Annotated in this window: 77 protein-coding genes and 1 tRNA gene (1 of these 78 only partly in view); 36 read left to right on the plus strand and 42 right to left on the minus strand. The window is 62.3% G+C overall.

All coding sequences use genetic code 11. The features are described from left to right. Nucleotides 1-172, plus strand: the 3' end of a protein-coding gene (locus tag M2396_RS18380; RefSeq protein ID WP_101322430.1) for a glycine cleavage system protein R. The gene continues 347 nt to the left of window position 1, outside the view; 172 of the gene's 519 nt are visible here — the last part of the coding sequence; the start codon falls outside the window, past its left edge; it ends in the stop codon at nucleotides 170-172. 232 nt (nucleotides 173-404) lie between these two features. On the opposite strand, the gene rarD is transcribed toward M2396_RS18380, so the two are convergent. From rarD to M2396_RS18400, 4 genes are all read right to left on the minus strand, one after another. Further along, nucleotides 405-1,292: an EamA family transporter RarD gene (rarD, locus tag M2396_RS18385; protein ID WP_101322429.1), complete on the minus strand. Its 888-nt coding sequence runs from the start codon at nucleotides 1,290-1,292 to the stop codon at nucleotides 405-407. A gap of 62 nt (nucleotides 1,293-1,354) precedes the next feature. Then, complete coding sequence (locus M2396_RS18390; protein WP_259076887.1) at nucleotides 1,355-2,329, minus strand: serine/threonine protein kinase; 975 nt, start codon at nucleotides 2,327-2,329, stop codon at nucleotides 1,355-1,357. Between the two features lie 64 nt (nucleotides 2,330-2,393). Beyond that, entirely contained in the window at nucleotides 2,394-3,158 is a 765-nt protein-coding gene (locus M2396_RS18395; protein ID WP_259076890.1) for a TOBE domain-containing protein, read from the minus strand. Between the two features lie 72 nt (nucleotides 3,159-3,230). Continuing rightward, complete coding sequence (locus tag M2396_RS18400; RefSeq protein ID WP_259076892.1) at nucleotides 3,231-3,968, minus strand: ComF family protein; 738 nt, start codon at nucleotides 3,966-3,968, stop codon at nucleotides 3,231-3,233. A gap of 89 nt (nucleotides 3,969-4,057) precedes the next feature. On the opposite strand from M2396_RS18400, the gene bioB reads away from it, so the two are divergent. The 9 genes from bioB (at nucleotide 4,058) to M2396_RS18445 (ending at nucleotide 14,415) form a co-directional block, all read left to right on the plus strand. Then, nucleotides 4,058-5,116 (plus strand): biotin synthase BioB, encoded by a 1,059-nt coding sequence (gene bioB, locus M2396_RS18405; protein ID WP_150571154.1) that lies wholly within the window; start codon nucleotides 4,058-4,060, stop codon nucleotides 5,114-5,116. A 1-nt stretch (nucleotide 5,117) separates the two neighbouring features. Further along, the gene (gene bioF / locus M2396_RS18410) at nucleotides 5,118-6,290 is read left to right on the plus strand and encodes an 8-amino-7-oxononanoate synthase (RefSeq protein WP_259076896.1); all 1,173 of its coding nucleotides are present in this window, start codon (nucleotides 5,118-5,120) and stop codon (nucleotides 6,288-6,290) included. After that, complete coding sequence (locus M2396_RS18415) at nucleotides 6,283-7,014, plus strand: alpha/beta fold hydrolase (RefSeq protein WP_259076899.1); 732 nt, start codon at nucleotides 6,283-6,285, stop codon at nucleotides 7,012-7,014. Before bioF ends, M2396_RS18415 begins: the two co-directional genes overlap by 8 nt. Further along, nucleotides 7,007-7,831, plus strand: a complete 825-nt coding sequence (bioC, locus tag M2396_RS18420; RefSeq protein ID WP_259076901.1) for a malonyl-ACP O-methyltransferase BioC — start codon at nucleotides 7,007-7,009, stop codon at nucleotides 7,829-7,831. Before M2396_RS18415 ends, bioC begins: the two co-directional genes overlap by 8 nt. A gap of 1 nt (nucleotide 7,832) precedes the next feature. Beyond that, nucleotides 7,833-8,513 (plus strand): dethiobiotin synthase, encoded by a 681-nt coding sequence (gene bioD, locus M2396_RS18425; RefSeq protein WP_103435217.1) that lies wholly within the window; start codon nucleotides 7,833-7,835, stop codon nucleotides 8,511-8,513. A gap of 124 nt (nucleotides 8,514-8,637) precedes the next feature. Continuing rightward, the gene (locus tag M2396_RS18430) at nucleotides 8,638-8,934 is read left to right on the plus strand and encodes a pyrroloquinoline quinone biosynthesis protein PqqE (RefSeq protein WP_181089436.1); all 297 of its coding nucleotides are present in this window, start codon (nucleotides 8,638-8,640) and stop codon (nucleotides 8,932-8,934) included. 266 nt (nucleotides 8,935-9,200) lie between these two features. Further along, the gene (locus M2396_RS18435) at nucleotides 9,201-11,006 is read left to right on the plus strand and encodes a phenylacyl-CoA dehydrogenase (protein ID WP_101322419.1); all 1,806 of its coding nucleotides are present in this window, start codon (nucleotides 9,201-9,203) and stop codon (nucleotides 11,004-11,006) included. Between the two features lie 210 nt (nucleotides 11,007-11,216). Beyond that, a complete protein-coding gene (locus M2396_RS18440; RefSeq protein WP_259076907.1) occupies nucleotides 11,217-12,500 on the plus strand; it encodes a diguanylate cyclase in 1,284 nt (427 codons plus the stop codon). Between the two features lie 136 nt (nucleotides 12,501-12,636). After that, nucleotides 12,637-14,415, plus strand: coding sequence for an acyl-CoA dehydrogenase C-terminal domain-containing protein (locus M2396_RS18445; protein ID WP_259076909.1), 1,779 nt, complete (start codon nucleotides 12,637-12,639; stop codon nucleotides 14,413-14,415). Nucleotides 14,416-14,670: 255 nt separating this feature from the next. Here M2396_RS18445 and M2396_RS18450 read toward each other — a convergent pair whose 3' ends face one another. Beyond that, a complete protein-coding gene (locus tag M2396_RS18450; RefSeq protein ID WP_150571158.1) occupies nucleotides 14,671-15,594 on the minus strand; it encodes a LysR family transcriptional regulator in 924 nt (307 codons plus the stop codon). Nucleotides 15,595-15,761: 167 nt separating this feature from the next. On the opposite strand from M2396_RS18450, the gene M2396_RS18455 reads away from it, so the two are divergent. Together M2396_RS18455 and M2396_RS18460 are read left to right on the plus strand one after the other, a co-directional pair. Then, nucleotides 15,762-16,985, plus strand: coding sequence for an aspartate aminotransferase family protein (locus M2396_RS18455; RefSeq protein ID WP_259076912.1), 1,224 nt, complete (start codon nucleotides 15,762-15,764; stop codon nucleotides 16,983-16,985). A 173-nt stretch (nucleotides 16,986-17,158) separates the two neighbouring features. Continuing rightward, a complete protein-coding gene (locus tag M2396_RS18460) occupies nucleotides 17,159-17,317 on the plus strand; it encodes a YqaE/Pmp3 family membrane protein (RefSeq protein ID WP_101322414.1) in 159 nt (52 codons plus the stop codon). 51 nt (nucleotides 17,318-17,368) lie between these two features. Here the strand turns inward: M2396_RS18460 and M2396_RS18465 are convergent, their stop codons facing one another. The 10 genes from M2396_RS18465 to M2396_RS18510 form a co-directional block, all read right to left on the minus strand. Then, nucleotides 17,369-19,201: a S9 family peptidase gene (locus tag M2396_RS18465; protein WP_259076914.1), complete on the minus strand. Its 1,833-nt coding sequence runs from the start codon at nucleotides 19,199-19,201 to the stop codon at nucleotides 17,369-17,371. Continuing rightward, entirely contained in the window at nucleotides 19,167-20,327 is a 1,161-nt protein-coding gene (gene pqqE / locus M2396_RS18470; RefSeq protein WP_150572901.1) for a pyrroloquinoline quinone biosynthesis protein PqqE, read from the minus strand. Before pqqE ends, M2396_RS18465 begins: the two co-directional genes overlap by 35 nt. After that, entirely contained in the window at nucleotides 20,299-20,574 is a 276-nt protein-coding gene (gene pqqD, locus M2396_RS18475; RefSeq protein WP_101322411.1) for a pyrroloquinoline quinone biosynthesis peptide chaperone PqqD, read from the minus strand. The genes pqqE and pqqD overlap by 29 nt, the downstream gene beginning before the upstream one ends. Next, the gene (pqqC, locus tag M2396_RS18480; RefSeq protein ID WP_101322410.1) at nucleotides 20,571-21,326 is read right to left on the minus strand and encodes a pyrroloquinoline-quinone synthase PqqC; all 756 of its coding nucleotides are present in this window, start codon (nucleotides 21,324-21,326) and stop codon (nucleotides 20,571-20,573) included. Before pqqC ends, pqqD begins: the two co-directional genes overlap by 4 nt. A 9-nt stretch (nucleotides 21,327-21,335) precedes the next feature. Next, on the minus strand, nucleotides 21,336-22,247 hold the full coding sequence (gene pqqB / locus M2396_RS18485; protein ID WP_259076916.1) for a pyrroloquinoline quinone biosynthesis protein PqqB: 912 nt from the start codon (nucleotides 22,245-22,247) through the stop codon (nucleotides 21,336-21,338). Between the two features lie 79 nt (nucleotides 22,248-22,326). After that, nucleotides 22,327-22,398 (minus strand): pyrroloquinoline quinone precursor peptide PqqA, encoded by a 72-nt coding sequence (gene pqqA / locus M2396_RS18490; RefSeq protein WP_003243383.1) that lies wholly within the window; start codon nucleotides 22,396-22,398, stop codon nucleotides 22,327-22,329. Nucleotides 22,399-22,563: 165 nt separating this feature from the next. After that, a complete protein-coding gene (gene pqqF, locus M2396_RS18495; protein WP_259076919.1) occupies nucleotides 22,564-24,888 on the minus strand; it encodes a pyrroloquinoline quinone biosynthesis protein PqqF in 2,325 nt (774 codons plus the stop codon). A gap of 41 nt (nucleotides 24,889-24,929) precedes the next feature. Continuing rightward, complete coding sequence (locus M2396_RS18500) at nucleotides 24,930-25,718, minus strand: carbon-nitrogen hydrolase family protein (RefSeq protein ID WP_220632662.1); 789 nt, start codon at nucleotides 25,716-25,718, stop codon at nucleotides 24,930-24,932. A 12-nt stretch (nucleotides 25,719-25,730) separates the two neighbouring features. Then, nucleotides 25,731-27,410, minus strand: a complete 1,680-nt coding sequence (locus tag M2396_RS18505) for an NAD(P)/FAD-dependent oxidoreductase (protein WP_259076924.1) — start codon at nucleotides 27,408-27,410, stop codon at nucleotides 25,731-25,733. A gap of 173 nt (nucleotides 27,411-27,583) precedes the next feature. Further along, nucleotides 27,584-28,045: an Lrp/AsnC family transcriptional regulator gene (locus tag M2396_RS18510; RefSeq protein WP_101322405.1), complete on the minus strand. Its 462-nt coding sequence runs from the start codon at nucleotides 28,043-28,045 to the stop codon at nucleotides 27,584-27,586. A 204-nt stretch (nucleotides 28,046-28,249) separates the two neighbouring features. On the opposite strand from M2396_RS18510, the gene M2396_RS18515 reads away from it, so the two are divergent. Beyond that, entirely contained in the window at nucleotides 28,250-28,933 is a 684-nt protein-coding gene (locus M2396_RS18515) for a hypothetical protein (RefSeq protein ID WP_259076927.1), read from the plus strand. A 194-nt stretch (nucleotides 28,934-29,127) separates the two neighbouring features. On the opposite strand, the gene M2396_RS18520 is transcribed toward M2396_RS18515, so the two are convergent. The 5 genes from M2396_RS18520 to rpsU all read right to left on the minus strand — a co-directional run bounded on the left by M2396_RS18520 (nucleotide 29,128) and on the right by rpsU (nucleotide 37,558). After that, a tRNA-Ile gene (locus tag M2396_RS18520) sits at nucleotides 29,128-29,204 on the minus strand. Nucleotides 29,205-29,225: 21 nt separating this feature from the next. Continuing rightward, nucleotides 29,226-32,963 (minus strand): bifunctional diguanylate cyclase/phosphodiesterase, encoded by a 3,738-nt coding sequence (locus M2396_RS18525; protein ID WP_259076929.1) that lies wholly within the window; start codon nucleotides 32,961-32,963, stop codon nucleotides 29,226-29,228. A gap of 183 nt (nucleotides 32,964-33,146) precedes the next feature. Next, nucleotides 33,147-34,997 (minus strand): RNA polymerase sigma factor RpoD, encoded by a 1,851-nt coding sequence (gene rpoD / locus M2396_RS18530; protein ID WP_101322402.1) that lies wholly within the window; start codon nucleotides 34,995-34,997, stop codon nucleotides 33,147-33,149. Between the two features lie 68 nt (nucleotides 34,998-35,065). Next, nucleotides 35,066-37,045: a DNA primase gene (dnaG, locus tag M2396_RS18535; RefSeq protein ID WP_150571166.1), complete on the minus strand. Its 1,980-nt coding sequence runs from the start codon at nucleotides 37,043-37,045 to the stop codon at nucleotides 35,066-35,068. A gap of 297 nt (nucleotides 37,046-37,342) precedes the next feature. Then, nucleotides 37,343-37,558, minus strand: coding sequence for a 30S ribosomal protein S21 (rpsU, locus tag M2396_RS18540; RefSeq protein WP_002551877.1), 216 nt, complete (start codon nucleotides 37,556-37,558; stop codon nucleotides 37,343-37,345). A 205-nt stretch (nucleotides 37,559-37,763) separates the two neighbouring features. On the opposite strand from rpsU, the gene tsaD reads away from it, so the two are divergent. Continuing rightward, complete coding sequence (gene tsaD / locus M2396_RS18545; protein ID WP_259077188.1) at nucleotides 37,764-38,789, plus strand: tRNA (adenosine(37)-N6)-threonylcarbamoyltransferase complex transferase subunit TsaD; 1,026 nt, start codon at nucleotides 37,764-37,766, stop codon at nucleotides 38,787-38,789. 27 nt (nucleotides 38,790-38,816) lie between these two features. On the opposite strand, the gene plsY is transcribed toward tsaD, so the two are convergent. Then, entirely contained in the window at nucleotides 38,817-39,386 is a 570-nt protein-coding gene (plsY, locus tag M2396_RS18550; protein ID WP_101322399.1) for a glycerol-3-phosphate 1-O-acyltransferase PlsY, read from the minus strand. A gap of 74 nt (nucleotides 39,387-39,460) precedes the next feature. Here plsY and folB point away from each other — a divergent pair, with 74 nt between their 5' ends. Both folB and folK read left to right on the plus strand, forming a co-directional pair. Further along, a complete protein-coding gene (folB, locus tag M2396_RS18555) occupies nucleotides 39,461-39,817 on the plus strand; it encodes a dihydroneopterin aldolase (RefSeq protein WP_101322398.1) in 357 nt (118 codons plus the stop codon). Further along, entirely contained in the window at nucleotides 39,808-40,317 is a 510-nt protein-coding gene (folK, locus tag M2396_RS18560; RefSeq protein ID WP_150571167.1) for a 2-amino-4-hydroxy-6-hydroxymethyldihydropteridine diphosphokinase, read from the plus strand. Before folB ends, folK begins: the two co-directional genes overlap by 10 nt. A gap of 19 nt (nucleotides 40,318-40,336) precedes the next feature. On the opposite strand, the gene M2396_RS18565 is transcribed toward folK, so the two are convergent. The 11 genes from M2396_RS18565 to M2396_RS18615 form a co-directional block, all read right to left on the minus strand. After that, nucleotides 40,337-41,464: a multifunctional CCA addition/repair protein gene (locus M2396_RS18565; RefSeq protein WP_220632660.1), complete on the minus strand. Its 1,128-nt coding sequence runs from the start codon at nucleotides 41,462-41,464 to the stop codon at nucleotides 40,337-40,339. Nucleotides 41,465-41,522: 58 nt separating this feature from the next. Beyond that, on the minus strand, nucleotides 41,523-43,091 hold the full coding sequence (locus tag M2396_RS18570) for a SpoVR family protein (RefSeq protein ID WP_259077193.1): 1,569 nt from the start codon (nucleotides 43,089-43,091) through the stop codon (nucleotides 41,523-41,525). Next, on the minus strand, nucleotides 43,088-44,362 hold the full coding sequence (locus tag M2396_RS18575; RefSeq protein ID WP_101322394.1) for a YeaH/YhbH family protein: 1,275 nt from the start codon (nucleotides 44,360-44,362) through the stop codon (nucleotides 43,088-43,090). The genes M2396_RS18570 and M2396_RS18575 overlap by 4 nt, the downstream gene beginning before the upstream one ends. Before the next feature lie 129 nt (nucleotides 44,363-44,491). Continuing rightward, on the minus strand, nucleotides 44,492-46,414 hold the full coding sequence (locus tag M2396_RS18580) for a PrkA family serine protein kinase (protein ID WP_101322393.1): 1,923 nt from the start codon (nucleotides 46,412-46,414) through the stop codon (nucleotides 44,492-44,494). Between the two features lie 280 nt (nucleotides 46,415-46,694). Beyond that, nucleotides 46,695-47,024, minus strand: a complete 330-nt coding sequence (glpE, locus tag M2396_RS18585; RefSeq protein ID WP_101322392.1) for a thiosulfate sulfurtransferase GlpE — start codon at nucleotides 47,022-47,024, stop codon at nucleotides 46,695-46,697. Next, nucleotides 47,021-47,902 carry a symmetrical bis(5'-nucleosyl)-tetraphosphatase gene (locus tag M2396_RS18590; protein WP_150571169.1) on the minus strand — a complete coding sequence of 294 codons (882 nt, stop codon included), beginning with the start codon at nucleotides 47,900-47,902 and terminating at the stop codon, nucleotides 47,021-47,023. Before M2396_RS18590 ends, glpE begins: the two co-directional genes overlap by 4 nt. Continuing rightward, the gene (gene apaG, locus M2396_RS18595) at nucleotides 47,902-48,282 is read right to left on the minus strand and encodes a Co2+/Mg2+ efflux protein ApaG (protein ID WP_101322390.1); all 381 of its coding nucleotides are present in this window, start codon (nucleotides 48,280-48,282) and stop codon (nucleotides 47,902-47,904) included. Before apaG ends, M2396_RS18590 begins: the two co-directional genes overlap by 1 nt. Nucleotides 48,283-48,435: 153 nt before the next feature. Continuing rightward, complete coding sequence (rsmA, locus tag M2396_RS18600) at nucleotides 48,436-49,239, minus strand: 16S rRNA (adenine(1518)-N(6)/adenine(1519)-N(6))-dimethyltransferase RsmA (protein ID WP_101322389.1); 804 nt, start codon at nucleotides 49,237-49,239, stop codon at nucleotides 48,436-48,438. Next, complete coding sequence (pdxA, locus tag M2396_RS18605; RefSeq protein ID WP_101322388.1) at nucleotides 49,236-50,225, minus strand: 4-hydroxythreonine-4-phosphate dehydrogenase PdxA; 990 nt, start codon at nucleotides 50,223-50,225, stop codon at nucleotides 49,236-49,238. Before pdxA ends, rsmA begins: the two co-directional genes overlap by 4 nt. Then, nucleotides 50,222-51,541, minus strand: coding sequence for a peptidylprolyl isomerase SurA (gene surA, locus M2396_RS18610; RefSeq protein ID WP_101322387.1), 1,320 nt, complete (start codon nucleotides 51,539-51,541; stop codon nucleotides 50,222-50,224). Before surA ends, pdxA begins: the two co-directional genes overlap by 4 nt. Beyond that, entirely contained in the window at nucleotides 51,522-54,341 is a 2,820-nt protein-coding gene (locus M2396_RS18615; protein ID WP_259077197.1) for an LPS-assembly protein LptD, read from the minus strand. Before M2396_RS18615 ends, surA begins: the two co-directional genes overlap by 20 nt. 130 nt (nucleotides 54,342-54,471) lie before the next feature. Between M2396_RS18615 and M2396_RS18620 the strand changes: the two genes are divergently transcribed. Genes M2396_RS18620 through M2396_RS18630 form a run of 3 tightly spaced genes read left to right on the plus strand, consistent with a single transcriptional unit; the run spans nucleotide 54,472 to nucleotide 56,919 of the window. Continuing rightward, the gene (locus M2396_RS18620) at nucleotides 54,472-55,485 is read left to right on the plus strand and encodes an aminoglycoside phosphotransferase family protein (RefSeq protein ID WP_259077199.1); all 1,014 of its coding nucleotides are present in this window, start codon (nucleotides 54,472-54,474) and stop codon (nucleotides 55,483-55,485) included. Continuing rightward, nucleotides 55,482-56,153 (plus strand): N-acetylmuramate alpha-1-phosphate uridylyltransferase MurU, encoded by a 672-nt coding sequence (gene murU / locus M2396_RS18625; RefSeq protein WP_103435190.1) that lies wholly within the window; start codon nucleotides 55,482-55,484, stop codon nucleotides 56,151-56,153. Before M2396_RS18620 ends, murU begins: the two co-directional genes overlap by 4 nt. Nucleotide 56,154: 1 nt before the next feature. Continuing rightward, nucleotides 56,155-56,919 (plus strand): TerB family tellurite resistance protein, encoded by a 765-nt coding sequence (locus M2396_RS18630; RefSeq protein ID WP_101322383.1) that lies wholly within the window; start codon nucleotides 56,155-56,157, stop codon nucleotides 56,917-56,919. Between the two features lie 13 nt (nucleotides 56,920-56,932). Here the strand turns inward: M2396_RS18630 and M2396_RS18635 are convergent, their stop codons facing one another. Next, a complete protein-coding gene (locus tag M2396_RS18635; protein ID WP_150571173.1) occupies nucleotides 56,933-57,928 on the minus strand; it encodes an alpha/beta hydrolase family protein in 996 nt (331 codons plus the stop codon). 95 nt (nucleotides 57,929-58,023) lie between these two features. Between M2396_RS18635 and M2396_RS18640 the strand changes: the two genes are divergently transcribed. The 13 genes from M2396_RS18640 to M2396_RS18700 all read left to right on the plus strand — a co-directional run bounded on the left by M2396_RS18640 (nucleotide 58,024) and on the right by M2396_RS18700 (nucleotide 72,253). Then, complete coding sequence (locus M2396_RS18640) at nucleotides 58,024-60,411, plus strand: PAS domain S-box protein (protein WP_259077202.1); 2,388 nt, start codon at nucleotides 58,024-58,026, stop codon at nucleotides 60,409-60,411. 9 nt (nucleotides 60,412-60,420) lie between these two features. Then, nucleotides 60,421-61,050 carry a response regulator transcription factor gene (locus M2396_RS18645; protein ID WP_103435186.1) on the plus strand — a complete coding sequence of 210 codons (630 nt, stop codon included), beginning with the start codon at nucleotides 60,421-60,423 and terminating at the stop codon, nucleotides 61,048-61,050. Between the two features lie 282 nt (nucleotides 61,051-61,332). Further along, nucleotides 61,333-62,457, plus strand: coding sequence for an ABC transporter ATP-binding protein (locus tag M2396_RS18650; protein WP_101322379.1), 1,125 nt, complete (start codon nucleotides 61,333-61,335; stop codon nucleotides 62,455-62,457). Between the two features lie 40 nt (nucleotides 62,458-62,497). Then, nucleotides 62,498-63,535, plus strand: a complete 1,038-nt coding sequence (locus M2396_RS18655; protein WP_101322378.1) for an ABC transporter substrate-binding protein — start codon at nucleotides 62,498-62,500, stop codon at nucleotides 63,533-63,535. 64 nt (nucleotides 63,536-63,599) lie between these two features. After that, entirely contained in the window at nucleotides 63,600-64,847 is a 1,248-nt protein-coding gene (locus M2396_RS18660) for an ABC transporter permease (RefSeq protein WP_101322377.1), read from the plus strand. 11 nt (nucleotides 64,848-64,858) lie between these two features. Continuing rightward, nucleotides 64,859-65,686, plus strand: coding sequence for an ABC transporter permease (locus tag M2396_RS18665; protein ID WP_259077205.1), 828 nt, complete (start codon nucleotides 64,859-64,861; stop codon nucleotides 65,684-65,686). Nucleotides 65,687-65,809: 123 nt separating this feature from the next. Next, the gene (rpe, locus tag M2396_RS18670; RefSeq protein ID WP_150571176.1) at nucleotides 65,810-66,484 is read left to right on the plus strand and encodes a ribulose-phosphate 3-epimerase; all 675 of its coding nucleotides are present in this window, start codon (nucleotides 65,810-65,812) and stop codon (nucleotides 66,482-66,484) included. After that, a complete protein-coding gene (locus M2396_RS18675) occupies nucleotides 66,481-67,299 on the plus strand; it encodes a phosphoglycolate phosphatase (protein WP_150571177.1) in 819 nt (272 codons plus the stop codon). Before rpe ends, M2396_RS18675 begins: the two co-directional genes overlap by 4 nt. Nucleotides 67,300-67,368: 69 nt before the next feature. Beyond that, on the plus strand, nucleotides 67,369-68,850 hold the full coding sequence (trpE, locus tag M2396_RS18680; RefSeq protein WP_101322373.1) for an anthranilate synthase component I: 1,482 nt from the start codon (nucleotides 67,369-67,371) through the stop codon (nucleotides 68,848-68,850). 145 nt (nucleotides 68,851-68,995) lie between these two features. Beyond that, nucleotides 68,996-69,589, plus strand: a complete 594-nt coding sequence (locus M2396_RS18685) for an aminodeoxychorismate/anthranilate synthase component II (RefSeq protein ID WP_103435182.1) — start codon at nucleotides 68,996-68,998, stop codon at nucleotides 69,587-69,589. 10 nt (nucleotides 69,590-69,599) lie between these two features. Next, nucleotides 69,600-70,649, plus strand: a complete 1,050-nt coding sequence (gene trpD / locus M2396_RS18690; protein WP_150571178.1) for an anthranilate phosphoribosyltransferase — start codon at nucleotides 69,600-69,602, stop codon at nucleotides 70,647-70,649. Beyond that, complete coding sequence (trpC, locus tag M2396_RS18695; RefSeq protein WP_181089415.1) at nucleotides 70,646-71,482, plus strand: indole-3-glycerol phosphate synthase TrpC; 837 nt, start codon at nucleotides 70,646-70,648, stop codon at nucleotides 71,480-71,482. Before trpD ends, trpC begins: the two co-directional genes overlap by 4 nt. A 66-nt stretch (nucleotides 71,483-71,548) precedes the next feature. Continuing rightward, entirely contained in the window at nucleotides 71,549-72,253 is a 705-nt protein-coding gene (locus tag M2396_RS18700) for a lipoyl protein ligase domain-containing protein (RefSeq protein ID WP_101323126.1), read from the plus strand. On the opposite strand, the gene crp is transcribed toward M2396_RS18700, so the two are convergent. Further along, the gene (gene crp, locus M2396_RS18705; RefSeq protein ID WP_101322369.1) at nucleotides 72,250-72,894 is read right to left on the minus strand and encodes a cAMP-activated global transcriptional regulator CRP; all 645 of its coding nucleotides are present in this window, start codon (nucleotides 72,892-72,894) and stop codon (nucleotides 72,250-72,252) included. The two genes, M2396_RS18700 and crp, sit on opposite strands and share 4 nt — an antisense overlap. A gap of 186 nt (nucleotides 72,895-73,080) precedes the next feature. Between crp and M2396_RS18710 the strand changes: the two genes are divergently transcribed. Continuing rightward, the gene (locus tag M2396_RS18710; protein WP_259077212.1) at nucleotides 73,081-73,503 is read left to right on the plus strand and encodes an OsmC family protein; all 423 of its coding nucleotides are present in this window, start codon (nucleotides 73,081-73,083) and stop codon (nucleotides 73,501-73,503) included. Here the strand turns inward: M2396_RS18710 and M2396_RS18715 are convergent. The 6 genes from M2396_RS18715 to hemJ form a co-directional block, all read right to left on the minus strand. Beyond that, complete coding sequence (locus M2396_RS18715) at nucleotides 73,469-73,861, minus strand: hypothetical protein (RefSeq protein ID WP_259077214.1); 393 nt, start codon at nucleotides 73,859-73,861, stop codon at nucleotides 73,469-73,471. The genes M2396_RS18710 and M2396_RS18715 overlap by 35 nt on opposite strands. A gap of 47 nt (nucleotides 73,862-73,908) precedes the next feature. Further along, a complete protein-coding gene (locus M2396_RS18720) occupies nucleotides 73,909-74,949 on the minus strand; it encodes a DUF2157 domain-containing protein (protein ID WP_259077216.1) in 1,041 nt (346 codons plus the stop codon). A gap of 10 nt (nucleotides 74,950-74,959) precedes the next feature. Then, on the minus strand, nucleotides 74,960-75,607 hold the full coding sequence (gene coq7, locus M2396_RS18725; protein WP_101322365.1) for a 2-polyprenyl-3-methyl-6-methoxy-1,4-benzoquinone monooxygenase: 648 nt from the start codon (nucleotides 75,605-75,607) through the stop codon (nucleotides 74,960-74,962). Nucleotides 75,608-75,673: 66 nt separating this feature from the next. Continuing rightward, the gene (locus M2396_RS18730) at nucleotides 75,674-76,012 is read right to left on the minus strand and encodes a histidine triad nucleotide-binding protein (RefSeq protein ID WP_101322364.1); all 339 of its coding nucleotides are present in this window, start codon (nucleotides 76,010-76,012) and stop codon (nucleotides 75,674-75,676) included. 63 nt (nucleotides 76,013-76,075) lie between these two features. Next, nucleotides 76,076-76,858, minus strand: coding sequence for an SDR family oxidoreductase (locus M2396_RS18735; RefSeq protein ID WP_101322363.1), 783 nt, complete (start codon nucleotides 76,856-76,858; stop codon nucleotides 76,076-76,078). Between the two features lie 86 nt (nucleotides 76,859-76,944). Then, the gene (gene hemJ / locus M2396_RS18740; RefSeq protein WP_101322362.1) at nucleotides 76,945-77,370 is read right to left on the minus strand and encodes a protoporphyrinogen oxidase HemJ; all 426 of its coding nucleotides are present in this window, start codon (nucleotides 77,368-77,370) and stop codon (nucleotides 76,945-76,947) included. A 142-nt stretch (nucleotides 77,371-77,512) separates the two neighbouring features. On the opposite strand from hemJ, the gene argC reads away from it, so the two are divergent. After that, nucleotides 77,513-78,547 carry an N-acetyl-gamma-glutamyl-phosphate reductase gene (gene argC / locus M2396_RS18745; RefSeq protein ID WP_101322361.1) on the plus strand — a complete coding sequence of 345 codons (1,035 nt, stop codon included), beginning with the start codon at nucleotides 77,513-77,515 and terminating at the stop codon, nucleotides 78,545-78,547. A 133-nt stretch (nucleotides 78,548-78,680) separates the two neighbouring features. Then, nucleotides 78,681-79,031, plus strand: a complete 351-nt coding sequence (gene erpA, locus M2396_RS18750) for an iron-sulfur cluster insertion protein ErpA (RefSeq protein WP_101322360.1) — start codon at nucleotides 78,681-78,683, stop codon at nucleotides 79,029-79,031. Nucleotides 79,032-79,093: 62 nt separating this feature from the next. Here the strand turns inward: erpA and M2396_RS18755 are convergent, their stop codons facing one another. Further along, nucleotides 79,094-80,185, minus strand: a complete 1,092-nt coding sequence (locus M2396_RS18755) for an anhydro-N-acetylmuramic acid kinase (protein WP_259077220.1) — start codon at nucleotides 80,183-80,185, stop codon at nucleotides 79,094-79,096. A gap of 3 nt (nucleotides 80,186-80,188) precedes the next feature. Further along, a complete protein-coding gene (locus M2396_RS18760; protein ID WP_259077222.1) occupies nucleotides 80,189-81,598 on the minus strand; it encodes a peptidoglycan DD-metalloendopeptidase family protein in 1,410 nt (469 codons plus the stop codon). Nucleotides 81,599-81,821: 223 nt separating this feature from the next. Between M2396_RS18760 and tyrS the strand changes: the two genes are divergently transcribed. After that, entirely contained in the window at nucleotides 81,822-83,021 is a 1,200-nt protein-coding gene (gene tyrS, locus M2396_RS18765; protein WP_101322357.1) for a tyrosine--tRNA ligase, read from the plus strand. The last annotated feature ends 196 nt before the right edge of the window (nucleotides 83,022-83,217 follow it).

Below are 83,217 nucleotides of genomic sequence, written 5' to 3' on the forward strand. Positions count from 1 at the left end.
GGAGCGCTTCACCACTGAAGTACGGCCGGCGCCGATGAGCAGCGAGCCACTGTTCCACGCCAACGCGCTGCTGGCGTTGCCGATGGCGCTTTCGTTGGAGGATCTGCAGCAGAGCCTGGAAGCGCTGGCCGATGATTTGATGGTCGAACTTGAGCTGCGCGCCGAAGAATAGTCCACAGCCAGGGCGGTGCGGTTATCCCTGATTTACGGGGACGTCCCTGTGGATAACCTGGGGGCGTACCGCTTCAGCCCAATGCCCATGCCGCTTGCCGAGGATTGAGCAAAAAACGCTCAGTAATCAGGCGCTTGTGCACAAAGCGCGGGGATCAGCATGTGGATAACCTCTGGAGAGGTTGCTGCAGGCCACGCCAGCTGTGGCCTGCAGGCTTTTGGTCATTTATTGATCAGGTGCGCTTGCTCACTCTAAGCCAGGCATCCACGCTGTACAGCGCCAAACCGGCCCAGATGAACATGAATGCGACCAGCGTGCTCGACGACAAGTGCTCGTCGAACAGCAGCACCGCCTGCAACAGCACCAGGCTCGGTGCCAGGTACTGCAGGAAACCCAAGGTGGTGTAGGGCAGGTGTCGCGCGGCTGCGTTAAAGCACACCAACGGGACCAGCGTGACCGGCCCGGCGGCAATCAGCCAGAGCGCTTCAGTGCTGCTGAAGAAATCCCCCTGCGTGCTGCTGGCAGCCGGGTGCAGCAACAGCCAGCCCGCAGCCAGCGGCACCAGCATCCAGGTCTCCACTACCAGCCCGGGCAGTGCCGCGACGGGTGCCTGCTTGCGGATCAGCCCATAGAAGCCAAAGGTCAGCGCCAGCACCAGCGACACCCACGGCAGGCTGCCGACCTGCCACACCTGCTGTGCGACCCCGACCGCTGCCAGGCCGACCGCCAGCCACTGCAGTCGCCGCAAACGCTCGCCGAGCAGGAGCATGCCCAGCAGCACATTGATCAATGGGTTGATGTAATAGCCGAGGCTGGCTTCGAGCATGCGCCCGTTGTTTACCGCCCAGACATAGGTCAGCCAGTTGCCGGCGATCAATGTGCCGCTCAAGGCGAGGATTGCCAGGCGCTTGGGGTTGTCGCGCAACTCGCGCCACCAGCCGGGGTGCTTCCACACCAACAGTAACAGCGAACCGAACAACGCCGACCAGAGCACCCGGTGGACGATGATCTCGACCGCCGGCACGCTCTGAATGGCTTTGAAGTACAGCGGGAACAGGCCCCAGATGATGTAGGCCGTCAGGCCGAGAATATACCCGCGACGCGGGTTTGCAGCGTGCATGCCGAATCCTTGCTTAGGTAGCTAAATAACAGCACCTATTGTAGACAGACCTGCACCTGCCCCTAGAACAATTTCAGCGGCGCTTCGTCCAGCGCCGAGATCTGCTCGCGCAGGGCAAGGATCTGATCGCCCCAGTAACGCGGCTGACCAAACCAGGGGAAGCTGCGCGGGAACGCCGGGTCGTCCCAGCGCCGCGCCAGCCAGGCGCTGTAATGCAACTGGCGCAAGGCCCGCAGCGGCTCGATCAGCGGCAGCTCGCGCGGGTCGAAGTCGTGGAACTCGTTGTAGCCGTCGATCAGCTCGGCCAACTGGCCCAGGCGTTCTTCGCGGCTGCCGGCGAGCATCATCCACAGGTCCTGCACTGCCGGGCCCGTCCGGCAGTCGTCCAGATCGACCAGGTGGTAGGCGTCTTCGCGGTGCATGATATTGCCTGGGTGGCAGTCGCCGTGCAGGCGGATGGTCTGGTGCGGGGTGCGCGCATAGATCGCTTCAACCCGTTTGAGCAGATCGCGAGCGACCGATTCATAAGCTGGCAGCAGTTCCTTGGGCACGTAGTTGCCGTCGAGCAAGGTCTGCAGCGAGGCATGCCCGAAGTTATCCACAGCGAGCGACTCACGGTGCACGAACGGCCGCGTGGCGCTGACTTTGTGCAGGCGCCCGAGCAACTGGCCTAGGGTATACAGCTGGTCGAGATTGCCCGGCTCTGGCGCCCGGCCGCCGCGGCGTGGGAACAAGGCAAAGCGAAAGCCCTGATGTTCGAACAGGCTCTGGCCTTCACGGCTGATTGGCGCCACGACCGGCACTTCGCAGTCGGCAAGCTCGGCGGTAAAGGCGTGTTCTTCGTGGATCTGTGCGTCGGTCCAACGCCCCGGCCGGTAGAACTTGGCGATCAGCGGCTGCTGGTCTTCGATGCCCACCTGATAGACCCGATTCTCGTAACTGTTGAGCGCCAGCACGCGGGCATCGCTGAGAAAGCCCAGGCTTTCTACCGCATCAAGGACCAGGTCGGGGGTGAGGGTATCGAAAGGGTGGGACATTGGAGCTCCGCAGGGCGACATCGTGAGCACCATGGTACTCCATTACCCTGCGCACCGGAGGTCGCTAGGCCGGCACGCCCAGCAGTACATAAGCCGGATGGAACTGCGCACGCAGTTCGCTGCCGGTGGTCACCCCATGAGCTGTCAGCCACTGGCTCTCGGCAAAAGCGCAGAGGGTCTGGCCATTACTCAGTTGCAGGCGCACTTCGCAGCTGGCCTCTTCTTCAGCGAGCACTTCGGCGACCGTGGCGCCGAGCGTGTTGCTGCCTGGTTCTGCGGTGTCCTCCGGGCCGAGCAGGTGCACCCAGCCGGCCTTGAGCAAGGCCACTACCTGGCTGCCTGGCGCCAGTTCCAGCCGCTCGGTGCTGTCGCGGGTGATCAGCGCTTGAATCTGCAGCCCGCCACTCAGCGCCAGGGTAACCCGGTCATGCCGACCTTCGCTGCTCACTGCGCTGACCTTACCCTGCAACTGATTACGCGCGCTGGTGCGCAGCATCAGCCGGCCGAGCAGGTCGAGGTCGCTACTGTGTTCGGCGGCCTCGAGCACTTGCGCCTGCAGCGCTTGCAGGCGCAAGTAAAGGCGCAGCACGCGCTGGCCCTCTGACGATAACTGCGCGCCGCCACCACCACGGCCGCCGGTGCTGCGTTCGACCAAAGGCTGCGCGGCAAGGTTGTTGAGCTCGTCGATGGCGTCCCAGGCGGACTTGTAACTGATCCCGGCAGCCTTCGCTGCGCGGGTGATCGAGCCCTGTTCGGCGATGTGCTGCAGCAGGGCGATGCGCTGCGGGCGGCGGGCGATGTGTTGGGTGAGCTGGGTGGGCAGAGACATGCGCTTGAGCCAGGCGGTGTGAGACTGGCGAAGTTGCCTCCCGTAGCGTCATCAGTCAACCCCGGCGCCCGCTCAGGCCTGGCCAGGTTTGGCCGTGCGCGCCAGGCAATAGACATCGACCCGCTGGGCGCCGGCCTTGCGCAGCAGCTTGGCAATGGCCTGGGCAGTGGCGCCGGTGGTCAGCACGTCGTCGACCACTGCCAGGTGCCGCCCTTCGACATCAACGCCTGGCGCCAGGGTAAACGCCTCACGCAGATTGCGCCGGCGCGCCTTGGCGCCGAGTTTTTGCTGGGCCGGGGTGTCGCGAGTGCGCAGCAGCCAGCGCTCGTTGCAGGCGATGCCCAGTTGGCCTGACAGCCAGCGCGCAAGCATATCGGCCTGATTGAAGCCGCGCTGGCGCAGCCGACGCGCTGCCAAAGGCACTGGCAACAAGTAGTCCGGCCTGGGCAAGCCCTCGGTGTAGCGATGCGCCAACGCATCCCCGAGCAAGCCCGCCAGCAAACGACCGAGGGGCCACTGCCCGCGATGCTTGAAGCGACTGATCAGGCTGTCCAGCGGGAAGCCGAAATGCCACGGCACAATCACCTGGCTGAAGGCCGGTGGCCTGCGGTGGCAGGGGCCGCAATGCAGGCCGGCGATGGCCAGCGGTAACGCGCAGCGCAGGCATTGTTCCTCCAGCCAGGGCAATTCCTGCTCGCAGGCGCTGCACAGCGGGTAGGGCTGATAAGCGTGTTCATCACAGAGTAAACACATTTGATTAATATTTGTACACTTGTAAACCAGCCATTTGAGTATTGGTTGACAGTCCATGGCCCTTCCGTAAATATTGCGCCTATCCGTGATGCGCTGGCGGCTTTCTTGGCCTGCGCGCCAGTCAGAGCCTAGATAAGGAAACGCCGATGAGCGCCAGCACAATTGCTACAACACGTCACGACTGGGGCCTGGCCGAGGTCAAGGCGCTGTTCCAGCAGCCCTTTAATGATTTGTTGTTCCAGGCGCAAAGCGTGCACCGCGCGCATTTCGATCCCAACCGTGTGCAGGTCTCGACCCTGCTGTCGATCAAGACCGGCGCCTGCCCGGAAGACTGCAAATACTGTCCGCAGTCCGGCCACTACAACACCGGGCTGGAAAAGCAAAAACTGATGGAAGTGCAAAAGGTGCTGGAAGAGGCCGCCCGCGCCAAAGCCATCGGCTCGACGCGCTTCTGCATGGGCGCGGCCTGGAAGCATCCGTCGGCCAAAGACATGCCTTACGTGCTGGAGATGGTCAAAGGGGTCAAGGCATTGGGCCTGGAAACCTGCATGACCCTCGGCAAGCTGGACCAGGACCAGACTGTCGCGCTGGCTCAGGCTGGCCTGGACTACTACAACCACAACCTCGACACCTCGCCTGAGTTCTATACCAGCATCATCACCACCCGCACCTACAGCGAGCGCCTGCAGACCCTGGCCTATGTGCGCGACGCCGGCATGAAGATCTGCTCCGGCGGCATCCTCGGCATGGGTGAGTCGCTGGACGACCGCGCCGGGCTGCTGATTCAGCTGGCCAACCTGCCCGAGCATCCTGAGTCGGTACCGATCAACATGCTGGTCAAGGTTGCCGGCACGCCGCTGGCTGAAGAAGCCGACGTCGACCCATTCGATTTCATCCGTATGCTTGCGGTCGCGCGGATTCTCATGCCCAAGTCGCACGTACGGCTGTCGGCCGGGCGTGAGCAGATGAATGAGCAGATGCAGGCGCTGGCCTTCATGGCCGGGGCCAACTCGATCTTCTACGGCGAAAAACTGCTGACCACGGCCAACCCACAAGCCGACAAGGACATGCAGCTGTTCGCCCGCCTCGGTATCAAGCCGGAAGCGCGCGAAGAGCACGCTGACGAAGTGCATCAGGCAGCCATCGAGCAGGCCCTGGTCGAGCAGCGCAGCAGCGAGATGTTCTACGACGCAGCGTCGGCCTGAAATGGCCTTTGACCTCACCGCGCGCCTGGCCGAACGGCGTGCGGCCGATCTGTATCGGCAACGGCCGCTGCTGCAGACCGCGCAGGGGCCGCAGGTGGTGGTCGATGGCCAGCCGCTGCTGGCCTTCTGCAACAATGATTACCTCGGCCTGGCCAATCACCCTGAGGTGATCGCTGCCTGGCGCGCCGGCGCCGAGCGCTGGGGGGTCGGTGGCGGTGCTTCGCATCTGGTCATCGGCCACAGCACCCCGCATCACCAGCTTGAAGAAGCCCTGGCCGAGCTGACCGGGCGGCCGCGTGCGCTGCTGTTTTCCACCGGCTACATGGCCAACCTCGGTGCCATCACCGCGTTGGTCGGGCAGGGCGATACGGTGCTGCACGACCGCCTCAACCACGCTTCTCTGCTCGATGGCGGCCTGCTCAGCGGTGCGCGCTTCAATCGTTATCTGCACAACGATGCGCAGAGCCTGGCTAGCCGCCTGCAGCGGGCGACCGGCAATACCCTGGTGGTTACCGATGGCGTGTTCAGCATGGATGGCGATCTCGCCGACTTGCCCGCACTGGCCGCGACCGCCCGCGCAGCGAATGCCTGGCTGATGGTCGATGATGCCCACGGCCTCGGCACCCTGGGCGCCAACGGCGGCGGAATCGTCGAGCACTTCGGCCTTGGTCTGGATCAGGTGCCAGTGTTGATCGGCACTCTCGGCAAAGCCTGCGGTACCGCAGGTGCGTTTGTTGCCGGCAGTGATGATTTGATCGAGGCACTGGTGCAGTTCGCTCGGCCCTACATCTACACCACCAGCCAACCGCCGGCGCTGGCCTGCGCCACGCTCAAGAGCCTGCAGCTGCTGCGTGACGAAAGCTGGCGGCGCGAGCAGTTGGCGGCGTTGATCCGCCAGTTCCGCGAGGGGGCAGAGCAGATCGGCCTGCAACTGATGGACAGCCAGACGCCGATTCAGCCAATCCTGATCGGCGACAGCGGCCGTGCTGTGCGCCTGTCGCAGATGCTGCGCGAACGCGGCTTGCTGGTGACCGCCATTCGCCCGCCGACAGTGCCGGCCGGTAGTGCGCGGCTGCGGGTGACCTTGAGCGCGGCGCACACCGAGGCGCAGGTGCAGCTATTGTTGAATGCATTGGCAGACTGTTATCCACAACTGGAGCGCGCCGATGCGTAATCGCCTGATTCTCTTGCCCGGCTGGGGGCTGGGTACTGCTGCACTGCATCCATTGGCGGCAAGCCTGCGCGCGCAGGATCCGCGCTTGCAGGTCGACCTGCTGGCGCTGCCGGAATTGCCCGACGGCGATGTCCAGGCCTGGATCGACCATCTTGATCGCACCCTGCCCCAGGACACCTGGCTGGGTGGCTGGTCACTGGGCGGGATGCTCGCCAGCGAGCTGGCACGCAAACGCGGTGATCGCTGCTGCGGCCTGCTGACCCTGGCCAGTAATCCTAGTTTCGTCAGTCGCGCCGACTGGCCGCACGGCATGCCGGCAGACACCTTCGGCACCTTTGCCGACGGCTGTCGCAGCCATCTGCAGGTCACCCTGAAGCGCTTTCGCTCGCTGTGCACCCAGGGTGCGCCGGATCAGTTGGCCGTGCTCAAGCAACTCAATGTCGGCTTGCCGAGCACTGATCCGCTGTACCTGATGAGCGGCCTGGAGGTGTTGGGCAAGCTGGATACCCGCGATGCCTTGGTGGAGTACACCGGGCCGCAGTTGCACCTGTTTGCCGGCAGCGATGTGCTGGTCCCGGCAGAGGCAGCCAAGGCGCTGTGCGAGCTGGTCCCGGACGTCGAGGTCGGTCTTGTTGAAAACACCTCGCATGCCTTCCTGCTGGAATATCCGCAGGACCTGGCGGCGGGCATCAAGATTTTTTTGCACGAGAGCGGCGATGACTGATCTGTCCCATCCGACCCTGCCGGGCGGCTTGCCTGACAAACGCCAGGTGGCGGCGTCGTTTTCGCGGGCTGCTGCCAGTTATGACAGCGTTGCCGCGTTGCAGCGCGCCGTCGGTGTGGCTTTGCTCGAGCAGTTGCCGGCTGATCTGACCCCAAGCCGCTGGCTCGACCTGGGCAGCGGTACCGGTCACTTCAGCCGCGTGCTGGCCGAGCGCTTTGCCGGCGCTGTCGGCGTGGCCGTCGACATTGCCGAAGGCATGCTAGGTCACGCTCGGCAGCAAGGTGGCGCGCAGTTCCACGTGGTCGGCGATGCCGAACGCCTGCCGCTGCAGGGCGCCAGTGTCGATTTGATTTTCAGTAGCCTGGCCGTGCAGTGGTGCAGCCAGTTCGCCAGCGTGCTCAGCGAAGCACAGCGGGTGTTGCGCCCTGGTGGAGTGCTGGCGTTCAGCAGCCTGTGCGTAGGCACTCTGGAAGAGTTGCGCGCCAGTTGGCAGGCAGTAGACGGCATGGTCCACGTCAACCGCTTCCGCCGGTTCGAAGATTACCAGCGGCTGTGTGCCGGCAGCGGCCTGCAATTGCTCGCTCTGCAACAGCGGGCGCAGGTGCTGCACTACCCCGATGTACGCAGCCTGACCCATGAACTGAAGGCGCTGGGTGCGCATAACCTCAACCCTGGCCGGCCGGCTGGCCTAACGGGGCGGGCGCGCATGCAGGGTTTGCTGCAGGCCTACGAACACTGGCGCCAGCCGTCCGGCCTGCCGGCCACCTATCAGGTGGTGTATGCCGTGCTGCGCAAGCCTCAGCAGGCTGGGGAATGACATGAGCCAAGCGTATTTCATTGCCGGTACCGACACAGACGTGGGCAAGACCACCATCGCTGCCGGCTTGCTCCATGCGGCCCGCCTGCAAGGCTTAAGTACCCTCGCGGCCAAGCCAGTCGCGTCGGGATGCGCGGTGACCAGCAAGGGCCTGCGCAATGCCGATGCGTTAGCGCTGATTGATCAAAGTACCGTCCAGTTGCCTTATGAACGGGTCAATCCGTTCGCCTTCGAGCCGGCAATCGCCCCGCACCTGGCTGCGCGCGAAGCAGGCGTGGCGCTGGCGGTGCCTGCTTTGCTCAAGGCGATGCAGGGGATTCTGGCAGAGGGCGCCGACTTCACCTTGATCGAAGGTGCCGGCGGTTGGCGGGTGCCGTTGTCGGACCATGCCAACCTGTCCGATCTGGCGATCGCGCTGAAGCTACCGGTGATCCTGGTGGTCGGCGTGCGCCTGGGCTGCATCAATCACGCGCTGTTAAGTGCCGAAGCGATTGCCCGCGATGGCCTGCAGCTGGCCGGCTGGGTGGCCAATGTGATTGAGCCGCGCACCTCGCGGCTGGAAGAAAATCTGGCCAGCCTCGCTGAACGCCTGCCCGCGCCGTGCCTGGGGCGGGTGCCCAAACTCAAGCAAGCCAGCGCCGATGCCGTGGCCGAACATCTGCAGCTTGACCTGCTTGATTAAGCTCCGCGCGCATACCCTCGGTCTATCGAATGGCACTAGGCTATTAGCGATTTAAACGGGCCTTTTCGGCGTTGGCCTGCTTTAATGAAGTTTGTCCGTTATCCAGCGTCATCGGAGTTTTGACATGGAAATCACCGGTAGCTCTGCCTACTACGCAGGTCTTGGCGCCATTCAGGCGGGCCAGAACCGCGTTGATCAGGCCGCCAGCCAGATCGCCAACGGCACCGTCGAACGTGCCGCCACCAGCCAGTCCAGCGACTATCAGGCCGAGCGCTTGCGCGCCGTCGACCGCAGCCAGCAAATGGACATGGCCACCAGCACGGTGCAGTTGGCGCTGGGCAAGACTGAAGTCGAGCTTGGTGTGAAAGTCGCCAAGGCTTCCGACGAAATGCTCGGCCGCTTCATCGACACCTACGCCTGATTGCTCATCTCGCTGAAATCTCTGCGGGCCTGACTGCGATGGCGCTGACCAGACAACACCGTTGTCTGCTCGGTTGTCCTCTGCAGTCAGGCCCGCAGTTGCATTTACGGGCACATGGCAGATACGCCATGTTTCGCGACGTAAATGGCACCATAGTCCCTTCTTGACTTTGTTTGCACCTAAACGTAAGTTTCAAACAACTGTTTGACCGAGTGCCGGTTGCTGTCGGCGCTCACTCCACCGGACTCCTCAAGAGGTTCATCGCAATGCCTGAATACAAAGCCCCTCTGCGTGATATTCGCTTCGTTCGCGACGAACTGCTCGGCTATGAAGCGCACTACCAGAGCTTGCCGGGTTGCGAGGAAGCCACGCCCGACATGGTCGATGCGATCCTTGAGGAAGGTGCCAAGTTCTGCGAGAACGTGCTGGCGCCGCTGAACCGCGTTGGCGACCTCGAAGGCTGCAAGTGGAGCGAGTCGGGTGTGCAGACCCCGACTGGTTTCAAGGAAGCCTACAAACAGTTCGTCGAAGGCGGCTGGCCGAGCCTGGCCCATGATGTTGCTCACGGCGGCCAGGGCCTGCCTGAGTCGCTGGGCCTGGCGGTCAGCGAGATGGTCGGTGAAGCCAACTGGTCCTGGGGCATGTACCCAGGCCTGTCCCATGGCGCGATGAACACCATTTCCGAGCACGGCACCGCCGAGCAGCAGGACACCTACCTGAGCAAACTGGTCACCGGTGAATGGACCGGCACCATGTGCCTGACCGAGCCGCACTGCGGCACTGACCTGGGCATGCTGCGGACCAAGGCCGAGCCGCAGGCGGATGGCTCTTACAAGGTTTCCGGAACCAAGATCTTCATCTCGGCCGGTGAGCACGACATGGCCGACAACATCGTCCACATCGTGTTGGCGCGGCTGCCGGATGCCCCTGCTGGCACCAAAGGTATTTCGCTGTTCATCGTGCCCAAGTTCCTGCCGAGCGCCGATGGCGCCATCGGCGAGCGCAACGGTGTCAGCTGCGGCTCGCTCGAGCACAAGATGGGCATCCACGGTAACGCCACCTGCGTGATGAACTTCGACGGCGCTACCGGTTACCTGATTGGCCCGGCCAACAAAGGCCTGAACTGCATGTTCACCTTCATGAACACCGCTCGCCTGGGTACCGCGCTGCAAGGCCTGGCCCACGCTGAAGTGGCATTCCAGGGTGGCCTCAAATACGCCCGCGATCGTCTGCAGATGCGCTCGCTGACCGGCCCCAAGGCACCTGAAAAGGCCGCTGACCCGATCATCGTCCACCCTGATGTACGGCGCATGCTGCTGACCATGAAGGCCTTTGCCGAAGGCAACCGGGCGATGGTCTACTTCACCGCGCAGCAGGTCGATATCGTCAAGTACAGCAAGGACGAAGAAGCCCGCAAGAAGGCCGATGCATTGCTGGCCTTCATGACCCCGATCGCCAAGGCGTTCATGACCGAGGTCGGTTTCGAAGCCGCCAACCATGGCGTGCAGATCTACGGCGGCCATGGCTTCATCGCCGAGTGGGGCATGGAGCAGAACGTGCGCGACAGCCGCATCTCGATGCTCTACGAGGGTACCACCGGCATCCAGGCCCTCGACCTGCTCGGGCGTAAAGTGCTGATGACCCAGGGCGAAGCGCTCAAGGGCTTCACCAAAATCGTGCACAAGTTCTGCCAGGCCCAGGAAGGCAACGAAGCGGTCAAGGAATTCGTCGAGCCGTTGGCGGCGATCAACAAGGAGTGGGGCGAACTGACGATGAAAGTCGGCATGGCCGCCATGAAAGACCGTGAAGAGGTCGGTGCCGCGTCGGTCGATTACCTGATGTACTCGGGCTACGCCTGCCTGGCCTACTTCTGGGCTGATATCGCCCGTCTGGCAGCTGAAAAACTCGCCGCCGGCACCAGCGAAGAAGCGTTCTACACCGCCAAGCTGCAGACCGCACGCTTCTACTTCCAGCGTATCCTGCCGCGTACCCGCACCCATGCAGCGACCATGCTGTCCGGTGCCGGTAACCTGATGGCGATGAAAGAAGAAGACTTCGGCCTGGCCATCTAAGCCGCGCTGGCAACATCAAAAACCGCCTGCCCTCACCGGCAGGCGGTTTTTTTGTGAGCGCTCGTCCGGGCCGCGTAGCGCCATGCACAGAAAAAGCTAAGCCTGGCTCCACGCCTGCCGTTAAACATCTGGTGTATTCATCTATTCATGTGCGCTGCCGATGAAGTAAAGGCACAATGCCATTATTGATCTGCCGGGTTGGAGATACCCTTGTTTCAGTTATCCGCTGTACGCGTAAGCCATTTCCTGCCGTCACTGGTGTTACTGGTGTCGGGGCTGGCGGCGGCCTATGTGAGAGACCTCAGCGTCTTCTTCACGTCTTTGTTCAATGTGCTGCCAACCATGGTGCTGCTGCTCGGCGGCGCCTATTGCGCGGTGTACCGTAGGCAGCGTGAGCTGTTTGTGATGGTCACGGTGTATATCGCTTACTACCTGCTCGACACCCAGACCGACTTCTATCGCGACAACGGCCGCGTGCGTGAAGACGCTGCAGTGATCTTTCACCTGGTCTGCCTGCTGCTACCTGCGTTGTTCGGCCTGTTCGCCGCCTGGCAGGAACGCACTCATCTGGCCCAGGACATGCTCGCCCGCTTTGCCGTACTGTTTGCCGTCGGCAGCGTGGCGGTGGCCTTGCAGCAGAGCTTTCCGGATGCGCTGCTGGGCTGGCTGGCGGAGATCCGCTGGCCGTCGCTGCACGGTCAGTGGATGAGCCTGATCCAGCTGGCGTACCCGGTCTTCGTCATCGTTTTCATCCTGCTGGCGGTGCAGTACCTGCGTCAGCCGCGACCGCTGCATGCGGCGCAGATCATCGGCTTGCTGGGCCTGCTGTGGATGTTGCCGAAAACCTTCATCCTGCCGTTCACCCTGAACATCATGTGCAGCCAGGTCATGCTGATGATTGCCGCAGCGGTCGCCCATGAGGCCTATCAGATGGCCTTCCGCGACGAGCTCACCGGCTTGCCCGGCAGGCGTGCGCTGAACGAGCGTATGCAGCGCCTGGGGCGCAACTACGTGATTGCCATGACCGACGTTGACCACTTCAAGAAATTCAACGATACCCACGGCCACGACGTCGGTGATCAGGTGCTGCGGCTGGTTGCCAGCCGGCTGTCGAAAGTGACGGGGGGCGGTCGGGCTTACCGCTATGGCGGCGAAGAGTTCGCCCTGGTGTTTGCCGGCAAGACTGCCGAAGATTGTCTGCCGCATCTGGAAGCGGTACGCGAGATGATCGCCAACTACGCCATCCAGCTGCGCGACCAGAACAGCCGTCCGCAGGACGATAGCGCCGGCCGGCAACGGCGCAGCGGCTCGGCCAGCGCTACCGTATCGGTCACCATCAGCATCGGCGTGGCCGAACGCTTGATCGACCACCGCAACCCCGAGGCGGTGCTCAAATCTGCCGATGAGGCGCTGTACAGCGCCAAGGCTGCCGGGCGTAACTGTGTAGTGATGTTCGGCCACCAATCACGCCGCGGCGCTGTGCGAATGGCATGACTTAGGTTGACCGGGGTTGACTGTAGGGTCACGTGATGACCCTATGTCTCGCAAAAGTTGTTCGGTTACACTGATTTCACTCCAGTGCCGCGGTCCTTGCCAGGACCGCCCCGACCCGACTAGTGAGAGGTTGTCCATGGCTGACTATAAAGCGCCCCTGCGTGATATGCGCTTCGTTCTCAATGAAGTCTTCGACGTGGCCACGCTGTGGGCACAGCTGCCCGAGCTGGCCGAGGCGGTCGACCAGGACACCGCTCTGGCGGTGCTGGAAGAAGCCGGCAAGGTCACCGCCCGCAGCATCGCGCCGCTCAACCGCGCCAGCGATGAAGAGGGCTGCCACTGGGACAACGGCAGCGTACGCACCCCAGCCGGTTTCATCGAGGCCTACCAGACCTACGCCGAAGGCGGTTGGGTCGGTGTTGGCGGTGATCCGCAGTTTGGCGGCATGGGTATGCCCAAGGCGATCTCGGCTCAGGTCGAGGAAATGATCAACGCCTCGAGCCTGTCGTTCGGGCTGTATCCGATGCTCACCGCAGGCGCCTGCCTGTCGATCAACGCTCATGCCAGCGAAGCGCTCAAGCACAAATACCTGCCGAACATGTACAGCGGCGTCTGGGCGGGCTCGATGTGCCTGACCGAGGCCCATGCCGGCACCGACCTGGGCATCATCCGTACCAAGGCCGAGCCGCAGGCGGATGGCAGCTACAAGGTCAGTGGGACCAAGATATTCATCACCGGTGGCGAGCACGACCTGACCGAAAACATCATTCACCTGGTGCTGGCCAAGCTGCCGGACGCACCCGCGGGGCCCAAGGGCATTTCCCTGCTGCTGGTGCCCAAGTTCCTGGTCAACGACGACGGCAGCCTGGGTGAGCGCAACTCGGCCCACTGCGGCTCGATCGAGCACAAGATGGGCATTCAGGGCTCGGCGACCTGCGTGATGAACTTCGACGGCGCGGTCGGCTACCTGGTCGGCGAGCCGAACAAGGGCCTGGCGGCCATGTTCACCATGATGAACTACGAGCGCCTGGGCGTCGGTATTCAAGGCCTGGCCTCGGCCGAGCGCTCTTATCAGAACGCCGTCGAGTACGCCCGCGATCGCCTGCAAAGCCGCTCGCCAGTCGGCGCACAGGCAAAAGACAAAGTCGCCGACCCGATCATCGTCCACCCGGATGTGCGGCGCATGCTGCTGACCATGAAAGCCTTGATCGAAGGCGGTCGGGCGTTCTCCACTTACGTCGCCCTGCAACTGGACAACGCCAAGTACAGCGAAGACCCGACCACGCGCAAGCGCAGCGAGGACCTGGTGGCGTTGCTGACACCGGTGGCCAAGGCGTTCATGACCGACACCGGGCTTGAGTGCACCGTGCATGGCCAGCAGGTGTTTGGCGGCCACGGTTACATCCGTGAGTGGGGCCAGGAGCAACTGGTGCGCGACGCGCGCATCACCCAGATCTACGAAGGCACCAACGGCATTCAGGCGCTGGACCTGATGGGCCGTAAGGTGGTCGCCAGCGGTGGCGCGTTCTACCAGGTGTTTGCCGACGAAATTCGCCAGTTCGTGGCTGCTGCCGATAGCGAGCTGGGCGAGTTTACCCAGCCATTGGCCACTGCCCTGGATCAATTGGATGGGCTGACCGAGTGGGTTATCGAGCAGGCCAAGCTCAACCCGAACGAGATCGGTGCAGCTTCGGTTGAGTACCTGCACGCGTTCGGCTATGTCGCTTATGCCTATATGTGGGCGCGCATGGCCCAGGCAGCCAAGGCAGGCGAGGGCGATGCGGCCTTCTATCAGGGCAAGCTGGGCACGGCGCGCTTCTACTTTGCGCGGTTGCTGCCGCGGGTGGATTCGTTGGTGGCGTCGGTCAAGGCGGGTAGCGAGTCGCTGTATCTGTTGGACGCTGCGCAGTTCTGACGCCTCGATCACATGCCGTAACAAAGCTGGGGTGATTTGTAAGCCTTTTCCTACACGACGTGGTGACTTTTCGCCTCTATCTTCAGATTGGATCCACAGCTAATATTTCTCACATGGACGGAACGCAGGAAGCGTAAAGGACAGAACAGGGACACGAAGGAATCTCGCCAGGATGGTGAGGCGATAGGGATGTCAGGGAAACAGTCTGGAAAACCCCGCTTAGGCGGGGTTTTCTTTGTTGCGTGGTTTTTACCGTCAGCCCAGTACGTCCAGCGGCGACACGCCCAGCGGGCGCCCGTCGGTTTCTTCTTCGAGCAATGTGCGCAACAGCTCCAGCGACGCCTGTTGGCGCTGCGCATCGCGAAACACGAGACCAACCTTGAGTGGTACGCGCGGCTCGCTGAGGGGCTTCCACAGCAGCCCTTGATCATCCTCGGCCGCTGCCTTGGCGCGCCCTGGCAGGATGGTTGCCAGCGAGGTGTGCGCCAGGCTGTCGAGGATTCCCGCCATGTTGTTCATCTCGGCCTGTACCTGCGGCCTGCGGCCCTGGCTGGCCAGCTGCTCCTTCCAGATCTGGCGGATCTGAAACTCTTCACCCAGCATAAGCAGCGGCAATTCAGCCGCCTGCCTGATCGAGACCTTCTTGAAGTCCTTCAACGGGTGGGTGTTGGGGATGACCAGTTGCAGCTCATCTTCATACAGCATCAGCCCGTGCAGGCCTGCCTGGCGCGGCGGAAGATAGCTGATGCCGATATCCAGATTGCCATTGAGCAGACGCCGCTCGATCTCCAGCCCCGACAGTTCGTAGATCTGCACCACCAGGTGCGGCTGCGCCCGGCGCACGCGCTCCAGCAACTGCGGTACCAGCCCGGGGCGGACGGTCTGCAGGACACCGATGGCGAGGGTACGCAGTGCCTGGCCTTTGAAGCTGCGCATAGCCTCATGGGCGCGCTGCAAGCCGTCGAGCAAGGGCTGGGCATGGTTGTACAAGGTGTGCGCGGCCAGTGTCGGCAGCAGGCGCTTGTTGCTGCGCTCGAACAGGCTCAGGTCGAGGCTGTGTTCCAGTTGCCGAATCTGCTGGGACAAGGCCGGCTGCGACAGTGACAGGCGTTCGGCAGCACGGCCGACGTGGCCTTCTTCATAGACCGCGACGAAATAACGCAGTTGGCGAAAATCCATAAGCAATACTTATCGAAAAAGCTGGGAAATCGAAATGGCCAGGGTGCCCGGTTGTGCCTAGTCTAGCGGCGTTTTCAAGCATTTACCTGCTGTTGCAGCGACCGATTGTTGCAGTCGCTGAAAAACACTTTTGATAGGCCACGCTGAAAGATCGGTCTGGAGTTCTGATGAATCTGTTCAAGCTGCGCCGGCCAGCTGTCGCGGTGGTCGAACCTGTACCAGCAGCACCGGCAGCTACCGCCCCGCTATCGAGCGAATGGCTGATGGCGTCCGCCGCGCTGCCTGCGCCGATTTTTGTGCGTGGGCAGGGCTCGTGGTTATGGGACAACGACGGTCGGGTTTATCTGGACTTCACCCAAGGCAGTGCAGGCAACAGTCTCGGCCATTGCCCGCAAGTGGTGAGCGAAGCGCTGAGTGCTCAGGCCCAGACATTGCTTAACTGCGGCGGGCAGCTAACCAACCACAACCAGTTGCTGCTGGCGCAGAAGCTTTGCCAGAGCACCGGCAGTGACCAGGCGTACCTGCTCAACAGCGGTGCCGAAGCGTGCGCAGCGGCGATCCGCCTGGCGCGTAAATGGGGCCAACTGCATCGCAGCGGCGCCGATCATGTCATTACGGCCAGCCAGGCCTGCCACGGGCGCGGTCTGGATACGTCGGGCTTCAGCCAGGTGGCGTTCAACGACCTGAGCGCACTACACGCCGCCGTCGACTCGCGCACGGTCGCGATCATGCTCGAACCGATCCAGGGCGAGGCCGGCGTTATCCCGGCCAGCCGCGAGTATCTCCAGGGTGTCGAACGGCTGTGCCGCGAGCTGGGCATTCTGCTGATCTTCGACGAAGCACTGACCGGCATCGGCCGCTGCGGTGCGTTGTTGGCCGAACAGCGATATGACGTGCGTGCCGACATCATCGCCCTTGGCACAGGCCTGGGGGGTGGCGTGCCGGTCGCCGCGCTGGTGGCCCGCGGCAGCGCCTGCTGCGCCGAGCCTGGCGAGCTGCAAGGCAGCCAGCACGGCAATGCACTGATGTGCGCGGCCGGCCTGGCGGTATTGCAGAGCGTGCTCGCGCCTGGCTTCTTCGAGCAGATCAAGGACCGCGGCCGCCACCTGCGCGAAGGCCTGAGCAGGTTGTCCGGCCGTTATGGTCATGGCGAGGTGCGTGGGCAGGGTCTGCTGTGGGCGCTGCAGTTACACGATGAGATGGCGCCAGCGTTGGTGCAGGCGGCATTGCAGGAGGGCTTGTTGCTGCAGGCGCCCCAGCCCGATGTAGTCCGCTTTGCCCCGGCGCTGACGATCAGCCGCGGGCTTGTCGACGAGATGCTGCTGAAGCTGGCCAGAGCCTTTGCCCGGCTGCACGGGCAACAGCACAACCGTCGCGAGATGCGCGCCTGATCGGCAATAGCGCTCACTTATTTCAACGAACCGTCTGGCGTTTCTGCGCATCGCCCCGGGCCTGTCTTATTCGGCCCGGGGCGTTTTTTTGCCTTTAGCGCAAGATGTTGTGCCTGCGGAACCTCTGCGCAAGCGCGCGAGTCTGTGTAGTAACCACTGACGGAGAGACATGCATGGACTTCATTCGCATCATTATCGCGATCCTTCTGCCGCCGCTTGGCGTGTTCCTGCAGGTCGGCTTTGCCGGTGCGTTCTGGCTGAACATCCTGTTGACGTTGCTGGGTTATATCCCCGGCATCATCCACGCGGTGTATATCATCGCCAAGCGCTGACGTGACGAGGGCCGCGCTGCGGCCCTCTGTTGCAATTGCGGCGTACTCGGCTCAACGGTCGAGAACCCGGCAGTAGAACTTCCATTCTTCCTCGAGTGCATGCGCAAGGTTCTCGGCCTTGCGGAAACCGTGCCGCTCACCGGCATAAAAATGCCCTTCAGCCTCAATCCCGTTAGCTTTCAGCGCCGCCAGCATGGCGTGAGTCTGCTCGGGCACCACCACGGCATCCAGCTCGCCCTGGAAGAAGATCATCGGCACCTTGATTTGCTCGGCATGCAGCAGCGGTGTGCGTTGGCGGTAGCGCTCGGCGTCTCGTTGAGGATCGCCAATCAGCCAGTCCAGATAATCCCCTTCGAACTTATGCGTCGCCCGTGCCAGCGCCAGCGGGTCGCTGACGCCATAGAGGCTGGCGCCGGCGCGAAATACATCGGCGAATGCCAGCGCGCACAGGGTGGTGTAGCCGCCAGCACTGCCGCCGCGAATGAACGCCTGCTGCGGGTCGATCAGGCCCAGCCCCGCCAGGTAACTGACTGCAGCGCAGGCGTCTTCGACGTCGACTTCGCCCCAGCGCAAGTGCAGCGCTTGCCGATAGGCGCGGCCATAACCGCTGCTGCCGCGGTAGTTGAGGTCGGCCACGGCAAAGCCGCGTTGGGTCCAGTACTGGATGCGCGGGTCGAGTACCGGGTAGCAGGCCGAGGTCGGCCCGCCGTGGATGAACAGCACCAGCGGCGCGGCGCCTTGCGGCTGGTTGGCCGCCGGGTAGAAGAAGCCATGGGCATGGGCGTCGCCGCTGGGATAGCGGATCGGCTGCGGGCGACTGATCCGCTCGGCGGGCAGCGGCAGGCCACCGCCGCTAAGCACGCTGGTCTGGCCGCTGACACGCTCGATGGCGATGACTGCGGCTGGGCTGATCGGCGAGGCGGCGATGGCGTAGATATGGCGGTCGTCCAGAGCCAGACTGCGAAAGCGGGTGTACTCGCTGGCGAAGCGCTGAACCTGATCACCGCTGTGCAGGCCAAGCTGGGCAAAACCGTTTTCGAACCAGCTGGCCAGATAGCTATCAGGTGCGATTGCCAGCCAACTGCTGGCACCCAGTTGCCAGGGCGCGGCGGCGTGGTCGGCGGCGACTGCTGATAGTGCTTTCCAATCGCCCTCGATCTCCCCCCATGGCTGCCAGAAACCGTTGCGATCAGACAGGCAATACAGCCTGCCTTGCCCGTCGAAGCGGGGTTGCTGCAAGGACTGCTCTGGGTCGATATCGCCGGCCAGGCATAGCGCGGCAGTCCACTCGCCGTGTCTGTCGCGCTGGCGACACATCAATCGAGTGCGGGTCCAGGGCTGTGCCGGGCGGTCCCATTCGATCCAGGCCAGGCGCTGGCCGTCTTCGCTCAGGGTCGGTGCCGAATAGAAGTCGGCGCCTTCGGCCAGCACTTGACGGCCCTCATCGGCGAAGCAGACCAAGCGGTGCACAACGCTGTCAGCGTGCTGCTCTTCGACAGCGAGCACTGCGCCGGCATGCCACAGCACATCGCCATAGCGGCAGTCGGCGGCAGCGGTCAGGGCGCGTGGCGCAGAGCCATCGAGGCCTTGCAGGTAGATCTGCTGATCGGACTCGTTGACGAATACCAGCACCTCCTCGCCCAGGCAGAAGCTGCCGCCGCCGTATTCGTAGACACGGCTGCGTGCGCTGAAACCGTCCGGCGTCAGGCAATGGGCTTGCTGCTCGCGCCAGTGCCACAGGCGGCAAGCGCCGTCGGCAGGGCGGAATTCGTTCCAGAACAGCCCGGCCGCGCCGACCTTGAGGTCGGCGAAGTCGGTGCCGGCGGCGACGGCCTGGGCGGCGCTGAACTCAGCCGCGGGCGATGACTCGGGAGTTTCGTTCATTGCGGAATGTCAGCTCTTCGATGGCCTGATGGGCGTGCTCGGCTTCCTCACGTGCCTGGAGGATGATGCCATGCTCGGCCGACTTGGCGCACACTGGATCGGCGTTGCTGGCATCGCCGGTAAGCATGAACGCCTGGCAGCGGCAGCCGCCGAAGTCCTTTTCCTTCTCGTCGCACGAGCGGCAGGGTTCGGGCATCCAGTCGAAGCCGCGGTAGCGGTTGAAGCCGAACGAGTCATACCAGATGTGCCGAAGGTCGTGCTCGCGCACATTGGGGAACTGCACCGGCAACTGCCGCGCGCCATGGCAGGGCAGTGCGGTGCCGTCGGGGGTGACGGTAAGAAAGATACTGCCCCAGCCATTCATGCAGCCCTTGGGTCGCTCTTCATAGTAGTCAGGGGTGACGAAAATCAGCTTGCATGGGTTGCCAGCTGCCTTGAGCCGCTCGCGGTACTCGTTGGTGATGCGTTCGGCCCGCTCGAGCTGCGCACGGGTTGGCAACAGCCCGGCGCGGTTGTGCTGCGCCCAGCCATAGAACTGGCAGGTGGCAAGCTCGACGAAGTCGGCCTCAAGCGCCACGCACAGCTCGATGATACGGTCGATCTTGTCGATATTGTGCCGGTGGGTGACGAAGTTGAGCACCATCGGGTAACCGTGGGCTTTGACGGCGCGGGCCATTTCGAGCTTTTGCGCGAAGGCTTTTTTCGAGCCGGCGAGCAGGTTGTTGACCTGCTCGTCACTGGCCTGGAAGCTGATCTGGATGTGATCCAGCCCGGCGGTCTTGAACTCGGCGATGCGCTTTTCGGTAAGGCCGATGCCGGAGGTGATCAGGTTGGTGTAGAAGCCCAGCCGGCGGGCCTCGCCGATCAGCTCGGCAAGGTCCTGGCGCACCAGCGGCTCGCCGCCAGAAAAGCCCAACTGTGCCGCGCCCATCTCGCGCGCTTCGGCCATGACCTTGAACCACTGTGCCGTGGTCAGCTCCTGGCCTTGCTCGGCAAAATCGAGCGGATTGGAGCAGTACGGGCATTGCAGCGGGCAGCGGTAGGTCAGCTCGGCGAGCAGCCACAGCGGTAGGCCGACGCCGGCTTTGCCGGCTGTTTCAGGCGAGGACGATCCAGTGTTCGGCACGGGCCACCTCCATGAATTGCTCGATGTCGTCAGCGACCTCGGGCACATCGGGGAACTGCTGGGAAAGCTCGGCGATGATCACCGCGACCGAGCGCTGGCCATCGATCAGGCCGCCAATCAGCGCGGCACTCTCGTTGAGTTTGATCATGCCCTCCGGGTACAGCAAGACGTGGCCTTGCTGCGCCGGCTCATACTGGTAGCGGTAGCCTGGGCGCCAGCTGGGCACCTGTTGACGGTCAAGACTCATAGTGTGATCCCCTTGTGCCAGACCCGCTCGCGGGTGACGGAGTGGTAGGGAGGGCGGTCCAGCTCATAGGCCATGCTCATGGCGTCGAGCATGCTCCAGAGAATATCCAGCTTGAACTGAAGGATTTCCAGCATGCGCTCCTGGCTGGCGCGGGTGGTGTAGTGCTGCAAGGTAATCGCCAGGCCGTGCTCAACGTCGCGCCGGGCTTGGCCAAGACGGGTGCGGAAGTACTCGTAGCCAGCCGGATCGATCCACGGGTAATGCTGTGGCCAGCTGTCCAGCCGCGACTGGTGAATCTGCGGCGCGAACAGCTCGGTCAACGAGCTGCTGGCGGCTTCCTGCCAGCTGGCGCGGCGGGCGAAGTTGACGTAGGCGTCGACCGCGAAGCGCACGCCGGGCAGCACCAGCTCTTGCGAGCGCAGTTGCTCCGGGTCCAGGCCAACCGCCTGACCCAAGCGCAGCCAGGCTTCGATACCACCGTCTTCACCGGGCGCACCGTCGTGGTCGAGCAGGCGCTGGATCCACTCGCGGCGAATCTCTCGATCCGGGCAGTTGGCGAGGATCGCGGCGTCCTTCAGTGGGATATTCACCTGATAGTAAAAACGATTGGCGACCCAGCCCTGGATCTGCTCGCGGCTGGCGCGGCCGTCATACATCGCCACGTGATAGGGGTGATGGATGTGGTAGTAGGCGCCCTTGGCGCGCAGAGCCTGCTCGAATTCGGCAGGCGACATCGGCGTTGCGTCGCTCATGTGCGGCTCCTACAGCTCGATGCTCATGCCGTCGTAGGCGACTTCGACGCCGCGGCGTTCGACTTCGGCGCGCTCGGGTGAGTCTTCATCGAGGATCGGGTTGGTGTTGTTGATGTGGATAAGGACCTTGCGCTGGCTGGCGAAACCGTCCAGCACTTCAAGCATGCCGCCTGGGCCGCTCTGCGCCAGATGGCCCATCTCGCGACCGGTGCGGGTACCGACGCCACGCTGCTGCATTTCATCATCACGCCACAGCGTGCCATCGACCAGCAGGCAGTCGGCACCCTGCATCATTTCTAGCAGGGAGTTGTCGACCTGACCGAGACCTGGGGCGTAGAACAGCTTGCCGCCTGTGCGCAGGTCTTCGACCAGCAGGCCGAGGTTGTCGCCTGGATGCGGGTCGAAGCGGTGCGGCGAATACGGCGGCGCGGCGCTGCGCAGCGGGAACGGGGTGAACTTGAGGTTGGGGCAGGCCGGGATGACGAAGCTGCCTTCGAGTTCGATACGGTTCCAGGCTAGGCCGCCGTTCCAGTGGCTGAGCATGTTGAACAACGGAAAACCGCTGGTCAGGTCCTGATGGACCATGTCAGTGCACCAGACTTGATGCGGGCAGCCTTCACGCAGGCTGAGCAGGCCGGTGGTGTGGTCGATCTGACTGTCGAGCAGGACGATCGCGTCGATGCCGCTGTCGCGCAGTGCACGGGCCGGCTGCATCGGTGCAAACGCCTGCAGTTGCGCGCGGATATCTGGCGAAGCGTTGCACAGGACCCAGTGCTCGCCGTCGTCGGACAGCGCGATCGATGACTGGGTACGCGCCTGCGCGCGCAGCGAGCCATCCCTGAAACCCTTGCAGTTGACGCAGCTGCAGTTCCACTGCGGAAATCCGCCACCGGCAGCTGAACCAAGAATCTGGACGTACATGGCCACCCTCTATGCAAAATGCTGTAGGCAAAAACAACAACGCCCCGGCGGGACCGAGGCGTCTAACCGCAAGCCAGGCTTAGCGGTTGGCGAAGTACATGGTCACTTCAAAGCCGATACGCAGATCAGTGTAAGCAGGTTTGGTCCACATGGGATTACTCCTTCGGGATGGGGCTTGAGGGTTGTCAGCTACTTATTTGGTACCCCCTGAGGCAGGAGGTTCCATTTGCTGAGGTTGCGCTATCTTACAAGATAATTATGTACCAGAAGGTTCATTTTGCGAGAAGGGTTGTTGCGTGGCGAGTAACAATCTCGGTCAGTGCGAGTCAGGCGCTGGGCTGTTGGCCAGGCATAGCCAGCCGTGCTGGGCCGTGATCAGGGCTGTCAGCAAGGCGTCCAGACTGGCTTGATCGGTGTCCAGAATAGCTGCTTGCAGCCCCCCGAGATCGGCCGCTGCACCGGCCAGGTGGCTTTGCCAAGCCCACTGCGCGACCTCGGCGTCGGGCATCGCTGCCTCGTCAAAGCTATCAGCCAAAGCTTGCCGAGCGGCGTTTTCGAGAGTCACGCCTGCGCTGAACACCTCAAGCAGATGTGCGAGGATCTGCTCCGGCCGGACGTGGGGCGATTGCACGCCAAACAGCAGGCCGCCGATGCCGTCGGTCTGGCGGAAGGCGCTGAACACTGCGTAGCCCAATTGCAGTTCGACCCGCAGGCGCTGGTACACCGGGCCCTGCAGCAGTTGTGCAAGCAGCCGTCCGGCGCCTTGTAGCTGCGCCGGCAGCGGACAGAAAAGTAACAGCGCGTGTTCGCTGCCTGTTACGTCGGTATATAGCCAGCGTTTGCCCGGCACAGTGCTGGCATCGAGCGACTGCTCTTGGTCGGCAGCCTCGTCCCACATCGTGCGGCTGAGTGCCGAGCCCAATGCTGTCAGTTCCGGGTCGCCGAAGCCGACCGCCAGGCCTCGGCAGCTGGTGCTCCGCCAGACTTGGTCGAGGATCGCCTGATCCAGCACTCGGGCAGTATCTGGCTGAGCGGTAGGCGCAATCGCTACCTCGTCGGGCCAACGCTTGAGCAGCGCCCTGATCGGAATCAACGCAGGTTCATCCGCTACGGGTGCTTGCCAGCAGTCAGCAGCAGGTTGGTTCAACACTGCCAGCGCCTCTTCAACCAGCCGCACCACGGCCGCGGGGAGCCCGGCGCAGCGTAACTGCCAGTACTCGCCGCTGCTGCTGAAGTCCATCTGTAGCGAGGCCTGCTCGGCGCGCTCGGTCAGCGGCCGCAGTGCGTTGACCAGCACTGCGTGCAGGCGCTGGCGCAGAGGTGTTGCGATCCTCCAGCGCAGATACAGCGCGGCGTATTGACGCGAGCTGGGCAGGCAGGCGCTGATGCTCAGGGCGGCTGGTAGCGCTGCCGTCGTGTTGGGCAGGCTCGCGAGCAGCAGAGGATTGGCGGGCGGCAGTTGCCAGCTTCCGTATGCCTGCAGCGGCAGGCTATCCAATACTGCAGGCAGGGCCTGGAGCGATTGCGCATCGAGTGCTTGCAGCGGGTGTTCACGGCTGTCTCGCTGCGCCAGCTCCAATGCGCTGGCGGACATCGCCCGGCGCTGTTGCAGCTGAGCATAGGCTGCGTTCAACGCGTCGAAGTCTGCTTGCCTGATGAACTGCAACCAGCCGTGCAGCAGCGCTCGTACCTCATCGACCTGCGCGGTGTCGGTCAAGCGCAGACGTATCGTCCAGAGCAACTGGCCGGCGAAGGCATACAACAGTTTTGGCTGGCATTCACGCACCCAGCCGCGTTGGCGCAGTGCGTCCAGCCAAGTGCCTTCGCGGCTGTCGCTGATGCACCCCAGCAGCAATTCCATGGCCTGCTGTGCACCCGCCGGCAATCCATCGTGGGCGAACAGCAGCTCGAGTTGGCCGTGCTTGGGCGCTGGCGGCACCAGCAGTTGCTCTTTCAAAGCCGGTGGCAGTGCCTGAATCACCCGCTGGCCGCTGGCGAAAACGCTGGCGTAGCGCTCGCCCATGGCTTGCAGCTGGTCCAACGACTGCGGCCCGCACAGGCTCAGGACCATTTGCCCGCCCTGATAGAAGCGTTGGTGAAAGCCCCTGAGCTCGCGCTGAAACTGCGGATTGTGCAGGTTCAGGCTGTATCGGTTGCCCGCATGAAAGGCGCGCAGCGGATGATCCGCCGCTAGCCGCTGGAGCAGCGTGAACTGGTCCTGCGCTTCACGATTGCGCGACCAGGCGATGAACTCGGCGTGGATCACCTCGCGCTCACTGACTTGCCGCACTAGGCTCAGGTCCGGCTCGGCGAGCATCTGGCACAGGCGCTCGAGACCACCGGCCAGTGCAGCGGGCGGCACTTCGAAGAAAAAGTCAGTGGTGCGTTCGCGGGTGCCCGCGTTGACCTGGCCGCCAACGCCCTGAACGTAGCGCATCAGGCCATCCTCCAGCGGGAAACGCTCGGTGCCGAGGAAAAACAGGTGCTCGAGAAAGTGCGCCAAGCCAGGCCAGCGCGTCGCTGCATCATGGCTGCCCGCATGCACGCGCAAAGCCGCCGCCGCACGCTTGAGGCGCGGCGCGTGACGCAAGGTAAGGTGCAGGCCGTTGGCCAGGGTCAGATGGCGAGTGGCGTCAGGCATGAATTCTCCCGGGGCGAGTGCGCATGCTAGCGCATTCACGCTCAGCGCTGGTGCAGGTCGCGCCGCAGGTCCTGCAAGTACGGGAATGCCTGGCGCCCGGCCACGACCTGGTGCCTGTCCAGCTCCGCGTGCAGCTGGCATTCATCTTCTCCAGCCAGCGCCAGCACAGCGCCGTCCGGGCCGATGATGCTGCTCTGCCCGCAATAATGGATATCGCCTTCCGCGCCACAGTAATTGGCGTAGACCAGGTAGCACTGGTTTTCCTGGGCGCGTGCACGCACCGTCACCTGGCAGACGAAGTCGTATGGCTTCATGTTCGCCGTCGGCACCAGGATCAGCTCGGCGCCATCCAGCGCCAGACGCCGGGCGTTCTCGGCAAACTCGATGTCGTAGCAGATCAGCATGCCGACCTTCCACCCATTCAGCTCGACCACCGGGAAGTGATTGCTGCCGGCATCGAACATGGCCCGGTCCAGCTCACCGAACAAGTGCGTCTTGCGGTAGTTGGCCAGGCTGCGGCCATGGCTGTCGATCAACTGCACGCTGTTGTAGATGGCGCCGTCTTCGCCGCGCTCGGGATAGCCATAGACAATGGCAATCCCGAGCCCCTGGGCGATCTCGACCACGGCCATGGCCGAGGGCCCGTCCGATTCCTCAGCCAGCTGCTCGACCTGTTCACTGCCGATGTTGTAGCCGGTCAGGAACATCTCCGGGCACACCAGCAACTGCGCGCCGCTGGCGGCTGCCTGGTGCGCCTGCTGCTGCAGGCGTTCGAGGTTGCCAGCCAGGTCGAGGGGGCCGGGCTGGCCTTGGAACAGAGCGATGTGCATGCCGCCTCCTGGTCAGTCGGGCAGGGCGATCGGCCCAAGCTCGTCGAATACGTCACCTGGGCCGGGGTTTTCCGGGTGGGTCTTGCCGCCGAAGTGGTTGATGATACCCCACACCGCGTTCAGCGAAGTCTGCACCGCGCCTTCGACCCAGGCCGGGGTCCACGACACATCGTCACCGGCGATGAAGATGCCGCGTTGCGCGCTCGGCAGGTGGTCCTGCATGAAGTGCGCGTACATCCGCTGGTTGTAGCGGTAGTGGCCCGGCAGCGCACCTTTGAAGGCGCCGAGGAAGTACGGGTCGGCCTCCCATGAGATGGTGATCGGGTCGCCGATGATATGTCCGGCAATGTCGGTGTTCGGGTAGATCCGGTGCAGGGCGTCCAGTGCCAGCTGCACGCGTTTTTCCACCGGGTGCGGGAGCATCTTCAGGGCGTCGCTCATCCACGCGTAGGACAGGCAGATCACCCCCGGCTTGTCGTCGCCGTTGTCGAACAGGTAGGTGCCACGGGTCAGGCGGTCGGTGAGGGTCATGCTCATCAGATCGCGGCCGGTTTCCGGGTCCTTGTCCTTCCAGAACGGCCGATCGACCATGACGAAGGTCTTCGACGATTGCATGTAGCGGGTGCGGTCCAGAGCCATCCACATCTTCTGCGAGAACAGCGACTCTTCACAGTCGATCTGGGTGGTCAACAGCCAGCTCTGGCAGGTGGTCAGCACAGCGGCGTAGTGGCGGCAGCCGCCCCAGGTATCGGTGACCGCCAGTTGGCCATCGCTGGCACGGGCAATCCGTTTGACCCCGGTGCGCGGCGCGCCGCCATGCAGCGAGCTCAGGCTGGTGCCTGCCGGCCAGTGCGCGCAACGCTCCGGCACATGGCGCCAGATGCCTTGAGGCACCTGCTCGACACCGCCGACGATCAAGTGCTGGTGATCGTCGCAGCTGGTCATTACCACGCGGAAGATTTCCAGCATCGAGTTGGGGAAGTCCGAGTCCCAGCCGCCGGTACCGAAGCCAACCTGACCAAACACCTCGCGGTGCTGGAAGCTGAGCTTGGCGAAGGCCTTGGAAGTGGCGACAAAGTCATAGAACGTGCGGTCGTCCCACAGCGGTACCAGGGTGTTCCACAGCTCCTTGAGGCGCGGCACATCGCGGTCGCGAATGGCCTGCTGGATATCACCAAAGCGCGCGCCGCTTTCCAGCGCGTCGGCCCAGGCGTCGGCTACTTCCTGAAACAGCGCTGGCAAATCCGCCGCGCTTTCGGCGTAGTAGGTCTGGCCTTCGAGGTCGATGACGGTACTTGGCGAAGCTGGCGTCAACGGGTTTGGAAACGGTTTGGTTTCCAGGCCCAGCTTGTCGACGTAATGGTAGAACGCCGTCGACGACACCGGAAAGCGCATGCCGCCCAGCTCGGCGATGATCCCGTCGGTGCCGTTGAAGGCTTGCGAGCGCAGACGGCCGCCCATTTTCGACGCTTCATACACCACTGGTTTAAGGCCAAGCTTCATCAGCTCGTAGGCCGCTACCAACCCCGCAATGCCGGCGCCGATAATCGCCACCTCTTCGCCCTGGCGGTCGAGCGGGATACTGCCCAGACCGGCCGGATGCTCCAGCCAGTCGTCGAAAGCGAAGGGGAAGTCCGGGCCAAAAATCGTGATTGGTTTCTTGCCGTCGGCGGGGTGGCGATTGTTGTTCATGTTATGACCTTGCCAGGAGCTGCGCGGAGGGCGAAGCGTGAGTATAGAAAATGCCTGGGATCATTCTAGGGTGTGCGCAGTTCGTTATTAAGACTCATGCTGGCGTCGTTTTAATCTTTTTTTCGTCACTTTGAGGCTAATGACGTCGTTATGACGAAGGCATTAAGTGGCTTTCAGATCGGCTGGCCGCGGTCTATCTTGCTGCTGAGGATGATCGACGTGGTGGTTTTTTCCACACCGTCCAGGCTGCCGATCTGGTCGAGCAACTGGTCCAGCTGTTCCGGCGATTCGCTGTGCAGCCACGCCACGTAGTCGAACTCGCCACTCACGGCACACAGCTGTTGCACCTGGCCCATGGCCGTCATCCGCCGCACCACCTCCTTGCCCGCGCGTGGTTGGACCTTGATCCCGACATAAGCTTGCAGCCCACCGCCGATCAGGCGCTGGCCCAGGCGTACGCCGTAGCCGGCGATGACTTTGCTGTTTTCCAGGCGCTCCAGGCGTGAATTGACCGTGGTGCGGGCAATGCCCAGCTGCCGGGCGAGGTTGGCGACGCTTTCGCGGGCGTTGATCTGAAGCAGGGCGATCAGCTGGCGATCGATTTCGTCGAGGATGATTTGACGCGGTTGCGACATGTCGGCTCTCTGCAGCTGGAACTTGAGTGACGACACTTATAACGCAGATAAACCCACTGCGGCACAGTCGCGGGCAGACTGGCGCAGTTGATCTATACTTTTGAAATCAATCGCAGTTCACACGCCAGTGGGTGTCAGGCCAACCGGGACGTTATGCCTGGCGATAACCCTTGAAGTCTTTACGCAGTTCCAGAGATGGGAAGGATGACCAGATCCAAGGACCTTACACAGCTGCAGGTCGATAGCGTTTTTTGCATCAGCTTGCGCGAACGCGCCGATCGCCGCCAGCTGCTGCAACACGAGTTCGCAGACAGCGGGCTAAAGATCGAATATGTCCTGGTCGAGCGCGATCAGCACAGCCCTGAACGGGGCTGTTTCGATTCCCATGTTCACTGCGCGCGCATTGCCTTGGAGCGCGGCTGTCGGCGCGTGTTGATTCTCGAGGACGATGCCACGCTGGTAGCGTTCGAGCCGTTTCAGGTCGAGCAGGTCAACCGCTTTCTGCAGAGCGCCGATCCAGAGCTGTTCTACCTGGGCGCAAACCTGGGCAAGGTCTGGTTGACTTGGCGCCGTGGCATCGCCCGGGTGCGTGCCCGCGGCAGCCATGCTTATCTGCTGTCGAACCGCGGCTGTCAGCGCCTGCTGGAGCAAGGCGGTTACGCGGGCACTGCTCTGGACAAGGTCTTGGCGCAGCACTATCGCGGTTACATGGCCTTCCCCATGTTGAGCCAGCAACAACCCGAAGAAGTCGCCGCCAGCGATATCGTCCGCGCCCGCTCCACCGACGGCACCGCCGCCGATGCGGCGTTCTGGCGCGATAACTGGCGCCGGCAATACAGCCAGGTGCTGCGTAATGTGGGCAAGACGCTGTTGTTGCGGGATTTGTAGATTTCACCTGACGCGTGCTGTTTTCAAGAATGAGCCGATTAAAAACGCTATTCGGCTCAAAGTAGCCATTGGCGCGGGCTGGTCCGACGGTTAGCAATGAGGACTGCTCTTTCTTGGTGCTGGCTGAAGCGGCTGCGTGGCCGTAAGTGATATTTCAGAAACGAAAAAAGCCGCGCAATGCGCGGCTTTCAATTTGGTGGGCCCACACGGACTTGAACCGTGGACCAAAGGATTATGAGTCCTCTGCTCTAACCAACTGAGCTATAGGCCCCAGAGGTGGCGGGGATTATAGCTAGGGTTTTGAATGGGTGCCATCCGAAAGATCCGATAGTGCTAAACGCAGGAAGCCTGCAGCGAATTCTTCCGGCGGCAGCGGCAAGCTGACGATATAGCCCTGGATCTGCTCACAGCCTTCAGCGGTGAGGAAATGCTGCTGCGCCTGGTTCTCTACCCCTTCGGCAATGATGGTCAGCTGCATGCTCCGGCCGAGGGCGATGATCGCGCGAGTGATCGCAGCGTCGTGCGGGTCGTCGGGCAGCCCGCGGATGAACGATTGGTCGATCTTGAGGATGTCCAGCGGCAGGCGCTTGAGGTAGCTCAGGGATGAATAGCCGGTGCCGAAGTCGTCGATCGCCAGTTGCACGCCGAGCTGCTTGAGCTGATGGAGCACGCTGAGGGCTTCTTCGGCCTGGCTCATGATGAAGTTTTCGGTGATCTCCAGCTGCAGGTCGCCGGCCTTGAGCTGGTAGGTCTTAAGCAGTTGCTCGATGCGTTTGGCCAGGTGGGGCTGGCGCATCTGCGCGCCGGCGAGGTTGATCGACAGCGGGCCGAACGGCTGATAGCGCTTTTGCCACTGGTGCATCTGCCGGCAGGCTTGTTCCAGTACCCAGTCGCCAAGCTGGAGGATGGTGCCGTTCTCTTCAGCGAGATGGATGAAATGCTCTGGGGAAACGTCGCCGAAGGTTGGGTGGTTCCAGCGGATCAGGGCTTCGGCACCGACCAGGTTTTGTGTCTTGAGGCTCAGCTTGGGCTGGTAGCACAGGCTCAGCTCGTTGCGATCGATGGCGCGGCGCAGTTCGTTTTCCAGGGCCACGCGCACGCTGGCCTGGGCCGTGAGGTCACGGGTGTAGGCTTCGACCCGGTTGCGGCCTTTGGCCTTGGAGCGGTACATCGCAGCGTCGGCGTTGCGGATCAGGCTGGCGACGTCGCTGCCGTCTTGTGGGTAGAGGCTGATGCCGATACTGGCGCTGGTGAAGAACTCGTGTTCGCCGGCCTGGAACGGCGCGCTGAAGCAGGCCAGCAGTTTGTTGGCGATGGCACTTGCGTCACTTGGCTTGTGCAGACCAGGCAGCAGAATGATGAATTCGTCACCGCCCAGGCGGGCCACGGTGTCGACGTCGCGCACCTGTTCCTTGAGGCGCTGGGCAATGCCTTTGAGCAGCAGGTCACCAACCGGGTGGCCGAGGCTGTCGTTGATGTGCTTGAAGCGATCGAGGTCGAGGAACAGCACCGCGCCCTGGCGGTTGGACACCAGCGAGCACTGCAGCGCGGCATGCAGGCGGTTTTCGAACAGGGCGCGGTTGGGCAGGCCGGTCAGTGGGTCGTGATGCGCCTGGTAATCCAGTTTGGCCTGGGCGTGCTTGAGGCTGGAGATGTCGGCAAACACCGCCACGAAGTGAGTGATCTCGCGCTCGCTGTTACGCACCGCGCTGATGGTCAGCCAACTCGGGTACAGGTCGCTGTTCTTGCGCTTGTTGAAGATCTCGCCTTGCCAGTGGCCTTCGGCAGTCAGCTGGTGCCACATGGCAACGTAGAAGGCGCTGTCATGCTGGCCAGAGGCGAGCAGGCGCGGGGTCTGACCGAGGGCTTCGATCTCGCTGTAACCGGTGATCTCGCTGAATGCCCGGTTGACCGCAGTGATGCGCTGATCGGTGTCGGTGATCAACACACCTTCGGCAGTGTTTTCAAACACAGTGGCGGCCAGTTGCAGTTTTTCCTGCATGAGATGGCGTTCGGTGATGTCGCGGGCGATAGTCAGCATGCAGTCGGCGCCGGCAATCGGCAGCGGTCTGGCGGACAGCTCACAGAGGCGAATCTGACCATCGCTGCGGCGAATGTGGCAGCTGAAATCACGCACGAAGCCGTCTTTCTTGAGTTTGCTCAGCAGCAGCTTGCGTTCGTTGAGGTCGACCCAGATGCCCAGGTCCAGCGAGGTTTGGTCAAGGCGCGGGTCAAGGTTGTAGCCGGTCAGGCGGCAGAAGCCTTCGTTGACCTCGAGCAGGAGGCCGTCGCTCTGCCTGGACAGCAGCAAGCCGTCGGGCGAGGCGTGGAAGGCCTTGGCGAATTTCTCTTCGGAGATCTGCAGGCGCTGCTGGGTTTCCTTCAGCTGGCTGATGTCGCGTACGGCCACGACCAGCGCCGGGGTGCCGTCGAGGTCGAAGGTCTCCGCCGAGGTGAGGCCGGTGAACAACTCGCCGTTGCTGCGCCGGAAGCTCATCTCGAGGTTGCGAATACCACCCAGGTGCAAGCGTTCCAGTACGCTCGGGCCGCTGCCGCTGACGCCCCACAGGCCAAGCTCGGTAGCGGTGCGGCCGATTACCTGATTGGGGCCGAGGCCGATCTGCTCCTCGAATGCTTCGTTGACCTCAAGCAGGCAGCCATCGCTGTGCCGAGCAATCAGGAGGATATCCGGGCATTGCTGGAACACCGAAGCAAACTTCTGCTCGGACAGACGCAAGGCATGCTCGGTACGCTTGGTCTCGCTGATATCGATCATCAGGCCGCGCATCACCGAGCGCTGGCCCTGCTCGATCATGCTGACGATATCGCGCACCCACAACGTATGGCCATCGGCGCGGATCACGCGGTAGTCGAGGCTGTGATCGCGGCCGGCGGCAGTTTCGCTGTCGCAGTAAGCCTTGGCCCAGAGCGCGTCCTCGGGATGCACGATGCTGCTCCAGAAACCGGGTCTGAGCCAGTCTCCCAGGCTGTAACCGAGCAGGTCTTCGGCGTGGGGCGAGACGTAGCTGTAGGTGAAATCGTTGGCGTCGGCTTCCCATGCGACCGCCGACAGGCTTTCGACCAGGCTGCGGTAATGGTATTCGCTGCTGCGCAGTTCCTGTTCAAGCGCTATGCGCCGGGATATTTCCGAGCTGAGCCGGCGATTGATGCGGATGACGGCAGCGAGAACCAGCATCAGCAGCACAACTGTCGGCAGGCCATAGAGCAGCATGTCGTGCCAGAAGCTGCGCTGATCGACGACGTTGCCGACCCAGCGCTGCTGGATGTCATTGACTTCATCGCTGCTCATATCGGCGATGACTTTGTCGAGGATGGCCACCAGTTGCTTGTTGTCCCGGGGTACGCCCATTGCCAACTGGTAGCGGTAGGGTGTTTCGCCGCTGACGTAGAGGCCATCGAGCTTGAGCTCGCGCAGGCTCCAGATGCTTGAAGCAAGGTCACCGACCACGGCGTCCACTTCGTCGGTCGCCAAGGCTTGCAGGGCCGAGCTGACATTGGGCAGGGCAACCAGATTGAGGTCGGGGTGGTGGGTGCGCAGCAGTTCATGGGGCGCGTAGTTTTCCACCACCGCGATCTTCAGCCCGTACAGATCCTTGAGGGTGCGCGGTTGGCGACCGCCCTCATGGGCCAGAATAACGATCGGGAAGTCCAGGTATGGGCGGGTGAAGGACAGGTAGTTCTGCCGTTCCGGGGTCGACATCACGCCCGGCAGCAGATCGAGTTGATTGTTGCGGGCAAGCTCAAGCACCTCGCTCCAGGTTTTTGGCTCGGTCGGCTTGAGGGTGACGCCAAGACGTTCCTGGATCACATTGATGTAATCGGCGGCCAGTCCCTGGTAGAGGCCCTCCTGATCGCGAAACTCGAACGGGGGCCAGGATGCGTCCACGCCCAGGCGCAGCTGTGGATGGGCGCTGAGCCAGGCTTGCTCGTCTTCGGTCAGGGTCAGGGCGCCGGCCGTTGCGCTCCAGTAAAACAGGATCAGCAACAGTAGGGCCGGCATTTTCGGCATAGCAGCCTCTAGGCAGATAGTCTGAATTCGAGTGTAGCCGTGCATTGCTGCGGGGTGTGAGGGTAAGACGATTAACTTCGGCAGGAATTCAACAGCTGGCGGGATTGCCCCGACAACTGCGCGGTCAGTGCTGGCACTTTTTCGATGGCCAAGAAAAACCCCGGCCTGGGCCGGGGTTTGTCATCACTCGTCGAGGAAGGAGCGTAGATGCTCGCTTCTGGTCGGGTGGCGCAACTTGCGCAGCGCCTTGGCTTCAATCTGACGAATCCGCTCACGGGTTACGTCGAATTGTTTGCCGACCTCTTCAAGGGTGTGGTCGGTGTTCATGTCGATACCGAAACGCATGCGCAGCACTTTGGCTTCGCGTGCGGTCAGGCCGCCCAGAACATCACGAGTCGCTTCCTTGAGGCTCTCGACGGTAGCTACATCGATTGGCGACTGCATGGTCGAGTCTTCGATGAAGTCACCCAGGTGCGAATCTTCGTCATCACCAATCGGCGTCTCCATGGAGATTGGCTCTTTGGCGATTTTCAGCACCTTGCGGATCTTGTCCTCAGGCATCTCCATACGCTCGCCAAGCTCTTCCGGGGTCGGTTCGCGACCCATTTCCTGCAGCATCTGCCGGGAAATACGGTTGAGCTTGTTGATCGTCTCGATCATATGCACCGGAATACGGATGGTGCGTGCCTGGTCGGCGATCGAGCGGGTAATGGCCTGACGAATCCACCAAGTGGCGTACGTCGAGAACTTGTAACCACGACGGTATTCGAACTTGTCGACCGCCTTCATCAAGCCGATGTTGCCTTCCTGGATCAGATCGAGGAATTGCAGGCCACGGTTGGTGTACTTCTTGGCGATCGAAATCACCAGACGCAGGTTGGCCTCGACCATCTCTTTCTTGGCGCGACGGGCCTTGGCCTCGCCGATCGACATGCGACGGTTGATGTCCTTGATTTCGGCAACGGTCAGACCGGTTTCGTTTTCAAGGTCTACCAGCTTCTGCTGGCAGGCGACGATGGCATCGTTCTTTTCGCCCAGCGCTGCAGCCCACTTGGTGCTGCGCTTGGAGAGGTCACCGCTCCAGGTCTGGTCGACTTCGTTGCCCGGGAACAGGCGCAGGAAGTCGGCACGCGGCATGCGCGCATCACGTACGCACAGCTGCATGATTGCGCGTTCTTGCTGACGCAGACGGTCCAAGGCACCACGAACGCGCTCGACGAGCACCTCGAACTGCTTGGGCACCAGCTTGATCGGCATGAACAGCTCGGCCAGAACCTGCATCGCGCCAATGCTTTCGGCATGGCTGCGACCGTGCTTCTTGAGCACTTTGAGGGTAATCGCGAGCTGATCGGACACGGCGCCGAAGCGCTGCTGGGCGAGGACTGGGTCGGGACCGCTCTCGGTCTCTTCCTCTTCCTCGCTGTCGTCTTTCTCTTCGTCCTCTTCCTCGTCGTCCTTGGCTGCAGCGGCGTTTTTGGCGCCTAGCTGCGGGGCTTCTTCGGACGGCGTGGCGATATTGTCGTCAGGGTCGATGTAACCGCTGAATACGTCGGACAGGCGACCACCTTCGGTGGTGACGCGGGTGTATTCGCCGAGGATGTAGTCGACAGTACCCGGGAAATGGGAGATAGCCCCCATGACCTCACGAATGCCTTCCTCGATCCGCTTGGCGATTTCGATCTCGCCTTCGCGGGTCAGCAGCTCGACAGTACCCATTTCGCGCATGTACATGCGCACCGGGTCGGTCGTGCGGCCGATATCGGTCTCGACAGCAGCCAGTGCTGCGGCGGCTTCTTCGGCTGCGGCCTCATCAGTGTCGGCTTCCGCCAACAACAGGGCATCCGCATCCGGAGCAGTCTCGAATACGTTGATCCCCATGTCGTTGATCATGCGGATGATGTCTTCCACCTGCTCTGGATCTGAAATATCCTCAGGCAGATGGTCGTTGACCTCCGCGTAAGTCAGGTAGCCCTGCTCACGACCGCGGGTGATCAACTCTTTGATACGAGATTGCTGTTGCGCTTTTCCGGACATAACACCCTATCCACTGAAGGTCTTGGCGGGCAAAAAAACAAGCCGAGGATTATACCCGAATAAGGGCCTCACGCGCCAGATGAGGTCGGGTTTTGTGCAGGAACTTTGCGGCTCAGCAGGGCCAAAAGCTGAGATTTTTCCTCTGGACTCAAGTCACTTTGACGCGCTTTGCGCATCAGATGTTCCAGGCTGCGCTCGCGTTGGCGGGCGGATAAGCTAGTAATGGTGTCGAAAAACTGTTGTTCAAGGTTATCGGCATCGATCAGCCATTCCTTTTCTGCTAAGGCGCGCAATAAACGCCCCTGGTCAGTGCCGTGCCAGCGTGCAATCAGTTGCATTGAGCTTAGCTTAGGATTCTTCTGTGCAGCTTCGATCAGCGAAATCAGCAGCTGGTTGTACACATGCTCTTCATCGGCGAAATGGCTGGCGTCTTCGACCTTGCCAGCCAGCAGCGGGTAATGCAGCAGGGTGCGCAAGGCCGACAGCGTTGGCGGTTCGACCGGCGCCGGCACCCGTGGCGGCGCCTCGCGCTGGCCATCCCGTTGCCAGGGTTTGCCGCCTTTCTTGTCCCAAGGTTTTTTCTCCCACTGCTTTTTGCCGGCACCTTTGTTCGGCGTCCATGGCCGCTGCTCTTGCTGCGCGCCGTAGTCGGGCTGGTGCGCGTCGGCATAGTCGGGGGTGTAGCTGGCCATGGCGTCGTAGTCGAAGCCTGGGTCGTAATCGGGCACGCTGGCCGCTGGCGCGTTCTGCGTCAGTTGCTCGACCTGCTGAGTATCCAGCCCGGTGATTTCCTTGAGGCGGTTGCGCATCAATTGGCGCAGGTTGGCGCCGGGGACTTTTTCGATCAGCGGTGCAGCCAGGGTCGCCATGTGCGCCTTGCCTTCCAGTGAGCGAGGATCGGCTTCGTTGCTCAATTGCTCGAAAAAGTAATCCGCCAGCGGTTGTGCGTGCTGAATGATGCGTGCGCGGAACGCGTCGGTGCCTTCGGCACGGACCAGGCTGTCCGGGTCTTCGCCTTCGGGCAGGAACAGAAAGCGTGCGCGGCGACCGTCCTGCAGGCTCGACAGCGTCGACTCCAGTGCACGCCAGGCTGCCTTGCGACCGGCCTGATCGCCGTCAAAGCAGAACAGCACGCTGGGCACTACCCGGAACAGGCGCTTGAGGTGCTCTTCGCTGGTGGCAGTGCCGAGGGTCGCTACGGCATTGCGCAGGCCTTGCTGAGCCAGGGCGATGACATCCATGTAGCCTTCGACGACGATGATTTCGTCGAGGCTGCGGTTGTGCTTGCGCGCTTCATACAGGCCGTACAGCTCCTGGCCTTTGTGAAATACCGGGGTCTCCGGCGAGTTCAGGTACTTGGGCTTGTCGTCACCCAGCACGCGGCCGCCAAAGGCGATGATCCGGCCACGGCTGTCGCGGATCGGGAACATCACCCGGTCGCGGAAGCGGTCGTAGCGCTTGCCACTCTCGGCATTCTCGATCAGCAGGCCGGCATCGATCATGACCTTTTGCTGCAGGCTGTCGGCACCCAGGTGCTTCATCAGGTTGTCCCAGCCGGGCGGGGCGAAGCCCAGGCTGAAATCACGGGCGATTTCGCCGGACAGGCCACGACCCTTTAGGTAATCAACGGCCGCCTTGCGCGTCTGATGGCTGCGCAGCGCCTGGCGGTAGTATTCGGCGGCAGCTTCCAGCAAAGGGTACAGCGGCGAGTCGGTCGGTTGACGTGGCTTGTTGCCACGCCGGCCTTCTTCGCGGGGGACTTCCATGCCGGCACTGCGGGCGAGGTCTTCGACGGCCTGGGGGAAGTCCAGGTTGTCGTGGTCCATGACGAAGCCGAGCGCGTTACCGCCGGCGCCGCAGCCGAAGCAGTAATAGAACTGCTTGTCGGGGCTGACCGTGAACGACGGCGATTTTTCTTTGTGGAACGGGCAGCAGGCGGAGTAGTTCTTGCCGGTTTTTTTCAGCTGGACGCGCGAACTCACCACGTCGACTATGTCGGTGCGGTTAAGCAGGTCGTCAATAAAGCTCTGGGGAATCAGCCCGGCCATGGCAGTCTCGTCATCGTGCAGTCGGCAAGTCTAATCGCTAACGCAAGGGTGCGGGAATGATGGGTGCGGTGCGATGCAGTGAGGGTCAAGCGAGGGGAGTGTGCGCGTCGCCAGCCACAAGGGCTCGTCAGACAGGGACGGCACGCCTGGTCGCGAGGACCAGTTCTGACGTGTGTTACGGTTGCCGGCTGCTCTAGGTAGCTGGCGCCTCGGGCTCGCGCCTGAGGTTTGAAGCTGCTGCTGCCAACTGCCCGGGGTTAGCCGGGCAGGGCAGAAGCTTTGCGACGAACGTCTGTATTAGTACAGGCGAACGGCGCGGCGCTGTTCGCGCTGCACTTTCTTCGCGTGACGCTTGACTGCAGCAGCAGCCTTGCGCTTACGCTCGGAAGTTGGCTTTTCGTAAAACTCGCGGCTACGCACTTCAGCCAGTACACCGGCTTTTTCGCAGGAGCGCTTAAAACGACGCAGAGCTACGTCGAAGGGTTCGTTCTCTTTTACTTTGACGGCTGGCATCCAGGGCTACCTTCGTTCGTTACCGGGGTAGACGTGCTCCTGACAAAAATAAAGATGCGCTGGAGAACGTCGGTTTTCAAGGGTTGCGGATGTTAACGCTAAGCTGACCGGAATGCAAAGCCTCTGATCGAAAACCGCTGGTCGGCACTGGGCACGGGGACTATCATGCGCGCCTTCGAATTCAGCCTAAACAAGGCACAGACCCATGCTAGTACTGGGATTGGAAACATCCTGCGATGAAACCGGCGTCGCATTATACGACAGTGAACGCGGTTTGCTCGCTGATGCACTGTTCAGTCAAATCGACCTGCACCGCGCCTACGGCGGCGTTGTGCCCGAGCTCGCCTCGCGCGATCACGTCAAGCGCATGCTGCCGTTGATCCGCGAAGTACTGGCGGATGCCGGCGCAGTGGCCAGCGATATCGACGCAATCGCCTACACCGCAGGCCCGGGCCTGGTCGGCGCGCTGCTGGTGGGCGCCTCCTGCGCGCAGTCGATGGCATTTGCCTGGGATATCCCGGCAATCGGCGTGCATCACATGGAGGGTCACCTGCTCGCGCCGATGCTCGAAGAGCAGCCGCCGCAGTTCCCGTTCGTCGCTTTATTGGTGTCCGGCGGCCATACGCAGCTGGTTCGGGTCGATGGCATCGGCCAGTACCAGTTGCTCGGCGAGAGCCTGGACGATGCCGCCGGCGAGGCCTTCGACAAGACTGCCAAGCTGATCGGCCTGAATTACCCCGGCGGTCCGGAAATTGCCCGCCTGGCCGAGCAGGGTGTGCCGGGGCGCTTCACGTTCCCGCGGCCGATGACCGACCGCCCTGGGCTGGAATTCAGCTTCAGTGGCCTCAAGACCTCAGCGCTGAACACCTGGAACAAGTGCCGTGATGCCGGTGACGACACCGAGCAAACCCGTTGCGACGTGTCGCTGGCGTTCCAGCAGGCGGTAGTCGACACTCTGACCATCAAGTGCAAGCGCGCCCTGCAGCAGACCGGCCTCAAGCGCCTGGTGATTGCCGGCGGGGTCAGTGCCAATAGCGCGTTGCGCGCATCGCTGGAAGGCATGCTGGCAACGATCAAGGGCAATGTTTACTACGCGCGTCCGCGCTTTTGCACTGACAACGGCGCGATGATCGCCTATGCCGGTTGTCAGCGTTTGCTGGCCGGGCAGCAGCAGGATCTAGCGATCAGCGTGCAGGCGCGCTGGCCGATGGAGCAGTTGCCGCCGATCTGATCGGTTTTTTTAAGGGTTGGGGCGGCGTCAGAAATGCCGTTCGCGGCCAGCGAACAGGTCGCGCAGGTTGCGCCGATGGCGCCAGACGATGAGTAGCGTCAGCACACTCATCGGCAGCAGCGCCGCCGGCTCGCGCCAGGCCAGCAATGGCAGGGTCAGCGGAGTGGCGATCAATGCGGCGAGCGAGCTGGTGCGGGTCAGGTAGAAGGTCATCAGCCAGGCCGTGATAGCCAGCAAGGCAGCTGGAATGTAAAGGGCCAGGAGCACGCCGGCGGCAGTGGCTACGCCCTTGCCGCCACGGAAGCGAAAGTACACCGGGAACAGGTGGCCGATGACCGCGCACAGGCCGATCCAGGCTTGCTGTTGCAGGCCCAGCCCGGCTTGCTCGGCCAGCAGCACGGGCACGATGCCCTTGCACAGGTCGCCCAGCAGGGTCAGGATCGCCATCTTGCGCCCAGCCAGGCGCAGCATGTTGGTCGCCCCGGCATTGCCCGAACCGCTTGAGCGAGGGTCGGGGTTACCGCTGAGGCGGCTCAGAACAATGGCAAAGGACAGCGAGCCAAGCAGGTAGGCGAGCATCGCCAATAACCAAAACATGCTAACTATTCCGGGCGAGGACGCCTTGATTCTAACGGCGCCAGTCGCCCTTGTCGTGCTGTGGAGAGAAGTGCTTGGACAGAGTGTTCATCGAAGGCCTGGAAGTCGATACGGTAATCGGCGCCTACGACTGGGAGCGGGAGATTCGCCAGTGCCTGCGCCTGGACCTGAGTCTGGCGTGGGACAACCGCCCCGCGGCCGCCACTGACGACCTCAACCTGGCCCTGTGCTACGCCACCATCACGGCGCGCATTCAGGCCTTTGCCGAACAGGCGCGGTTCGAACTGGTAGAAACCTTCGCCGAGCGCCTGGTCGCGCTGTTGATGGCCGAATTCAATATCCCCTGGATACGCCTGAAACTGACCAAGCCGGGCGCGGTGCCGGCGGCCCGTGGTGGTGTTGGCGTGGAGATCGAGCGCGGATGTCTCTGAGCACGGTATATCTGGGGCTGGGCAGCAATGTTGAGCGCGAGCGGCACTTGTGTGCGGGGCTCGACGCGCTGGCCAGCTTTCTCGGCGACATGCGTTGCTCGGCAGTATTCGAAAGCCAGGCGGTGGGGATCAAGAGTGGTCCGTTCTACAACCTGGTGGTGACCGGGCAAACCGACCTGCCGCTGCTCGAGCTGGACCGTCGGCTGAAGTTGATCGAGGCGGAAAACGGCCGCTACGCGCCTGAGCGCAAGGGCTTGCCGCTGGATATCGATGTGCTGATGTATGACGATCTGCACGGTAGCTTCGATGGCCTGGAATTGCCGCGGGCGGAGATTCTGAAAAACGCCTTTGTGCTGCTGCCGTTGTCGCAGATCGCGCCGCAGCTGGTCCATCCCGGTGAGGGCAAGCGTATGGCCCAGCTGTGGCAGGATGCCAACATCGATCAGATATTGGCACCCGTGCCGTTTGAATGGCGCGGCTTGCAGTTGACCCGGACCTGAGCCGCAGTCACAGCGGCATTCAGCGCTGGGTATAGGCTTCCAGTGCCGACAATCGCTGGGCTTTGACCGCCTCGCCCAGCGCTTGCCCGGTCAGGCCTTGCTGGACCAGATCTTTCACTTCTACGGCTTTCGCGGCTGCAGCTGCCCCGCGCAGGTAGGCACTCTGCGAGCAGTCATGCAGCGAGTGTCCATGGGCAATCATCTCGCAGACTGCAATGAAGTCTTCCAGGCGCTGCGGACGGCGATAGACGTCGAACTTCTGCAAAATATTCAGCAACGTGCTGGCATCCAGCGCTGCTGCCTGCTGGTAGTGATGCTGCCATTCGCCTACCAGGCAGGCGAGTTCCTGGCATTCACGAGGTGCCTTGAAACGCTGGCCGACGGCTTTGATGGCTGCACCCAGATCATGGGTCAGGCAGGCCCAGCGTACGTGCAGTGGCTGTTCATGGGCTGCGGCGTGGGCCAACACGGCCAAGGTGGCCTGGCCGCGTTCACCTGGCGTGGCAAACAGCGAATCCAGCTCGGGTAGCAGCTCTTTGAGCGCGCCGCAGGCCCGCAGCACTTCAATGAATACCTGTGGCTGATCTTCCATCAGGGCCCGTTCGATCTCCTTCCAGCTGCGTTCGGCAGTCAGCGCCTGCAGTTCACCGGACTCGGTGATCTGGCGCATCAGCTCAAGCGTCTGGGCGGCCACCGTGAAGCCCAAAGCGGCATAGCGCGCAGCGAACCGCGCAACCCGCAGCACGCGCAGGGGATCTTCGGCGAACGCCGGAGATACATGGCGCAGGATGCGCTGTTCGAGGTCACTCTGGCCGTTGTAGGGATCGTATAGGTTGCCCTGCAGGTCTTCGGCCATGGCATTGATGGTCAGATCGCGACGGATCAGGTCTTCTTCGAGCGTAACTTCGGGGCTGGCGTGAAAGGTAAAGCCGCCATAGCCGCGTCCGCTCTTGCGTTCGGTGCGCGCAAGTGCGTACTCCTCGCCGGTTTTCGGGTGGATAAAGACCGGGAAATCAGCACCGACCGGGCGATAGCCCAGCGCTTGCATCTGCTCGACCGTTGCACCCACCACCAGCCAGTCGACATCGCTTACCGGCAAGCCGAGCAGGCGGTCGCGCACGGCGCCGCCGACTTTGTAAATCTGCATGTAGAACCTCCATTGCTGGCGACAGGATACCCTGTCGACAGCAATGGCGGTGGCTGGGCTAGAGGTGGTGGATCACCGCCAGGTCCATCCGGCCGTAGTCGCCGGGGTCGCCGTGTTCGCCCCGTGGCGGCATGTGATGGGTCTTCATGATCTGGTCACCTTGCACGGTTTCCAGATGGATATCGAAGCCCCACAAACGGTGCAGGTGCTTGAGGACTTCTTCGGTGGAGTCGCCCAATGGTTTGCGGTTGTGCTGCTGGTGGCGCAGGGTCAGCGAGCGGTCGCCGCGGCGGTCGATGCTCCAGATCTGCACGTTCGGTTCGCGGTTGCCAAGGTTGTACTGCGATGCCAGTTGTTCGCGGATGGTGCGGTAGCCGTCTTCGTCGTGGATTGCAGGCACCAGCAGGTCATCACGCTGGTCGTCGTCAAGGATGCTGAACAGCTTCAGGTCGCGGATTACCTTGGGTGACAGGTACTGCAGAATGAAGCTCTCATCCTTGAAACTGCTCATGGCGAACTTGATGGTAGACAACCAATCGCTGCCGGCAATTTCAGGGAACCAGCGGCGATCTTCGTCGGTTGGGTGTTCACACATACGCCGAATATCGACGTACATGGCAAAGCCCAGGGCGTAGGGGTTGATGCCATTGTAGTACGGGCTGTCGAAGCCGGGCTGGAACACCACGCTGGTGTGCGACTGCAAAAACTCCATCATGAAGCCTTCAGTAACCAGGCCTTCGTCGTAGAGGTCATTCATCAAGGTGTAGTGCCAGAAGGTTGCCCAGCCTTCGTTCATCACCTGGGTCTGGCGCTGTGGATAGAAGTACTGGGCAATCTTGCGCACGATGCGCACCACTTCACGCTGCCAAGGCTCAAGCAATGGGGCGTGTTTCTCGATGAAATAGAGGATGTTCTCCTGCGGTTCGGCCGGGAAGCGCGCGTCGTCGCGGTCGTTGCCCTTGTCGGCGCCTTTGGGGATGGTCCGCCACAAGTCGTTGATCTGGCGTTGCAGGTGTTCTTCACGGTCCTTTTGCCGGCGGCGCTCTTCCTCGGCGGAAATCGGGTAGGGGCGTTTGTAGCGGTCCACGCCGTAATTCATCAAGGCGTGGCAGGAGTCGATCAGGTCCTCCACTGCGTCGATGCCATGGCGCTCTTCACACTGGGCGATGTACTGCTTGGCGAACACCAGGTAATCGATGATCGAGCTGGCATCGGTCCAGGTGCGGAACAGGTAGTTGCCCTTGAAGAAGCTGTTGTGGCCGTAGCAGGCGTGAGCAATCACCAGTGCCTGCATGCACATGGTGTTTTCTTCCATCAGGTAGGCGATGCACGGGTCGGAGTTGATCACGATCTCGTAAGCGAGGCCCATCTGCCCCCGGCTGTAGGACTTCTCGGTGCTGAGGAACTGCTTGCCGTAGGACCAGTGGTGGTAACCGAGCGGCATGCCGATCGAGGCATAGGCATCCATCATCTGCTCGGCAGTGATGACCTCGATCTGGTTGGGGTAAGTGTCCAGCGCGTAACGCTCGGCCAGCCGACCGATTTCGCGGTCGTAGGTCTGGATCAGGTCGAACGTCCACTCGGACCCGGTGGAAATCGGTTGGCGTCTCTGTGCTCTGGCGGTCATGTGGCTAACCTACGCTGGAAGAGTTCACGGAAGACCGGATAGATATCACCGGCCGAGACCAACTGCTGCTGGGCAAAGGTATCCGGGAACGAATCGCCGATGCGCTCGTACTCGTACCACAGCGCCTGGTGCTCACGTGGGGTAATTTCAACGTAAGTGTAGTACTGCACATGCGGCATGATCTGCTTGGAGAGGATCTCGCGGCAGATCGGCGAATCGTCGTTCCAGTTGTCCCCGTCCGAAGCTTGCGCGGCGTAGATGTTCCAGTCGTTGGTCGGATAACGTTCGGCCATGATCTCCTGCATCAGTTTGAGCGCACTGGAGACGATGGTGCCGCCGGTTTCGCGCGAATAGAAGAACTCTTCTTCGTCGACTTCGCGGGCACTGGTGTGGTGACGTATGAACACTACGTCGATGCGGTCGTAGTTACGCTTGAGAAACAGATACAACAGGATGAAGAAGCGCTTGGCGATGTCCTTGGTGGCCTGGGTCATCGAGCCGGACACGTCCATCAGGCAGAACATCACCGCCTTGGAGCTGGGACTGGGTTGCTTCACCAGCAGGTTGTACTTGAGGTCAAAGGTGTCGAGGAAGGGCAGGCGGTTGATCCGCGCGCTCAACCGCTGGATTTCGGCTTCGACTGCCTGGATATCGGTGAAATTGTCTGGTTCTTCGACTTTCAGTCGTGCCAGCTCCGCCTTGGCCTCACGCAACAGGGCGCGGCTGCTGCCGGTCAGGGCGATGCGCCGGGCATGGGCCGAGCGCAGGGTGCGGATGATGTTGATGCGTGCGGGGTTGCCTTCGTTGCTGATCCCGGCGCGGACGGTCTTGTAAGTCTCGGTGCCGGTCAGCTGGCGTTTGACCAGGTTGGGCAGCTCGAGGTCCTCGAACATGAACTCGAGAAACTCTTCCTGAGTGATCTGGAATACGAAGTCGTCCATGCCGTCGCCGGAATTACCCGCTTTGCCACGTCCGCCGCCACCGCCGGCGCCACCTTGCGGCCGCGCGATGTGTTCACCGGCGGTGAATTCCTTGTTGCCTGGATGGACCACGGTCTGCTTGCCGCCGCGGCCATGATGAAGCACCGGTTCGTCGATATCACGCCCGGGGATGCTGATCTGCTCGCCGTGCTCCATGTCCATGATGGAACGACGACTCACCGCCTCTTCGACGGCCTTCTTGATGTGGTCACGGTACCGGCGCAGAAAACGCTGGCGGTTGACCGTGCTCTTGTTCTTGCCGTTCAGGCGTCGGTCGATTACGTAGCTCATGGTCTCTCCGCTGACAACAGCTGCAGGCTTGACGCTGCACGAAACAGCCACCACCAGTACCGCAGGCTGTGGCGCAGCGTCGAAACGGTGCGCTGCACAGCGTGCGGTCTGGGCCGTCTAGCTAGCCGCTTACTGCGATTTCCTGACCCGCAGGTACCATTCCGAAAGCAGGCGCACCTGCTTGTCGGTGTAGCCACGCTCCACCATCCGGGTGACGAAGTCGTTGTGCTTCTGCTGGTCCTCTTTGCTGGCCTTGGCGTTGAAGCTGATGACCGGCAGCAGGTCCTCGGTGTTGGAGAACATTTTCTTCTCGATCACCACCCGCAGTTTTTCGTAGCTGAGCCAGGTTGGGTTCTTGCCGTTGTTGTTGGCGCGGGCACGCAACACGAAGTTGACGATCTCGTTGCGGAAGTCCTTCGGATTGCTGATGCCGGCCGGTTTCTCGATCTTCTCCAGCTCCTCGTTGAGGGCAATCCGGTTGAGGATTTCGCCGGTTTCCGGGTCGCGGTACTCCTGGTCCTGAATCCAGAAGTCTGCGTACAGCACATAACGGTCGAAGATGTTCTGGCCGTACTCGCTGTAGGACTCGAGGTAGGCGGTCTGGATTTCCTTGCCGATGAACTCGATATAGCGCGGTGCCAGGTACTCTTTGAGGAAGCGCAGATAGCGTTCACGCACCTCGGCCGGGAATTGCTCCTGCTCGATCTGCTGCTCCAGTACATACAGCAGGTGCACCGGGTTGGCCGCTACCTCGTGGGCGTCGAAGTTGAACACCTTGGACAGGATCTTGAACGCGAAGCGGGTCGACAGACCGTTCATGCCCTCGTCGACACCGGCCGAATCGCGGTACTCCTGGATCGACTTGGCTTTTGGATCGGTGTCCTTTAGGTTCTCGCCGTCGTAGACGCGCATCTTCGAGTAGATGTTGGAGTTTTCCGGCTCCTTGAGGCGCGACAGCACAGTGAACTGGGCCAGCATCTTCAAGGTATCGGGCGCGCAATGCGCCTTGGCCAGCGAGCTGTTGAACAGCAGCTTGTCGTAAATTTTGATCTCGTCACTGACGCGCAGGCAGTACGGCACCTTGACGATGTAGATCCGGTCGATGAACGCTTCGTTGTTCTTGTTGTTACGGAAGGTGTGCCACTCCGATTCGTTGGAGTGAGCCAGCAGAATCCCGGAGTAGGGGATCGCCCCCAGGCCTTCAGTACTGTTGTAGTTACCTTCCTGAGTAGCTGTCAGCAGTGGGTGCAGGACCTTGATCGGCGCCTTGAACATCTCGACGAATTCCATCAGGCCCTGGTTGGCCCGGCACAATGCGCCCGAGTAGCTGTAGGCGTCGGCGTCGTTCTGCGGGAATTCCTCGAGCTTGCGGATATCCACCTTGCCGACCAGTGCCGAGATGTCCTGGTTGTTTTCGTCACCGGGTTCGGTCTTGGCCACGGCGATCTGATTGAGGATCGACGGGTACAGCTTGACCACCTTGAACTGGCTGATGTCGCCCCCGAACTCAGCCAGCCGCTTGGTCGCCCAGGGCGACATGATGGTGTTCAGATAACGCCGTGGGATGCCGAAGTCTTCTTCGAGAATGGCGCCGTCTTCTGTCGCATTGAACAGACCCAGCGGCGACTCGAAGACCGGCGATCCCTTGATCGCATAGAACGGTACTTTTTCGATCAGTTGCTTGAGCTTCTCGGCCAGCGACGACTTACCGCCACCTACCGGACCGAGCAAATAAAGGATCTGTTTCTTCTCTTCCAGACCCTGCGCAGCATGGCGGAAGTAGGAGACTATCTGATCGATGCACTCTTCCATGCCATGGAAGTCGGCAAAGGCCGGATAGCGCCGGATCACCTTGTTGGAGAAGATGCGCGACAGCCGTGAGTTGGTGGAGGTATCGATCACCTCCGGTTCACCGATGGCCAGCAACAGCCGTTCGGCCGCCGAGGCATACGCGCTGCGGTCCTGCTTGCACAGCTCCAGGTATTCCTGCAGCGTCAATTCTTCCTGACGGGTTGACTCGAAACGTTGTTGGAAGTGGCTAAAAATACTCATGACGTCACCTCGCTCGATACGTGGAGCCGACGCCGGATCAATCAGTTGATGCTGGCAGCTGCCGGATTTCGCCGGCCGCTGTGTACCCCCCAGAACACCCTTGAAGCGCTACCGATGACCCGCACGCCGGTGTACCGGCTCTCCCCTTTTTGGATGGCCTGAGCTTAAGAGTAGTTGGTTCTGCGCAAGGGCAAGGGCGCTAGGCCGAGAAGTTTGCCGCGACCGTTCGTCAGGTCTGGCGCAGCCCGCACGGGGCGCGGGCTGCAGGCTAAGTGAAAATTTATTCGGCAGAGCTGGTAGCGGTCTCGGCGGGGTAGGTATTGCGCCACAGTTCAAAGCCGCCATCGAGGCTGTAGACGTCGGAGAAACCCTGGCCAATCAGGTACGCGGCAGCGCTCTGGCTGGAGTTGCCGTGGTAGCAGACAACGACGGTGGGTTTGTCCAGATCGGCGGCGCGGATGAAGTCGCTGATCGAGTGGTTATCCAGGTGCTGAGCGCCATCGATGTGGCCAGCGGCGTAGGCCTGCGGATCACGGATGTCGACCACGACTGCACCTTGCTCGCGCAGGGCCTGGGCCTGCTCGGGAGGGATGCGCTTGAATTCGCTCATGGCGAGGTTCCTTCTGGGCTGATCGTTGAGTTTAGCTGACTGACCGGCGGGCGCGGGGTCCCGTCGTCGGCGCAGTCGCAGCGGTGCATTTCGCCACTGTCGACGTTATACAGGGTCATCGCGCCGCCCCACACGCAGCCGGTGTCCAGCGCCACTACGCCAGGGGCGTCGGCTTGCCCTTCGAGGGCGGCCCAGTGGCCGAAGATGATCTGCACATGCCGGGAGCGGCGGTCTTTGTGCGCGAACCAGGGCTTGTAGCCCTTGGGTGCAGTGTCCAGGCCTTCTTTGCTTTTCAGGTCTAGTTTGCCTGCGGCGGTGCAGAAGCGCATGCGGGTGAAGTAGTTGGTGATCACACGCAGGCGATCGACCCCGCTGAGGTCCTTGCTCCACTTGTTCGGCTCGTTGCCGTACATGCCGTCCAGATAGAGTTTGAGTCGGGTGTCGTCGCGCAGTACCTGCTCTACCTCGGCAGCCAGTTCAAGGGCTTTGCCTAGGGTCCATTGAGGTGGGATACCGGCATGCACCAGGGCAACGCCGCGCTGCTCGTCGTAATGCAGCAGTTTTTGCCGGCGTAGCCAGTCGAGCAACCGATCGGCATCTGGCGCCTCGAGAATCTCGCGCAGGGTGTCGCTTTTTTTCAGGCGCTCGACATTGTGCCAGGCCGCCAGCAGGTGCAGGTCGTGGTTGCCCAGCACGCACACCAGCGAATCGCGCATGGCGTACAGGTAACGCAGTGTTTCCAGCGATTCGGGGCCGCGGTTGACCAGGTCACCGACCAGCCACAAGCGGTCGACAGCTGGATTGAAGCGCACGCGCTCGAGCAGGCACTTGAGCGGCTGCAGGCAGCCTTGCAGATCACCGACGGCGTACACAGCCATCAGTGCAGCGACCCAGGTACAGCCAGGCGGAAGGGGGCAATGGTGGCATCGAAGCGCTTACCGTCTTCGGCGAACATCTGATAGCTGCCCTGCATGGCACCGACGTGGGTGCTGATCACCGCTCCGCTGCTGTAGGTGTGGCTCTGCCCAGGCGCGATCAGCGGTTGCTGGCCCACCACACCAGCCCCGCGCACTTCTTCGACTTCGCCATTGCCATTGGTGATCAGCCAGTGCCGTGACATCAGCTTGGCTGCGACCGTGCCACTGTTCTGCACGGTAATGGTGTAGGCGAACGCAAAGCGCTCGTTGTCGGGGTCGGACTGTTCTTTGAGGTAGCGGGTGACGACGCTAACGTCGATCAGGTATCGAGGGTCGGACATGCAATGGCCTTGAGCAAACACGCGATTACGGCAGTGCATGCAGTCTAGGCTATCGGCGGGGCGGGAGGCCAGTCGTGTCGCAGCGGAGGTGCTTCAGGGGGGGGTAGCGGCCTGGGCGCAAATGGCTGCACCCAGGCCAGGCCGGTATCGTTGTTACGCGGCGCTCTGTTCGGCCAGCTTGTCAGCCAGACGCACGAACGCAGCCAGGTCGAGCTGCTCGGGGCGCAGGCTGCCATCGACGCCGGCGGCTTCGATCTGTTCATTGCTGAGCAAAGCCTTGAGCGTGTTGCGCAGGGTCTTGCGGCGCTGGTTGAAGGCTTCGCGCACGACGCGCTCGAGCAGCAGGTGATCCTTGGCCGGGTGCGGCAGGACTTCATGCGGGACCAGGCGCACGATCGCCGAGTCGACCTTCGGCGGCGGGTTGAACGCGCCAGGGCCGACGTTGAACAGGTGTTCGACCCGGCAGTGGTACTGCACCATGATCGACAGCCGGCCCCAATCGCCGCCGCCAGGCCCTGCGGCCATGCGCTCGACCACTTCCTTTTGCAGCATGAAGTGCATGTCGCGGATCAGCCCGGCGTGGCTGAGCAGGTGGAAGATCAGCGGCGTAGAAATGTTGTACGGCAGGTTGCCGACTACTTTCAGGCTGCCGGCAGGAACACCCAGCTGGTTGAAGTCGAACTTCAGCGCATCGCCTTGATGCAGGCGGAAATTGTCGTTGCCGGCGAACTTGTGTTGCAGGATCGGCACCAGGTCCTTGTCCAGCTCGACGACGTCCAGTTGCGCGCCGCTGCTCAGCAGGCCTTCGGTGAGGGCGCCCTGGCCTGGGCCGATTTCCAGCAGGTGCTCGCCGGGCTTGGCGTGGATGGCGCGCAGGATGCGGTGGATAACACCGGCGTCATGCAGGAAGTTCTGGCCGAAGCGCTTACGCGCGCGGTGTTGGTATTGCTCGTTCATGTGCGGTTCTCGGCCATCTGATAGGCGGTGTGTAGCGCGACGCGCAGGCTGCCGGTGTCGACCTGGCCGCTGCCGGCGAGGTCCAGGGCGGTGCCGTGATCGACCGAGGTGCGGATGATCGGCAAGCCCAGGGTGACGTTGACCGCTGCGCCAAAGCCCTTGTACTTGAGTACAGGCAGGCCTTGGTCGTGGTACATCGCCAGCACCGCGTCGCAGTGCTGCAGATATTTTGGGGTAAACAGGGTATCGGCCGGCAGCGGGCCGCGCAGGTCCATGCCTTCGTTGCGCAGGCGCTGCAGTGCAGGCTCGATGATGTCGATTTCTTCGCGGCCCAGGTGGCCGCCTTCGCCGGCATGCGGGTTGAGCCCGCAGACCAGGATGCGCGGGTTGGCGATGCCGAACTTGTCGCGCAGGTCGGCATGCAGGATGCGCGTAACCCGCTCGAGGCGTTCAGCGGTGATTGCGTCGGCAATCTCGCGCAGCGGCAGATGGGTGGTTACCAGGGCAACGCGCAGGTCGCCGGTGGCGAGCATCATCACCACTTGTGCGGTGTGAGTCAGTTCGGCGAGAAACTCGGTATGTCCGGAAAATGGGATACCGCTCTCGTTGATCACGCCCTTGTGCACCGGCGCGGTGATCATCCCGGCAAAGCTGCCATCGAGGCAGCCGTTGCCCGCGCGGGTCAGGGTCTGCAGCACGAATGCGGCGTTGGCCTGATCGAGCTGGCCGGCCACAGCCGCTGTCGCCAGCGGTGTATCCCAGACATACAGGCTGCCGGCCGGTGCTGGTTGCTCGGGCCAGTTACCCGGCGCGACTGCCAGCAGGTCGACAGCCAACCCCAGCTGGGTGGCCCGCTCGGCGAGCAGGTCACGGCTGGTGATGGCAATCAGGGGGTGGGGCTGGGCTTCGCTGGCGAGCAGCAGGCACAGGTCGGGACCTATGCCGGCCGGCTCGCCGGGAGTAACGGCGAAGCGCAGGGGCTTCACTGGGCGGCCTGGTCGGCGCCAGGCAGCTTGATCTCAACGTAGGCTTCGTCGCGGATCTGGCGCAGCCAGGTTTGCAGCTCTTCGTCGTATTTACGGTTGCGCAGCACGCTCAGGGCTTGCTGTTCACGGGCCTGGTCGGTGCTGTCAGTGGCGCGGCGGCCCATGACTTCAAGCACATGCCAGCCGTACTGGGTACGGAACGGACGGGTCACTTCACCCTGTTGGGCGCGGGCCATTTCTTCGCGGAACTCAGGTACCAGGCTGTTCGGGTCGACCCAATTGAGGTCGCCGCCGTTGAGCGCCGAGCCCGGGTCTTCCGAGAAACTCTTGGCCAGGGTGGCGAAGTCTTCACCGTTCTTGATCCGCTCGTAGAGCTTCTCGGCCAGTTGCTCGGTGGCCGCGTCGCTGCGGATCTCGCTTGGCTTGATCAGGATATGGCGCACGTGCACTTCATCGCGCAGGACGTTTTCGCTGCCACCGCGCTTCTCTTCCATTTTCAGGATGAGGAAGCCGTTGGGGATGCGAATCGGCTGGGCGATCTCGCCGTTGCTGAGGCCGCTGAGCATCTTGGCGAACTCAGGTGGCAGTTGACCGGCTTTACGCCAGCCCATGTCGCCGCCTTCGAGGGCGTTTTCGCTGGCCGAACGGGCGATGGCCATCTGCGCGAAATCGGCGCCTTGCTTGAGCTGCTGGTAGACCTGGCCGGCTTGCTGAGCGGCCGCCTGGATCGCTGCCGAGTTGGCGCCTTCCGGGGTCGGGATGAGGATGTTGGAGAGGTGGAACTCTTCCGACAGCTGCATCTTGCCCTGGTCGGAGGCGAGGAAGTTTTTCACTTCCTGCTCGGACACCTGAATCCGCTCGGCAACCCGGCGCTGGCGCACGCGGCTGATGATCATCTCGCGCTTGACCTGCTCGCGAGCATCGTCGAACGACAGGCCGTCACGACGCAGCGCTGCCTGGAACTGCTCCAGCGACATGCCATTGCGCTGGGCAATGGTGCCGATGGCCTGGTTCAGCTCTTCGTCGGTAATGCGGATGCCCGAGCGTTCGCCAATCTGCAATTGCAGGTTTTCGACGATCAGGCGCTCCAGTACTTGCTGGTCCAGCGCGCCTTTTGGCGGCATGCCGCCGCCACGCTTGGCGATGGTCTGCTCGACCTCGCGTACACGTTGGTCCAGTTGGCTCTTCATGACCACGTCGTTGTCGACGATGGCCACCACGCTGTCCAGCGGTTGTGGCGCAGCGTGCGCCACGCCGGTCAGCAGTGCGGCGCCCAGCATCAGCGGGCGCAGACGATCAATAAGCTTGGTCTTCACGAGTACGATAACCTTGAATGCCTTGGTCGAGGAAAGATTCGACCTTGTTGCCCACGACGCCACCGAGCCCTTTCAGGACGATTTGCAGGAAGATGCCGTGGTCGCCTTTTTCGTTCTGCGGAATTGCCTGGCTGAAGTCGTCGTAGTCGATCCAGTAACGGTTGATCAGACGCAGCTTCCAGCAGCAGTTGTCGTACTCGAACCCGCCCATGGCTTCCAGGGTGCGGTTCTGGTTGTAGTCATGCTGCCAGCGCGCAATCGCGTTCCATTGCGGCACGATCGGCCAGATCACCGAGAAGTCGTGCTGCTTGATCTTGTAGTAGTCCTTGACGTAGTTCGGCTGGCCTGGGGTGCCGTAGTCGCCGCCGCCCACTTGCCACAAGCCGGTCAGCGAGTCGTAGCGGACCAGGTCGTTGCGGTAGCGGTAGCCAGCGTTGATGATCTTGTTCGGATTATCTTCCGGCTGGTAGTGGAACATCGCGCTACCCGAACGAGGGCTGCGGGTGTCCGGATCCCAGTTGTAGTCGGCATTCAGGCGCCAGTCGCGGTTGAAGGCGAACATGTATTCGAATGCGTACGGCGAGACGTTCGACTGCGAGTCCTGACGGGTGCGCCAGTCGATGCCTGGCATCTGCACCTTGCGATCGGCGAAGTACAGGGCCTGGCCGACGCTGACGCGTTGACGCTCGAAGCCGTTTTCTTCGATCCAGCGGTTGGTCAAACCGAGCGACAGCTTGTTCTCGTCGCCGATGCGGTCCGAGCCGCCGAAGCGGTTGTCGCGGAACAGCGAGGCGTAGTTGAAGTAGCTCTCACCGGTGTCGAAGATCGGGATGTCTTTCTGGTCTTCATACGGAACGTAGAGATAGAACAGACGCGGCTCGAGGGTCTGGCGATAGTCTTTGCCGAACCATTGGGTGTTGCGGTCGAAGTACAGGCCGCTGTCGACACTGAAGACCGGCACGTTGCGGTCCTGGCTGCTGGAGAACTCGCCACGCAGGTTGCGCGTTGCATCAGAGGCGTTAGCCAGGTCAGTCTTGCCCTTGCCATCCAAGTCCAGGTCATAACGGGTGTAGACGTATTTGAGCTTCGGCTTCACGTAGCCATAGCTGGCCTCCAACGGCAGGCTGATCGCCGGCGCGAAGTTGAGGCGAGTGCCGTTGGCGCGGGCCAGACCGAAGACGTTTTCATCAAGGCGTCGACCCGGGGTGCCACCGGCTGAAGTGTCAAGATTACCGTCCTTGTCGCGCACAGTGTCGTTCTTCAAATCACGATCGAAGCGTACAGCTTCGCTCTGATAGGTGAAGTCGAGACCGCCCGGGTGGTAAGGCAGCATGCCGTTAAGGGTCAGCTGCGGCAGCTTGTCGTACGGAGTGATGCGCGAAATTGTCGCCATCTCGTACGCCTGCGCATTCAGGCGGGCAACGTAGCTGTCACCACGGTAGGTGAGCGCACCTTGCTGGTTGACCACATCACCGGACTCGACGCCGATCTGCTCCGACTCCAAGTCTTGGTAGTAAAACGGATCGCTGATCTTGGTGTAGTCGACTTCCGCCATCAGGCGATCATCGAGGCCACCGCGGTGCTGCCAGTTGATCATGTAGCGATCTTTCTGGTAGTCGGTCTGCTTCTCGCGATCGTTGCTTTCGTCGTTCAGGTAGGCGCCGCCGAACTGACCTTCGCTGGACTTGGTCAGGTAGCGGAATTCGCCTTCGACCATCATGCCGCGTTTGGCCATGTAGCGCGGGTACAACGTGGCATCGTAGTTCGGCGCCAGGTTGAAGTAGTACGGCGTGACCAGCATGAAGCCGGTGTCGCTGCTGGAGCTGAACGACGGCGGCAGGAAGCCGGACTGGCGACGGTCATCGATCGGGAAATAGATGTACGGTGTGTAGAACACCGGGAAATCCTTGACCCGCAGGGTGACGTTGGTCGCAGTACCGAAGCCCGTGGCCGGGTTCAAGGTAATGTTGTTGCCCTTCAGCTGCCAGGCGTTGCTGTTCGGCTCACAGGTGGTATAGGTACCGTCCTTGAGGCGAATGATGGCGTTCTCGGCGCGTTTGGCGTACAGGGCGTTACCGCGAATGCGCGATTTGTGCATCACGTATTCGGCGTTGTCGACCTGGGCTTCACCGGTGTCGAGCTGGATCTGCCCGGCATCACCGACTACCAGCGCCCCGTTGTCACGGATCTTGACGTTGCCCTTGAGCTCGCCACGGTTTTCGGCCTGGTAAAGGTTGGCTTCATCAGCCTCGACCTGCATGCTGCCCTGGCGCATGACCACGTCACCGGCGAGGGTAGCGATCTGCTGCTCCTGCTGGTACTTGGAGACCTTGGCGTTGATGTAGGTCGGCGACTCGTCCTTGGGCGTGGTGTCATCCATGCCAGGGCGGGTCGGCTCGATGTAGGCACCGGCGCAGTACGGACCGGTCTCGGCCAGTTGGGCAGCCGTGAGCTTGTCGCGCGGGACCCAGTCGAGGTGACTGTAGTCTTCGCTGCGCGTTTTCAGGCCGCGGCCCTTGCTCTCGGTAACCAGCATTGGCGCGGGCTCGCCGTCGACGGTGGCTTGTTCAGCCTTACCTTCGCCGGTCGAACTGAGCGCCGCGCCATCATGCACAGGGCGTGGTGGCAGGCTGTTGGCTGGCGTCTTGGGCTTGCAGTCCCAACCACCGGAGGCGGACACTTGGCAGTCAAACTGCTCGGCTGCCACCACGTACGAGGTGGCCAGTGGTTGCAGTACCAGCAAACTGCCTGTTACCAGCAACGGAAACTTTCTACGAAACGTGGGGGATTTCAATGCCATCTTATTAGTCCGGGCTTCCTGCGTGCCATCTGCCCGCGTGTGGGGCCGCACGCCTCTCGATGGTCTGAAAAAGATGCTGGATAATAAAGCATGACCCGCTTGACGGCTAGGGCCGTCGGAGACCCTTGTAATGCCCGAACACGATCTTCGTCTAGAACTGCTCCAGGCCTGGCTCCAGGAACAACTGCTCAACCTGTTTCAACGCAACGCCTGGGGCGACGTGCCAGCAGGCACGCTGACCGCCGCCAGCAGTGACGCGAGCTTCCGCCGCTACTTCCGCTGGCAGGCCGGCGAGCGCAGTTTCGTGGTCATGGATGCGCCGCCGCCGCAGGAAAATTGCGCGCCGTTCGTTGCCATCGATCATTTGTTGGCCAGTGCCGGCGTGCACGTGCCGACCATTCATGCGCAAGACCTGGCGCGGGGCTTCCTGCTGCTGGGCGATCTGGGCCACCAGACATACCTCGACATCATTAACCCGGACAACGCCGACGGCCTGTTCGCCGACGCCATCGACGCTCTGCTGGCCTTGCAGCGGCTGCCGTTGGACGCAGCGCTGCCGAGCTACGACGACGCCTTGCTGCGCCGCGAGCTTGAGCTGTTCCCTGAGTGGTATGTGGGCCGCGAGCTGGGCGTCAGCCTGAGTGCCGAGCAGCAGGCCAGCTGGCAGCGTGTCAGCCAGCTGTTGATCGACAGCGCGCTGGCCCAGCCAAAAGTGCTGGTGCACCGCGACTACATGCCGCGCAACCTGATGCACAGTGCGCCCAACCCGGGCGTGCTGGATTTTCAGGATGCGGTCTATGGCCCGGTTACCTATGACATCACCTGCCTGTTCAAGGACGCCTTCCTCAGTTGGCCGCAAGCGCGGGTTGAAGGCTGGTTGGGTGATTACTGGGAGAAGGCGCGGGTTGCCGGCATCCCGGTGCAGGCTGAGTTCGAGGCGTTCCACCGCGCCAGTGACCTGATGGGCGTGCAGCGCCACCTCAAGGTCATCGGTATTTTCGCGCGCATCTGCCACCGCGACGGCAAGCCGCGCTACCTCAGCGACGTACCACGCTTCTTTGCTTATATAGACGAAGTGATCGTGCGCCGACCGGAGCTGGCAGAACTGGGTAGCTTGATTGCGCAACTGCAGGCGGGCCGATGAAGGCGATGATTCTGGCCGCAGGCAAGGGCGAGCGCATGCGCCCGCTGACCCTGCACACCCCGAAACCGCTGGTGCCGGTCGCCGGTCAGCCGTTGATCGAGTATCACCTGCGTGCGCTGGCGGCTGCCGGTGTGACCGAGGTGGTGATCAATCATGCGTGGCTCGGCCAGCAGATCGAAGACCACCTCGGCGATGGCAGCCAGTTCGGCCTGAGCATTCGCTACTCGGCCGAGGGCGAGCCATTGGAAACCGGTGGCGGTATCTTCAAGGCGCTGCCGCTGCTCGGTGATGCACCGTTCATTCTGGTCAACGGCGATGTCTGGACCGATTTCGACTTCAGCCGTTTGCGCGCGCCGAGCAAGGCATTGGCGCATCTGGTGCTGGTGGATAACCCCGGGCACCACGGCCGTGGCGATTTCCGCCTGCAAGGTGAGCGGGTGATCGATGGCGACGATACTCCAGGCACGCTGACTTTCAGTGGGGTGTCGGTACTGGACCCAGCGTTGTTCACCGGTTGCCAGGCGGGCGCGTTCAAGCTTGCGCCGCTGCTGCGTGCAGCGATGGCGCAGGGCCAGGTCAGCGGCGAGCACCATCAGGGCCATTGGGTCGATGTCGGTACGCTCGAGCGGCTCGCCGAAGTCGAGCGCCTGATCGGCGAGCGCGCCTGACATGTGGTGGCCGAGCACAGTGATTGGTGCCGGAGCAGGCTTTGCAGTGGCCAGTATTCCTGGTGCACTGCTGGGAGCCTTGCTGGGTCAGGCCATGGACCGGCGTTTGCGTCTGCAGGGTTGGGCGGACTGTCGCGAGCGCCTTAGCGGGCGCCCGCCGTTGCGCGATGATGAGCTGTTGTTTGTCTTGCTTGGGCGTTTGGCCAAAAGCGACGGCCGGGTGGCGCCTGGGCATATTCAGCAGGCGCGTCAGGAGATGGCCCGCTTGGCGCTGGCTGAGCCGGCGCGGTTGCGGGCGATTGCCGCGTTCAATCGCGGCAAGGCTGGCAAGGACCGCTTCAGCCATCACCTGCAACGCATCAAGCAACAGCCGCACGCTGCCGAAGGCACCTTGCGCGCGTGTTGGCGGATGGTCTGGGCCGATGGCCGGGCCGGCGCCAATGAGCGTGATCTGGTGCTGGCCTGGGGGCAACAGCTGGGCCTGAGCCGGCGCGAGGCGCAGGCGCTTTCGCTTGAGTACGAGCCGCGTAAAACCGGGGTCGAGGGCAGCACCCTGACCTACGCAGGCGCGCTGCGTTTGCTCGGCGTAGCCGCCGATACCGAGGCCGATCAGGTCAAGCAGGCCTACCGGCGCCTGCTCAGCCGCCATCACCCGGACAAACTGGTTGGCAACGGCGCCAGCGAGGCGCAGGTGCGCCAGGCAACCGAGACCACCCGCGAGCTGCACCAGGCCTACGCACTGGTGCGCAAGCGCCGCGGTTTGTAGCCACGGCCAGGATTTATTCCTGCGGGCTGAGCCAGCCGCGCACGCGGCGGAACAGTTGCTCCTGCTCTGCTGCCTTGTTGCCGGGCATGGCGATCAGCGACAGCTGCCGATACTGGCTGCCTGGCTGACGCTTGCTGGCCTGCAGGCGCAACTGCGCGGCGCGCTGGTCTGCGCTGCGGGTGGCGAAATACAGGTCGGCAACCGGCACCTTCAGCGTGGGCGTCAGGCTGAGCAGATCATGCTCGACCCGCGCCGGCGTCTGCGCCGCCACCATCACCAGTTTCTGCACCTGCGGCGGCTGCTTTTCGCTGAGGTAACGCGCTGCCCAGTAGGCGCCACTGCCGTTGCCGAGCAGGACGATGCTGCGCGCTTTCTGGCTTTGGGCGTAGGCCACGGCAGCGTCCAGGCGGGCGAAGATACGCTCGGCGTCGGCCTGATCGTTCTGTTCGCTGGCGTCGACCGCATCGGTGCTCTGCGCGGTGTCGGGGTCGGCTGCGGTGGCCTGGGCGACATTGGCGTTGGCATCGACCGGGGTGTCCTGCACGGCGGCAACCTCGCCGTTGGCTTTCTCGGCGGGCGCCGCTGGTGTTGCCTCGACCCGCGCCTGGGGACTGTCGGCAAGCAGGTCAGGCAGGCTGATGCTCAGGCTGTGCCAGCCGGCGTCGGGGAATTTACTGCGTAGCGGGCCGACCGTATTGGGCCAGTCGGCGTTCTCGCCGGCGCCGGGGAGGATGATCAGCGCGCCTTGCGGGTTACTGTCGTTGGCCGGCTTCCACAGGGCCAGAAAGCTGTCGCTGCCGGCCTGCAGCATCTGCTGCTCGGCCTTGGGCACGCGTCGTTCGAGTGCTTGCGCGTCTTCCTGGCTGCGTTCGAGCAACCCCGGGCGCACAATCGGCGCGGCGGCTGCATCGGCCGGAGCGGCAGGTTCGGCAGCGGCCGCCTGAGCTGCCAGCGGCAGGAGTGAGCTGAGGCAGATCATTGCCAGCTGCGTGCGATAAAGTGTCAACATGAATCAACCCAAAGCCAGAATGATACCTGCAGCCTAATAGTATTTGTCCGCGACGGCCACGGCTGGTGGTCGCGCTTGCCAAGTCGAGCGTATAGATGAAGCGAATGCGTCGCCTGTTGGTTATCGGCTGCCTGTGCCTGCCCTTGATCGCCCTGGCACGGCCCGCTGCGGTGCCGACGGTGGCGCTGGAGCCGGTTCAGCAACAATGGCTGGAGGAGCACCGCAGCCTGCGTGTGGGCCTGGTGCTGCAGGCGCCTTATGCGCAGTTCGACCGGCGCCTGCAGCAGCTGTATGGGGCCAACGTCGAACTGGTCAGCTGGCTGGCGCAGGCGCTCGGACTGGACCTGACCTGGCGCAATTTCGCTGACCAGGCAGCGCTTGAGCACGCCCTCAAGGCTGGTGAGATCGACTTCGCCCCAGGCCTGCCCCAGACCCCGGCCAGCCTGCGCCTGTGGCTGTTCAGCGACCCGTATATGCGCGTGCCGCAGCTGGTGGTCGGGCCGCGCAGCGGCGCGGTGGCGGTCGAACTGGAGAAGCTTGAGTCGAGTGAGCGTGTAGTGGTGCGCATGCCCAGCCCGCTGGCCGATTACTTGCGCAGCAACTACACCCACCTCAACCTGCAAGGCGTGCCCAACGAGCGGCAGGCGCTGCAAGCCCTGCTCGGTGCGCAGGCGAGCTTTGCGGTGGTCGACGAAGCGCAGCTCAGCCGCCTGTCGCGCGAAAGCGAGTTCAGCGATCTCGTCGTGGTCGGTGACATCGGCTTGCCGCAACTGCTGCGGATCGGTTCGCGGCGTGACTGGCCGCTGTTGGCCGATGTGCTCGAGCGCGGGCTGCAGGCGATGCCGGCCAAGCAGCTGGAGCAATTGCACCAGCGCTGGCTGCAGCCCAAGTACCCGCGCCTGAGCGAGAGCGCGGGTTTCTGGCAGAACCTCGCGCTGTTGTTCGGGCTGCTGTTGCTGTGTGCCATCGCCACCTTGCTGTGGCAGCGCCGTGAGCAGCGCCAGCTGGAACGCAGCTTGTTGCAGGCGCGCGAAGCGTTGGCCGAGCGCCACGGCCGCGAACAGGCACTGCGCCTGAGCCAGTTTTCCATCGACCACAGCACCGTCGGTATCCTCTGGATCAACTGGGACAGCCATGTGCGCTACGCCAACCACGCGGCCGAGGGCATGCTTGGCTACGCCGAAGGGCAACTGCTGGACCGGCCGCTGCGTGACTTCGAGCCCAACCTGGACATGGACCGTTGGCTGGAGCTGTGGCGCCGGGTGCGGGCTGGCAACGGTGGCGCCGAGCAATTCGAGAGTCAGTGCCGGTGTGCCGATGGCAGCGTGTTGCCGGTCGATCTGTCGCTGAGTTTTCTGCGCTTTCGCGATGCCGAATACCTGGTGATGTTCCTCACCGATGTCACCGAGCGCCGGCGCACCGTGGCGGCCCTGCGCGAAAGCGAAGCGCAGCTCAAGGGTATTGCCGGCAACGTACCGGGGCTGGTGTTTCGGCTCGAACGCAACCCTGCTGCCGGCGAGCTTGAATTCCCCTATATCAGCGAGGGTAGCGAAGCCCTGGTTGGCTACACTCCGGCAGCCATCCAGCATCCGCAGATGGGCTTGCGCAACCTGGTGCATCCGGATGACCGCAGTGATTATCACCGGGTCCAGGACCTGGCCCTGGCCAACAATCAGGACTGGTCGTGGCAGGGGCGCATCGTCACCCGCCAGGGCGAGCAGCGCTGGGCTGATATCAAGGCCAGTACCCGGCGCCTGGCCGACGGGCGCGTGGTCTGGGATGGCGTGGTCTGGGACATCAGCCAGAGCAAACGCGCCGAGCTGGCCCTGGCCCGTTCCGAGGGGCAGTTGCGCGAGTTGTCTGCCCACCTTGAGAGCGTGCGCGAAGAAGAAAAGGCCCGCATCGCCCGCGAAGTGCATGATGAACTCGGGCAGATGCTGACCGTGCTCAAGCTCGAAGTGTCGATGTGCGAGCTGGCCTATGCCGAGCTCGACCCCGGCCTGCACGAGCGCCTGGCGAGCATGAAGCGCTTGATCGCGCAGTTGTTCCAGCTGGTGCGTGATGTCGCCACCGCCCTGCGCCCGCCGATCCTTGATGCCGGCATCGCCTCGGCGATTGAATGGCAGGCGCGCCGCTTCGAAGCGCGCACGCAGATACCGTGTCTGGTGCAGGTGCCGGATAATCTGCCAGCATTGAGTGATGCCAAGGCCACCGGGCTGTTTCGGATTCTGCAGGAGGCGCTGACCAACGTGATGCGCCATGCCCAGGCGCACACCGTGCAGATCGAGCTGCTGCGCACCGGCGGTACCCTGCGCCTGAGCGTGATCGATGACGGTGTCGGTTTTTGCCCCGATCAACCCAGGCCGACTTCGTTTGGCCTGGTCGGTATGCGTGAGCGGGTATTGATGCTGGGCGGCAGCATGACCCTGGACAGTGAACCCGGCGAGGGCAGCAGCCTGAGCGTCAGTATCCCTCTGGATTAGGAGACAAGCATGATTCGAGTGCTGGTGGCAGAAGACCACACCATTGTCCGCGAGGGCATCAAGCAACTGATCGGCCTGGCCAAGGACATGCAGGTAGTGGCCGAGGCGGGCAATGGCGAGCAGTTGCTGGATGCGTTGCGCCACACCCCGTGCGAAGTGGTTTTGCTGGATATCTCCATGCCAGGGGTCAATGGCCTAGAGGCGATCCCGCGCATCCGCGCACTGAACAACCCGCCGGCAATTCTCATGCTGTCGATGCATGACGAGGCGCAAATGGCTGCGCGGGCTTTGAAGGCCGGCGCTGCCGGCTACGCGACCAAGGACAGCGACCCGGCGCTGTTGTTGACGGCCATCCGCCGAGTGGCGGGAGGAGGGCGCTACATCGACCCGGCGCTGGCTGACCGCATGGTGTTCGAGGTCGGCCTGACCGACACCCGGCCGCTGCATACGCTGCTGTCGGAACGCGAGTTTTCGGTATTCGAGCGCCTGGCCCAGGGCGCCAACGTCAATGACATCGCGCTGCAGTTGGCCTTGTCGAGCAAGACCATCAGCACCCATAAAGCGCGGCTGATGCAGAAGCTCAAGGTCAACTCCCTGGCCGAGCTGGTGAAGTACGCCATGGAGCACAAGCTGGTGTGACTGTTCTGCCGACGACGTCGGCAGTTACCCGCGCACCTGACACTGCGAGCAGCGCATGCGGCACGTGGCGGGCTCAAGGACGCGGCTGTCTGCTACTCGCGACCTCCCTGGCGCAGTCGCACAGCTACCGAAACGCCGATCTGATAACGCCATCCGTGTAGGGCGATCCCTACAGGCAATCTTCCAAGGGGATGATGGCATTCTCTCAGCGGCCCCGATTTGCCGGCACTTGCGCCTTGTCTAAGCTTCTCTCACGCAGTCATCCAACAAAAAGGTGCAGGCATGAGCGAGGCGAATTCGAACACTGCCAGCGGCGACACGCTGGTCAGTTTCCGTGGTGTGCAGAAGAGCTACGACGGCGAGTCGTTGATCGTCAAAGACCTCAATCTGGACATCCGCAAGGGCGAGTTCCTGACCTTGCTCGGCCCGTCCGGCTCGGGCAAGACCACCAGCCTGATGATGCTGGCCGGTTTTGAAACCCCCACCGCCGGCGAAATCCTCCTCGGTGGGCGCTCGATCAACAACGTGCCACCGCATAAGCGCGATATCGGCATGGTGTTCCAGAACTACGCATTGTTCCCGCACATGACCGTCGCCGAGAACCTTGCCTTCCCCCTGAGCGTGCGCAACCTGAGCAAGACCGACATCAGCGAGCGGGTCAAGCGCGTGCTCGGCATGGTCCAGCTCGACGCCTTCGCCCAGCGCTACCCCGGTCAGCTCTCCGGCGGCCAGCAGCAGCGGGTGGCATTGGCTCGTGCTCTGGTTTTCGAGCCGCAGCTGGTGCTGATGGACGAACCGCTCGGGGCGCTGGACAAACAACTGCGTGAGCACATGCAGATGGAGATCAAGCACATTCACCAGCGCCTGGGCGTGACCGTGGTCTACGTCACCCACGACCAGAGCGAAGCACTGACCATGTCTGATCGGGTGGCAGTGTTCCATCAGGGCGAAATTCAGCAGATCGCCGACCCGCGCACCCTCTATGAAGAGCCGCGCAATACCTTCGTCGCCAACTTCATCGGTGAAAACAACCGCCTCAGCGGCACCTTGCTGGCGCGCAATGGCGAGCGCTGCCAGGTGCAGCTGGCGCGGGGCGAGAAGGTCGAGGCATTGGCGGTGAATGTCGGCCAGGCGGGCGATCCGGTGACCTTGTCGATCCGCCCCGAGCGGGTCCGCCTCAATGGCCACAGCGAGCACTGCGCCAACCGATTCTCCGGCCGCGTGGCCGAGTTCATCTATCTGGGCGACCACGTACGGGTGCGTCTGGAAGTCTGCGGCAAGGGCGACTTCTTCGTGAAGCAGCCGATTGCCGAACTCGACCCGGCCCTGGCCGTGGGCGATGTGGTACCGCTGGGCTGGGAAGTCGAACACGCCCGCGCGCTCGATCCGATTGCCGAAGCCCATTGAAGGTTCGCTTAACCAACCCTGTACTGTGGAGAGAATAATAATGCGCAAGCAGTTGAAACTGACCGCCGTGGCCCTCGGCCTGTTCGCCGCCAGCCAGGCCATGGCCGCCGCAGACCTGACCGTGGTGTCGTTCGGTGGAGCCAACAAGGCCGCCCAGGTCAAAGCCTTCTACGAGCCGTGGGAAAAGGCCGGCAAGGGCAAGATCGTCGCCGGTGAGTACAACGGTGAAATGGCCAAGGTCAAAGCCATGGTCGATACCAAGAGCGTGTCGTGGAACCTGGTTGAAGTCGAATCGCCGGAGCTAGCCCGTGGTTGCGACGAGGGCCTGTTCGAGGAAATCGATCCCGCTCAGTTCGGTGACGAGGCGGACTACGTCAAGGGCGCTATTCAGCCGTGCGGTGTCGGCTTCTTCGTCTGGTCCACGGTGCTGGCCTACAACGCCGACAAGCTCAAGACCGCACCAACCAGCTGGGCTGATTTCTGGGACACCAAGCAGTTCCCGGGCAAGCGCGGCCTGCGCAAAGGTGCCAAGTACACCCTCGAGTTCGCGTTGATGGCCGACGGTGTTGCGCCCAAGGACGTCTACAAGGAACTGGCGACCAAAGCCGGTCAGGATCGCGCCTTCAAAAAGCTCGATCAGCTCAAACCGAGCATTCAGTGGTGGGAAGCCGGCGCCCAGCCGCCGCAGTACCTTGCCTCTGGCGACGTAGTGATGAGCTCGGCCTACAACGGTCGCATCGCTGCCGTGCAGAAAGAAAGCAACCTCAAGGTGGTATGGAACGGCGGCATCTATGACTTTGACGCCTGGGCCATTCCTAAAGGCGCGAAGAACAGCAAAGAGGCGAAGGAATTCATCGCCTTCAGCGTTGCGCCCGAGCAGCAAAAGACCTACTCGCAAAACATCGCCTACGGTCCGGCCAATTCCAAGGCGGTCGCGCTGCTGGCGGATGACGTGAAGAAAGACATGCCGACCACGCCTGAAAACATCGCCAACCAGGTGCAGATCGACGTGGCCTTCTGGGCTGACAACAGCGAGCAGCTGGAGCAACGCTTCAACGCCTGGGCGGCGAAGAAGTAACTGCGCCCTCGGAGCGCCGGGTTATCTCCGGCGCTCCCCGTTTTCCAGATTTTCGGAGTTCGCCATGGCCATTGCAGTGCCCCTGAACGAAGGCGCAGGTAAAAGCCTCAAACAGCGCCTCAAGCATGCCGAGCGGGTCAACCGCTGGAAGGCCCAGGCGTTGATCGCGCCGCTGGCGCTGTTTCTTCTGCTGGTGTTCCTGGTGCCGATTGCGGCGCTGTTGTTCAAGAGCGTGGCCAACCCCGAAGTGGTCGCCGGCCTGCCGCGCACCGTCGAGGCGGTACAGCAGTGGGATGGCAAGAGCCTGCCTGGCGAACCGGTATATCAGGCGCTGAGCCAGGACCTGGCCGAGGCGCGCAAGAACCAGACCCTCGGTGACCTGTCCAAACGCTTGAACATGGAGCTGGCCGGTTACCGCAGCCTGTTGTCGAAGACTGCCCGGGCGCTGCCGTTCGCGAGCGAACCGGCTTCCTATAAAGAAGCACTGCAAAACCTGGATGAGCGTTGGGGCGATCCTGCCTACTGGCAGGCGATCCGCCGCAATACCAGTACCGTCACCCCGTATTACCTGCTGGCCTCGGTCGATCACCGCATCGATGATCTCGGTGAGATAGCCAAGGCCACGCCGGACCAGGCGATCTACCTGGATATCTTCACCCGCACCCTGTGGATGGGTGTGGTCATCACCGTGATCTGCCTGTTGCTGGCTTACCCGTTGGCCTATCTGCTGGCCAACCTGCCAACCCGGCAGAGCAACCTGTTGATGATTCTCGTGCTGTTGCCGTTCTGGACCTCGATTCTGGTGCGGGTGGCTGCCTGGATCGTGCTGTTGCAGTCGGGCGGGTTGATCAACAGTGCGCTGATGGCGATGGGTATCATCGACGAGCCGTTGGAATTGGTGTTCAACCGCACCGGGGTGTACATCTCTATGGTGCATATCCTCCTGCCATTCATGATCCTGCCGTTGTACAGCGTCATGAAGGGCATCTCGCCGAGCTATATGCGCGCAGCGATTTCGCTGGGCTGCCATCCGTTCGCCAGTTTCTGGCGGGTGTACTTCCCGCAGACCTACGCAGGTATTGGCGCAGGTTGCCTGCTGGTGTTCATTCTGGCGATCGGCTACTACATCACGCCGGCGCTGCTCGGCAGCCCGAACGATCAAATGGTCAGCTACTTCGTGGCCTTCTACACCAACACCAGCATCAACTGGGGCATGGCCACCGCACTGGGCGGGCTGTTGCTGCTGGCAACCGTGCTGCTGTACCTGATCTATAGCTGGCTGGTCGGCGCCAGCCGCCTGCGTCTGAGCTGAGGAGCCTTGTCATGCTGAGCCCCTACATGTCACCCATCGAGCGGGTGTGGTACTACGGCCTGCGGATCCTCTGCGGCCTGATCCTGTTGTTCCTGGTACTGCCGATACTGGTGATCATCCCGCTGTCGTTCAACAGCGGCAGCTTTCTGGTGTACCCGCTGCAGGGCTTTTCGCTGCACTGGTATCAGGACTTCTTCGCTTCGGCGGAGTGGATGCGCGCCCTGCGCAACAGCATCATCGTCGCCCCTGCGGCGACTGTGCTGGCAATGGTGTTCGGCACCCTGGCCGCGATTGGCCTGACCCGCGGCGACTTCCCCGGCAAGTCGTTGGTGATGGCCCTGGTGATCTCGCCGATGGTGGTGCCAGTGGTGATCATCGGTGTCGCGAGCTATTTGTTCTTTGCCCCGCTGGGCTTGGGCAACAGCTTCATCTCGTTGATCCTGGTGCACGCGGTGCTGGGCGTACCGTTTGTGATCATCACCGTGTCGGCCACCCTGCAGGGCTTCAACTACAACCTGGTGCGGGCCGCGGCCAGCCTCGGTGCCTCGCCGCTGACCACGTTCCGTCGGGTGACCTTGCCGCTGATTGCCCCTGGGGTGATCTCGGGGGCATTGTTTGCCTTCGCTACCTCGTTCGATGAAGTGGTAGTCACGCTATTTCTCGCCGGGCCTGAACAGGCAACCCTGCCGCGGCAGATGTTCAGCGGTATTCGCGAGAACCTGAGCCCGACCATCGCTGCGGCAGCGACCTTGCTCATCGCTTTCTCGGTGGTGCTGTTGTTGACCCTGGAATGGCTGCGTGGGCGCAGCGAAAAACTGCGTACGCAACAGCCAGAATAGCCTGCTGGCGCCAGCCCCCACCCTCGGGCTGGCGCGCTGCAGCAGGATTGACACCAATCAGCCCCCATCCGGCAGGGCTGAGGTACAATGCGCGCCACCGTGATTTCTGCCTACAGGTGCGCCATGCAGCCCTACGCTATTGCCCCGTCCATTCTCTCTGCCGATTTCGCCCGCTTGGGTGAAGACGTCGACAAAGTACTGGCCGCCGGCGCCGACATCGTCCACTTCGATGTCATGGACAACCACTATGTCCCAAACCTGACCATCGGCCCGATGGTGTGCAGCGCACTGCGCAAATACGGCGTCACCGCGCCGATCGATGTGCACCTGATGGTCAGCCCGGTCGACCGCATAATCGGCGACTTCATCGAAGCCGGCGCTACCTACATCACCTTCCATCCGGACGCGACCACGCACGTCGACCGCTCGCTGCAGTTGATCCGTGACGGCGGCTGCAAGGCGGGCCTGGTGTTCAACCCGGCTGCCGGTCTGGAGACCTTGAAGTACGTGATGGACAAGGTCGACATGATCTTGCTGATGAGCGTCAACCCAGGCTTCGGCGGGCAGAAGTTCATCCCTGGCACCCTCGACAAGCTGCGTGAAGCACGCGCGCTGATCGATGCCAGCGGGCGTGACATTCGCCTGGAGATCGACGGCGGCGTCAACGTCAACAATATCCGCGAGATCACCGCTGCTGGCGCCGACACCTTTGTCGCCGGCTCGGCAATCTTCAATGCGCCGGATTACCAGGAAGTGATCGCCAAGATGCGCGCCGAAATGGCCCTGGCCCGCCCATGAGCGGCTTCGAGCAGCTGTTCCCGGGGACGCTGCCCAAGTTGGTGATGTTCGATCTGGATGGCACGCTGATCGATTCTGTCCCCGACCTGGCCGCAGCGGTAGACCGCATGCTGCTCGAACTCGGTCGCCCGCCGGCCGGCCTTGAGGCGGTTCGCCACTGGGTCGGCAATGGCGCACCGGTACTGGTGCGCCGGGCACTGGCGGGAGGCCTTGACCACGGCACGGTCGACGACGCGCTGGCCGAGCAGGGCCTGTCCCTGTTCATGGAAGCCTATGCCGAGAGCCATGAGCTCACCGTGGTCTACCCTGGCGTGCGCGACACCTTGCGCTGGCTGCACAAGCAAGGCGTGGAGATGGCGCTGATCACCAACAAGCCGGAGCGCTTTGTCGCGCCGCTGCTGGATCAGATGAAGATCGGTCGCTATTTCCGCTGGATCATTGGCGGCGACACCCTGCCACAGAAAAAACCTGACCCGGCGGCGCTGCTGTTCGTGATGAAAATGGCCGGGGTCAGCCCGGCGCAGGCGGTGTTCGTCGGCGATTCGCGCAGCGATGTGCTCGCTGCCAAAGCCGCCGGGGTGCAGTCGGTGGGCCTCAGCTATGGCTACAACCACGGTCGGCCAATCGAGGAAGAATCGCCCAGCCTGGTGATCAGTGATCTACGCATCCTGTTGCCTGGTTGCGTAGTCACCGACACTGGGATAACGTTGGCCGACCTTCCAGCCTCCAAAGACAGAGAGTCCATCGTGGCGGTTATCGGCAAATACTGGATGAAAGTCATCAAGGCCCTGGCCCGTTGGCGTTGGCGCGCCTGACTTCTGCTCGCCGGCAGCTGCCGGCCCGTCCGTTTGCCTGACCCCATTGCTCTTGCTCCGAGGCTACTCATGACCCGCGAAGAATTCCTGCGTCTGGCCGCTGCTGGCTACAACCGCATTCCTTTGGCCTGCGAAACCCTGGCCGACTTCGACACGCCGCTGTCGATCTACCTGAAGCTGGCTGATCAGGCCAACTCGTATCTGCTCGAATCCGTTCAGGGCGGCGAGAAGTGGGGCCGTTACTCGATGATCGGCCTGCCATCGCGCACGGTGCTGCGCGTACACGGCTATCAGGTGAGCATCCTTGAAGACGGTGTCGAGGTAGAAAGCCACGAGGTGGAAGACCCGCTGGCTTTCGTCGAAGCGTTCAAAGAGCGTTACAAGGTTGCCGATATCGCCGGCCTGCCGCGCTTCAATGGCGGCCTGGTCGGCTACTTCGGTTACGACTGCGTGCGTTATGTGGAAAAACGCCTGGGCGCCTGCCCGAACCCGGACCCACTGGGTGTGCCGGACATTCTGCTGATGGTCTCGGACGCAGTAGTGGTGTTCGACAACCTGGCCGGCAAGATGCACGCGATCGTGCTGGTCGACCCGTCTGCCGAAGACGCCCTCGAACAGGGCCAGGCGCGCCTGCAGGCGCTGCTGGCCAAGCTGCGCGAGCCGATCACGCCACGTCGCGGCCTTGACCTGAGCGGGCCGATGGCTGCCGAACCGGCATTCCGTTCAAGCTTCACCCAGGACGATTACGAGCGGGCGGTCGATACGGTCAAGGAGTACATCCTCGCCGGCGACTGCATGCAGGTGGTGCCGTCGCAGCGCATGTCGATCGACTTCAAGGCAGCGCCCATCGACCTTTATCGCGCGCTGCGCTGCTTCAACCCGACGCCTTATATGTACTTCTTCAACTTCGGTGACTTCCATGTCGTCGGCAGTTCGCCGGAAGTGCTGGTGCGGGTCGAAGACAACCTGGTCACCGTGCGCCCAATCGCCGGCACCCGCCCACGCGGTGCCAACGAAGAAGCCGACCGCGCGCTGGAAGACGACCTGCTGTCCGACGCCAAGGAAATTGCCGAGCACCTGATGCTGATCGACCTGGGCCGCAACGATGTCGGCCGTGTTTCGGCAACCGGCAGCGTGCGCCTGACCGAGAAGATGGTGATCGAGCGCTATTCCAACGTCATGCACATCGTCTCCAACGTCACCGGCCAACTGGCCGAGGGCTTGACTGCAATGGATGCACTGCGGGCGATCCTGCCGGCCGGGACCTTGTCCGGCGCGCCGAAGATCCGTGCCATGGAAATCATCGACGAGCTCGAGCCGGTCAAGCGTGGCGTGTATGGCGGCGCAGTCGGTTACTTTGCCTGGAACGGCAACATGGACACCGCGATCGCCATTCGTACCGCGGTGATCAAGGATGGCGAACTGCATGTTCAGGCCGGTGGCGGTATCGTTGCTGATTCGGTGCCTGCACTGGAGTGGGAAGAAACCATCAACAAGCGCCGCGCGATGTTCCGCGCCGTAGCCCTGGCGGAACAGACCCCGTCGCGTTGATGTGTTGAGTTGGCTGGCCGCCACGCGGCCTCGCTCCATCTGCCTGCCTTGTGCTTGACCCAGCGCCCCGTGCGGGATGACCCGCGCCTGGAGGCGCAAGCGCAAGGTCCGAATCAGAAGTCAGTCTTCTAGAGGTTTGCCGCACATGTTACTGATGATCGACAACTATGACTCCTTCACCTACAACGTCGTCCAGTACTTTGGCGAGTTGGGGGCTGAGGTCAAGGTCATCCGCAATGACGAGATGACCATCGCCCAGATCGAAGCACTCAACCCCGAGCGCATCGTGGTTTCACCTGGCCCGTGCACCCCGAGCGAAGCCGGCGTGTCGATCGAGGCCATTCTGCATTTTGCCGGCAAGCTGCCGATTCTTGGCGTTTGCCTTGGCCACCAGTCGATCGGGCAGGCCTTTGGCGGCGATGTAGTCCGCGCTCGCCAGGTGATGCACGGCAAGACCAGCCCGGTCCATCATCGCGACCTGGGCGTATTTGCCGAACTGAACAATCCACTCACGGTGACCCGCTACCATTCTTTGGTGGTCAAGCGCGAGACCCTGCCCGAGTGCCTCGAGGTGACCGCCTGGACTGCCCACGACGATGGCTCTGTGGATGAAATCATGGGCCTGCGCCACAAGACCTTGAACATCGAAGGGGTGCAGTTCCACCCCGAGTCGATTCTTACTGAGCAGGGCCACGAGCTGTTCGCCAACTTCCTCAAGCAGACCGGCGGCCGCCGTTAAGGATTCGAGCATGGATATCAAAAGCGCATTGAGCCGTATCGTTGGCCACCTGGACCTGTCGACTGCAGAAATGAGCGACGTCATGCGCCAGATCATGACCGGTCAGTGCAGCGAGGCGCAGATCGGTGCATTCCTCATGGGCATGCGCATGAAGAGCGAGAGCATCGACGAAATCGTCGGCGCGGTCTCGGTGATGCGTGAGCTGGCAGACAAGGTCGAGCTGGAAAGCCTCGACGGCGTGGTCGACGTGGTCGGTACTGGCGGTGATGGTGCGAACATCTTCAACGTGTCCACGGCAGCGTCGTTTGTGCTCGCCGCGGCTGGCTGCAAGGTGGCCAAACACGGCAACCGCGCAGTCTCGGGCAAAAGTGGCAGTGCCGACCTGCTCGAGGCAGCCGGGATCTACCTGAACCTGACGCCAGTGCAGGTTGCCCGCTGCATCGACAGCCTGGGCATCGGCTTCATGTTCGCGCAGAGCCATCACAAAGCCATGAAGTACGCCGCTGGCCCGCGTCGCGAGCTGGGCCTGCGTACCCTGTTCAACATGCTTGGCCCGCTTACGAATCCGGCCGGGGTGAAACACCAGGTGGTCGGCGTGTTTTCTCAGGCGTTGTGCCGGCCGCTGGCCGAGGTGCTGCAGCGTCTGGGCAGCAAGCACGTGCTGGTGGTGCACTCCAAGGATGGCCTGGATGAGTTCAGCCTGGCAGCGCCGACCTTTGTTGCCGAGCTGAAAAAAGGTGAGATCAGCGAGTATTGGGTCGAGCCCGAAGACCTCGGCATGAAGAGCCAGAGCCTGCATGGCCTGGCGGTGGAAAACCCGCAGGCCTCGTATGAACTGATCCGCGATGCCTTGGGCCGGCGCAAGACCGAAAACGGCCAGAAGGCTGCCGAGATGATCGTGCTCAATGCGGGCGCCGCACTGTACGCAGCAGACCATGCAATGACCCTGGCGCAGGGCGTAGAGCTTGCCAGCGATGTATTGCACACCGGCCTGGCCTGGGAAAAACTCCAGGAACTGGGCGCCTTTACCGCCGTATTCAAGCAGGAGAACGAAGCATGAGCGTGCCGACCGTGCTGGAAAACATCCTCGCCCGCAAGGTCGAGGAAGTCGCCGAGCGCCGTGCCCGGGTCAGCCTGGCCGAGCTCGAGCAACTGGCCAAGGCTGCTGATGCGCCGCGTGGCTTTGCCAATGCGTTGATCGAGCAGGCCAGACGCAAGCAGCCCGCGGTGATTGCCGAAATCAAGAAGGCCTCACCGAGCAAGGGCGTGATCCGCGAAAACTTCATCCCGGCCGACATCGCCGTCAGTTACGAGAAGGGCGGCGCGACCTGCCTGTCGGTGCTGACCGATATCGACTATTTCCAGGGCGCCGATGCCTACCTGCAGCAGGCCCGCGCGGCCTGCACGCTGCCGGTGATCCGCAAGGACTTCATGATCGATCCGTACCAGATCGTCGAAGCCCGTGCGTTGGGTGCCGATTGCGTGCTGCTGATCGTCTCTGCGCTGGATGATGTGCGCATGGCCGAACTGGCCGCTGTGGCCAAGTCGGTCGGCCTGGATGTGCTAGTCGAAGTGCATGACGGCGACGAGCTGGAGCGGGCCTTGAACACCCTCGACACACCACTGGTCGGGGTCAACAACCGTAACCTGCACACCTTTGACGTCAGCCTGGAAACCACCCTCGACCTGCTGCCGCGGATTCCTCGCGAGCGCTTGGCGATCACCGAGAGCGGAATCTTCAACCGGGCCGATGTCGAGCTGATGGAAATCAACGGGGTGTACTCGTTCCTGGTTGGCGAAGCGTTCATGCGCGCAGAGCAACCGGGGCAGGAATTGCAGCGGCTGTTCTTCCCGCAGCGGCCGGTACAGAACGTGGTTCAGGAACTGGACTGATTGACCTTGAAGCCGGCCATTGCCGGCTTCGTTGTTTCTACGTGGTGGCTAAAAGGTGGCATCCTGATGAGCGAACAACCTCTGGCCCTGACCGTCGCGCAGGGCCTGCAAGCCGAGCAGGACCTGCTCGCCGCCGTGTGCCGCGGCGATGCCGAGGCCGGCGTGCTGTTCTGGCGCCCGACCGATCAGGCGCTGGTGATGCCGCGGCGGCTGAGCCGACAAGAGAACTTTGAAGTTGCCTGCGCCGAACTGGCCATTGCCGGGTGGCCGGTGCTGCTACGCGAGACTGGCGGCGAACCGGTGCCGCAATCGCATGCAACGGTCAACGTCGCGCTGGTGTATGTTGCCCCGCGTAGCGAAGGCGACCATGGCCGTATCGAGAACGCCTACGAGCGCTTGTGTCAGCCGCTGTGTGAGGTTCTGCGCGAATGGGGCGGGGTGGCTTCGCTGGGCGAGATCGATGGCGCGTTTTGCGATGGCCGTTACAACGTCAACCTCAACGGGCGCAAGCTGGTCGGCACTGCTCAGCGCTGGCGCCAGGGCCTGGGCGGCAAGCGCCCGGTAGTGCTGGTGCATGGCGCCCTGCTGCTGGATGACCAGCGCGAGTCGATGGTGGCGGCGGTCAACCGCTTCAACCAGTGCTGCGGCATCGATCAGCACTGCCGCGCCGACAGTCATATCGCCCTGCATGAAGTGGCGCCGGCAGTGCCCTGGTTCGAGCGCCTGTCCGCCGCCTATGCTGAGGTGATCGCAGGTTTGCCCAAGGATTAACGGGTACCGTAGACCACCATGGTTTTGCCCTTGACCTGAACCAGGCTGCGCTCCTCCAGGTCCTTGAGGACGCGGCCGACCATCTCCCGTGAACAACCCACAATCCGCCCGATCTCCTGGCGGGTGATCTTGATCTGCATGCCGTCCGGATGAGTCATGGCATCGGGCTGCTTGCACAAGTCGAGCAGGCAGCGGGCGACGCGCCCGGTGACATCGAAGAACGCCAGGTCGCCGACCTTGCGCGTGGTGTTGCGCAGGCGCTGGGCCATCTGGCTGCCCAAGGCGTAGAGAATCTCAGGGTCGAGGCGGGCGACCTCGCGGAATTTCTCGTAGCTGATCTCGGCCACTTCGCATTCGGTCTTGGCCCGCACCCAGGCGCTGCGATACTGCTCCTTGCCGACTGGCTCGAACAAGCCCAGTTCACCGAAGAAGTCGCCATCGTTGAGGTAGGCGATGATCATCTCGCGGTCCTCGTCATCTTCGATGATCACAGTGACCGAACCTTTGATGATGAACGACAAGGTCTCAGCCCGGTCGCCGGCACAAAGGATATCGCTCTTGGCGGCAAACCGGCGGCGCTGGCAGTGCACCAGCAACTTGTCGATGTTCTTGATCTTGGCGGAGAGGGCGGACACAACCATCAGGACATCCTGTTCGATGCGATACAGAGGCTTTTCGGATCGGCTGGCAGGCCGCGCCAGTCATTTGGCGCCAGCTTATCAGGCGCTGCCCAGTGTATCGGCAGCGATGCGTGTTGAGTTGAGCTTTTCCGACGGGCTCACAAGGCTTAAGCTGGCACCCTTTCTACGTATCTGGAGTCGACAAGCATGAAGGCACGCATCCAATGGGCCGGTGAAGCCATGTTCCTCGGTGAATCGGGTAGCGGCCATGTCGTGGTCATGGACGGTCCGCCCGAAGCCGGTGGGCGCAACCTTGGCGTGCGGCCGATGGAGATGCTCCTGCTCGGCCTCGGTGGCTGCAGCAACTTCGACGTGGTCAGCATTCTGAAGAAATCGCGCCAGGCAGTGGAGAGCTGCGAAGCATTCCTCGAAGCCGAGCGCGCTGACGAAGATCCTAAGGTGTTCACCAAGATCCACCTCAACTTCGTGGTCAAGGGTCGCAGCCTCAAGGAAGCGCAGGTCAAGCGCGCTGTCGAGCTGTCAGCAGAGAAGTACTGCTCGGCGTCGATCATGCTCGGCCGCGCAGGTGTGGAAATCACCCACAGCTATGAGATCGTCGAACTCGGCTGAGTTGTTCCGTGTTGTAGAGCAAGGCCAGCCCGGGCACCAGCGCCAGCAGCAGTGCTGGTGCATTGCTGGCCAGCAGGATGAAAGTCTCGGCGGTGCTCCACGTAGCGCCGAAGCATTGGGCAAACACCAGGCACTGCAACAGTGCCGTGATGCTGGCCGCCAGCAAGAAGACGCCAATCAGCAGTCGGCGTCTGTGAGTAAAGCAGCCCGCCAGCACAAACAGTAACTGTCCCGGCAGGCTCAACAGCAGCAGTTCAAGTGCACTGTTGCTGTCGGGTTCGCCCAGGCTGGGTAGCGTGAGACTGAAGCTCGCTTGCCGGATTTGCGCGGTCATCAGGCATATGAACAGGTAGGCCATCAACGGCAAGCCCAGACTTTGCAGCAGGCGCCGGGCAACTCTCGACATTATCGGCGCAGCCCGGGTAACAGCGTGAGCAGGCGTTCGGGCAAGTTGCCGCGCAAGCTGGCACTGAGCTTTTCACGATGCTTTTGGTAGACAAGGCCCAGACCGATCACGCCGAGGCCGATCAAGGTCAGCAGCAGCGGGAACAACAGCGAGTCGGCAAACACCTGATAGGACAGGTAGCCCAGGTAGGCCGCCACGCCCATGGCGCCGAACACCATGAAGATCGGCCGTCGCAGCAGCACCGCCAGGCCCATCAGGCCCAGGTTGATCAAGCCATACATGGCTTTGCCCCATTCGCTGCCGCTGTCGAGCAGGGTCAACCCACCCCAGAACGCTGCCAGGCCAGCCAGGTAACCCCAGAAGGCGTAGTCCTTGCGCGTGCGTCCATCGACCACGATGCTCAGCAGCAGCACGCCCAGGCCGAACCAGACCGAGACCAGGCGCCGCTGCTCCCAGCTGAACGGCGCGCCGTATATCCACTCGGTCAGGTCCATCGACATGAACCACAGCGCCACGGCGATCGGCATGACGATGAACGGGAAGGCGATCAGGCGCAGCATCAGCAGGCCGGCGAGCACCGTCGCCGCCTCCATCAGCAGCCAGCCGGCTTGCACGTTGGTGTAGTACTGATGGAAGTCGACCTGAGTGTCGTCCAGCGGCCACCAGCCCAGCAAGCGCTGGAGAGCAAACACACTCAGCGGCACAATGCTCACCGCCACTGCGCCGAGCACGCCGGCAGGCACAAGCTGCTGGCGCCGTTGCAGGGCCAGGGCTGATGTGGTCAATAAGGCGATATACAGCAGGGCGATAGCCAGTAGCGCAGAATCACCGATGCTCATCCAGGCCTCGGTCAGCAGCCAGCCCATGGCGGCCATGATCAGCAGGCCGCCAAGGTAGAACGCTACATGCGCCAGTTGGAAGCTTGCCTGGACTACTGGCTGGCGCCGCAGAAAACTCAGCAGCGCCTGATCCTGGCCGGGTTGCAGAATACCGGCGTCGACCGCACGCGCCAGATCCTTGGCATCGAAACGTTCGGTCATCTGTGTATTCCTAGATACGGTAGGTGCTTTTGGTCATGACCTTGGCCATCAGGCTCATGCCAAAGCGCACGGGCGCCGGGAAGCGATAGCCGCCGGCTTCCAGTGCCGCGTCGGCATGGTGCTCTTCATCGACCCGCATCTGCTCGAGAATGGCTCGGGATTTTTCATCTTCGCTGGGCAACTGCTCGAGGTGTTCATCCAGATGCTTGCAGACCTGATGCTCGGTTGCCGCAACGAAGCCAAGGCTGACCTTGTCGCTGACCAGCCCGGCGATTGCGCCGATGCCGAACGACATGCCGTAGAACAATGGGTTGAGCACACTGGGATGGCTGCCGAGTTGGCGAATACGCTGCTCGCACCAGGCCAGATGGTCGATCTCTTCTTCGGCTGCATGTTCCATCGCTTTGCGCACCTGAGGCAGGCGGGCGGTCAGCGATTGCCCCTGGTACAACGCCTGGGCGCAGACTTCACCCGTGTGGTTGATGCGCATCAAACCGGCGACATGGCGCGTTTGCGCGTCGTCCAGGTCAGCGTCGGGCTGGATGATTGCAGGAGAAGGGCGGGCAGGTTGGCCGCTGAAAGGGAGCAAGGTGCGCATGGCGGTATCGGCCTGCAGCAACAAGCGGTCGAGCGGCGAATAGTGACGTTCGGTAGCCATCGGGCACCTCCGCAAGAGTGATGCCCGACAGTTTACCGCAAACCCCTGGCCGGGGCTTGCCTTGGATCAGCCCGGTGGCCAGTGCATCTGGCGCTGGCCGAGCACGTGCATGTGAATATGGTAGACCGTCTGGCCGCCCAGTTCGTTGCAGTTCATGACTACGCGGAAGCCGTCCTCGCAACCCAGCTCCTTGGCCAGACGCTGCGCGGTGAAGAGGATATGGCCGGCGACGGCCTTGTCATCTTCGGTCAGGTCGTTGAGGGTGCGGATCGGCTTTTTCGGGATAACCAGAAAATGTACCGGCGCCTGCGGGGCGATATCGTGGAAGGCCAGAACCTGGTCATCCTCGTAGATGATCTTGGCCGGGATTTCCCGGTTGATGATCTTGGTGAAGAGAGTCTCCACAGCACTTGCTCCATGGTCAGGGTCCGAGCTGAGTGTACCCAGCACGGCGCTGCGCGCACAGTGCTATTGCGCTTCCAGCGGGCAGTAACGGCGATTGATCAAGCCGGCCAGCTTGCGCGTCAACCAACGCGGCAGGAGGCGTGGCAGCCTCGCCAGCCAGCGATTACGCCGACCGGGCATGATCAGCGGGCGGTTCTTGTCCAGTGCGCGGACGGTATACAACGCCACTTCTTCGGCGCTCAGGCAGCGCTGGCCGTTGTCCAGCCTGGGGATCTTGCGCAGTGCCGAGCGTACTGGGCCTGGACACAGCACCGAGACCTTGATGCCGGTACGGCCAAGCTCTTCGCGCAGGGCTTCGGAAAAGCTCAGCACATACGCCTTGCTCGCGGCATAGCAGGCCATCCACGGGCCGGGGGCCACAGCTGCCAGCGAGGCAACGTTGAGAATCTGCCCGCCTCCCTGGATCGCCATCAGGTTGCCAATGGCGTGGCACAGGCGGGTCAGGGCGAGGATGTTGACCTCGAGCAGGTCTTGTTCGTCAGCCCACTCGTGGGCCAGAAACGGGCCATACGTGCGTTGTCCGGCGCAGTTGACCAGCAGGTCAATGCGCCGCTCGCCTTCTTCCAGCTCAAGCACAAAGCCCGACAGGCGCAGCGGCTGGCTGAGGTCGCAGGCACGCAGCAGCACCTCGACGCCAAAGCGCTGAGCCAGCTCGATTGCCAGCGGTTCGAGGGTTTCGCGATGGCGCGCCACCAGGATCAGGCTACGGCCACGCCGCGCCAGGGCTTCCGCCAGGGCCAGGCCCAAGCCGCTGGAAGCACCGGTGATCATGGCGTAACGGGTCATGCGCGGCTCCTGGGGCGACGGAAAGGGGCGCTAGTGTACAGCGTGGCCAACAGAGGTGTTGCCTTTTGCTACAGCGCCCCAGCGGGTCAGAACGGTTTGACCACCACCAGAATGACAATCGCCAACAGCAGCAGTACCGGTACCTCGTTGAACCAGCGGTAGAACACATGGCTGCGCTTGTTGGTGCCGGCCGCGAAGCGTTTGCGCTGAGCGCCGCACATGTGATGGTAGCCGGTCAGCAGGATTACCAGCGTCAGCTTGGCATGCATCCAGCCCTGGCTGAGCCAGCCTGGGGTCAGGTAGAGCATCCAGATGCCGAACACGAAGGTGGCGATCATCGCCGGGTTCATGATGCCGCGATACAGCTTGCGTTCCATCACGGTGAAACGCTCCTGGCTGGTGCTGTCCTCGCTTTGCGCGTGATAGACGAACAGCCGTGGCAGGTAAAACAGGCCGGCGAACCAGCAGACCACGCTGACGATGTGCAGCGCTTTGATCCATAGATAAAGCATGGAGGGTGTTCCTTCAGGTTTTCACGGTGGTCGGATAGTAGTGGTGAAGCACCTGCCGGCGCATCCCAAGAGTTGTTACAGACGGCTGGCAGCCCTATCATCGTGCGCTTTCCAGTCGCATCGTTGATAAGGGGCAAGCGTTATGATCAAGGTCGGTATCGTCGGCGGCACGGGTTACACCGGGGTCGAACTGTTGCGTCTGCTGGCGCAGCATCCTCAGGCCGAAGTCGCGGTCATCACCTCGCGCTCGGAAGCCGGTGTGGCAGTGGCCGATATGTACCCGAACCTGCGTGGTCATTACGACGGCCTGGCCTTCAGCGTGCCGGACAGCAAGGCCCTTGCGGCCTGTGACGTGGTGTTTTTTGCCACTCCGCACGGCGTTGCCCACGCCCTGGCTGGCGAGCTGCTGGCGGCCGGTACCCGAGTTATCGACCTGTCGGCTGACTTCCGCCTGCAGGACGCGGTCGAGTGGGGCAAGTGGTACGGCCAGCCGCACGGTGCGCCGGAGCTGCTCAAGGATGCGGTCTATGGTTTGCCTGAGGTGAACCGCGAGAAGATCCGTCAGGCACGTCTGATCGCTGTGCCGGGCTGCTATCCAACCGCTACCCAGCTTGGTCTGTTGCCGTTGCTCGAAGCTGGCCTGGCCGATCCATCGCGCTTGATCGCCGACTGCAAGTCCGGGGTCAGTGGTGCGGGGCGTGGCGCTGCGGTCGGTTCGCTGTTCTGCGAATCGGGCGAAAGCATGAAGGCCTATGCGGTCAAAGGGCATCGTCACCTGCCGGAAATCAGCCAGGGCCTGCGTCTGGCTGCTGGCCAGGACATCGGCTTGACCTTCGTCCCGCACCTGACACCGATGATCCGCGGTATTCACGCCACGCTGTACGCAAATGTCGTCGACAAGTCGGTCGACCTGCAGGCCTTGTTCGAAAAACGCTACGCCGATGAACCGTTCGTCGATGTAATGCCGGCTGGCAGCCACCCGGAAACCCGCAGTGTGCGCGGCGCCAACGTCTGCCGTATCGCCGTACACCGGCCGCAGGGTGGTGACTTGGTGGTGGTGCTGTCGGTAATCGACAACCTGGTCAAGGGCGCATCAGGGCAGGCGGTACAGAACCTCAACATCCTGTTCGGCCTGGACGAGCGCATGGGCTTGTCCCACGCCGGCTTGCTACCTTGATCGCGGTGACCCGCCTTGTGCTGCGGCGTAAGACGGGTCACCTGCTGCTTACGTATTGTTGACCATTTTTCTCGGAGAAGCGGATAATAGCCGCCATCGAGTTTTATGGCGGCACTGCGCCGGGAGAGTCAACATGAGCGTCGAATCCTTCACCCCTACGGCTTTGCAGTTCACCCAAGGTGCTGCAAGCAAGGTGAAGAACCTGGTCAGCGAAGAGGGCAATGCTCGCCTGAAGTTGCGCGTGTTCGTGACGGGCGGCGGCTGTTCGGGCTTCCAGTACGGCTTCACCTTCGATGAAGAAGTGGCTGACGACGACACCATCGTCGAGCGCGAAGGCGTTGCGCTGGTGGTCGATCCAATGAGCTACCAATACCTGGCTGGCGCCGAAGTCGATTACCAGGAAGGTCTGGAAGGCTCGCGTTTCGTGATCAAGAACCCTAACGCCACCACCACTTGTGGCTGCGGTTCTTCGTTCTCGATCTGAAGCAGGGCTGTGATTGGCAAAACGCCGCGCAATTGCGCGGCGTTTTGCATTCTGCGGGGGCGTTAAGCGGGGTAGACAGCGCCGAGCACGCGCAAGCCCTTGGCGGCGGTAACGCTGGGGCGATTGGCGGGGATGCCCTGCAGGCAGCAATGCGCCAGCCAGGCGAAGGCCATTGCCTCGACCCAGTCCGGATCGACGCCATAGGCTGCGGTACTGGCGACCTCAGCGTCTGGCAACAGCTGCGCCAAGCGCTGCATCAAGGCGCCATTGCGCGCACCACCGCCACACACCAGCAGGGCCTCGGTGGCGGTTTGGGCATTGCTCAGCGAGTCGATGATGCTGCGGGCAGTCAGCTCGAGCAGCGTGGCCTGCACGTCTTCGTCGCGGCAGGCGGGCAATGCTGCCAGATGGGCTTGCAGCCAGGGCAAGTTGAATACCTCGCGACCGGTGCTTTTCGGGCCGCTGCCGGCGAAGAACGGGTCACTCAACAGGCGTTTCAGCAGTGGCTCAATGATCACGCCGCTTGCCGCCCAATTGCCATCAGCGTCATATGCCTGGCCGCGCTTGTGCTCGATCCAGGCATCCATCAGCACGTTGCCGGGGCCGCAGTCGAAGCCGTGCACTGGCGTGGTCTGCTCGATCAGGCTGAGGTTGCTGAAACCGCCGACATTGAGTACTGCCAGGCGCTGACCAAGGTGGCCGAACAACGATTCATGGAAGGCCGGCACCAGTGGCGCGCCCTGACCGCCGGCGGCAACATCGCGCCGACGAAAGTCTGCTACTACGCAAATCTCGGTCAGCTCGGCCAGTAACGCCGGGTTGCCAATCTGCACGGTGAAGCCGCGTGCAGGCTCGTGACGGATGGTCTGGCCGTGGCTGCCGATAGCGCGAATGTCATCAGCTTGCAGGCCTTGTGTGGCCAGCAGTTGCGCGATGCCCTCGGCGGCGAGGGTGGCCCAGCTGTTCTCGGCCAGGCAGGCGCGGGCTATTTCATCAGGGCCGCTGGCGCACAGGCTCAGCAACTGCTGGCGCAGATCGGTGGGCATCGGGGTGTAGTGGGTGGCAAGCAGCCGCAGCTGCTCACCCTGTTCGATCAAGGCGATGTCCAGGCCGTCGAGGCTGGTCCCGGACATCACTCCCAGATAGAGCGCCATGACTCAGCGCTTGTTCGCGGCGAGCAGGGTGGCCTTTTCCTGGTCCATGCGGGCAACCAATGGCTGACTTTGCTGGAGGAAGCGCTGGCGCTCGGACTTGGCGATCGGATCAGCCATCGGCACCTTCTGGCTCAGCGGATCGACGTGGACACCACCTACCTGGAACTCGTAGTGCAAGTGTGGGCCGGTCGACAGGCCGGTAGTACCGATATAGCCGATGATCTGCCCTTGCTTGACCGTGCTGCCGGTCTTGACGCCTTTGGCGAAGCCTTGCATGTGGCCGTAGAGGGTCTTGTAACGGTTGCCGTGGGCAATGATCACAGTGTTGCCGTAACCACCACGACGGCCTGCCAGTTCGACACGACCATCGCCTGCAGCCTTGATCGGCGTACCGCGAGGGGCCGCGTAGTCGACACCCTTGTGTGCGCGAATCTTGTTCAGGATCGGATGCTTGCGGCCATTGGAGAAGCGCGAGCTGATGCGGGCGAAATCCACCGGAGTACGGATGAACGCCTTGCGCAGGCTGTTGCCGTCAGCAGTGTAGTAGTTCGTGTTGCCTTGTTTGTTGGTGTAGCGCACTGCGGTGTAGGTCTTGCCGCGGTTGGTGAAGCGGGCCGAGAGGATATTGCCGGTGCCGACCACCTTGCCGTCCATGACCTTCTGCTCGTAGACCACGTCGAATTCGTCACCAGGGCGGATGTCCTGTGCGAAGTCGATGTCGTAGCCCAGTACACGGGCCATGTCCATGGTCATGCTGTGCGACAGCCCGGCACGCTGGGCCGAGGCCGACAGCGAGCTCTTGATCACGCCGTGGGCATAGGCAGTGCGCACCACCGGTTTGCTGACTTCGCGCTCGAAGCTGTAACCCTTGTCGGTCTTGCTCAGGCGAATGGTTTCGAGGGTGCTGACCTTACTGTGCAGGGTGGTCAACTGGCCGTCTTTGTCCAGCTCGAACTGCAGTACCTGGCCATGCTTGAGCTGGCTGAACTGCTTGGCTTGCTTGCCGCTGGCGAGCACGTCGTGGACCACGTTGGACGGCAGGCCGACCTTGGCGAACAGGGTCGACAGGGTGTCGCCGCGGGCGACGATCACTTCACGATGGCCTGGCGCCTTCGGTGCTTCAACCGGTGCTTCGGTCTTGGCGGTGTTCTCGGCGGGGGTAGCGGCGTTGTCGATCTGGGCAAATGGCGAGGCTTGCTCGGCAGGTGCCTGCAGCATGGGTGCTGCGTTGGCTTCGTCTTTGAGCTGCTCGGCGGGTGTTTCCAGCTCGAGATTGAGGGTGGTTTTCTTGGCTTCGACTTCGCTTGAAGGGAATACCAGCAAGGCCAGGCTGAGGAGGGCGGCAATGCCGCTCGCGGCCACCAGATGGCTTTTCGGATAAAGCGGCGGCGCTTTAGGCGTTTCTTTAGGCATAGGAAGGTGACTTTGAAAAGGTGAATGAAAAAAGTGAAATAGAAAAGATGAATGACATGATGAAGATGAAATAACTGTATAAAATATAACCAAAAGCAGTTTCGCGCAAGGGCGCATAGACGTCAACAGCGCCCGTTCGGGTCACATCTCGTTGCCAAACTTGTATTTGATGGCCGATCTTGTATGGTTGGCTGCCTTTGAATCTGAGCCTTGCGGGTTTTCTATGAAGTCGGTTGAAGAGCAGCTGGCGCTTATCAAGCGCGGTGCGGAAGAGGTATTGGTCGAGTCGGAGCTGGTCGAAAAGCTCAAGCGCGGTCAGCCGCTGCGTATCAAGGCGGGCTTTGACCCGACCGCACCGGATCTGCACCTGGGGCACACGGTCCTGATCAACAAGCTGCGCCAGTTCCAGGAGCTGGGGCATCAGGTGATCTTCCTGATCGGCGATTTCACCGGCATGATCGGTGATCCAAGCGGCAAGAGCACCACCCGCCCGCCGCTGACCCGCGAGCAGGTCCTCGACAATGCCGAGACCTATAAACAGCAGGTGTTCAAGATTCTCGACCCGGCCAAGACCGAAGTCGCGTTCAACTCCACCTGGATGGACCAGCTGAGCCCCGCCGATTTCATTCGCCTGTCGTCGCAGTACACCGTGGCGCGGATGCTCGAGCGTGACGACTTCGACAAGCGTTACACCAGCAACCAGCCGATCGCGATCCACGAATTCCTCTACCCGCTGGTGCAGGGCTACGACTCGGTAGCGCTGAAGTCCGACGTCGAGCTGGGCGGTACCGATCAGAAGTTCAACCTGCTGATGGGGCGTGAGCTGCAGCGTGCCTACGGCCAGGAAGCACAGAGCATCGTTACCATGCCGCTGCTCGAGGGCCTGGACGGCGTCAAGAAGATGTCCAAGTCGCTGGGTAACTATGTCGGTATCCAGGAAGCGCCGGGGGTGATGTACAGCAAGCTGGTGTCGATCCCGGATTCGCTGATGTGGCGTTACTTCGAGTTGCTGAGCTTCCGCTCCATGGAAGAGATCGAGCAGTTCCGCGCCGATGTCGAGCAGGGCGCCAACCCGCGCGACATCAAGATCAAGCTGGCGGAAGAGATCGTCGCCCGCTTCCATGGCGAAGAGGCTGCGGCCAATGCGCACCGCGCTGCCGGTAACCGGATGAAGGATGGTGAGCTGCCAGAGGACATCCCTGAGGTGACGGTCGCCGCTGTCGAGTCGATGCCGATTGCTGCAATCCTGAACAAGGCTGGCCTGGTGAAGAACTCGGCTGCAGCGCGGGACTTGCTGGCTGCGGGTAGCGTGAAGGTTGATGGCGAAGTGGTTGATCGCAGCTTTGTGTTTGCCTTGGGTGCGACCCATGTGTGTCAGGCAGGCAAGAAAGCCTTTGCGCGGGTTTCGCTGAAAGCAGAGTGATGTCTGCTTCTATATAGAGTGCTTGGCTGTATAGAGAGAGCGGGGAGGCCGAAAGGCCTCTCCGCTTTTGTTTGTGAGGGCCAAATGCACAAAGCTGAAATTAACGGTTGACGGGTTTCTGTAAGCGCTTATAATGCGCCCCACTTCCAGCGTAGTTGGAACGGAAAACTCCTTGAGTTTCAAAGAGTTAGAAGTT

The sequence above is a fragment of the Pseudomonas sp. BIGb0278 genome (genome assembly GCF_024809895.1).
Lineage (GTDB): Bacteria > Pseudomonadota > Gammaproteobacteria > Pseudomonadales > Pseudomonadaceae > Aquipseudomonas > Aquipseudomonas shirazensis.

Excerpts from the sequence above, each read along its gene's own strand:
- hemJ (WP_101322362.1), bottom strand. The coding sequence starts at position 77,370 with ATGCTTTATCTATGGATCAAAGCGCTGCACATCGTCAGCGTGGTCTGC.
- M2396_RS18525 (WP_259076929.1), bottom strand. The coding sequence starts at position 32,963 with ATGCCGAAAATGCCGGCCCTACTGTTGCTGATCCTGTTTTACTGGAGC.
- M2396_RS18400 (WP_259076892.1), bottom strand. The coding sequence starts at position 3,968 with ATGGACTGTCAACCAATACTCAAATGGCTGGTTTACAAGTGTACAAAT.
- M2396_RS18395 (WP_259076890.1), bottom strand. The coding sequence starts at position 3,158 with ATGTCTCTGCCCACCCAGCTCACCCAACACATCGCCCGCCGCCCGCAG.
- pqqC (WP_101322410.1), bottom strand. The coding sequence starts at position 21,326 with ATGAGCGACGCAACGCCGATGTCGCCTGCCGAATTCGAGCAGGCTCTG.
- rarD (WP_101322429.1), bottom strand. The coding sequence starts at position 1,292 with ATGCACGCTGCAAACCCGCGTCGCGGGTATATTCTCGGCCTGACGGCC.
- M2396_RS18675 (WP_150571177.1), top strand. The coding sequence starts at position 66,481 with ATGAGCGGCTTCGAGCAGCTGTTCCCGGGGACGCTGCCCAAGTTGGTG.
- M2396_RS18415 (WP_259076899.1), top strand. The coding sequence starts at position 6,283 with ATGCGTAATCGCCTGATTCTCTTGCCCGGCTGGGGGCTGGGTACTGCT.
- M2396_RS18575 (WP_101322394.1), bottom strand. The coding sequence starts at position 44,362 with ATGAGCTACGTAATCGACCGACGCCTGAACGGCAAGAACAAGAGCACG.
- M2396_RS18720 (WP_259077216.1), bottom strand. The coding sequence starts at position 74,949 with ATGACCGAACGTTTCGATGCCAAGGATCTGGCGCGTGCGGTCGACGCC.
- M2396_RS18435 (WP_101322419.1), top strand. The coding sequence starts at position 9,201 with ATGCCTGAATACAAAGCCCCTCTGCGTGATATTCGCTTCGTTCGCGAC.
- M2396_RS18685 (WP_103435182.1), top strand. The coding sequence starts at position 68,996 with ATGTTACTGATGATCGACAACTATGACTCCTTCACCTACAACGTCGTC.
- M2396_RS18505 (WP_259076924.1), bottom strand. The coding sequence starts at position 27,410 with ATGAACAACAATCGCCACCCCGCCGACGGCAAGAAACCAATCACGATT.
- coq7 (WP_101322365.1), bottom strand. The coding sequence starts at position 75,607 with ATGGCTACCGAACGTCACTATTCGCCGCTCGACCGCTTGTTGCTGCAG.
- M2396_RS18640 (WP_259077202.1), top strand. The coding sequence starts at position 58,024 with ATGAAGCGAATGCGTCGCCTGTTGGTTATCGGCTGCCTGTGCCTGCCC.
- M2396_RS18655 (WP_101322378.1), top strand. The coding sequence starts at position 62,498 with ATGCGCAAGCAGTTGAAACTGACCGCCGTGGCCCTCGGCCTGTTCGCC.
- pqqF (WP_259076919.1), bottom strand. The coding sequence starts at position 24,888 with ATGCCTGACGCCACTCGCCATCTGACCCTGGCCAACGGCCTGCACCTT.
- trpE (WP_101322373.1), top strand. The coding sequence starts at position 67,369 with ATGACCCGCGAAGAATTCCTGCGTCTGGCCGCTGCTGGCTACAACCGC.
- M2396_RS18710 (WP_259077212.1), top strand. The coding sequence starts at position 73,081 with ATGAAGGCACGCATCCAATGGGCCGGTGAAGCCATGTTCCTCGGTGAA.
- M2396_RS18500 (WP_220632662.1), bottom strand. The coding sequence starts at position 25,718 with ATGCACATCGCTCTGTTCCAAGGCCAGCCCGGCCCCCTCGACCTGGCT.
- apaG (WP_101322390.1), bottom strand. The coding sequence starts at position 48,282 with ATGTCCGACCCTCGATACCTGATCGACGTTAGCGTCGTCACCCGCTAC.
- rpsU (WP_002551877.1), bottom strand. The coding sequence starts at position 37,558 with ATGCCAGCCGTCAAAGTAAAAGAGAACGAACCCTTCGACGTAGCTCTG.
- crp (WP_101322369.1), bottom strand. The coding sequence starts at position 72,894 with ATGGTTGTGTCCGCCCTCTCCGCCAAGATCAAGAACATCGACAAGTTG.
- M2396_RS18635 (WP_150571173.1), bottom strand. The coding sequence starts at position 57,928 with ATGTTGACACTTTATCGCACGCAGCTGGCAATGATCTGCCTCAGCTCA.
- M2396_RS18735 (WP_101322363.1), bottom strand. The coding sequence starts at position 76,858 with ATGACCCGTTACGCCATGATCACCGGTGCTTCCAGCGGCTTGGGCCTG.
- M2396_RS18630 (WP_101322383.1), top strand. The coding sequence starts at position 56,155 with ATGTGGTGGCCGAGCACAGTGATTGGTGCCGGAGCAGGCTTTGCAGTG.
- M2396_RS18700 (WP_101323126.1), top strand. The coding sequence starts at position 71,549 with ATGAGCGAACAACCTCTGGCCCTGACCGTCGCGCAGGGCCTGCAAGCC.
- M2396_RS18665 (WP_259077205.1), top strand. The coding sequence starts at position 64,859 with ATGCTGAGCCCCTACATGTCACCCATCGAGCGGGTGTGGTACTACGGC.
- M2396_RS18615 (WP_259077197.1), bottom strand. The coding sequence starts at position 54,341 with ATGGCATTGAAATCCCCCACGTTTCGTAGAAAGTTTCCGTTGCTGGTA.
- M2396_RS18445 (WP_259076909.1), top strand. The coding sequence starts at position 12,637 with ATGGCTGACTATAAAGCGCCCCTGCGTGATATGCGCTTCGTTCTCAAT.
- murU (WP_103435190.1), top strand. The coding sequence starts at position 55,482 with ATGAAGGCGATGATTCTGGCCGCAGGCAAGGGCGAGCGCATGCGCCCG.
- M2396_RS18590 (WP_150571169.1), bottom strand. The coding sequence starts at position 47,902 with ATGGCTGTGTACGCCGTCGGTGATCTGCAAGGCTGCCTGCAGCCGCTC.
- M2396_RS18430 (WP_181089436.1), top strand. The coding sequence starts at position 8,638 with ATGGAAATCACCGGTAGCTCTGCCTACTACGCAGGTCTTGGCGCCATT.
- M2396_RS18460 (WP_101322414.1), top strand. The coding sequence starts at position 17,159 with ATGGACTTCATTCGCATCATTATCGCGATCCTTCTGCCGCCGCTTGGC.
- rpoD (WP_101322402.1), bottom strand. The coding sequence starts at position 34,997 with ATGTCCGGAAAAGCGCAACAGCAATCTCGTATCAAAGAGTTGATCACC.
- M2396_RS18455 (WP_259076912.1), top strand. The coding sequence starts at position 15,762 with ATGAATCTGTTCAAGCTGCGCCGGCCAGCTGTCGCGGTGGTCGAACCT.
- M2396_RS18515 (WP_259076927.1), top strand. The coding sequence starts at position 28,250 with ATGACCAGATCCAAGGACCTTACACAGCTGCAGGTCGATAGCGTTTTT.
- bioD (WP_103435217.1), top strand. The coding sequence starts at position 7,833 with ATGAGCCAAGCGTATTTCATTGCCGGTACCGACACAGACGTGGGCAAG.
- M2396_RS18620 (WP_259077199.1), top strand. The coding sequence starts at position 54,472 with ATGCCCGAACACGATCTTCGTCTAGAACTGCTCCAGGCCTGGCTCCAG.
- pqqD (WP_101322411.1), bottom strand. The coding sequence starts at position 20,574 with ATGAGTCTTGACCGTCAACAGGTGCCCAGCTGGCGCCCAGGCTACCGC.
- M2396_RS18715 (WP_259077214.1), bottom strand. The coding sequence starts at position 73,861 with ATGGCCTACCTGTTCATATGCCTGATGACCGCGCAAATCCGGCAAGCG.
- folK (WP_150571167.1), top strand. The coding sequence starts at position 39,808 with ATGTCTCTGAGCACGGTATATCTGGGGCTGGGCAGCAATGTTGAGCGC.
- erpA (WP_101322360.1), top strand. The coding sequence starts at position 78,681 with ATGAGCGTCGAATCCTTCACCCCTACGGCTTTGCAGTTCACCCAAGGT.
- M2396_RS18580 (WP_101322393.1), bottom strand. The coding sequence starts at position 46,414 with ATGAGTATTTTTAGCCACTTCCAACAACGTTTCGAGTCAACCCGTCAG.
- M2396_RS18755 (WP_259077220.1), bottom strand. The coding sequence starts at position 80,185 with ATGGCGCTCTATCTGGGAGTGATGTCCGGGACCAGCCTCGACGGCCTG.
- glpE (WP_101322392.1), bottom strand. The coding sequence starts at position 47,024 with ATGAGCGAATTCAAGCGCATCCCTCCCGAGCAGGCCCAGGCCCTGCGC.
- bioB (WP_150571154.1), top strand. The coding sequence starts at position 4,058 with ATGAGCGCCAGCACAATTGCTACAACACGTCACGACTGGGGCCTGGCC.
- trpC (WP_181089415.1), top strand. The coding sequence starts at position 70,646 with ATGAGCGTGCCGACCGTGCTGGAAAACATCCTCGCCCGCAAGGTCGAG.
- M2396_RS18660 (WP_101322377.1), top strand. The coding sequence starts at position 63,600 with ATGGCCATTGCAGTGCCCCTGAACGAAGGCGCAGGTAAAAGCCTCAAA.
- trpD (WP_150571178.1), top strand. The coding sequence starts at position 69,600 with ATGGATATCAAAAGCGCATTGAGCCGTATCGTTGGCCACCTGGACCTG.
- argC (WP_101322361.1), top strand. The coding sequence starts at position 77,513 with ATGATCAAGGTCGGTATCGTCGGCGGCACGGGTTACACCGGGGTCGAA.
- tyrS (WP_101322357.1), top strand. The coding sequence starts at position 81,822 with ATGAAGTCGGTTGAAGAGCAGCTGGCGCTTATCAAGCGCGGTGCGGAA.
- rpe (WP_150571176.1), top strand. The coding sequence starts at position 65,810 with ATGCAGCCCTACGCTATTGCCCCGTCCATTCTCTCTGCCGATTTCGCC.
- M2396_RS18570 (WP_259077193.1), bottom strand. The coding sequence starts at position 43,091 with ATGACCGCCAGAGCACAGAGACGCCAACCGATTTCCACCGGGTCCGAG.
- rsmA (WP_101322389.1), bottom strand. The coding sequence starts at position 49,239 with ATGAACGAGCAATACCAACACCGCGCGCGTAAGCGCTTCGGCCAGAAC.
- M2396_RS18650 (WP_101322379.1), top strand. The coding sequence starts at position 61,333 with ATGAGCGAGGCGAATTCGAACACTGCCAGCGGCGACACGCTGGTCAGT.
- bioF (WP_259076896.1), top strand. The coding sequence starts at position 5,118 with ATGGCCTTTGACCTCACCGCGCGCCTGGCCGAACGGCGTGCGGCCGAT.
- dnaG (WP_150571166.1), bottom strand. The coding sequence starts at position 37,045 with ATGGCCGGGCTGATTCCCCAGAGCTTTATTGACGACCTGCTTAACCGC.
- plsY (WP_101322399.1), bottom strand. The coding sequence starts at position 39,386 with ATGTTTTGGTTATTGGCGATGCTCGCCTACCTGCTTGGCTCGCTGTCC.
- M2396_RS18565 (WP_220632660.1), bottom strand. The coding sequence starts at position 41,464 with ATGCAGATTTACAAAGTCGGCGGCGCCGTGCGCGACCGCCTGCTCGGC.
- M2396_RS18510 (WP_101322405.1), bottom strand. The coding sequence starts at position 28,045 with ATGTCGCAACCGCGTCAAATCATCCTCGACGAAATCGATCGCCAGCTG.
- M2396_RS18645 (WP_103435186.1), top strand. The coding sequence starts at position 60,421 with ATGATTCGAGTGCTGGTGGCAGAAGACCACACCATTGTCCGCGAGGGC.
- M2396_RS18465 (WP_259076914.1), bottom strand. The coding sequence starts at position 19,201 with ATGAACGAAACTCCCGAGTCATCGCCCGCGGCTGAGTTCAGCGCCGCC.
- M2396_RS18450 (WP_150571158.1), bottom strand. The coding sequence starts at position 15,594 with ATGGATTTTCGCCAACTGCGTTATTTCGTCGCGGTCTATGAAGAAGGC.
- bioC (WP_259076901.1), top strand. The coding sequence starts at position 7,007 with ATGACTGATCTGTCCCATCCGACCCTGCCGGGCGGCTTGCCTGACAAA.
- M2396_RS18760 (WP_259077222.1), bottom strand. The coding sequence starts at position 81,598 with ATGCCTAAAGAAACGCCTAAAGCGCCGCCGCTTTATCCGAAAAGCCAT.
- pqqB (WP_259076916.1), bottom strand. The coding sequence starts at position 22,247 with ATGTACGTCCAGATTCTTGGTTCAGCTGCCGGTGGCGGATTTCCGCAG.
- tsaD (WP_259077188.1), top strand. The coding sequence starts at position 37,764 with ATGCTAGTACTGGGATTGGAAACATCCTGCGATGAAACCGGCGTCGCA.
- M2396_RS18390 (WP_259076887.1), bottom strand. The coding sequence starts at position 2,329 with ATGTCCCACCCTTTCGATACCCTCACCCCCGACCTGGTCCTTGATGCG.